Here is a 115343-nt window from a genome sequence, read left to right as displayed (position 1 = left end):
GAGCATGGTGGCACGGGCAAAATAAAAACGCCGTCCCCAAGCGGGACGGCTTTTCACTTTCCATTATATAGAGGCGGCGGTTTGCGACGCTGCCGCTTTTCCTTTTTTCACGCCTGCGGCAAGCAGCAGAACCAGGCATCCGCCCGCAATGCTCCACAGGACTGCCGCATTCGAGCTGACGGCATCCAGCCCGCCGAAGTACATGATTTCCCGAAGTCCGCCCGCTACGAAGCGAAGCGGTGTCCACGAGTACAGCAGGTTCTGCGTCGCATCCGACAGGAATTCAACCGGCATGTTCAGAATTGGCATCGAGAAGAACATGAGCAGGACGAGAATCGCCATCGCCGGGAAGCCAATCCAGTTGAGCAGCATCGATTGCAGCAGGTAGAACGCCGAACCGCTCAGCCATAAGAACAGCCATGTATCCGCTGCATGCGAAAGCTCCATTCCGTACCAAGCGTTAGCCATCCATACGATCAGGCCGGAAGCGGCGCCGATCAGCACCAGGCCAATGACCGGCTGCATCAGGTGAGCCGACCATTTGCGGCCAGCTGCCTTTTTCGCATTATTGCTGGCAAGGAACAACATCATCGCCGTCACTAGGCTGCCAATCCACATAATTTGCGTAAGCAGCCCCGGCGCGTTGCCGCTTGCGTTGTTAGCGCCAACCGGATGAACGGTTTCTTCCTTTACCTGAATAGGTGCGAGCAGTGCCGCTGCCGTAGCAGCCGGGATCTGCTCGGAGCGCTGGGATAACTGCTCAAGCGCCGATTTCGACAACTCGAGGGATACCATCTTCATTACTTGACCGAGTCCTTGCTTCACAACCGTTGCCGCCTGCGAGTTCATGCCATCATTGCTGATGATTTGCACGGTTGCGGGGGCAGGCGCCGGCCCCATCATGGAGGCTACTCCGGCACTCAAATCCTTCGGCAGAACAAGCGCGCCGTAATAATCGCGCGAGTCCAGCCCTTTGCGCGCTTCTTCTTCCGATCCGACAATCTTCCAGCTGATTGGCAGCTGTGTATTAGAGGTCAGCTGCTGCTTGATCATTTCGCCCACGGCCAGCTTATCTCCGGTTGGAAGATCAAAAGGCTCATCCTGCACGACCAAAGCTACCGGCACATCATGCGGTTTCGAACCAAGCACGGAACCCATCATCGCAAGTCCAAACACCGTAAGCACAAGCGTAATGATCAGCACGCCAAGCCATAACATTTTTTGTTTAAAAATATTCATAAATCTCCATCTCCCATCTCTATATAAATGAACATCGTGTTGATTAGTGATCACGTTGTTAATTATAATGAGAGGCAAAGGAAATACAATAATCATTCCTCACCGTACTGTTTATTACTCACCACTTCGGCGGGGCAGTGTTCATTATCGCCGCAAAAATCGCAGAGGGAGGCCCTCATGTCCGAGAAAATCGACCGGAGAAAAGCAAAAACGAAGCAGCAGATCCATGATTCGCTGATGGCTCTTATCGCCGAGAAAGGCGTGGAGCATGTAACGGTTACCGATATTACAAGCCATGCCAACCTGAACCGCGGGACGTTCTACCTGCATTACCGGGATGTGCCCGATGTCCTGCAGCAGCTCAAGGATCATGTGTTCAAGAGCATTGAGCAGTACGTGGTGAAAATCAACTTCCGCACGGCAATGGAATATGCCGACCTCCAGGTCCCTTACCCGTTAGGCGTGCGTATCTTTCAGGAGTTTGCGAAGCATGCCGATTTCTTGAAGGTGATGTTTGGCCCTAAGGGGGATCTCTCCTACGCCATTCAATTCCGCAAGCTGATGGCCCGGCATATTTATCAGAAAATCGATATTCCAGAAGCCGCTAATCTCAACATCCGGCGGGACTACGTTGTGGCATACATGACCTCCGCGCATTTCGGCATGCTTATGCATTGGATTGAATGCGACCTGGATCAAACGCCGGAGCAGATGGCCTTCATTATGATGAACATCGTGAACTTTGGCCCGCTGGTCTCGTTTGGAATAAAAGAAATGCCTCCGGCCAAGTCATAAGAAAAGAAGAGCCTCACTCTCCGTGAAGGCTCTTCTTCTTTATCGTTCATACTCGGAATACCACTTCGGCACCAAACGCTCAAAGCCGTCATGGTCCTCCCATACTTTATTTACCCGGTTCAGCATATCGTCCAGCTCCTCCGGGCGTACGCGAAGAATCCAGACGATCGAGGACAGAATCGTCAACGCTATATAAAGCGAATATAAGGCCCAGAAGGAATCCTCAAGCCCCCCTTCCCCGCAATAGCCGTCGATCTGACCAACGGCAAACGGAATGCTGGCCTCCACGCTGAAAAAACCCGCCTTCAGAAATTCATGCACGGGATCTCCCCAGTCAAACCGGTTCACATCAATGACGCCTGAGAGCCGTCCATCCTTCACGATAAGGTTGCCGGTATGAAAGTCGTCATGCTGCAGCTTGCTCGGGCGCCCCTTCAATAAGCCAAGATTCGCTTCAATAAAGGTAAACAGCTTCTCCTCGAAAGCAATCGTAACGCCGCTTTGCTCATAGCCCTCCCGGTACCGCCTGTATTTCGCGAGTACGCGGGTTTCCCAAGGCTCGATAGATTCCGGCGCCTCAATCCGATTGATTTTGCGCAGCTCGGCTCCCGCTTGCAGACCAATCTCATACTGCCGGCTTGCGCTTAAGGCCGGAAGCTCGTCTATCGCATCGCCGCCTTCAATGTAAGTCAGCAGCATGTAGCCAAGCCCCAACTCCTCCAGCTTCCCTATCGCAACCGGCAAAGAGCTCATAACCTCGTGCTCCCGCAGCTGCTCAAGCACCCGGAATTCCTGCTGCTTCCTTGCTTCCTCTTCGAGCGCATAGGTTCTGAGCACATACGCCGCCTGACCAAGACGATCGCAAACGGTATACTTGCCGTCGCCGGAGTAGCCTTTCTGAATGGCCTCCAGCTTCATATCGTCTTGCAGCTCCGGTATGGCCGATAGCAATTCATTCATGTCTGGCCCTCCTTCCGGTAAAAAGCTTATAAAATCATCCGCATGAGCGCGGATATATAACGCAAGCCTGCGAAGACTGTCCGGCACCCCCGCCTAAAACCGTCTGTAGCAATCTTCAACCTTCAGGCGCAGTTTATCATCCAGCTCGAGATCTTTGAAAGTTACTTCACTTAAGGCACGGCCTTGCCGCACCGCATTCGAATCAAGCAACAACCGAAGCTCTTCCAGAATGCCGTGCATCGTCTCCGCTCCAAAAAAACGAAGTGCCTTCCAGACGCCATCCGCGTATCCGGGCTGACTGAGTACATGGGCAGACCAACAGTACAGCTCCATCGGCGAATGCTTGGCATGGTCGTACCAGGCACTGAACATAAACAAAGCTTTTTGCGGCCGGTTAAGTCTGGCAAGCGCTTCCGACTTTACCGCCATGCTTTTGCCTCGGATTTGATCAGCCACCGCCCGTATGCAAGCCCGCCTTAACTCGTCGTCCCCAAGCTCATTGAACTGCTTCCTGCTCATCGCAACCAACAAAGAAACACCCCTTTTCCTCACAAAAGATACGCAAGCAAATGGAAAATGTTGCACCCTGAGTTTAGCGGTTTTCCGCTCGTCCGCAACATGGTTCGGACCAACTTGGCAAACAATACAGATACCTGTTTTTGTGCCGTTCTTCTCGTTTCCATATCTTTTTCAAGAAAACCCGCTTACTATAATTGAGAAACTGTTAAAAACTTAGTACACTAGAAGAAATAAAGGAGGCGGACTTATATGACCGAACCGGCAAACCATTTTGAACTTGGCATTAGTACCTTTCTGGAAGCAAAGCCTCATCCGGGCATAGGCGGGGCGTACAGCCACGCGGAACGGATCCGCAATAGCGTGGAAGAAATGATTCTGGCCGACCAGGTTGGCCTTGATGTATACGGGATCGGGGAGCATCACCGGCAGGATTACGCGGCAAGCGCTCCGCATGTCATTCTTGCGGCCGCTGCCGCGCAGACAAAGCATCTCCGGCTGACCAGCGCCGTTACCGTATTGTCGTCGGACGACCCGGTGCGCGTGTACCAGGGCTTCTCCACCGTTGACGCGATCTCGAACGGCCGTGCGGAAATTATGGCGGGCAGAGGCTCGTTTATCGAGTCGTTCCCGCTCTTCGGCTACAGCCTCGAGGATTATGACGAGCTGTTCGACGAGAAGCTGGAGCTGCTGCTCCAAATTACGAAGGAAGAGAAAGTTACTTGGCAGGGCAGCCACCGCGCCGCAATCGATAATCTGGCGGTCTACCCGCGTGCGGTGCAGAACCCGCTTCCGGTCTGGATTGCAACCGGCGGCAACCCGGAGTCGGCCATTCGCGCGGGCGTGCTAGGCCTTCCCGTCTGCTTCGCGATCATTGGCGGTATGCCGGAGCGCTTCGCTCCGCTTGTTGAGCTTTACAAGGAAGCTTATACCCGTGCCGGCCATGATCCGAAAAAAATGCAAATCGGCTCTCACTCCCACGGCTTCATCAGCGACACGGATACAAGAGCAACCGAGCTCTTCTTCCCTGCCCAGCAGGCGATGATGAACGTCATCGGCCGCGAACGCGGATGGCCGCCTTACACCTTCGAAGCTTACGATGCGGCACGCAGCATGCGCGGAGCGCTTTATGTCGGCGAGGCAGAGTATGTAGCGGAGAAGATTATTTTGCTGCATAAAAACTTGGGCTTAACCCGCTTCTTCCTGCATGTCGACACCAGCTCCATTCCGCATAAGGATATGATGCGCGCTATTGAGCTGCTTGGCACCAAAGTAGCGCCGATTGTCCGCAAGGAAATCGCTGCTTCAGCAAAATAATCGATTAGGCACAAAAAAAGTGCGGGCCTGCCGAAGGCTCGCACTTTTTCTATGGGAACAGCGGATCTATCGCCGCCCGCATTTCTTCCTCCGTCATATGGCCAACCCTTCTGAAAACCACGTCGCCCGATTCGTTCACGAGAATTGAGACGGGAATCGATTTGATGCCATAGGCATACGTAACGCTTTTATCCGAATCCAGCACCACCGGAAAATGATATTGCTTCTCCGCGATATATTTCGCCACTTCCCCCTGTTCCTCCCCAACGTCAACGGATAGGACAACAAGTCCTTTATCCTTATAATCCTGATACACCTTCTCCAGCGCAGGCATCTCCTTGTCGCACCATTTGCACCAGGTCGCCCAGAAGTTGACGTAGACGGGCTTTCCTTTCAGACCCGACAGCGTTACTTCCTTGCCGTCTAGATCCTTCAGCGTAAAGTCATCCGCCGGTTCTTTGGCTGCTTCCGTCTTCGTTTCCGCTGCCAGGGCAGCAGCATCCGTCTTGATCCCGTAGTTTTGTGTCACGTAAAGCGAGAGAAGCACGAACGCAGCAACGGCTCCGATCAGAATCCAGGTAGATTTTTTCACGGTTTGCCTACCTCCCTATAGTTGAATAAGCCCGGCATACTTGCTGAATACCTCCAGCTGATTCGTAAATACAAGAACGCCCATCAGCATCATAACGGCTCCGCTGACAACCGAGATCTTCGGGAGATGCTTCGTCACTTTTCGAAGGTGCGCGGATAGGTTATCGATCAGCACGGCAGAGAGCAGGAACGGAACCGCGAGCCCCAGCGCGTACATCGAGAGCAGGAGTACTCCCTTCCCAAGGGTTGCCATGCTCCCGGCGTAGATCAGAATGGAAGACAGAATCGGCCCGATGCAAGGCGTCCAGCCGACGGCGAAGGCCATGCCCAATACGAGAGCTCCCGCTTTTTTCCCCGGTGATCCGCTTGGCAGAAACCGTTTCTCTGAATAGAGCAGCTTGATTCGCAGCAGCCCCGTCATATGCAAGCCAAAAACAACGATTAGAGCTCCGCCGATCTGCTGCACAAGCCGCATATGCTCGGATAGCAGCCGGCTGACGGAGCTGACCGATATCCCGAGCAGGACAAACAAAATGGAGAAACCGAGAATAAACAGCGCCGTCTGCGAGATAACCGTAAGCTTATTGGGGCTGTTCTTCAGATCGGCGGCCGAGGTGCCCGCGATATAGCTGAGATAGACCGGAATAAGAGGGAGAACGCAAGGCGACAAGAAGGACAGCAGTCCCGCCGAAAAAGCTAATAAAATATCCAATACCTTTCACCGCCGCATTGGAAAAAGGGGCGGCCAAGTCGGCCGCCCACCTCTTCTTCGAGTTTCTATTATTGGGACAACAGGTTATACAGCACTTGCGCCGCTTCCGCTCTTGTCGATACGCCTTCCGGATTCAGCTTATTGCCGCTTCCTTTAATAACGCCAGTCTCGACAAGCGTTGTAAAGGCCGTTTGCGCATAACCGGCAATATCGGCCGCATCCGCATAGGAGGCTACGGTTGCGCCTGTCTTGGCCGTTGGCAGCTCGCCTAATTGCTCAAGCGAACGGTACAGCAGCGTGAACAGCTCTTGGCGCGTAATTTTATTATTCGGATTAAACTTGTTATCGCCCGAGCCTGTTGCGATGCCAAGACGCTTCGCAGCCGCCAGGTAATTCGTGTAGTACGTACTTCCTGCGTCTGCAAAATTCGCCGCGCCTGCCGCTTCCGGCTCGATTCCGTATGCCTTCAGCAGGAAGACGATGAATTGGCCTCTTGTCAGCTCCGCATTTGGACTGAAGTGATCGGCATCGGTACCGCCGGTAATCTCACGGGCAGCCAGGAAGCTGACCGCATGATGGAACCAAGCAGTTGCCGGTACATCCGCAAAGCCTGCTTTATTGAAGCCGATAATGTATTGCGAGAAGTGAGTGGTGGCGAATTCCACGGTTCCCGTTGCCGCATTGTAATGACCGCGAATCGTTTGCAGCTCGCCGGAATCCGCAAGGTAGTACACCACGATAGATTCGGGATTCTCGCCGGCTTTCAGCGTGTACGGAAGGCTTACCTGCACCTTGCCGCCGCCGAAATTCGAGATTTGCTTATCGCCTGCAAAGAGGGACAGATCGTACACCGGACGGTCGCCCAATACGGCCTTGCCTTCTTCCGTCAGCTCGAACTTCGATACGATCACGCTGATATCTCCGGACAAGGCGTTGCCGCTGATGCTTTCTACCGCTTTGGCATCGAAGGTTGCGGTTCCAACCGACAGGTCTGCCTTCACCGCCGCGTTCGTTCCCGAAGCAATCAAGTTAAAAGAGTCTCTAGGAATCGTCAACTGCGTAGATGTTGTAGCCGCGGTTCCAGGCACCTGGAAGCCGATTACAGCCGCTTTGCCCGCTGCTTCCGCTTTGGACGCTTTCGTAATAAGGCTTGCTACATCGTTTGCAGACACCGCCGCTACCGTCTCGCCCGTTGCCGAATCGGTTGTACCGGTAACCGTTACCGAATTCACCGCATTTACCTCTTCAACCGGTGTGGTTGGCGTAGTTGGATTGGTAGGGCTTGTCGGGTTTGTAGGATTAGTAGGCGTTGTTGGGCCTTCATAAGCCGGAACAACCACGTCTACCGCCTGACCAGCCGCATAAGGAACTGCCGTTGGTCCGGTTTGAGAATTTGTTGGACCGTTATAACCGTTTTTCGCCGCGTATCTGACCGAGTACGTACCAGCCGCAAGACCCGTGATGGCATTGCCGGATACGGCTGTATATGCCGAGTCTGCCGCGCTTTTCAGCTTGTATTCCAACGCTTTGTTTGTTGTGCCCGTGATTTGACCGTTATTGTTTACGCTTGAAGTTGGCGCTACGCCAGTCAGACCGGTTGGCGTTGCTTCCAGGCGCGTGAGCAATTTGTTCAGCGCGTTCGTGTAATTCGTATGATTGCGGATCGTGCCGTCAGCTACGGCATAATCCGGCTGGATGTTTTTCCAGGTGTACATCAATTCCACGTGGCCAAGGATTGGCGCTTTGCTGCCGTCGGCGTTCACGTTGTCCTTGTTGTAGGCAAACAGGTAAGGAACCTGCAGCTTGTTGGCAACAACGTTAGTTCCATTTTCCGTGTAGTTTACATTATTGGATGCAGGCAGGTATTGCGTTTTGATGTTGGTCAGGTACTTGTTCGTCAGATCCACATACAGCTTTGCCAGCGGGTGGTTCGTATCGCGCACTTGAAGGAAAGTGCTGTTATGCGGATCAGCGCTTGGGTCAAGCACCGAGATGCCCGCATCCAGCTTGGTGTCCCAGAAGTAGACTTTGTCGACGTTGTACTTCTTCGCATACTCGTTAATGAAGCGGATTGCCGCCTGCGTATTCGGGCACCACGAGCCGCCGAACAGAATGACATAATTGCCTTTGCTTTGCAGCAAATGAGTCAGCTCATTGTAAGTGACATGCTCGTAGACAAGCTCGCCGTCATCGCCAACGACTTGACCGTTTTCCTCATGCGTCGGGAAGATGTCGCGTCCGACCGTTTTGTCCTCGTGCTTGTTAAACGCCGGAGCGATAAAATCCCAATTGGTGAGGCTGTCGTAATCGGCAGCAGGCACTTTATTAAATACGTTCAGAACCTGTTCCTTATAGCTGTCGACCTTCGCCGTATCCAGCGCATCGCCGTCGTTAGGATCGGCTGTCAGGAAATCGTTCCAAGTATAATTCGCGGAAGAACCGTGCTTCTCGAGCGAAGCGATGATCGGCGCGGCGTTGCCTTCGCCGTCCTTGTGATCCTTGTCATAGATGAACAGGAACGGAGACTCGATTTTTTTCGCCTCGCCGCTCGCAATGACCGTAGAAGGCGTCGTTACCGTACCGCCGCTTTCCTTCTCCGGCGACTTCTTGCTGTAAGTGATCGTAGCATCGGTATTGGCGCTGAGGTTCGTCAAATACTTGTCCACCAGTTCCACATAAAGCTCGTTGAAATCATAGAAGTTCGTTGTGTTTGTCGTTACGCCTTGCGAAGTGGAGGTTACAACTTTGGTATAAGGATTCGCCTGCTGCTCGGCAATATCGACCGATTCGCCATCCAGCTTCGTATCGAAGTTGTAAATGGTGTCTACGCCGTATTGCTTCGCAACCTGGTTGATGAAGCCGATATCCGCCTGCGTCTCATTGCTCCAGGCTCCGCCGAACAAGACGGCATATGTACCTTTGCTATCAAACAGCGTAACCAGATCCTCGTAAGTAACCGTCTTGAGAATATGGTTCGCGTCGTTCAAATGCGGGTAAACATCACTGAAATAATCATAATGGCTGACAGCGCTATTAAAGCTGCTTACTTCCGCGGCGCGTGCCGTGCCGGCCTGGAAGACCGGCAGCACTAACGCGGAGGCGAGTAGAACGGATAGTGTACGATTAAAAGTTTTCATGTGTATATACTCCTCTCCCTATTTGACCCATTTGTCTTATAAAAGCCGATTAGCAGCTTTCTTCGCCGTCTACCGCGCAATCCTCATCCGAAGACGAAGGAGCCGGAGAAGGGGACGTGGAGGATCCGCCAGAGGAGCTTGTCGAGCCGGAAGAGGACGAGCTGCTTGCCGGAGCTTTTACGGCAGGCGTCTTAGGCTGCGACTCTTCTTGCTTGACAAACGTTACTTTTTTGCCCGAGTCATCCGATTGGCTTGCGGCAGGCGCCGAAGCTTCCGGTTTGCTTGCAGCCGGCGTCGATTGGGCCGGCTTCGCGGCTGGAGCCGGCGTTGCTGCGGGAGCAGCTGAAGTGGTGGACGGCTTAGTGGATGCCGCTGGCTCGGAAGCTTTGGCCGCGGCTGGCTTCGAAGCTGCGGGCGCAGATGTCGGAGCCGGAGTGGAAGCGCTTTGAACGGCTTCCGTGGAGCTTGCTTTGGCTGTTTGCGCTTCTGCTGTCGTCTCTTCCGCAGGTGCAGCAGCCGTCTGTGCCGATTGAACCTCGGCAGCTTGAACGGCCGGCTCTTGAGATTGCGTCTCGGCAGCTGCGGTCGTTGCTTCTGCTGTCGCCTGTGGTTCAGCTGCTACGGCCGTATTCGCAGCATCTGCTTGCGGCTGCTGCGCAACAGCCGGTGCAGCAGGCTCTTGAGCCTCCGCCGCAGCCGGCTCCGTGCCGGATGTGTCCTTGTTCGCGTAAACGGCAGCATATGTCAGCGATGAGAAGACTACGGCTGCGGCTACGAAAGTAACTGTCAATTTGGAGCTAAACCATTTTTTCATGATGAAACTCATCCTTTCCCCTTTGGTTTTAGGCGGCTCATTCAGTAATCAGGCATAAAAAAAGATCCAATGCCCGCATCTAGTGATGCCCGAACATTGAATCTCTGGAGGTCCAGTCGACTAATTTCTTATCCGAATTACGTATGATGTTCCGATTTCTAACCCTATCTTAGGATGTCAGAGATTGGATGTCAACCATTTCTTAATAATTTCCCATAGAAATAGTCGGATATATTTTTTTTCCAATAAAACGATTGACAATTGCTTCAGACGTTTGTAAATTATTGAATTGTAATTCCTATCAAACAACTTGGATTAGGGGGTAATAGTAAGATGGATAAAATAGATAACAACCTGTTGCTGGCGATCGAGACGAACTGGTACAGCTTTGTTACCGCAATCTTCGTCTTTGCTTTTCTGTATTTCCTGGCTCGCAAGCGTGTCGGCTTCGGTACGCGGGTGCTTGTCGGATTAGGGCTGGGGCTGGTCGTCGGGATCCTGTTCCAGAGCCTTGATTCCCTGGAGATCAAGGGGATCACCACCTTCGGCAGCATTTATATCAGCTTGATCCGCATGCTTGTTATTCCGCTTGTTTTCGTTCTTGTATTAAATAGTATCGCCTCGCTCACAAGCCTGGATTACCTGCGCAAAATCGGCTTCAAGACGTTTGCCTGGTTCCTTGGCACGACCGGTATCGCATCCGTAATCGGCTTACTGACCGCCCTGGTATTCAGCCCGGGCAAAGGCATCCAGCAGCCTGCCGCAAGCGATGCGGCAACGCGCGAGATTCCTACGTTCTCCGATGTCATTCTTAGCCTTGTCCCTTCCAATCCGGTTAGCGAAGCGGCGGACGGCAAGGTTGTTCCGATCCTCATCTTCGCGATTTTCCTGGCTATAGCCATCATTAAGGTGGGTTCGAAAAACGAAGAGGCCGTCAAGCCGGTCCGCGATCTTATCCAATCGGCTACCCAGGTCCTGCATCAGGTCGTTAAATTCGTTATCCGCCTTACGCCATACGGCGTATTTGCCCTGATTGCCGGCGTTGCGGCCAAATACGGCTGGGATACCCTGCAGGAGCTCGGCAGCGTTATCGTAACCTCGTATGTCGCCCTAATTATTCATTTCGTGCTTGTGTTTGGCGGTCTGGTGCTCTTCGTAGCGAAGGTTAACCCGCTCAAGTTCTTCAAGAAGGTCTACCCGACGGTTGCCGTTGCCTTCACGACTCGAAGCAGCTACGCTACGCTGCCCATTAACCTGGAAGTCATTACGAAGCGTCTCCATGTCTCGCCGAAAATCGCGAGCTTTGTTGCACCGCTTGGCGCATCCGTGAACTTTAACGGCTGCGGCGGCGTATGGCCGGCGATCGTTGTCGTCTTTACCTCGCAGGCGTTCGGCATTGAGCTTGGCCTGACCGATTACATCGTGCTTGTATTCGTAAGCATCATCTCTTCCATTGGCGTTGCGGGCGTTCCCGGACCGGCTGTTATTTCGACAACGGTTGTTCTTACCGCGCTTGGCCTTCCGCTCGAGGCGCTTGCGATTGTTGCCGGCGTTGAAGCTTTGATCGACATGGCCCGCACGGCCGTTAACGCAACGGGCACCTCGGTTACCGCTCTGCTCGTAGCCAATTCCGAAGGCGAATTCGACCGCGACGCATTCAATAACGACGACGATGAAGAAATCGCGTTAAACGCTGTGTAAGCAGAGAACAAAAGCGAAAAGCCGCCTTTTCCCGCATAATACGGGAAAGGCGGCTTTTTCATTTGCAGGCTTCCAGCTGCCGGTCAATATAGGCCAGCAGCCATTCCCGCTCGCCGGGAATTTGCTCGCGCAGTCTTGCCGCGGCTACCGGCAGACGCCAGCGGTCAATTGCGGCTCTATCCGCTCCCGTCAGCCTGCAATATTCGGACAAATACGCCTCGTTCAGCCGCTGCCCGGTATCCGGAGGGATAGACAGCGGAGGCATGGAAACAAACGGCGACAAGAACATCATGGAGGTTCTCGCCGCGTCGCATAGCGGATCGCCCGAATTGGCATCCATCCAGTCGATCACGGTCAGCCGCTCTCCCGCCTGGAGCACGTTATCCGGATGAAAGTCGCCGTGACAGACGGATTCGCCTTCCGGCAGACGCTCCAGCTCCGTCAGCACGGGCTCCACCCGGTCGCCCAGAAAAGCTGCGGACTGCCTCACAAACATAGCCATCCGATCCTTCTGCCTAGGCAGCCGGGATGCCCTGCAGCGGTGAATATCCGCATGCAGTTGGGCCAGGAGGGTACTGTAATGTTCCGCCTTATCCATATCGTGCAGCATCATGGCCAAAAGGGATGGCCCAGCGATCTTCTCGTAGACCAGCCCGCTTCTCCCATCCACCTCGACCTGTCCAAAAACCTCAGGCGCAGGTACGCCTGCCTTATAAACGGCCGTGCCGATCTCCGTCTCGTAATGAAGCCAGTCCTTCGGGATGTTCCCGTAATAAAGCTTCACGACCTGCCCTTCGCCCCATTCGTAGACCTCGGCGGTCATGCCTTTCCCGATCAATTGCCCTGCAGTCATCCTTGTCCTCCTTCTTGCGGTCAGGACGACATCGTCCGGCCGCGGTTTTCCAGGTTTTTTGCGGTGGCGCTTGTGGGTACGTCCTTCTCTTCTTTAAGCGTTCCGAAGAGAGCATCCACAAGCGGCGTCGATACGCCATACCAGTAATTCTCGTTCTTGAAATGATGGAGCAGATGCATCCGCTTATTCCACTTCCAGAATCTCGTCTTGGGCTGGATCGGCCGGTGCGCGACATAATGCTTCCATTCATAGACGAGCAGCATCGCCACAAGTCCCGCCGCAAAGGCGAGAGTGAAGTCCGTTGAGCCCGCGATGAGATAGAACAGGAGCGCAAATACGCCCAGGTTGGGCAGGCTGTACCATACCGGCAGGAACAACAGCTTCAAATCATGCGGATCCGCGTGATGATCGTAATGCAGACGCTTCAGAAATTTGAGGAATAACGGGTTTTGGGGGGCCTTCAGATGAAAGAAGAACCGGTGGGTCAAATATTCGCTGAACATAAATCCGATAAGGCCAACGATAAAGAAAACCAGACTGTACCAGTTCAGGGCCGCAAACGCGGCCCAGGTCGCTAAAACGATTAGCACCGCTGTCATCATCATAATATCCGCATGCAAAAAATAGTCGCGGTAAAGCCCTTTTTTGCCCACTTTTAACCCCTTCCTCTACCCTCTTATGATGTAAGCCCTTACTTCTTATCTTACCAGTAATTTTACAAAAAATGTTCTTGCTTATATGCCCGCGAAGCGAAATAATAGGGTTTATTCAACAAGATGTGCTCATCAGAAAGGTTGGCTTTACCTTATGGAAGTCTCGCAGCAATTAAACAGCAAGCAAGTCCTGAAAGGGCAAGCCGGGAAAGAGCCGTTCCCGATCTCCGTCTTGTCCCTGACCGTTGGCGCCTTCGCAATCGGCATGACCGAGTTTGTCATTATGGGCATTCTGCCGAATGTCGCGAGCGACCTGAACGTCAGTATCTCGGCAGCCGGACAACTGATTACGATGTATGCTCTAGGCGTAGCCGTCGGCGCTCCGATTATGACGATTCTGACGAGCCGGATTCCGCAGAAAAAGCTGCTTTGCATTCTTATGCTGCTCTTTATTCTCGGCAACGGTCTGTCGGTTGTGGCACCCAATTACGCGGTTCTCATGATTGCCCGGATGATTACGGCCTTGACGCACGGCACCTTCTTCGGCGTTGGCGCGGTTATCGCCTCCAAGCTCGTAAAAGCGGATAAGCAGGCGGGAGCCGTCTCGATTATGATGGCGGGCCTCACGATCGCCAACATTATCGGCGTCCCGATCGGTACGTATATCGGCCAGAATTGGGGCTGGCGCGCTTCCTTTGGCGCTATTGCCGTCATGGGGATCCTCGCACTAATCGGCATCGTCATCTTTATTCCCAAGCTTAAGTTAAGCAAGCAGGTCAGCGTTCTTAAGCAACTATCGGCGATTGCCAGACCAAAGCTGCTTGTCTATCTGCTGATCGCGGCACTCGGCAACGCCGGACTGTTTGCGGTATTTACGTATATCACGCCGCTCCTCACGGATATTACCGGCTTTGCGGAGCATAACGTAACCTGGATTCTGATTTTGTTCGGAATCGGCGTAACGGTCGGCAATATCGTTGGCGGCAAGCTGGCCGACTGGAAGCTGATGCCTTCCATTCTTGGCCTTTATCTCACGATAGCGGTTGTGCTGACGATCTTCACCTTTACCGTTCATAACGAGATTGCATCCGTCATTACGATTTTCCTGTGGGGGGCGGCCTCCTTTGCCGTATTCCCGGGGCTTCAAGTACGGATTATGAGCCTGGCGCAGTCCGCGCCGGCGCTAGCTTCGACGTCCAGCCATTCGGCAGGCAACCTCGGCAATGCCTCCGGCGCCTTTATCGGCGGCTGGGTCATTACCCATCTTTCCTTGGGCGCGCTGCCATGGGTAGGAGCCATCCTGGTCGGCCTTGCGCTGGTGCTTGGCCTGCTCAGCTACCGTACAGACGCCAAGAACCCATAAAAACAAGAACTACAACCCTCTGGACTGCAGCAGTCTAGAGGGGTTTTTTCATTTTAGGCTAAGCCGGCAGCCTGATGGTAGCCGTCGTTCCGATATTCGGCTCGCTCGTAATCGATAGAGTGCCGCCATGGGATTGAATGATTTTGAAGCATACGGTAAGTCCTAGTCCGGTTCCCGTATCCTTGGTTGTATAGAACGGCTCGCCCAGCCGGTCAATGACATGCTGGGGAATGCCCACTCCCTGGTCGATAATATCAATAACCAAAAAGCCTTTATGGTCCTTCTTCATATGCACGTGAAGCTCGCCTCCGCCAGGCATGGCTTCAATCGCGTTTTTCATCAGATTAACGAGCACCTGCTTGATCTGATTGGCATCGCATTGGACAATCGGCAGATCCGGACTTTTCTCCGCGGATATGCTGACATTCGTGATAATCGCTTGCGACTGCATAATCGGAATGATATCGTCCAGCAGCGAGCTCATGTCGCAGCTGCTGATCTGCTGCCACTGATGCGGCTTGGACAGCAGCATAAACTCCCCTACGATATAGTTAATCCGCTCCAGCTCGGTCAGCATCATATCGAAATAATGGCGGTTCTGGTCCGTTGTTCTCCGGTGGAGCAGTTGAGTGAACCCTTTCAGCGCGGTTAAAGGATTACGAATCTCGTGGGCAACCCCCGCCGCCAGCTGGCCGATAACGGAGAGCTTTTCCGACCGGATCAAATGCTGCTCCGACAGCTTGCTCTCCGTCACATCCAACAAAAGTCCGGATATGGCCGGCTTTCCTTTGAAAAAAGCGGGAGCCGCCTGCATCTCGAGGAACAGTTCCGTTTGATTGGATTTCCGCGCGGCAAGAGCAAGCCGGGAGGATTGATTCAACCGGCAGATCATGCTGAATTCCTGCTTCAACCGGTCGCGGTCCGCCTCCAGCAGGAAGCTTGCCAGCGGTTGGCCAAGCATTTGCCCCGGCTCGCAGCCGAACATGCTCTCCCCTTGCGGATTCATATAGACCAATCGGCCATTTTGCTCGATAAATACGCCAAGCAGCGAGCTTTCCACGAAATTATCGTAATTGACCCTCGACTGCATGAGAGCGGCCCCCGCCGATTCCAGCTCGTAAATACCCACCGACAGCCGAATGGCAAGCAGCACAACGGCTACAATCGCTCCTGCGCTAATAATTGAGAAGTCGCCAAGCCTGCAGATGACGGCGATAAGAGCTGCGCAGACAAAGATAATAAGCGCGTAACGCCTCATAAAGGTCTGCCTGGACTCGTTGCCCGGCCGGAGGGAAGCACCAAGCGGATCCTTGTCGGGCAGAGCGGCAAAGCCGATAAACATCATGCCGATAAACCAGCAGAAGTCGGCAATCCAGGACCATTGCTCGCCTGCGGCAGCGTAGGATAATAAATAGACAAATGCCGTGTTGCCTAATAATTTGATTAAAAAGCCGCTCAACAGAAAACTATTGGCCCTGCTGGAAATAATCTTTTTGCCGTACCAGCTGAAGAACAGCAGAAGAAATACAATGACCGCATTAAAGGATGAGTTAAACATGTGGTATCCCACAACATCCCGGTTAACGTGATGATGGGACAGAATCGGTTCAATCAGAAGGTTCCAATAGAGCGTGGAAGCCATCGTGCCGTACAATAAAATATCGAGTATGAATCGAAACGCAAGGTTGGAGCGGCGCTGCTGGTACTGCATATAGAGAGCAATAAGATAGAATAAATATTGAAGTCTCCATAGCAGCTCCGGAATGCCCAGATAATCCGGCTCGGCGCCTCTAATAAGCGTCACAATAGACCAGATGAGCTGGGCAACAAAATAAACCAGCAGGCCCAAGCCGTAAAACAGCCAGTATTTCGCCTCTTTGCTGGAGGCTCTAAGCAGAAGGACTGCCGCGTAAAGAGCGGCCAACGTTTGAAGAATATGGCTAACGGCTGCCCCGGTAAAGGAATCTCTCCGCAGAAACAGAAGCCAGCCCGCGCATAACACCAATAGAATGATTCCGAAGTAAACCGCAAAGCTCCTGCCGCGAAACAATCATGAACCTCCCTTCGCATACTTACAACATTTACTAATTTCTTTATTTCCTATAATACGATTTGTTCTACCAAAATCCTCCTTTCCCCTACGTTTCGGACAAGATTTCTCTGTTATATACGCGTAAATGCGCGGCTTTTCGACACCAACTGTCGCAAAGTGAACCGGCTTCGCCGTCCTTAGGCGGGGAAGCGCGTTAATTGACTTATGGCTTAGGATTAAAAAAAGCGTTTCTCCGTTAACGGAGAAGCGCTTTTTCAACTGGCTCTATATGGGCTGAACGGACGGTATTCCGTCCGCTGTTCTTGGCTTCGTACAGGGCATTGTCGGCTGCCTTCAGCAACTGGTTAATGCCTCCCCCCGCTTCTTTGCAGCCCGCTCCCGTCATGGCAATGCCAAAGCTTGCCGTCACGGACAACGGATGCTCGGATGAAGCCGCGGCCATCGCTTGCGCGGCAATCTCGCTGCGGATCCGCTGTGCGGCGGCCTCCGCCTCCTCGAGGGACAATCCGGGCATTGCGACCACGAATTCCTCGCCGCCATACCGGCCGAACACGTCCTCCGGACGAAGCAGCTGCCGGCAGATGTCGACCACATGCAGCAGGGCGCGGTCTCCAACATCATGGCCGTAAGCATCGTTAATTTGCTTGAAATGATCGATGTCGAACAGTAGCAAGGCAAGGGGCTCGTCCCGCTCAGCCGATTGATGCAGAAGGGCTTCGCTTAAATGAATGAAGTGAAGACGGTTAAAGATCCCCGTCAATCCGTCATGATAAGCCAGCACCCGAAGCTGCTCCTGAAGCCGCACTCTCTCCGTTATGTCAATCATAACGATCAGCTTGCTCGTCTCCGGGCCCCTTCTCTTCCGGATAAAGGAAGAGCGGATCTGATAATAGTAGGACTGTGTGCCAACGGTCCACTTGACCTCATCGTAGATACGGGGCATATCGCCGCCCGCTTCCGAATCCAAATCGGGCATCGCGAGATCCGTATGCAAGGCAAGCAGCGGTTCAATCGCCTGGCCAAGTGCGGAGGTTGTAAGCTCGGGTAGAATAGCCGCGGCGGCCGGGTTGAAGTCAACCAGCCGGTTATTGCGGTCCAGCACCAGTACGGCGTCGTTCATGCTCTCGAACAACGTGTCCCTGGCGACCGGCGCAACGTTCAGCATTCCTTTTGAGACAAGTCCCCACATATACAAAGCGGCCGTAACGGCCATGATGACGGGAATCGGATCTATGCCGTCCGGCGTCAGGTTGCCCAAGTAGAGGAAATCGCCGGCGATCGGCAGGAGAAGCCCCACCAGCATCGTAATATGCTGAAGACGGTAAGAGGACCGCATCCGGTTCCAATAGATCAGCAGCAACGCCACTCCGCCAATCATGCAGCCAAACGTATAACCGCCCTGAATGATATACCAAGGCCCCGCGTTTAATTCGACTTTATGAATACCTTCGCCTAGCTGCAATTCAACGGAACGGTAATAGAAATGGTGCAGGTCGTTTGTCATGACAAGAATCATCGTAATAAACGGCATCAGGTACATCAAATACCGCATCTGCCACTTCAATAACCTTTCCATTCCAAGGAAATACATGATCAGCATCAGACTGACCGGCGGAATAAACGGCATCCCGAAGTACTCCACCGTAATCCAGAACTTCACTTCCTTAAGCGTACCGGCAGACAGCTCTAAAGCGGAACCGAATATATAGATGGCCGATAGAAAGCACATCGCGATAAAGGTCCTGGCCATCGCCTGCTTGGAACGGTTCATGAACACGTATATACCCATTATGATATTGATAACACCTGCTGTAACCATTAACGTCAAGACAGCGGAATAAGGGGTTCCCATACTTGGTGCACTCCGTTAGGTAAGATTAGCTTTTGCAACTGATCGTAACACAAATAACAGCAATTGTGGGCAGTCCCTGAAATTTCTATTTCCGCGCGGCCAAGAGCAGGAACATCGGGCGTCGCGTTTCATCCTTCATTTCCGCATATTGATTCAGTGCTTCTTGCGAGGGTCCTGGCTCCGCAACCTCCGCAACCTGGAACCCGGCTTGGATAAGCGCGTTCATAATGGCCGATAAGGTGCGATGATATTTGATGACGTCGGAGTCCAGAAAACGGGCAATGCGAGAGCCTTCGTCCTGATAGTTGTCAACCGGCCAGTGCAGCCGCTCGCCCGATGGACCGTAATGCCAGTCCTGCGCGGCAACGGCCGTAAAGACCGGATGCTCCATGGACAGGACAAAGCTGCCTCCCGGAGCCAGACTGTCGTAAATTTTGCGGCAAGCTCCCGCGAAATCCTCGACGTAATGGAGCGCAAGCGAGCTGATGACGACGTCAAACTCTCCGGGCTCGAAAGAGATATCTTCGATAGCCGCCTGACGGTAGGAGATTGCGGCATCCTCGTTAAATGATTTGGCACGCTCGATCATTTTCTCCGAGATATCGATTCCCAGAACGGAACGGGCGCCTTGCTCCCGCGCATAGCGGCAGTGCCAGCCATACCCGCAGCCGAGATCGAGCACTCTCTTCTCTCTCAAATCCGGAATCATCGTGCGCAGGACATGCCATTCGCCTGCCGCCTCCAGACCGCCGATCGAACGGGCCATCTGACTATATTTATCGAAAAAATCCGGATCATCGTATTTATTTTGCTTCATAACATGTCACTCTCCTCTTATCTATCAGCCATTCCAGGCTTCGACATAATCATTAATATAATTAGTATAACCTCTTCTCATCTATATCGGCATGTTTCTCATAGAGTCTATAGCCAATAACGTTAAGGCTTTCCCGGTTTTTTTGTCTTGGCGACGGATGGCCGCCATTGTATGAGCTTCACCAGCTGCTCCTGCATGTAAGCCGGAGAGTAAGGCAGACCGTTTTCAATCCAATAGAAAATCAGTCCCAGCAGCGCATGATTCGAATACACGGATAACAGCTCGGCATTTATTCCTTCCAGAGTCGGGTGCTCCAGCTCATCCCTTGAGATCTGCTGAATCGCAATGAACATCTTTTCTCTGAGATGGGAATGCGCGTTGCTCTTCAGAAGCAGGGTGTAAAGGTCGGCATGCTGCTGAATATGCTCGAAAATTTTCACCGAATGGGCCGGCAGCTCATGAATGCGGAAATATTCCTCGTTCTCGTAGGGAGCGCGGAACGATTGCAGCAGCTCCCCGATCAGACCGTGAATGATGTCGTCCAGCAAAGCCTCCTTGCTCTCGTAATGCGAGTAGAAGGTCCCGCGGTTGTAATTGGCGAGCTCCACTATCTCCGTAATGGAAATGTCGTCGAAATCCTTTTGCTTCATAAGCGTAAGCAGCGCCTGCTTTAACGCCTCCCTGCTGCGGATCACCCGGCGGTCGACAGCTTTGCTATGATAAACGGGCATGCCATCCCTTCCTTTTTCCAAAAAGTTTTTTTCAACAAACGGCGGCCGTTTGTTCGTTAACATACATTTCGCGAGGTTTTACTGATTGAGGCTTGCTCCACAGCTTTATTATACTAAAAACAAACAGTTGTACTTATAACCAACAGCTGTTGAAAAAAATTCTAAGCCTTCGCAGGAAGGACAAGCATACAAGCCAATTGAAACCGGGAGGAATTAACAATGAGATTATCGGGTAAAGTTGCAGTTATTACGGGCGCCGCTTCGGGTATGGGTAAGGCGATTGCCGAGCTGTATGCGGCGGAAGGAGCAAAGGTGGTCGTATCCGACCTTCGCGTGGACACCGCTCAAATCGTTGTTGACGGCATCGAGGAAAAAGGCGGTACGGCGGTTGCCGTGGCAGCCAACGTTGCGAAGGAAGAAGACGTGCAGCAGCTCATCGACACGGCGGTAGAGAAATTCGGCACGGTAGATATTCTCGTCAACAACGCCGGCATTATGGACAACTTTGTTCCTGCCGCCGATCTAACGGACGAGCTGTGGGAGCGCATCTTCGCGATTAACACAACCGGTCCAATGCGGACCATCCGCAAGGTCCTTCCGCTCTTCCAGGAGAAAAAAGCAGGCGTTATCGTAAATATCGCTTCCGCCGGCGGTCTCTTTGGTTCCCGTGCAGGCGTGGCATACACAGCTTCGAAGCATGCCGTGGTTGGTCTGACGAAAAACGTTGGCTTCCAATATGCCACGCAAGGCATCCGCTGCAATGCCATCGCTCCCGGCGGCGTAAATACGAATATCGGTACTTCGATCAATGCTCCAAATCCGTTCGGCATGGAACGCGCTATGGTTGGCATTCAGGTGAATCCTCGCGCGGGCGAGCCGGAAGAGATCGCCAAGGTTGCCTTGTTCCTGGCTTCGGATGATTCCAGCTTCGTGAACGGTACCGTAGTAACGGCCGATGCAGGCTGGACGGCTTACTAAAAAATTATTGCTATCAAACAAGCGTCAGCCTCAGCGGGCTGGCGCTTTTCTTTTACACTTCTATATAATCGAGAAACTTCCGGGCGAGCCGCTGCTGGCTGCCTTTCTTGGAATAGATGCCGCCAAACGTACCGCTCGCATCCAGACGGTAGCCGGCCAGCGGAACGGCCACAATCCTCCCGCTTTCCACATACGGATCATCCCTCAGCATAAGGCTGGACATCAGACTGATGCCAAGGCCCTCCGCGACGCTGCGCTTTATGACCTCGGGGTTTGTTGTCGTGAAAATAACGTTAATCCCGCCGCATACCTGCTTAATATCCTCCGTCACTCCGTCCCAGAAGCTGCTTGCCGACATAATAAACGCATGATTGGCCAAATCCTTCAGCATAAGCTCCTTGTTTAGAGCCAGCACTGAATCCTTGGGTACGATGACCTGAAGCTCCCCTTTATATTGAAAGGAGTGAAAGGCAATCGGTTCCGGCAGTCCGTCGCTCGTGTATTGGTTAAGCGAGATTAAACCCAGGTGAGCTTTGTCATGGACGATCCGATCAATCACAATCCGGCTCTCCAGCTCGATGACCATCACCTTGATTTGGGGATAATCCTTTTTGAACCTCGCCAGCGCCTTAGGCAAAAAGGTCATGCTTAGGCTTGGGATCGTCGCGATGATTAGCTCGCCTTTATAAACAGAGGTAATGGCTTGCACCTCGTCCTTGATCTCGTCGACCTTCATCAGAATTTCGAGCACTTTCCTGATGATCGTTATGCCGTCCTCGGTCGGCACGGTACCGCTTCGGGAACGTTTGAAGAGCGGAATGCCGATTTCCTTCTCCAGGAGGGAGATGGCTTGGCTGATCGCGGATTGGGATACATGAAGATTCTGCGCGGCCAGCGACATGGAATTCGTCTCGAATACTTCCTTCACATACTCCAATTGTTCGATATTCATGGACAACCTCTGTTCTTTATATTAGCGTTGCTTATATTACCATCAACAATAGATGGTATCTCATCTGAATTCATTATATTATAATCGACCTCACGTCAATAAGTGGAGTGTGAGGTTTTTTATGAATGCGAAGCAAGACGGCAGCCGGTTCTGGCTTATTATACTCGCGATCTTCTTCGGCAACTTCTCTTCGATCTTGAATTCGGGAACGGTAACGGTTGCCCTGCCCTTCATGATGAAGGATCTTCATTCGGACCTGAACGATACGCAGTGGGTAACAACCGGCTTTATGCTCGCCATGGGGTCCATCGCCCCTATTGTTGGTTATCTGGGAGATAAAATCAGCTATAAGAGGCTTTATATGTTCTCGTTAGTCGGCTTTTTGATTTGCTCTATCCTGTGCGGCTGCTCCTGGAACATCGGCTCCCTGATCGTCTTCCGGATTATGCAAGGCTTGTTCTGCGGGGCGATTCTGCCGGCAACGTTAACGATCGTCTATCAGGCGGTTCCGGCGGAAAAGCAAGCGCTTGGCGTCAGTCTTTGGAGCGTAGCCAGCATGTTCGCTCCGGCCATCGGCCCAACCCTTGGCGGCTTGCTGACGGAGTATTACGGCTGGAAGGCCATCTTCTTCATGAACATCCCGCTTGCGCTATTGGCAATCGCGCTGGCCTCCCGTTATCTGCCGATGCAGCAGGCCAACAAAGGCAGCTCCCTGGATCTAGCCGGGCTGCTCACCGCCGTAACGGGCAGCACATCCCTGATGATGTATTTCACGCAAGGGAATAAAATCGGCTGGTTTTCCGGCTGGGGAATCCTATGGATGACGCTTGGCGTAGTCAGCATCGCCTTGTTCATCTGGCGGGAGATGACGGCGAAGACGCCTCTCCTTAATCTCCGGGTTTTCCGGCACACGACCTTCGCCTTTGGCATAGTCGTCAACTGCATTTTGACCATTGGCTTGTACGCGGGGGCCTTCCTGCTGCCAATCTATATGGAAAATGCCCTTGGCTCCTCGTCCTTGACGGTAGGGCTTATGATGCTGCCGGGCGCTTTGCTTATGATAGGGGCATCTCTATTGTCGGGGCGGCTGCACGGGAAAATCCGTCCGGAATATCCGCTGCTTGGCGGCGCCTTTCTGCTCATCATCGCGACATGGGCATTCAGCCGTCTATCCCTGACAACGTCCTACGCGTTTATCATCGGTTGGATGATCTGCCGTTATGTCGGGCTAGGCTTCTCGTCCCCGAATATCATGACGCTCTCGATGAGCGCCATTCCGAAGGAGTCTACCGGTCATGCTTCCGCGATTACGAACTGGCTCCGCCAGGTCATTGCCTCCTTCGCGATCGGCATATTCAGCTCGGTTTATTCGGTCCGGACGCAGACGCATTACGCGGAGCTTAACGCAAGCGCAAACGGCACGGTGAAAACGTCCCTGCAAGCGACTGCCTCCGTGCTCGCCATGAACGATACGTTTATCGTGGCTTGCGTCGTTACGGTTGTTGCGATTCCGTTTATTGTTGTTCTGAGCTCCCGCTCCCGCATCAGCGGCAAAAAAGCGGCTGCGACCGTTTCCAAATGATATCCGAAAGCCCCTCTATATCGGTATAGAGGGGCTTTCGCCGTCTGAAAATGATATAATTTACCTTATACAAGCCCGCGTGGAGCAGGAGGTAAAGCCGTTGTTTCGGATTATGATCATTGAAGACGACGAGAAGATTCGGCGGATTGTCGCCGACGCGTTACGCAAATGGCAGTATGAAGTCATCGAGCTGACATCCTTCGGCGACGTGCTTGGGGAGTTCAAGGCCGCGCAGCCCCATTTGGTGCTGCTTGACGTCAATTTGCCCGTGTTTGACGGGTTTTACTGGTGCCAGCAAATCCGCATGGCTTCGAAGGTGCCGATTATTTTTATTTCATCCCGCAATCAGAATATGGACGTCATTATGGCGATTAATATGGGCGGGGACGACTTCGTGCAGAAGCCGTTTGACCTTGGAGTGCTGGTGGCAAAGGTGAGCGCGCTGCTCCGCCGCAATTATACGTATCAGGACGACAACCTGCAGTTGTCGCACCGGCAGCTTGTTTTCCATCTGTCGAATTCCTCCGTGCAGTACGGGGACCGGACGGCCGAGCTGTCGCGCAACGAGTTTATTATTCTGCAGACGATGATGCGCAGCATCGGCAAGATCGTCTCGCGCGATGATCTGATGCAGGTGCTGTGGAACGACGAGCAGTTTATCGACGATAATACCTTGACGGTCAACGTTAACAGGCTGCGCCGCAAGATTACGATGCTTGGGCTGGAAGATTTTATTGCGACCCGCAAAGGAATGGGGTATATCATCGAATGAGCTTCTGGCGATTCCTGAAATACGAACGGCCTTATTTTCTATTATACGGCATCGCTTTTCTTCTGACGGTTGCGGTATTCGCCACGGATCCGCAGTCGTCCTGGCATTGGCCGACCTTCTTCTACGCGCTAACGCTGGTTGTGCTCTGGCTTGCCGCTTTTACCGCCTACCGCTATTCGCGGAATCTTCAGGCAATCCGCCGGATGCAAAGCGAGGATGCCGAGCCTTTGTCGCTCGAGGCGGAGGCTTACCGGGATACGCTGGAGGAATCCGGCATCGCCCATATCCGGTCCTTGAACGAGGTGCAGGCGAAGCAGAAGGAATATTACGACTTTATCATCTCCTGGTTCCATGAGATCAAGACGCCGATCTCCGTTCTTCGCCTGATGCAGCAGACCGAGGTGGACCCGCAAAGCCTGAACGAGGAGCTGTCAAGGATCGAGCATTATGTCGATCAGGCCTTGTATTATGCGAAGCTCGACAGCTTCAATCAGGACTATGAGATGGTGAACTGTGACCTGGAGCCGCTCGTCAAGGATGTCATCAAAGCCCACTCCAAGTCTTTTATCTCGAAAAGAATCCGCGTTCGGCTCGAACTCCCGTCCACCGTCGTCCAAAGCGATTCCAAATGGCTGCTGTTCATTATTAACCAGATCATAACGAACAGCCTGCAATATACAAGGGATCACGGGGAGATCAGCGTAAAGGCCGCCTCTACCCCGGAGGAGAAGCTGCTTATTCTGCGGGATAACGGCATCGGCATTGATGCCATGGATATGCCCCGAATCTTCAATAGGGGATTTACGGGATTAAACGGCCGCACGTTTGCCAAGTCGACGGGCATGGGGTTATATCTGGCCCAGGAGCTGTCGAGAAAGCTGGGGCATTACATTACCTGCGAGTCCGCGCCGGGCAGCGGCTCGGTGTTCACGATCCATTTTCCGAAGCATCATGATCCTTATTTGAATACGCTTCAGCGGTAAGAGTAGAGGAAAACAAAGGGCTGCCCCACATGTCATGAATTGACGAGGGACAGCCCTTTGCGCAGGCTAAGGATTCTGATTGATAATCCGGTAATACAGGTTGGCCGACGAGACGTAGAACACCAGATAAATGAAGAAGAATACCCCGATAATGCTCCACACGATGCCCGGCAGCTCCGGGAAATCCGTTACCGAGTCCAGAATGTAATACTTGATAATCGTCCAGCTGTACAGCATCCCAAGCACGATTGGCGGCAGGAAGACAAACAGCAGCTGCTTGCGGATTACGCTCCGGAACTGGCGGTTGTGAATGCCCATTTTACGCAGGATGGCATATTGAAGCCTCTCGTCGGTGGCTTCGCGCAGCTGCTTGAAGTAGATGACGCTCGCCAGCGCGAAGGTCGCGATCAGAGCAAGGAAGCCGGCGGCAAACAGCAGCAGGGACGAGCTCTCGATCTGCTTCGAATAGATATCCGCGAACGAGGAGTAGTACGCTGCTTGGTTGTGGTCGACAACCATGCCATGAACCTGCTTGGATAATTCCTCCGCGTTTTTGGCGTCCGATAGCCCGTAAATCTCAAAGCCTTTTTTCTCCGTTCCGCCGCTTAGCTGCCCGTAAGCCTCATCCGAAATAACAAACACCGGAGGCTTCTTGTCCATGGACAGGACCGGGTCCGTTGCCCAGCCTAGATAGGCATAGTCTTTTTTCTCCACGATCGTAAAGGTCTTCTCGCCAACGGCTTTCACCTTGAAGTCAGGCGTCTCTCCAGCGGAGTATCGCTTCGGGAAATCCGAGCCTTGGGAGAGGGCAACGGCCTCCATTCCCTTTAGCTCTACCTTTTGCTTATCGCCCCGCAGACCGATTAGCTCATTGTAGTCCTTTTGGGAGATCAGCCATAGGCCTGGAACATAATACTCCGGGTTATCGAATGCGATGCCGCGCTCCGTCACCGGTTCCACAACCAAAGCTTCCGGCTTCAGATGATAGTGGATGTCATGGTCGGAGCCCTTAATCATCTCATCAATCTTCTGATTGGTTGCCGAATCAAGAGATTCGTACGCGATCGAATTCGGCACATTCCTGCCAACCGCTTCGAACTGCACCTTGTAGTTGATCGTCACAAAACAGAGCAGCATTACTATAACGGCGCTGAACAAGGAGATAAACGTCAGGTTCAGCGTGTTGCCCCGGATTTGAAAACGGAGCGAGGACGTCCACAGCACGGTATTGCCTTCATGGTACTTGCGGCCGCGGCTGATGAGCTGAAGCAGCCAGCCGGCAAACTGACGGAAGAACAGATACGTTCCTCCAACGATGCCTATGGCCGTAGCAATCAAGCTGAACACCCCGTAATCCTGCCAGACGGCCGAATATTGACCGCTGCAGATCAGAAACAAGGCGATGCCGATCAACAGAACAGCCAGAACCGCCATCACGGGGGATACGCGAACCGGCTTCTCGGCCTTTTGCTTGGCATGGAACAGCTCCGTCAGCTGCACGCGGTTAACCAGAATGTAGCTTTGCGCGCTGACGATCAACGCAATCAATAGGATAACCCCGGCAGCCGTCGCCATGGCTCCAATCGGGAAAGACAGGGAGATGACCTGGTCGTATTGCATGAGATTCATAAGCAGCATGCCGAACAGCTTCGACAGCAGCCCGCCGAGCAGAATGCCGACAACTAGCGAAATCGCGCCCATGACAAGCGTCTCGTAAAAGATCATCCGCACAAGCTGCCGCTCGTTCAGGCCGTACAGGAGATACATGCCGAACTCTTTTTTCCGCTGCCGCATGAAGAACGAATTGGCATACAGGATAAAGAAAATAATGAACAGGAAGATAACGACGGACGCAATGGCTACCCCGGTCTGGAACAGCTCCCGGTTCTGCAGCGCATCGATAATGTCTTTGTTGTACATAAGCGAAGAGAACGTATATTGAATAATAACGCCGATAATCATGGACATCAGATAGATGGAATACAGGCGGAAGTTGCGTTTGACATTGCGGATCGTCAGATCGAACAGGCTCATCGCAGCTTGCCCCCAATGAGGCTTTGCGTCTCCAGAATGCGCTCATAGAAAGTCTTCTGGCTCTGCTCCCCCGCGTAAATCTCGCTTACGACTGCCCCGTCCCTTAGGAAAATAACCCGCTTGCAGTAGCTCGCCGCATAGCTGTCATGCGTAACCATTAGTATGGTCGTGTTAAAAGCCGCGTTAAGCGATACAAGCTGCTCGAGCAGCTGGGTCGCCGAACGCGAGTCGAGCGCGCCCGTCGGCTCATCGGCGAATACGATCGCCGGCTCCGTAATAATCGCCCGCGCCGAGGCTACGCGCTGCTTCTGCCCGCCAGAAATTTCGTTCGGATATTTCTCGAGCAGCCCTTCTATGTGGAGCGCTTCAATGATCGGCTTAAGCCGCGCCTCCATGTCAACCGCCTTGTACTGGCGCAGCGACAGGGGCAGCAGGATATTCTCCTTCACTGTCAGCGTGTCGAGCAGATTATAATCCTGAAAAATAAACCCCATCCGCTCCTGCCGGAATTGGCGAAGCGACTTCTTCTTCATATCAAGCAGCGATTTCCCCTCAATCCATACCTCGCCGCCGCTGAGCTGATCAATCGTGGATAGTACGTTCATCAGCGTGGATTTGCCCGAACCCGAAGGCCCCATAATCGCCGTAAGCTCGCCGGGCTGGACCGTCAAATAAATGTTTTTCAATACGGGAGTAGCCCCGTAGCTCTTTGATAAGTTTTTCGTCTGGATTACCGTCTCCATCTCCATGAATAAGCCCCTCTCCTCTTGCTATCTTTAATATAGACAGATCGGAGAGAGGCATCCATCGAAGTAAGATCGTTCCAGGTGACGTTTTTGTCACGATGGCGACCCGGCGGCTGCCTGCCTCGGACTGCTCCCGGGCGCTTGCGCCTCTGTAACACGGTTTTTCCCTGCTATTTGACCATGTTAGGCCCGATAACCTTGCGCAGCGCATCCGCCCACAGCTGATAGCCTTGCTCCGTCAGGTGGCAGGTATCGAAAGCAATCTCGCGCGGCAGCGTTCCGTCTTCGGCTAGCATCGACGGCCCGATATCAAGGAAGATCAATCCCAGCTCAGCGGCCAGCTCAGCGTACAGCTCGTTCATCCGGCCGATCAGCTTGCGGCGCGGATCCTCCGGAGACTCTTCGCGCGGGAATACCGCCATCAGGATAATCTTTGCGGCAGGGGCATGCTGACGAACACGCTCAACTACCGCGCGTACGCCGTCGCGCACCTCCTCCGCCGTGCTGGAACGGGCGTTATCGGTGTCGCTTGTATTATTTGTGCCGATATTGATAACGACCCATTCCGGAGAGAGCCCTTCGAACTGCCCGTTGTCCAGGCGCCACAATACGTTTTGCGTCCGGTCCCAGCCGAAGCCAAGGTTAAGAACCCGACGGCCTCCGAACACGGATTCCCAAGCTTGTCCCGTTCCATGCTGGTTAGCGGAGGCCGGAAGTCCCCCCCAGAAATGCGTAATCGAATCGCCAATCAGAACGATTTCCGGATTAATCTCAGGCTTGATCCGCAGCACCTGCTCATGCCGCTCCCACCAGTCGTAGCTGTCCTCTTCCAGCTTGGTCGCCGGAATAACGGCCGTATTTACCGTATGCGTTTTCATCAACTTGTTGCCTTCTGCTGCCGTCTTATTCACTTGAATCACCCTGTCCCTATGATTTGACTCTATTATAGCGGAGCGTGCTTGACTTTCAACCACAAAAAAAAGGCTGAACAGCCGCGAGAGGCAGCCGTTCAGCCTTTTTATATCATTCTTACGCTTTGTTCGAGGAACCGAACTCGCGGATTTTACCGATAACGGTTTGTTTGATCGCTTCGCGGCCTGGAGCCAGGAATTTACGCGGATCGTATACGTCGGAATCTTTAGTCAAGATCTCGCGAGCAACTTTAGTGAACGCGATTTGGTTCTCTGTGTTCACGTTGATTTTTGCTGTACCGCGAGCAATCGCTTTTTGGATATGCTCTGTAGGGATGCCAGTACCGCCATGCAATACGAGCGGAAGCTTGATTGTTTGGCAGATTTCTTCCATTTCAGCAAAGCCCAGTTTAGGCTCGCCTTTGTAAGGGCCGTGAACGGAACCAAGAGCTGGTGCCAGGCAGTCGATGCCAGTACGTTCAACAAGCTCTTTGCACTCTTTAGGGTCAGCGTAGATAACGCCTTCAGCGACTACGTCGTCTTCTTGGCCGCCAACTGTACCCAGCTCGGCTTCAACGGAAATGCCGCGCTCGTGAGCGTAAGCAACAACTTCGCTAGTGATGCGAACGTTCTCTTCGAACGGATCGTGCGAAGCGTCGATCATAACGGAAGTGAAGCCAGCGTCGATCGCTGCTTTACATTTGTCAACGGAGGAACCGTGGTCCAGGTGGATTGCAACAGGAACCGTAATTTTCATTTCTTCGATCAGGGCTTTAACGATGTTTGTTACCACTTTGAAGCCGCCCATATAACGAGCTGCGCCTTCAGATACGCCCAGGATTACCGGGGATTGCTCTGTTTGAGCAGCGTCAAGGATCGCTTGAGTCCATTCCAGGTTATTGATGTTGAATTGACCAACAGCGTAACCGCCTTGCAAAGCTTTGTTCAGCATGTCTTTCATTGATTCCAATGCCATTGTTAAATCCTCCTCAGATAAATGACTAGACCTTTCAATCATACCCAATTCAACTGCTGTTATGCGGTTCCAACCGGCAGATCTATCGGCCCGAACGGAATGGGCGTATGTACTCGTTCACGTTCTCTTTAAGTCAATATGTTATCACAAAATTCGGCATAAGACTACCTATTGGAGGTCAAGCTCCTTTGTCGCAGAGCAAACCAGATTAATTTAAAAATTGTAAGCGCTATAATTGAAGCAATGAAAATAAGCAGGATCCAAAAGACGGCGGCTAGCCATGGCCAGTCATCAAAAGGTCCGCGGTATATGACAAAAACCGAGTCATGATAACCGAAATCATCTTTATGACTATCCGTACGAAACAAGGTCTGTACAAGGCTATTGTTCGTCAAAACGAGGATTCCCACAACCACTAAACCAAGCAAACCGCCTTGCCATATCGTTCCTTTGACACTCATTGTTACACCTCCTATCCTCGCAATCGCTGGATGGAATAATATCTATCTGATATTTTACCATTAGTACGCGAAACAAGCTGCCGGTCCTTGACGACCGGCAGCTTGTTTTTTCACATCCTCATTTAGATCTTAACCGGCATCTGCTGCTCGTCCCGCTGCTTCTTCGTCAAAGCGAAATACAGGCTCGTCAGAAGAACAAAGATCACAACGTAAAAGGCAAGCCGTCCGGCCTGCGACCACATATGAGCGAAATCGCCGCTCGAGATCACATCCCTGTAGCCGCGGATGCTGTAGGTCATCGGCAGCCAAGGATTCATCGCCTGCGCCCAGCCAGGCAGCAGCTCATACGGGAAGGTGCCCGCGCTTGAGACAAGCTGGAAGATCATGAGCAGCAGCACAATGAACCGGCCGGGATTATCGAGCCAGGTCACAAAAGTCTGAACAACAAACATAAAAGTAAATCCGGTTAATACGGTGTACAGATAAAATAGCGGCACGCTCTGCACCTTTAATCCCAGCACGTATAGAATTACCGTGCTTAATATGAGCGATTGCGCAAGACTCATCACGCCGAACGTAAGCAGCTTGCTGAGGAACAAAGGAAACCCGTCCGCTTCTTCATCCGCCGATCGCCTAGCCGAGAACATCGTCGTGAAAACAAGCGAGCCCGCAAACAAGGCCATGGACAGAAAATACGGAGCGATCCCGTTCGCGTACAGCCTCACCTTGCGGTCGTCATTCGCCACAATTGCAACCGGCTCGGCAATCATCTGGATCGTCTTCTCGTCCGCCTTGAGGCTGGCAGTCTGCTCGGCGGCGCTGGCCAGATTGTCCGCCAGCTGCTGCGAGCCGGATGTCAGCTTATCGGCTCCGGTTGTCAGCTCGCCCGCGCCGGATGCCAGCTGCGAAGCCCCGCTTGCAAGCGAAGCGCCGCCGGCCTCGAACTGCGAGATGCCGGACTTCAGCTTCTCCGACCCTTGCGCCAGCTGCGCCGCGCCCTGTCCAAGCTGCTTGCCGCCCGATACAAAGGCCGGGAATCGGGCCGCCATCTGCGATAAGCCGTCGCGCAGCTGGTTCTGCGCCGTCGCCAGCTGCGAGGCGCTTTGCAGCAGCTTGCTCTGACCGGCGCTAAGCTGCTTGCTGCCCGCAAGCAGCTTCTGCTGTCCGGCATTCAAGGTGCGGCTGCCCGCAAGCAGCTGCTGCTGGCCCTTGCTCAGCTCCTTCGCGCCGCCAGCTACCGCCTGGCTTGCCGCCAGCAGCTTCTGCATTGCCGGATCGGCTGCCAAGTCGGCATTGCTGTCCGCCAGCTGCTTGAGGCCCGCAGCTAACTGGGCGCTGCCGTCGGCCAACGTATCGCTGGCGGCAGCCGATGCGGTCAGCCCCGTCTCCAGCTGCTTGCTGCCGGCTGAGGACTGCTGCAGGCCGGAGTACAGATCATCCGTCCCGCTCTTGGCGGACTGGATTCCGTCCTTCAGCTGCTCCGATCCATCCGCCAGCTTATCAGCCCCCTGCTTCAGCTGCGTGGAAGCCGCGCCTAGCTGCGAGGCCCCGGATGATAAAGTCCCCGCGCTGCTGCTTAGCTTCGACAGCCCCGCGTTCAGCTCCGATGTCCCGCTTTCCAGCTGGCTGACGCTGGCGTGAAGCTTGGCCGCACCGCCTGACAGCTCCTGCAGCTTGCTGCTTAGCGTCCCCGCTCCACCCTTTAATTGCACTGCGCCGTCACGCAGATCAAAAGCCCCGGCCGCCAGCCTGGAAAGGCCGCTCGAAAGCTCCGAGAATTGAGAGAGCATGCTTCTCGAATACGCCTCGGTCAGATTTTGCGACAGCCTGTTTCGCAGCTCCTTTGTCGCATTTTCGCTGATCTGCCCGGATATAAAGTTATAAAAGCTGTTCGATTCGAAGATAATATCCGCCTTCTGCGGCGTGTCGCTTGTTAAAGAAGACGCATTCTCGGAGAAATTGTCCGGGATCGTAATCGTCGCGTAATACCGGTTGCTGACCATCCCCTCGCGGGCGGCCTGCTCGCTGACGAAGCTCCAGTCGAAGGTCTCGTTCTCCTTCAGCTCCTTCACGAAATCATCGCCGACATTCATCGCTTTCCCTTGATATTCCGCGCCTTTATCCAGATTAACAACGGCAACCGGCAAATTCTGAAGCTTCCCGTAAGGATCCCAATTCCCCTTGATCAGGAACCCGGCGTACAGCATCGGCACGATAGATACGCCAAGAAACGTAATGATAAGCATCCTGTTTTTCAGAAAATAACCCAAGTCCTTCTTAAACACTCGAAACGAATTAGCCAATTCGGATCCATCCTTTATCTGTCATTCTTCGTGCCCCTATTGTTTCCTATGCCTTCCACTTCCATTCGACAGCTATTGCATTTACAATCTCGTACACTTTAATAGAGGACTACATTTTGAAGGGATGCGATGCTGATGAGTCGATGGAAAATCGTTGTGCCGCTGCTAATCGGTTGTCTCTTTGCCTTTGCAATAACCGGCTATGCCGCCTCCCAGGCGGCGTACGAAGAAGCCGAGCAGTCATGGGCCGCCCCGGCATTAAAAGAATGGCTCGATCTCGGATGGCTGCAGGGCTATCCGGACGGAACGATTAAACCGGAGATGCCCGTAACCCGGGCGGAGATGATATCGATGATCAACAGAGCTTTCGAATTGAGCGATACGGCTCCCTTCTTTTATCAAGACGTCCAGACGTCCGACTGGTTTTATACCGAAATAGGCAAAGCCGTTCAGGCAGGCTACATACCCGAGGGAGGCAACGGCCGGATAAGACCGGAGCAGATCATTACTAGGGAGGAAGCGGCGCTTATGCTTGCGACCCTTGTTCAGCTGGAGCTTCCGAGAGAACAGGATACCCCGTTCAAGGACAATGATCGGATTCAGGAAGCAAGCCGCGGAGCCGTTGCGAACTTAGCGGAAAAGGGGATTGTGCAGGGTTACCCGGACGACACCTTCCGGCCTGCCGAGCCAGTCACCCGTGCAAGCGCTGTCAGCATGATCGACAGATTGCTGAAGTCCGGCATCGTGAACCGGACTTACTCGGCGCCGGGTACCTATGGCCTTGAATCCGCCGTCGAGACGGTGTACGGAGACGCTACGATAGCAGCTCCTGATGTTACTTTGCGAGATTTGCATATTAAAGGGGATTTGATTATCAAGAGCGGCAGCGAAGGTTACCGCCTTATCGATGTCACGGTGGATGGCGACACCATTAGCTGACATCAGCTTGCCTATAGCATTGTTTTCCGGTTATTTGGTACTATTAGTCTAAAAAACAGAAAAAGGAAAATACGCGATGTCTTCAACCTCATTAGAATCTATTGCTTACCGCGAAATCCGGGAACGGATTATGCGGGCTGAATATATGCCGGGTTCCATGCTATCGGAGAACGAGCTTGCCGCGCAGCTTGGCATGAGCAGAACGCCGGTCCGCGCCGCTATCTCCCTGCTTGAACGGGAAGGGCTTGTAGGCTCCTTCCGGGGACGGGGGGTTATGGTAAAGGAAGTATCCGCCCATGAATTCAGCGAGATGTATGAGGTTCTTGTCTCCATGCAGCTGTTCGTGCTGGACACGGCCGCCAAGCGGCAGTTAACGTTCGATATTGCATCCATGGAACAATTACTCGAGCAGCAGCAATCGGCCTTGGAGCAAAAGGATTATTACGGCTACTACAACAGCACTTTGCAGTTTACCGAAACCATTCTGAAGACGATCCATAACGAAAGCATGCTGCAAATTATGGAGCTGTACCGCGGCCGTTACGTGTTCAGCACCGTATCCTACCGCATCAAATACCCGCAATATCAGCCAAGCCGTTCCATTCAAACGAACCGCAGTATTCTGGAAGCGATCAAAAGCGGCGATATCGCCGCGGCTAAAGCCGCCGTCGCCTCGCAATACTCGGATACCCATGAGCATTTCATTCTCCATGGTCTAATGAAATAAATCGTTTATTCAAAAAAAGCCATGAACTCCTATGTCGGAATTCATGGCTTTTGGTTTATCGCGCTTTCCTCTTCCTCCGATGGTAGATCAACCACCCCATCCAACCGAGCCCCAGCGCGAGCAGTACGCCAAGCAGCACGATATAAGACAGATGGAACAGGGATTCATTCATTTGGGTAACCTCCTTAAACGCCAGCTCTTACCCAAATAGGATGAATCTAACGAGCCAAATTATACGGCTGCCTTGAATGCTTTCACCAGATCATCCGCGCTCTCCGAGATGACGAAGAGGACGTAGTTGCCCTGCACGACAATTTTGTAGTTTTTCGCATTCTCGTACTGATCCTGCAAATACGATTCGAACTGCTTCTGAACCGCTTCGGCACGGCTGACCATGCCCTTCTTCACGGCATCGATATCCTTCACCTTCTTCACCTTAAACACGGCAATCTCGTTTGTCTTTACGTTCATAAGCGGCATGCGGCCGGAGTAATCGGCAAGCGTCGAGGTATCGATGCCATACATGTTCTTCACGTCATCGGCGGTCATGGCGATCAGGGCAGGCTGCTCGACCGCCTTCAGCATCGCATCGATGACATCACTTGCCGCAGCATCCGCTGACGGGCTCGGGCTTGGCTTGACGGTTGGCTTCGGTGTTGGCTTCGGCGTCGGCTTTGGCGTAGCGGACGGCTTCGCGCTTGGCGAAGGCGTTGCCGCCGGCTTCTTTGCCGGCTCGGAAGGCTTCGCGCTAGGTGCCGGTTCCTTCGACGCTGCCGGCGTCTGGCTTGGTTCGGCTGAAGCGCTTGGCGAAGGAGCCGGGCTTGCGCTAGCCGCCGGACTTTCGGCCGGAGTCTCCGATGCCTCTTCGCTTGGCTGCGCATCCGGGCTTGCGGACGGGCTTTCTTCCGCGGGAGCCGTAGCCGTAGGAGTTGGCGAAGCTGCCGTATTATTGCTGCTGTTATTGTTATTGCCGCCGCAGGCGCTGAGCACGCCGCCCATAATCATAGTCGTGAGAAGAAGAATGATGGCACGTTTTTTCATGTAAGAACTCTCCCTTGTTATATCGATTATTTGTTGAGCTTAAGAATCTCTTTGTTCTCCGAGAAGGTTGCCGTATTAAACAGCATCAGCGTGCGGCTGATGCCGTTCGCTTTCCTGTATTCGCTAATGCTGCCGTTGTAGTAGCGCATGTCAATGACATGAATTTCTTTGACATGCTGCGTCAGGAAAGGCAGGACGCTATGGGCATACGAATCCTTGACCACAAGCAGCTTGTCCAGATCCTCTTCGCCCTCCGGAATATCGCTTGTCAGCGTCATAAGCGCATGAACGCCGCCGAGGAAATACGAGTATTTATCTTTTTTCGCGAGGAAGCTCTCGTCGTACAAACTGTCCGTGGTTCTATCGGTATCCGCTACGTATACCGACGTGGGCACCGGTTTCTTCGGCATAAATACCTGCAGCAGGTCCGGCTTCGCCAGGCTGAATTGTCCGCGCGTATGGTAGCTCCCGAGGAAGGAATCGCTTACGGTCTTGACCGTATAATCCGACATCGGATGCGGGGTCCATCCCATCTGCTTCGCATACGCCTCATAAGCGTAATAAGCGCCCAACGTCGTCCAGTGATGGTCGGTCCGGTAATAAATCGGGTCGGAGACATGCGGCTTCAGAACGTCGAACCCGTTGATATACGTCAGATTGGCAGATCCCTGCAGCTCTTCCCCTACCGCTGCGTTCACCTGATCCTGCCGGTCATGCGGCGCTTTCCAAGGAAGCTTATCCGGATAAAGACCAATGGATGTCGGCGCAAGCAGGAACGTCAATTTGGAGTCCGGACTAGAGGCGGCGAAGCCCTTTACGGCATCCGTATATTGGGCGAGCAAGGCCGGATCCGGCTTCGTAAACTTCTCGAATAGATAACCTTCCTTCCCTTTGTAAATCCCGTTGTTCTCCTGCTGAAGCCGCAGCTGCTCGGAGAGCGACTTCACCCACACCCACTGCCCGCGAAGCGGAAAATGGTCCGTAACGAACGTTTCCGCCTCTTCCGCGAACTGCTTGGAAAGCAGCGTGTCCCAGGTCAGCTTGGGCTCCGCCTGCAAATAGCGGTTCTCGAGCTCGGAGAACTTCCTTGCCGGCGAGAATAGAAAGATCAGAGCGAGAACAAAGAGCGTCACGATAAACCAGATGGCGAGCAGACGGTCGGTTTGTTTTTTCATCATGGATGTCCCCCTTGCTGTCAGAAACGGAAATACAGGAACGGATTAAAGGTCGCGTCGACGAGATAAGAGACGGAGAGGAAGAACAGGACAATGAGCCAAGCAAAGCCGGCCAGCGATCGGACGGGCGATAAGCTGCCGCTCCCCAGCGCGGACGTCATCCTCTTCCTCCAGGCGATCGAGGCTAGTACAAGCACCGCGAGCAAACCCAGGTTCGTGTACAAGAAGTAAACAGTCCCGGCATTCCAGACCGGCTGGCCGTTTAGGCCAAACATCGCTTTCAGATAACCGCCAACCTTCGGCAGCTCGTCAAAGGCGAAGAGCACCCACCCGATTAGGATCAGCAGGCTGGCGTAGACATGCCGGATCCAGCGCGCCGCGCGGGCGAGCAGGCGTAGACCGGCCCATTTTTCGAAAATAAGAATAACGCCGAAATACAAGCCCCACAGCATGAAGTTCCATGCCGCCCCATGCCAGATCCCGGTCAGAAGCCAGACAATCAGGATATTGCGGAGCTGCTTCGGCAGACCCTTCCGATTGCCGCCAAGCGGAATATAGACGTAATCCCGGAACCAGGTGCCTAGCGATATATGCCATCTGCGCCAGAAGTCCGTAATGCTCTGCGCCGTGTAAGGCTTATTGAAGTTCTCGTTGAACCGGAACCCGAACATAAGTCCCAGCCCGATTGCCATATCCGAATAGCCGCTGAAATCGAAATAGATCTGGAACGCGAAAGCGATAATGCCCAGCCATGCGGTGAGCACCGGCAGCGTGCCCGCATCGGCGTCCGAAATCGCATGCCAGAGCAGGCCGATGTTGTTGGCCAGAAGCACTTTTTTGGCCAGGCCGATAATAAAGCGCCTTACTCCTTCCGCAAACATCTCCATCGTCACGCGGTGTTCCTTCAGCTGCTCCGCCAGCGTGTTGTACTGCACGATTGGCCCCGCAACAAGCTGCGGGAACAAGGCTACAAACGTACCGAAGTCTATCCAGTTCCGCTGGGCTTTCGCCGTTCCCCGATACACGTCGATAATGTAGGACATCGATTGGAACGTATAGAACGAGATGCCGATCGGCAGCGCCAGTTCCGTGAGCGGAATATCCGTGCCCAGCAGGGCGTTCACGTTGCGGATCGCAAAGTCGGCGTACTTGAAATACGACAGCAGCGCCAGGTTCACGATAACCGAGGCGACGACAATCGCTTTGCGCCGCTTCGCTCCCCATTCCGGCCGGCTTAACAGGAGACCAAAGCTGTAGTCGGTCACCGTCGAGATCAGCATAATGACGATATAGACCGGCTCGCCCCAGGCGTAGAAGGCAAGGCTGGCCAGGAACAGAATCAGATTCTTTCCTCGTCGCGGCGACAGCCAGTAGAGCAGGAATACCGCCGGCAAAAAAATAAACAGGAATAACAGGCTGCTAAATACCATAGCCGGTTAATTCACTGTCCACAATCCGCCCCAGGCGGCAGGTTTCAATGGAGCTTTCCATAATTTCACGTCCAGCACTCTCCTCGATGTGGGTAATGATATCGCATACATAACAGTGCTACTGACGCGGATTCGGACAAGAAGGTTACAATTTGCCGCAAAATAACAGCAAAAAAAAGAGCATCCTCTTAAGGAGGATGCTCTTCGCAAGACCATCATTCTATTGTCTAAGCGTCTTAAGCGCGCCGCTCCAGGCAAGAACCTGGTCCAGCATGCCGTTTACGTTCGTCAGATGAAGATCGGCTGGCTTGAATACCGAACCGTTCTCAAAATCCGTGAACAGCGACAGCGCCGGGTGAACGCGTACGTCCGCGATCGACAGCTCGCCAAGAATGCCGCGAAGATGCTCTGCCGCGCGAGCGCCGCCCACCGATCCGTAGCTCACGATGCCGGCTGCTTTGTTGTTCCAAGCTTCACGCGCGAAATCGAGCGCGTTTTTCAAGGAACCCGTGATGCTGTGATTGTATTCCGCTACGATAAACACAAAACCGTCGAGGCCCGCCAGCTTCGCATTCCAAGCGCCTGCTTGCTCCGAAGCATCCACTTCGCCAAACAGCGGCAGCTTATAGTCGGCAACGTCTACGATCTCGTAGTTGGCATCGCCGCGTTTATCGGCAACACCTTTCACCCATTCGCCTACTTGCGGACATACGCGCCCCTGGCGCGTGCTTCCCAAAATAATCCCGATATTCAGCTTAGACATGATAGACCTTCTTTCTTAGAGTTAGTTAAACGATTTGAATCTTGCACTATCGTTTCCATATCATTCCTTCTCTATGCAGGGGTCTAAATCCTTTCCAAAGACTGCCTTAAATTCTCGTAAAGTTTGGCGGCTGCCGGAGATAAAGGCGCGGCATGGCTGACCAGCCCCATCAGCATGTCTATGGATACGTCCTGAAGCTCCCTTATTCGCGTACCCTGGGGCAATGGCTCCAGGGCGGTTAGCGGAACAAAGGCAATGCCAAAGCCATTTGCCACATAATGCCTTAGCGCCGTCATGCTGCCGATCTCCATCGTCTCGATCGACAAAGGCCCGTTATCCTGCAGAACCCTCTCGAGCTTCTTCCGGTAGGGGCAGTTCGCCGCCGTAATAAGCAGCCGGTGCCCTTCCAGATCGCTAAGCCTGATGCGTTCCAAGTCGGTCAGCGGATGGTTCGCCGGAAGCAGCAAGACAAACTTTTCTTGAAACAGGGGGTGAAAATATAATTCCTCGCTGGATTCCGGCGTAGAGCAGAACGCAAAATCCAATTCGCCTTGTCTTAGCCGGTTCACCAGCAGAGGCGTGCTGGCGATCTCCAGAGATACGTCAACCTTCGGATGCCCGTTCATAAAAGCCATAAGCAGCTGCGGCAGCCTAGTGCTGGCCGTTGGCTCCGTTACGCCAAGCCTCACCTTTCCGGCTTCGCCGTTTTGCAGCTCGACCAGATTGCTCTGCAGCCGTTCCATCCGGCGGACAATATCCAGGCTCTGCTCATAGAAGAGCCTTCCCGCTTCCGTCAGACTGACCTTCTTCCCCCGCTCAAACAATCGGACGCCAAGATCCGCTTCCAGCCTCTGAATCTGCATCGTCACCGTGGACTGGGCATAGCTCAGCTCCTCCGCCGCTTGATGGAAGCTGCCATGCCGGACAATGGCATGCAGCGTCTTTAAAGTCTTCAAATCCATTCGTCTCATTCGCCCCCGGATTTATTCAAAATTTTTGAACAATTCCTTCATTTAATTCAATTATACAAATCAAACAGCGACTTATACAATGACATTAAACGAAGAATCAAGGAGGTCATCAGATGGAACTGAAGCATAAAACAGCGCTTGTAACCGGGGGAGGAACGGGAATCGGACGGGCAACCAGTCTGGCATTGGCCAGCAAGGGGGCGGCTGTTGCCGTTAACTATTCGCGCTCCGCGCGGGAAGCGGAAGAAACCGTACAGCTTATTCAGAGCTTAGGCGGGAAGGCGATGGCGATTAGGGCGGATGTATCGAAGGATCAGGAGGTCAAAGACATGGTCGAGACTATCGTCCAACGCTTTGGCTCCTTGGATTTGCTAGTGAACAATGCCAGCATCACCCGCCACATTCCGTTCCCCGACCTGGACGCCGCAACCGGCGAAGTGTGGGACGAACTGTTTGACGTCAACGTTAAAGGCATGTTTTATTGCGCAAGGGCAGCTGCCCCCCATATGAAAAAGCAAGGACGAGGCGCCGTCGTTAACATCGGCAGTATCGCCGGTGCAACCGGCTTAGGCTCGTCCTTGCCTTATGCCGTATCCAAAGCCGCCGTCCACGGCCTAACTAAATCCCTCGCGCGGGCTTTGGCTCCTCATATCAGAGTCAATTGCGTAGTGCCGGGTGCCGTCGCAACGAGATGGTGGGCCGGCCGGGAGGAACAAATGTCGCAGCTCGCCCCGAATCTGCTTCTGCGGCAGATCTCGACACCCGACGATATCGCGCAGCTGATCTGCGCTTCGCTGGAGCAGGAAGCCATGACCGGCCAGATGATGACCGTCGACAGCGGCCAAACGTTGTAGGCCTATTTCACGATCTCCTTGTACTTCCCTGTGCTTGTAATCTTGACGGTAACCAACACGCGGCCAAGGGAATGCTCATTCAGGAAGTAAAATCCTCCCTTGGTCAGCTGGTGGAACAGACGCGAGTGCTCCCGGTACAGCGTCTCTTCCAGTTGGAACGGATCGCAATGCTTAGCTAGAGCAGCGCGATACGTTTCTCTAATCTCTGCTTCTATCGCCTCCTCAGCCTTCTTTTCCATCACCCCGATCGTTGCATTGTCGGAATCTCTGACCGTTCCTTTTGCCGTAACCTTGAGATCGAACTTGACATCCCCATTGCTCTGTACTTTCGGAATAACTCTCATACCGGGATGCTCGAACTGAATAGCTCCTTTACGACCGTCCTCCAAGGGCACTTGAAGGGTCGTCTTGCTGATCTTCTCCGTAGCCCATCTCAGCCCCTTGAGCTCGTCCAAGGACATCCAGTTCACCACCCTGCCCTTATCGAAGAAATACGCTCCATTCATCTCAAACATCCCGCGTCCGGCCTTTTCCTCCAGCCATGTGTGCCTGTTAATCGAAATGGAAGGGATATAAAGCGAGTTGCCGGGCTCATTCATATTGGCAATCAGCCGGTTGCCGTAAGAGGCAATGACGTATGGGCTCTGGGTGCGATTCTGCACGCCGGTGAACATGATGGTATCCAGAGGGGACAAATTAAAGAGCGACTTTTGCGTCAAAATGTCCTCCATCTTCTCCTTCGTGCCGAATACAAGCACGTTATACCGGATCTCATAATGCCGGTTTAACGTTGCATAGGTTTCCTTTCCTCCTCTCTTCATCAGATTCTCGCTCAGGACAACAGCCTTCAGATGTCCCCAGAATAAAGGAAACTGCGAGGTTTCGTTCGTATCGGCAAGCGACAGGGCAAGCGTTTCTCCGTGCCCCTTTCCGATCCAGATCGGCACCTGCTTGCCCAGTGACGTATTCTCGGATCTCGCGATATTGGAGAAGTTAAGCACCTGTACATACGTCTTATATTCGCCATTCTCGTAATCCACGCCAAGCGCGGTCACATAGGCCATATTCTGAATATCCCTCGAGTTTGTGCAGCTTGGAAGAAGGCAAATACCCAGCAAGCAAACTAATAGTTTTCCGATAAGCAGCCGCATCCTATTCCACTCCTTTACCGCTCGTCATCCTGATTTTGCAGGAGACCCGGACGCCGTTTCATTAAGAACCAAGGTAGCCTGAGAAACGAGGCTACGACATCCTTAATTTTTAGCGGCGATAGAGGAGCTAGATAACTTACCCCAAACGACTGCTGGCTTCCCATAAGCGCAATAAAGATGACAATCCCGAGAATGACCCCATACATGCCGAGGAAGGAAGACAGCAGGAAAAAGAACAGCCGGATAATGCTCACGACCGTGCTTAACGACTGGTTGACCAGCGTTACCCCCGAGACCGCGGTAATCGCGCCGATTACAACGACCGACGGCGACACTAGCCCCGCGCGGATCGCGGCGTCGCCAATGATGAGACCGCCTATCGACGTTAAGGTCTGACCGATGGAAGTCGGCAGCCGGACGCCGGCCTCGCGGAAGATCTCCAGCAGCATCAGCAGAATAAACATCTCCATCTGGGCGGAGAAAGGCAGTCCGAGCCGGGAGACCGAGATGGTCGCCATAATCCGGAACGGCAGCTGATCCTGATGAAAGGCCATAAGCGCTACCCAAATTCCAGGCAGGAAGACGGTAAGGAATAGACTGATGATCCGAATTAACCGGGCAAAGGAAACGTAAGTGTAGTTGAAATGGATATCCTCCGGCGATTTAAGCAGCAAGCTTAATCCTGCAGGCCCTACGATTACAAGCGGATTGCCGTCCATAACAATAAGGAACCTCCCGGAAAGCAAGGAGTTGACGCAATAATCCGGTCTCCCCGTATAATCCAGCAGCGGGAGAAGCTTGTATTTCGAGCCGGTTAACATCTCCTCCAGCTGGTTAATGCTGTAGAGACCGTCCGTATCGATGGATTGCAGGCTTTTATGTACCGCATTTAATATTTTCGGATTAATAATATCCTCGAAATAGAGCAGGGACAGCCTTGTCTTTGTCCGCTTGCCGATCGTATATTCCTTTACATGCAAAGAATGGCTGCGCAGCCGTTTGCGAATGAGCGCTACATTGACGGACATATCCTCGATAAAGCCGTCCTTGGGGCCTTTAATGGAAATTTCCGTGCTGGATTCGCTTGGCATCCGCTGCGGGCGGTCGCTGATCCCCATATTGAAATAACGCTTCTCCTGAACAAAATAAAGAAATAATCCCCCTTCGAAAATAATTTCATCTATTTCTTCCACGGTAGGGATTCCTTTATAAGCGAACAGAGACAGCCGGGAAATCATCTGATGGATATCTTCTGTCGAAGCCTTTCCGGTTGCTTCGTAATACTCGGTAAGAACAGGAAGGACAAACTCATGAATTTGCCCCGTATCGCAAAGAGCATTCGCGTATACCAGTACAACGGAAGGCCTGTCGCTAGCCCCGAACCGGCATGGCTTGACGAATACGTCGGCCGACCCCTGATATAGCTGTTTCAATCGTTCTTCGGTCCAGCTTGCGCTGCCTGCGGCTGCCGTCATTGAGGTTCATCCTTCCGGTATGGTTTGGAGAACAAAGTGATGACCATCCAAGTCAGTGTTATAACCAGCAGAATAACAAGCGATATAGGCAAAAACACTTTGTACATCCACTGGTAATAGGAATAATCATTCGTGCGCATGATGCCAATAAAGATATAGCTGGACATAATAATAGCCGTCGTCCATTTGCGGACCTTTCCCTTCATTTTCAGAACATCGGTCAAGAGGTACACCGCTATGCAAATGCGAATGCAAGCCCCCGACATCCACTGAAAGATCGAGAAGAAATCAACATGCTCGATATATTGCCCCACCTTCACGAGACGCCACTGTTCGTAAGGGGAAGTCATCTGATTGGCTGCTTCCTTAGGACCGAATTCGGTAATCGCCCCAACGATTGGCCCCAGCATGATTCCTACGATAAACAGGCCGTAGACGAGAACGTGCCACGTCTTGATTTTTTCGCTAAGCCTATGCTGCAGCAGAAGCAGGAAGATAACCTCGACATAACCGCTTGACGCATACAAGATGCCGCCGGCAACAGGCGCCCACCCGTGCTCCAGAATCGGGGTTAGCAATCTATAGTCTTTTTCGGAGTGGTTAAAGACGGCGACAAATACCCCCAGTACGCAGACAAAGGGAAACAATACGCCCGCGGTTATCGCAATTGAGCGGAGACCCCATACCGTTATGAAAAAGCAGATAATAACCAGAGTAAGAGCAAGCGCCAGAGCCGGGGAGGCCGGCAGGTAGTTGGTCGTATTCCATTTCACGGTATGGAGGACGGTTGTTGCGCCGATCACATACAAAATGACGCAGACCGGAATAATCAGAATCCACGACACAATGGGATGCGTCTTATCCGAAATCCACTTCTGCCACTTCTGCTGGCCGGACTTCTTCATCATCCATGCAAGCAGCAGGCACAATACTAAATAAACAGCCCCTGTCAAGATAACCGTAATCCAAGCATCCCGCCCGGAAGCGTCAAGCAGCATCGGATTAACAATGACATGATTGACAAGGCCGTTCGTCAAAGCAAAAATCATTAGCAATTGGGCGATATTGATTTTCTTGGTCGTTCCACTCATAAGCAGATCATTCCGTTCCTGATATCCCTTTCGTACAGGGAAAAAGATAGGTTATTCATTCCCAACTGTGATGCCAAATTATTCATGAAGGAATGAAGAAAGGCTCTCCGAGGATGGAGAGCCTTTCTTTAATGCCCCTCTATGGGGCGCTGTTCGATTAGCGGTTTTAGCCGGTTCTCCCATATCCACGTCGGATTGTATTGCCGGCGGATGATGGTCTTGGCCTGAATAACCGGGTTATTCCCTATCAGACTGGCGATCCGATCCGCATGCTCGCGCAAATACGCCTCCTCCGAGGGAAGGTAGGTCTCTCTCGTATCCATGCCGAACCCCTTTGCATTCCACCTCATAAAATACGCCTGGAGACGGCTGCCCAGCTCTTCCAATGCCGGTACCGCCTGATTCAGGACAAGCAGATTGCCCCGGCTGGCCGCCTCCAGCACAATAAGTCCAAACGATTCCGAATAGGAGGTGCATAGGAACAGATTGCTCAAGGTAAACAAATTCATGACCCCCGAATGCGGGAAGCCGTCCGGCCAGCCCAGGTCCGAGGTGAATACAAGTTCCTCCCCTCCAAGACCGTATTTCTCTCCTTCGCTTCTGATCATCCGTTTGTAAGCAGCCGGCTCGATATCGAGAGACGGAAAATCGCAAAAGATCATCTTCACCCGTTTACCCGACACCGATCCTATTGCCCCCAGCAGCGCAGCGGCTTTCTCCATCTGCTTGCCTGTCGTGAGCCGACCTGGATAAATCGCCAGAATATCCGGGGACAGCAGATCGGTCCGCGATCCAAGCCGCTGCACCTCTTCCCCCATCTCGCCGAACAGATTCAGGCTGTTCGGGATCGCTCTGCATCGCTCAAGCGGAACCTTGTACTGCTCTGCTAGCGCGGGTAATCCCGATTCCGCCGGGTACAGATAGGTGGTATTCGGCATCGGCAGAAATCTTGCTGAGAGAGGCCAGTCCATCCGCTGCGGCCTGACGGCCGGATAAGAATGCGTCATGGCCAGGAACCGAAGCCGGGGCAGCCGGGCCTGCACCTGGCGGACCGCAATATTATGAACGAGGTGCCAGCCCTGGTACAGGATGTCGTGAAGAAACACAACCTCCGCATCGGATAAGGCCTCGCATAGGCTGTCGGCGATGACTTCGGCCTCCTCGAAAAAGCTGGAATGAACCCTTCCAGCAGGCTGCGTATAATCCACCCAATGAATCTGCTTGCCATGCAGCCGGTTCGTTATTTTCACCCACTCGATCCGTTCGTCGCTATAGATGCCGTACCGCTCGGAATCCGGGCAGTCTTGACTGACGAGCACCTTGACGTCGGCTCCGCCGCCAAGCAGCATATGCAGATGCTCCTCCACAACGCTGACTAAGGAATAGGTCTTCGATAACCCGTTGAACATGGTCAGAATCGCTACTTTCAACGCCCGCCCCCCTTTTTTTCGCTTAAATACTGTCTTGTATGCCTGAATGAAAGGGATTATGCATAGGTATCTAAGGTGTGCATACCGAGGGCTGATAACGTACTTAGGAGGCGATAACGACAATGGCCTGTGTCAATCTGGGGATAGCCAATGGCTTCAATTTGTTTTTGTTTGGCGATCATACGCAATCCTTCGTTGATTCGGAGGGTAGAGTAGCCGTTGGCGGCAATGCGACATACAACAGCTATGGGGTTGGCGATAAGCTGCCCGTATCTACAACCAAAGCAGATCTCATCGTTCGGGGAAATATTGATATTACGGGAGGAACCAACTTCGCGGGGAATACCGTCATATTCCCTACCGGCACGGTCATTAACTATACGATGACCAATAATAACGGTGTACCCGGCCAACCCCTGGTAGGTACGCCCATTGATTTTGACGGGGCCGAACAATCGCTGGCGCAACTATCCCTTAACCTTGCCGCCTTGCCGGTCAACGGAACCATCGTTATTAACTTTGGAACCATATTCCTCGTTGGGACGGATCCGGCGCTTAACATATTTATGTTTAACGGAAACAACGTGGACGGCAACGGGCTGAGGCTGGATACGGCGGTCGGCATTAACATTATCGCTCCGGCAGGCTCGACCGTTCTTGTTAACATTGGAGATGATTCCGTCGGATTCGGAAGCTATCAGATCTTCCGCAACGGCGTTACGCCTAATCCTAGCGAAGGACAATTCATTCTCTGGAATTTCTATCAGGCTACTACCGCTTTTAATCAGAACTTGTCGATTCTCGGTTCGGTGCTGGCCCCATACGCGAACTGGGAAGCCATTGGCTTCGGCAATATTGAAGGAACGATGGTCGCCCAATCCCTCACCAATGTGGGGGGCACGCTGGAAGCCCATAACGTGCCGTTTATGGGCTGCCTGCCGGGAACGGTCGTGCCGACGACATCCACGACATCGACCACCACCTCGACGACTTCGACGACTTCTACAACGTCTACCTCAACAACTTCAACGACATCGACAACAAGCACAACATCAACGTCGAGCACGTCTTCTACATCAAGCACGTCCAGTACGACAACGGCTGTTCCCACCACTTCAACGACAACAACGACAACAACGCCCGTTCCTACCACTTCAACGACGACGACAACAACGCCTGTTCCTACCACTTCAACAACGACGACAACGCCGGCGGTGGTAACGGGGCCGATTATTACGGCGACCAAAACGCCAAATGTCTCAACCGCGCAGATCGGGGACACGATTACTTATACGATTACTGTTACCAATGTAGGGACCGCTCCGGGAGAAGCCCTGCTTGTTGAAATCCTACCGCCGGGTGTAGAGTTCATTCCCTCCAGCTTGCTTATCGACGGAGGGCGTTTCAGCGGGGTAGACATTACCCAGCAGGTGGCCATCGGTATCGTTAACGTGGGCCAAGTGGTGACGATCCAATTCCAGGCGTTTGTTACGGGCTATCCGCCCAACGGACAAATTAAGAATACCGGCTTTATCGTCACCGTTCCCCCAGGCACCGTGCCGGCAGCCTGCACGCCAGGAGACATTTCCTTTAATGGCATGCCGGGTATAACACCGGTTCCGGGGCTCATGCTCCCGGTTCTCCCTGTCTTTAAACCCGGCGTAACGCCAGCGCCGGGTCAGGTCCCGAATTTGGGGCCGATCACCGGGCCGGACGGAAGTGTGCTGCTGAACCAGCAGGTATCGGTTCCGGGCATTACCCTTACACCGGTTATCGGCCTGACCATACCGATTATTACGGGAACGGTCCAGCCCATCATCTCGACAAGCTTTGTTTCCGTCCCTTGGACTTCCGTCCCGAATGCGCCTAACTTGCTCATCTCTAAAGCCTTCCTCGATATATCCTTATTCGTGGGGCAGCGTATCACCTATACGATATTCGTCATTAATAACGGCAATGCCGTATCCGGCCGAACGACTCTAACGGATTTCCTTCCGTCCAATGCGGCCTTTATACCGGGAACGATCCGGGTGAACAACGTGCTTCGATTGGATGATAATCCGAGTGAAGGCATTAATCTCGGGCCGGTAGCTCCTAACCAAAGCATCTTCGTCCGGTTTGATGTGCTCGTAAGAGGAAGCGGCGCATTAACGAATACGGCCGTTGTAAAAGCCGATTTCCTGTTGCCGAATAACCAGATTCTATCGCAGACCTTCTCCTCCAATACCATATCGAATCCCGTGTCCATGATTCGGGCATCGGATTTCGCCTCTTTCCTTAAAACCGCCGACGCGCAAATCGTCAAGGTCGGGGAAAGCTATCACTATAATATTACGCTCACGAATCTGTCGTCGGACATTACGGCGAGCAATGTTATTTTCTATGACCCGCTGGACAATCAGCTTGCCTACGTTTCGGGAAGTCTGACCGTTGACGGCATTCCGCAGCCCGATCCGCAAGCCGGCATTCCGCTTGGCACAATCGCGCCGGGAGTCACGCGGAGACTTACCTTCCAGGTAAGCGTTCTGGCCGAGCCGATGGGCGGCATCATGATCAACCAAGCAGCCGTATTTTTCGAATTCCGGTTCGGCTCATCCTGCTTCCGTGCGGGTCTGCTTACGAACACGGTAAGGATTATCGTGGAGGAAGAAGAGGAATAACGCGTAGGCCAAAAAAGCCCAAAGACCCCTGCTTGAGAGGGGTCTTGGGCTTTCTTCTGTTTATTAAGCAAATTCCCAGCAGCTAAGACTCAGATTGCCGTATTGGTAGCTGCGGTGAAGCAGCTTCGCCTGGCGAGTGCCGTCGCCTGCGCCCATGGCCAGCAGGAGCGGAATAAAATGCTCGCTTGTCGGTACCGCTTGCGCCGCATAAGGAGCAAGCGTGCGGTATTGGAACAAGGCGTCCAGATCCCAGGACTCCAAATGCTCCTGCAGCCATTGATCAAAGCCTGCCGCCCAATCGTCAACGCCGTCCGAACGCCAGTTCAAGGCCCGCAGATTATGAACGGTTCCCCCGCTTCCGATGATGAGAACATCCTGCTCCCGAAGCTCGGCAAGCGATTTGCCGATCCGGTACTGCTGCTCGTTCGTCAGGTACCGGTTCACCGATAATGCAATAACCGGAATATCCGCATCCGGATACAAGAGCTTCAGCACCGCCCATGCCCCGTGATCCAAGCCGCGCTCATCGTCCGTTACCGCCTGTATGCCCTGCGATTCAAACAAGGATACGATGCGGTCCGCCAGGGACCGGTCCCCTTTTGCCGGATATGTCATCCGGTACAGCTCATCCTGAAATCCGCCGAATTCGTAAATCGTGCTGTACGTCTTAGATGCGCTGACGGCTTGCACGTTCTCCTCCCAATGGGCCGAGAATAGTACAATGGCCTTCGGCTTTGGATGATTAGCCGCGAAGGTCTTCAATAAATCCGTATAGCTGTTATCCTCCAATACGATGGATGGCGCGCCATGCGCGAAGAAATAAGATGGAAGCATTACTCTTCACTCCTTTTATATATGAATGATCCTTTTGCGTCTTCCTTGATCCATTGCAGGAAATCCCGCTGATTCTCTTCCGTCACGCCATGATCGGACTTATACGTTTTGAACGTAAGCTTAGGCGCAAGCTCCCGGAAATAGGCTTCGTTCTCGTATCCGATGCTGACCGGGAATACCGAATCGTATTCGCCGTGCGAAATAAAGAAGGCTACCTGCTCCACGCTCTGCAGCGCATATTCGTCCTTCACGAAACCGGGCACGTAACCATTCAAAGCTACGATCCCTCTCAGTTGGTTCCCCATCGTAAGCGCCAGCGTCATCGCCAGAATCGCCCCTTGGCTGAAGCCAAGCAGATAACGGCGCTGCGGATCTATCGGATATTGTGCCGTTGCTTCCTTAATAAAAGCTTCCAGCTGCACGGCTGCTTGATCGAATAAGTCACGGACCGGATTGCCGAGGCTTTTGAGCTCATAATATTGATAACCTGCTCCGAGCCGAAGATTACCCCGGATACCGATAATAATGAAGTCGTCCGAAAGGGATTCAACAAGCCCGTACATATTCCGCTCGTTCGAGCCTTTGCCATGAAGCGTAAAAATCGCGGGATACGTTCTGCCCGGCTCCAAATGGGACGGCAGATGAACATCATACTCATAGACCGAATTCATTGAACAACCCTCCGTTTTGCATCAAATATATTAGTAATGCAAATATTTATTTTATATAAGAAATATAACGCCGCAAGGTCTAGCCTGTCAACCGGAAAATTGTTAATATAAATATAAGTTACGTATGACTAATATTTTTGAGGAGTGAGCTGCGTCATGGATATCGGCTCCACCATTCGGGCCATCCGCAAACGGAAGAACATCACGATTGCCCAAATATGCGAAGAAACCGGCTTGTCTCAAGGCTTTATGAGCCAGGTCGAAACGAATAAAACATCCCCGTCGATTGCAACGCTGGAGAGCATCGCGAATGCGCTTAAGGTTCCGCTGGCGTATTTGCTGCTGGACAAAAAGGAAAAGCTGCAGCTCGTCCGCAAGGATGAGCGCCGGATAACGACAAGCGGACCGGACAACCTGAAGGTCTCTCACCTCAGCTCGACTAAGAACGTCCATATGATGATCGTTGAGCTGCCGCCCGGTGCGTCAACCGGAGAGAACCATGCCCACGAAGGCGAAGAGGTCCATGTCGTTATCCAGGGAACGATCTATATCGAGCAAGGCGAGGATGCCGCCGAATTAAGCGCCGGCGACTCCTTCAGCTGGAATGCCTGCACCCCGCATACGGTGAAAAATATCGGGGCGGATACCGCAATCGTCATGATATCGGTCTACACCGAATCCGATCCTTCGAAGGCATTTCAGTAATCGAAAGAAAGGGCGCCCAACGGGCGCCCTTTCTTCCTTCATAACAAAATAAATTATACACATTTGTTCCCGCTTTACGCTCTTTTCTCGACCTAGCCCACTGTGATAAAGTGGAAAAAGGGCCAAATAAAGATCCGTGGAGGGGAAAGATGGACGCATACCGTCCGGCGAGCCTAAACAAACTAACATACATACCTTTTCGTTGAAAAGCGAAGGAAAGGAAGGCACTTATCCATGAATGCTTCTCAAGCTGGTGGATCCAGCTCTGCCCCCGACTTAACGAATATTAAGCGCGGGCCCATTATCGCTACGATTATTATTGGCGCTTTTATCGCCATTCTGAATGAAACGCTGCTAGGCAACGCGCTTCCCGAATTAATGAAAGCCTTTGAAGTTGGCCCTTCAACCATTCAATGGCTAACGACGGCCTATATGCTTGTAGTAGGCGTACTCGTTCCGGTAACGGCATTGCTTCAACAATGGTTTACAACCAGGCAGATGTTTATAGGCGCTATGACCTTGTTTTTCGCAGGCACGGTTATTTCGGCCGTTGCGCCCGAATTCGGCGTTCTGCTTGTAGGACGGATTGTTCAAGCTATCGGAACCGGCTTGATGCTTCCCGTATTGATGAACACGATTATGGTCATTTTCCCGCCTGAAAAACGCGGGGGCGCCATGGGTCTGATCGGGCTTGTCATTATGGCGGCACCGGCCATCGGACCAACCTTGTCCGGCGTTATCATGGACTCGCTCAACTGGCGCTGGCTGTTTATTCTCGTTATTCCTCTTGCGGCTTTGTCGATTATTTTCTCCTTTATGTTCCTGAAGAACGTATCGGATATCACAAAGCCTAAGGTGGATATCCTCTCGATCCTGCTCTCCACGATCGGCTTCGGCGGACTTGTGTACGGCTTCAGCTCGACGGGCGAGAAAGGCTGGTCGGATCCGGTGGTTATCTGGACGATCGCCGTTGGCGCGGTAGCCCTCATTATCTTTATTTTGCGCCAGTTGCGACTGGAGGCTCCGATTCTGGACCTGCGGGCTTTCAAATCGCCGATGTTCTCCATCGTAACGATTCTGCTCTTCGTTCTTATGATGACATTGTTCTCGACGATGACGCTGCTGCCGATGTTCCTGCAAGGAGCATTGCTCATGACGGCATTCACTTCCGGTCTCATTATGCTTCCGGGCAGTATCGTGAACGGCATCATGGCTCCGATTTCCGGCGTATTGTTCGATAAATTCGGCCCCCGCGTTCTTGTTACGCCTGGCCTTATCCTTGTGGCCATCTCGCTGTGGATGTTTACGGGCATTGATGCCGCGGCAAGCAACGGACATATCATCATGATTCATATTATTATGATGGTTGGTATTTCCCTTGTAATGATGCCGGCTCAAACCTCCGGCCTGAACCAGCTGCCGCGTCACCTGTATCCGCATGGCACGGCGATCCTAAACACTCTGCAGCAAGTATCGGGCGCAATCGGTACGGCGCTGTTCATCAGTATTATGAGTAACGGCACCAAAGATTATCTGAAGACCTCCTCCGATCCGGGCTCGCCTGCTGAGCAAGCTCACGGCATGGTCGCAGGCATTCATGACGCCTTTTGGATTGGTCTTATTGTCGCCATCGCTGCGATCGTTATCGGCTTGTTCGTGAAGCGCACCAAGCCGCCGGAAGGCGATCAGCCAGCGGAAGGCGAGAAGCAAGTAAGCATGAGCCATTAATCAACAAAAGCAAAGCGCCCTCCAGAAGATTCTGAAGGGCGCTTGCTGTTTGAGGCTTATTTCAGGAAGCCTTCTTTGAAGATCGAAAGCAGGCTTTCCAGGGTAGTCGGGTCACTGTAAGTCGAAGCTTCCGTGTCGATTTCGATAACGTGGTTATTTTTAACCGCAGGGATGTTCTTCCACGTATCTGTTTTCATAAAGGCATTGTCATTGGCCGTGCTTCGGCTGAGAACGATATAATCGCCGACATAATCAGACAGCGTTTCTTGCGACAGGGTGAAATAACCGGGTCCTTGAGCGTCCTTCGTTACTTTCTCCGGCATTTTCAGACCCATGGCTTGGTACAATACTTCCGTACCGCGCGCCCAATGGTCGCCGAATACGTAGAAGCTCTTTGCGTCCGTCTCGATAACGGATACGGTTGCCTTCTCGCCGATCTTCGCTTTAATCTCGTCGCCAATTGCGGCAGCGCGGGATTTGAAGTCGTCAACCCAAGTTTGCGCTTCTTTTTCTTTGCCGAGTATCTTGCCGATTTCGATCTGCTGATTCAGGTAATCCAACTTACCCCAAGTGAAAGCAACCGTCGGAGCGATTTCGCTCAGCTTGGCAACGTTCTTGCTCTCCGTGCCAACCACGATCAGATCCGGATCCAGCTCAATGATTTTCTCCAGATCTTCATCGGATACGACTTCCACGCCTTTCAGCTTGTCGGTGAAGAGCGGGCTCATGTTGGTCCATTGGTCTACGCCTACGATGTTGGCGCCCATGGAAATCATATTCGGCGCGTAAGCCAGCGCTACGATGCGTTTCGGATTAGCAGGAATTTCAACCGGGCCGCTCTCGGACTGATAGGTTACCGTTTCGGATGCCGGTAGTTCCGCCGCCGCGGATTCTGTTGCCGCAGGTGTTTCCGCAGCTGCTGCGGAACCGTTATTCGCATTGTTCGCGTTATTGGTTTTGTTGCTGCCGCATGCACTAAGAACAACAACAAGTACAAGCAGCATGATTGCAGGAATAAACTTTTTCATGGTTGGGCTCCTTTTATTTTGAATGGCATTAACTACGATAATGATTCTCAATATCACAATGATTAACTATAAATGGTTATTGAAAGTCTGTCAATGAGCGCAAAATAAATTTTAAGTTGAAGAGCGGAGGTTGTTTTTACATGAGCACGGACAATTTGCGTTATCCCATCGGACCTTTCGAAGAAATATGCGACCCAACGGCCGAGCAACGCAGTAACTGGATGAAAGAAATTGAGCGGATGCCGTCGCGGCTTCGGAAAGCGGTGGATAAGTTGTCCGAGGAGCAGCTGGCAATCCCTTACCGCCCCGGCGGCTGGACGATCCGGCAGGTCGTTCACCATCTGGCGGATAACGATATGAATTCCTATATCCGGTTCAAGAAGGCAATGACGGAGGACAATCCGGCCGCTTCCACTTACCGGCAGAACATGTGGGCAGAGCTTACCGACTATGAAGCGCCAATCGAAGCTTCGCTTGTACTGATCGAGGCGCTGCGCAGCCGATTTTCCGTGTTGCTGGAAGGGATGCAGGCATGGGACTTTGCAAGAACCTTTACGAGCCCGACAAACGGACTGATGACGCTGGACACGGCGATACAACGCTTCGAATGGCATGGCCGGCATCATCTTGCCCAGATCAACTCATTAAAAAAGCGTATGGGCTGGTAGCCCATACGCTTAAATGCCTCTTGCGGTTATCTTGCGACACTCTCCAAGACCTGCTTCACCAGACGCTTCGGCGCCGCCAGAAGATAGGCTTCCTGAATAAGCACGGTCAGCTCGTCCCAATTCGGACCCGCTTCCATGTCAACGGATACCCAGCCATGATGGCCGATATACGGCGTCTTGACATAACCGCCCTGCTCTAGCAGCAGGTACTGCTGCTCCTTCGTCGCTTTGATCGACAGGCTCGGCAAGGCGCTGTTATGGCCTTCCCCCATCATGATGAAGGTTTTGCCTCTTACCTTCATCACGTCATGCCCAAACCCGTCAACGATCTGGTCTACCTCCGGCAATGCGGAGCAAATGCCCTGCACCCGCTCCAGCATTGCTTTCCCAAGCTCCGTCTCCATCCCTATCCCTCTCTTCTCCTGTACAGATCGATACTCTTATAGCCTTCTCCTAGAATAACCTTCATCTCGGCTTTCCGTTTGGTTCTGGTCTCCTCTTGCGCGGCACTATATACATAACGGGCCCAGTCCTTGCGGTACCCCGGGGTAAGCGACCGGAAGAACGCCAATATCTCCGGATGATCTAGAAGCTCCTGTTCCACCCGGGACACTAGAGCTTCGTAGTCGGCTACGCTTTGACTCGGTTTCTTGGGGGCTGATGAACCCTTCTTGCGCGCTTCGGACTTGAAGCCTACAACCGTAAAGACGTCATCCAATCCCACCATGCGGGCAAATTTGACCTCGCTGGTTCCGATATAGCCATCCTCCTCGCTCGCACCCAGCCCTTCAAACAGACTGTCCCGGTGAATGTAGGTCGGATATACTTTATTGCCCTTCTTCGGATAGGCGGCATACAAATAACCGCCTTCCTCCAGGTAGTTATTCTCTATAATTTCACTCATCAGCTTCTGCAAAGAGGGCATATCCAGGACAAAGGCAAAGATCAGGTCGTAACGTCTGCCCGCCTGCAGCTCTGTTTCGTACCGCTCCAGGCCGGTCAGAGCATCGCTGCCCTCCGGCTGATGCAAAACCGCCGTATTTTTATACTTATGTAAATTCAACTTCTCCACGATCGTCTTGCTCATGGATGACCTCCGATTCTTTTACATGCGCATAAGGCGCTTTGTCTCCTACGAGGCCGAGTTGAATGCCATGCTCCAGATAAGCCTTGGCTCCGCACAATACAATCGTGAAACCTTCCGTCGAGCCAATCGCCCGCTGCGCGATTTCCTCTGCCTCTCCCTGGAAGCCGGAGTCGGTCACGGTCACGAAGGTTTCCGTTTCGGATAAGGCGTCAAACGTCCATTCGGCTCTAGTTCCCCAGTCGATAACAATTCGTTTATTCGTCTCAAGCTCCAGTACGCGGACAGGTGCCGACGCTCCGTACATCTCCCAGAACCACTCCACCTGACTGCCCGCTTCCAGCTTTCCGCTGCCTCTCGTAAACCAGAACTTCGTTGTAATAGCCGGATCGATAAAAGCCTCGTACACTTCGCTCACCGGACGCCTGATCATCATTTCCGCTTTAGCTGCTATTGTTGTCACCGCTAAACCTCCTCATGTCGTTTGCTACTTCCTTATTTCTATATTGGCTGGCATTCAACCTGCTAAACCTGCTGCAATCCCTCGTTAGGGGAATGGCTTCTTATCTTATTTCTCCAGTCTCTTATACACGGCCTTTATAAACCCGCCGAACACCTCGTGGCTGTAGGTAAAGCCTTGCTTCAGGTAATAACGAAGCGCATCCTCGTTCCCATTCGATACGTAAATGAACAGCAGATCCACGTCCGGGAAGCTTTCCAGCCATTCCATCGACGACTCGAACAGCTTCTTGCCAAGCCCCATGCTCCGGTAGCCGTCACGCAAATACAAATTGCTGAGGAAGCCAATCTTCTTCGGAAGCTCTACCCAATCCGGGTAAAAGCCCTTGCTGTCAGCCGAGTCCCGATTGGGAGCCCAGGCGGGGAGCTTGTCATCCCCGGGTTCAAGATCCTCTACCGTCGAGAACGCGTAGCCAACCGGCACGCCTTCATCCCTCGCGATAAGGACATGGGTACGAAGCGCACCGTCATAGCTTCTTCGCATCCTTGTATCAAAGTTCATCCGGTCGAACACCTCCGGGGCCATAACAGCCCGGGACTGCTGAAAAGCCATCAGCTCGTTGCACAGCTCCCGGCAAGGCTCAATGTTGCCGTCCTTTACAACCTCTATCGTTATATTCGTCATGTCTGCCTCCTGCATGCCATCTCTTCCTCTTGTATAACTAAAATAGCGTGAACGGCTATCCCAATGCAATCGGCGATTAGACACAAAAAAAAGAGCCTCTGCCAAGAGACTCTTCCTCCATGTTCTATTCAAACAGCTTGCCCAGCGCATCCAGCATTTCGCCCGTGCCATGCTCGCGAATTTCCGGCGTGTCATGCCCGTCGAAAAAGGCGCCTTGCTCGGTGAAGACCAGCTTGGTTCCGCCGTCCACGGGGAACAATTCGATTGTGGTCGTCGAGACGGACATCCGCGTATCATTCATATCCAGCGTGTACGTATAGACAATACGCTCGGCAGGCACAATCTCCTGATAGACCGCGTCAAAGGTAAAGACCGGTCCCTCCGGCGGCCCGCCGCTGCTGTACTCGCGCCCGCCTACCCGGAATTCGAACTGATCCGGCTTCGAGAACCACTTGCCCTTTACCTCCGGATCGGCAAAAGCCTCGAATACCCGCTCCGCGCCAGTCTTGTAAGTACGTTCAACAACAAAGGTTGCATGCTTAACAAATCTTTCGCTCATCGTGAATGATCCTCCTTAAATGAATTGCGAAGCCATTCATGCTTCGTAAGCGTAAACTTAATGAATTGCGAAGCCATTCATGCTTCGTAAGCGTAGTCCCTTCGATTACGGCTCGTCTTCCCCCTGCTCAAGCAGGCTGCCCAGCTTATCCAAGTGCTGCTCCCAGCTGGCTCGCCGCTCAAGCACGGGCTTCTCGAATTCCATCTTCATCGCCTGCAGAAGACCCGTAAAGTCATCCACGGTCAAGCCCTTCTTGCCGATGAGCAGCTTGGAGGCATGCTCCAGCTGTTCAAGCAGCTTCTGCTGCCGCCTTATCTGCTCTTTGATCCGCTGCTTCTGCAGCGTCACCATCTCCAGCGGACTGATCTGCTTGGCCGATAAGGTCTCCTTAATCTCATCCAGCGACAAGCCCAGCTCCTTGAGCGTCAGAATCTGATGCAGACGGGTCAGATCGGACTCGTCGTACAGCCGGTGACCGGAATCAGTCTGTCCCGACGGCGAGAATAAGCCGATCTGATCGTAGAAGCGTAACGTTCTGACCGTCAGCCCCGTCATTCTGGCGAGGTCTCCAACTTTCCAAAGATTGTTCATGATCAACCCTTTCGTTGACGCTAGCTTCATACCGGTAACTCTATTGTAAAACATGACGTTACGTAAGGTGCAACCCCCAAGCCGATTTTACATTAGAAATATATTTGGTGCGGATAAAGAGGAAATATACAAGCTGAATAACAACGAATGATCCAAGCACCGTCAGCGACGGCTTCATCATATTGTACTCGAACATATTTTGCATCGCCGTCAGGGCAACCGCGCCGTGAATGACGGCCACTAAAATCGGGGCGAAGAACAGAATCATCAGCTGCTTCGTTAGAATCGCCGACAGCTCGCGGTCCGTAAGCCCAATCTTGTGGATGGCCTGGAACTTCCGTTTATCTTCGCCAAGGTCGGTATACAGGCGGAAATACAAGAAGCTGCCCGCTCCCACGAAAAATACGATGCCGATAAAAAATCCGACGAACAGGACAACGCCAAAAATCTGATCCTGCTGGTACAGCGCGTAATCCACGCCCATAAACCAGTTATCGGTTTTGCCAAGCTTGCCGTCAATCTCTTCTCCCGCCTTTTTCAGCGCTTCATGCGAGCCCGCAACGTCAAAGGCATATTGGTAAATGACGCTCTCCGACTTTTTCATCTGCTCAAACCGTTCGTCGGGCACCACGTAATAGTCGGGTCCTGCCTGAATAGCCGGCGTATCAATCGTCTGCACGGGCTTTAGCATAAGCCCCGCTTCCTTCAGCGTAACCGGCGTCAACTCCGGCTGCGGTGTTCCCATCATCGTGCCGTTGTAGTGGACAATAGCCGCTTCATCGCCTTGTACATCCGCCTTCGTCCCCTTGGCTGCCGTTACGAGCACGTTAAAGGCGGATTGCGGTACGACGGAAATTCGCTTGCCGTCCTTTGTCTCCACATTTTTAATGGTGAGCGCATAGGATTGATGGGACAGCCCCGCATCCTTCAGCGTCTGTTCAATCATCGCAACGTCCTGCTCGGAAGGCCTGTCGTACGCGGTGTACTTCATGGCGAACGGATTATCGCTGCGAATGACATCCGTATACATCGATTTGAAGCCGAACAACGAGCCAATCGCGGAGAATGCCACCGTCGACAGAATCGCCACCATAAAGAACGTTCTGGCGTTATCCTTCATCCGGTAGGCAAGATCCGATAACAGGACGATGTTTGTTTTCCGCCAGAAAATCGAACGGCTCCTGCGGCCTTTATGAACGGCATACACGCTCAGCTGGGTGAACAGGAAATACGTACCGATAATAACGACAACCGTCACCGGAATCATTGCGTAAAAGACGACCATCCCCTTGGCCGCCAGCGCTGCGGCATAACCGCCAACAATCAAGAGCAGCGCAATCCAGGACAGCAGCGCGGATGCCTTCGGCTCCGGCTTCGGCTTGTTCGAACCCTTCAGCAGATCAATAAGCGAGTTGTTCCGAAGCACGGTCACCGTAAATAACGAGATAAGCAGGAACAGCGCCATAAAAGCCGCCCCGGTCAGCACAATCGCCTTCGTTGGAAAATAAAACGGCAGCGCCGCATCAAGGCTAAGCAGCTGCTTGGCTGACATAAGGATGAGTTGGGCGAAGCCAAAACCGATTACAATACCCGCCACCGTCGCGCCAAAGCCGATCACGATATTTTCCATAAACACAAGGCTGCGCAGCTGCATACTCGTCATCCCGTGCATGATGAGGATGCCGAACTCCTTTTTGCGCGTCTTCAGGAATGATCCCATCGAGTAGAGCACGAAGAAAAACGAGAATACGTAAATGACCGATTCCGCGAAATGCATAGCAGTAGACACGTTAATGTGAATCGCGCCATCGGCGAGTCCCGGATGAAAAGCAAATATTGAATAGACGAAAAACACCATAACCGAAAACGCGCTGCTTAGAAAATACCCCGCGTAAATCCTCCGGTTGCGGATCACGTTATGGAAAGCGAACCGTCGCAAGCTCATAAATAAGCCCTCCCTGTTGATTTGATCTCATCGTAACAAAGGAGGGAATCAGGCTGCTATCGATTAACCTTACGTTTCCTTACATTATTGAAAGGTTCAGCTTGTACTTCCGGAAGGCGCCGAAATAAAAAATGGTTGCTGCCCTTGAAGGGCAGCAACCATTGGAGCCGATTATTTTGTTTTGAAGCTGAGGAAGCCGTCGTCCACCGGAATGGTTTGACCGTTAATCGCGCTTGCTCCGTCGGAGAACAAGAACGTTACCACGCTTGCCACTTTCTCGGGCTGAATCAGCTGACCGCGCATATGCTGAGCGCCAAGCGCCGATTTCATCGCTTCGTCGTTGCCGAGAATCGGCGTATTGATAAAGCCGGGAGCAACGCCTACAACGCGGATGCCGTATTCGGCGAGCTCGAGCGCGCCGGATTTGGACATCATAACAACAGCAGCTTTAGCGGCATTATAGTTAAAGCTGCCAAGCGCCGCCGCTGTACCGTAGATCGATGCCGTGTTCACGATTGTACCTGTGGCGCCCAGCTCAACCATTTTTTTCGCGCCGTAATACATGCCGTAGTAAACGCTATGCTGGTCAACGTCGATTACGCGGTGATACGATTCCGGATCCATCTCGAGGAAAGGCTTCACAAGGCCAATGCCCGCGTTGTTGAAGATCCCGTTCAACGTGCCGAATGTCTCTACCGCGAAATCAACGAGTGCTTTCACTTCTTCGCCTTTCGATACGTCTACCTTAAAGGCCGCCGCTTTGCCGCCAGCCGCTTCAAGCTCTGCGGCAACCGCATTCGCGCCATCCAGGTTATAGTCCGCAATAACAAGCGATGCGCCTTTTGCAGACAGCTGCAAAGCCGTTTGTTTGCCGATACCGCTTGCGCCGCCAGTAATAATAATAACTTTGCCGTCTAGTTCTGCCATGATAAATATCCCCTTTGCTATGAATTAGTTGTTTGAATGGTAACAGCCGCGATTAGATCAAAATCGATCCGCCGTCGATCACGAATTCTTGTCCGACAATATGAGAGGAGAGGTCGGATACGAGATACATCATCAGGTTGGCGATCTCTTCCGCTTCGGCGTATCGGCCGTCCGGCGTTGTATTCGCCATTTGCTGTCTTGCCGCTTCAGCCGCCTCCTGATTGCCCTTGCCAAAGCCGCTTTCGATCGAACGCATCATTTGCGTATTCACAACACCCGGACATACCGCGTTCACGCGTACGCCGTAAGGAGCCGCTTCAACGCCGGCCGTCTTGGTCATGCCAAGCACCGCATGCTTGCTCGCGCCGTAGGCCACCATGTTAGGCGTTGCCAAAAGCCCTGCTCCGGATGCGGTATTAACGATTGCGCCGCTCTTCTGAGCGATCATTTGCGGAAGCACATGCTTGAGACCAAGAAATACGCCGCGGACGTTAATCGCCATCAGGCGGTCAAACGCTTCGGTTGGATACTCGACCAAAGGAACAATTTTGCCTTCCCAGCCGGCGTTGTTGAGGAAAATATCGATTTTTCCGAACTTCTCGACCGTTTGAGCCACGTAACCCTGAATATCTTCTTCCTTGGTTACGTCTGCTTTTATAAAAACGGCTTCACCGCCGTTTGCCTGGACTTGCTTAACCGTCTCGTTCCCGGCTTCCTCCGACAGGTCAACGACAACAACCTTTGCGCCGTTCCCGGCAAGTGCAAGCGATGCTGCGCGGCCAATACCTCCGCCTGCACCCGTCACGATCGCCACTTTATCCGTATAATCAAACTTTTGCATCCTAAATCACTCCTTAAAAGAAATGCAATACGCTTTTTTTGTTGCAACCTTTACTTCACTTGCTGAAGCTGCTTACAAATCTATCTTAACAGATTACTTTGTCGATTGTCGACAATTTAACCTAAAAAGCTCTTCCATTAACTCCAATTCCCTTTTTTTATTTAATTCCTGCCAGTAGAAATTCATAAATGGCCGTTTGCGCTTTTTCGTATTCGGATGCCAGAATAGAATCAGTAAACCGCTGAAACGGCGCATGAAACTCCTTGATTTTTTGCTCGCTCCATTTCACTTCGACAAAGATGTTCAGAATCAGGCTTGCTTTCTCGTAAAACTTCGCCAGCGCGACGTTACCCGCCACAACCACCACATGCCGCAGCACCCGTTCCGCCTTCATCTCGTATTCCCGTACATTGCCCTGCTCGCAAGCGGCATCCGTATCCGCGGCGTATTGCTTCAGCATTTCCTTATATTCAGGCGTCCATTTCTGCTGCCCGTACATGACGGCAACGCGAAGAAGCTCCGCCATCAACGTATTGTAGTCTTCAATCTCGGCTTGGGTAAAGGGCTTCACAATCGTCCCGCGCCGAGGAAGACGCTCTACAATCCCTTCAACCTGCAGCAAATACAACGCTTCCCGGACAGGCGCCCGGCTTGTATTAAGCTCCTTAGCGATTTCCTCTTCGACGATTTTATCTCCGGCATTCAGCTCTTTGCCGATAATTTTTTTCAAGATATATCTATAGATCTGCTGCGGCAAGGACTCCCCGAACTGCGAATCCGATACTTCGTAAGAATTGAACATAATGGATATCTCCCCGTCTGTCTAATTAAAGCTCCTCTCCTAGTTATCCCAAATTAAGCGGGTAAAATCAATACGCCGTTCGCTCCACCCTGCTGTTCCGCAGCAGATCATCCAGCCGGCCGCAAAGCTTCACCCAGTCGAAATGCTCAGACGCATCCCTTTGCGTGCTTGCGGATGCACCCCGCAGCCGGTCCTCCGCATGGCATATTTCGATCATCCGCTGGGCGAGGCCGGCGCTGTATCCAACCGCATGCAGCGAGCCGTACGCAAGATGCAATTTCATTTGCTTGTTCAAGTCATCCAAGTGGCTGCTTCGGTCCTCCTGCTCCGTGGCAGCGTCCCGGCAGCATGCAATATCCGAAGCGAGCAAATAACAGCCGTGTATTTTGGCTTCCGCAAGTACATGGGCATAAGCCTCAACATTTGACGGCAGGGCGAAAATTTTGGATTTCCGGTACCATTGATGCAAAGTCTCCTTATCCTGTACGAAACCCGTCAGAATCATCCGGTCCGCAAGCCACGGATAATTCGCCATATACGAATAAAGATACGGCTGAAAGGAATCCTCGACTTTGCCTACCAGCACAAGTTTCCAGCTTGCCGGAATATAAGGCTCCGCCATCCGGAAGGCTTCCAGCAGCACATGCGTTGCCTTTTCCGGTATGCCAAGCCTCCCGACGGTCAGGATATAATCCTCCTTCTCCTCGAACGCTACGGGCAGCTCCGGCTCCTTGCCGAAGAAGTAATAGCCGTTAGGGATGCGATGCACCAGCACCGACCATTTATCCGAAATGTAAGGAGCAAGCGTCTCGCTGCTGATCACGTCGCAATGACTCAGAAAACGTCGGAATTCATCCGTCATTGGCGTTTTGTTCACCCATATGATGTTGGCATCCAGCTTCAAATAAATCGTGCCGGAAGGGTTTAGTTCCTTATATTTCGCCGCCGCTTCGTAGTAAAACGGATAAAAACCAAAAAGGTATAAAACGTCGATTTTTGTCGCATTACATCCTATATACCGAACCAGATCATCACTGCAATCACGCAAGTTCGCCCCGAAAATCGTATCCATCGCCCGGTCCGGACGGTAAGGAAATGACGGCTCGATATATTCGAGCTCTATCTCCTCCTCGAAGCTGGAAAATGACGGCCATAAAGGCTCCCCGCCGCTTGGAAGGTAGGTGACATAGACCGCCTTATAGCCTCTGTATTTCTGCATCAGGTAAGGAAGATGCCGATATCCTTCGTCAGCAGCGAATCTGTCAGGCATGGCGCCAGCAAATAAAAGCTTTTCCGTTCTTGCATATTTGCACCCCGATACCCCCGTCTTATAATCGGTTAAATATATGTTAATAATTCCGCCTCTAAAACCTGGTCCGAAGCATATGAACACAGGCCGAAATCAAAGGAAACACGGCAGATTTCGGTCAAAAACGAAGAGGCACCCGGTGGGCGCCCCTTATAATCGTTATTGTGCGGTTGTTGTTGCTGCGGGAGCATCCTGAGGGGCTGTGCCGCCCGGTGCTGTGCCGTCCTGCGGCATTTGACCGCCCATGCCCCGGCCTCCGCCGCCGCCCATGCCTCCATGACCGCCGCGTCCGCCGCCCATACCGCCGCCAAATCCGCTTTGAGCCTCCGTAACGCCTGATTCATTGACCCACGTGATGAGGGAGGAAGCCGTGAAGGATACGACTTTTGTTCCGCCGCTGTATTCACCGTCCGCGTAAAGACCATTGGTTGGCGTACCCGTCGACTTGCCGCCCGAGTAGATGGTGTAGGAAGCATCTTTAGCCAGATCCGGCGTACTGATGTAGACCGCCTGATAGTTTTTCGTTGGTGCATAAGTAGCAATCGTTTTGCCCGACTCGTCTTCCAGGTGAACTAGCGTACCCGCTTGCTGAGTCTGAGGGAACAGCATCAGAATGCCGGCTTGCGTCGAGCTGTCCGATGCTGCCTGCACCATGCCGGAGCTGCCCGCCGCAACAAGCGTGCCTCCTGTCATGTTGAAGGTGCCGTCATAGTCCAGCGCGCCGTTGTTGTTCTCGGTCGGCCCGTTCACCATAACGGTGCCGCCCGTCATGACAATCGAACCATTTGCGTCAAGACCATCGCCGTTCGCGTCCACATACAGGCTGCCGCCGCTGATGGTGAGAAGGCCTTCCGAAGCCCCGCTTGCCTGTTGACCGCCGCCTGGAGCTGCGCCTTCGCCGCCGGAGCTGTCCGCGCCCGTTGCCGCATTTACGCCATCGTCGCTCGCCGCCAGCTTGATGTCGCCGCCGGCAATGGTAATATCGGTTGCTTCGAGGCCCTCGTAGCTCTTCGTAATATCGATGCTTCCGCCGGCAATCTCTAAAGCCGTCTCGGCATGGATGCCGTCATCGCCGGCTGCTATGGTCAAATCTCCTTCGGAGATGGACAAACCGCCCGTGCTGTGCAAGCCATCCTTGCCGGACTGGATGTTATACGTGCCGCCCTGCAGGACAATGATTCCTTCTTCGCCTTCCGTATCATTTGTTGTCTTGATACCGTGGCCGGCTGCATCCAGCGTGAAGTCTCCATCCTTCACCGCCACAAGGTCGCGTCCCATTACGGCATCGTCCGCCGCTTGAATGTCAAACGTTCCTCCGGTAATTTTCAGCTTATCCTTGCTCGCAATCCCGTTGTTGTAGTTGCCTTGCACGGTCAGCTTGCCCGTGCCGTTAATCGTCATATCGTCCTTGCTGAAGATAGCCGCATTAGGCTCATCCGTTTCCGAATCAGGGAAGACATAGTCCGTTCCGTCGGATACGACATTATTGGTGCCTTCCGGCAGGGACAGGATCAGCTTGCCCGCTTCCTCCACATAAATCGGGGCGCTCTTGCTGTAATGGATCTCCGCTCCGTTCAGGACCAGACGAACTACGCCTTTATCCGCTACATTCACGACAATCTGGCCTTCGTCCAGCTTGCCGCTGGCTACATAGGTTCCTGCAGCCGTAATCGTAATGATGCCATCCTTCGCTTCCGCGCCGGAGCCATCAATGGTAGCGCTTGTTCCGCTCAAAGTGATGTTTGTAGCATCCGTCGCGCTCCAATCGGTATACGCATCATCCTCGTCATATTCAACGGCGTCATCTAATTGATAGGTTGCCGTCTGGACGGCAGCCGCCGCTTCGCTAGTATTGGCTGAACCCGTGCTGCCCGTCGTATTGGCTCCCGCGTTCGTCTGGCTATTGCATGCCGACAAGGCCGCCGCGCATAATAAAATGAAAGCCAATTTGCCTAATCTCTTGTTATTGTTCATCGTATCTCTTCCTCTCTAGGTAAATGGATGGGTCTAAGCTTCTGCTCCCGTTGGAGCCATCGTTAAGGAAATATCGAGGTTGCCGTTCCGGCAGCGGATGGCGTCCAGCAGCTCCTTCTGATTCAGGGAAGGCTCCAGCGTGACGGCATAGACAAGCTCGTACAAGCTGCCAAGCTCGGTTGTTCTTACTTTTTTCAGCTCGTATTGCACGTTGTAGATGTTGAAGACTTCGGCAAAAGCTTCTTCATAGCTCAGATTTTCCGGAATCGTTACCTTAAGCAGCTTCTGCGCGGAAGACTTCGAGCCGAACTTCACGGCTTTCAGCAGGAACATCAGGAGACACAGCACAATCGTGAACAGCACCGCGTAGCCGTAAGCCCCAACGCCGCAGGCAAGACCGGAAGCCATCGTAAACAGGACAAAAGCGATATCCTTCGGATCGCCGGGCGCGCTTCGGAACCTGATAATGGAGAAGGCGCCAGCCAAGCTGAACGCGCGGGCGATATTGCTGCCAATCAGCAGGATAATAATCGCAACAATGGTCGGCAGGACGATCATCGTTAGGGCAAAGTTCTGGGTGTAAACGGACTGTGTTTTCATATAGGTAAAGCTGATCATCGCGCCAAGCGCAAAGGATAATAACAGCGTCAACATCGCTTGGCCGAAGGTTAGCTCGGTCACGGATGCCGTTGTGGAGAAGAGAGAATCGATCATAATAAAAGGCGCTCCTTTATTCGTTCTTCGTGTCGGATATTCATTCGGTATTCGTTGCCGTATTTCGAAAAGCCCGTCCGGAACATGCCAAGCTCGGACAGCAGCTGGGCGAGCCAGACCGGCACGGTCTTCTCGGCTTTTACTTCCATCAGCCATTGGTCCTTAGCCATCAGCAATTCTCCGTGATCGCCGGCTTCCAGCTTCAGATCGTAACGTCTAGAGCGGATATTCGTATCGAAGGTGATCCGCAGATCCCGGTTGTTTTTGCAAAACATCGCAATCCGGTCGTAAGCCAGGTACACCTTGGGCTGCAGCTCATACCGCCCGAGAAAATATTTGATCTCCTGAATCACCTGCTTGTTCATATAAGGCTTCGGTTCGGGCTCAACTCCCGTGCGGACGAATTCATACGCCTCATCCAGCGTTAATCCCGTTCTACGCTTGTTCACCAGGCCGCACACTTTTTTCTTCAGCTCTAAGTACACCTTGGCATCCGGCTTCGGAACCCCGTAAGCCCTCAGTCTGAGCTTTTCCCTGTACTTCGGCTTCGCCAGACTGTTGCGGATAATGGAATGCTGGTCGGTATCGAAATACAGATTGCTTATGGAGTAGAATTGATCGTTCTTGTTGTATTCGTCGAGCTCCATATAATCAAGCAGCCGGTTATAAATCTCGTGAAAGGACTGGCTGTCCATTAAATACTTGCTTTCGTAACGGTTAAACACCTCAATAGCCATAGGTTCAGGCTCCTTTCCGTTTTGGCATGCCGCCTGTTCATGTCTGTATCTTAGAAGGGCAACCTTTAATGAATCTTAAATGTTTGTAAATGTAAATACGGCTGTAATTGGGGCTTGCGCAAAGTTAAGATTGATTAAAGGTTGCCTACTTATAATAAGTTTACAAAGATAGCGCTAACGAAAAGAGGAATGCTTCATGCGAATACTGATTGTGGAAGACGAGGTCAACCTGGCCGACGCTTTATCTCAGATTTTGAAAAAGAATAATTACTCCGTGGACGTCGCGCATGACGGTCAATCGGGATTGGATAACGCTTTATGCGGCATCTATGATCTGCTGCTCCTGGATATCATGCTACCGGAAATGGACGGGATTACGGTGCTGAAGACGCTTCGGGAGGAAGGAATCGCAGCCCCGGTGATCATGCTTACCGCCAAGGGAGAAATAAACGATAAGATTACCGGGCTGGATTACGGAGCGGACGATTACGTAGCCAAGCCATTCTCGACCGGCGAGCTGCTGGCGCGAATCAGGGCCGCACTGCGAAGAAGAGGCGAGGTTGTTCCGGAGGACGGCTTGAAGTACGGAGATATCGAGCTCAATACCTCCAACCTGAAGCTGATGTGCAAAGGGAAGGAGCTGAAGCTGATTCTGAAGGAAAGCGAATTGATGGAGCTTCTTATCGTAAGGAAGTCCGCGGTTACTTCCAAAGAGCAGATCATCGAGAAGCTATGGGGATTCGATTCGGACGTGGAGCACAACAACGTGGAGGTCTATATTTCTTTCTTAAGGAAGAAGCTTGTGTTCCTGCAATCCGCCGTGAAAATTAACACGATACGGGGCGTTGGTTACGTACTGGAGGCGACCTCCTGATGTTTAATCGGCTGCGCAACCGGTTTCTGATCGTTAATATGGTGATCATCAGCTTCATTATGATTCTGGCCTTTTCTTCCATTTATACGATTACCTATCAGAATAACCGCAAGACGATGAACGAGGATCTTATTCAAATATCGGAGTTTTACCGCAAGCAGGAAGGTCCCGAGGGCGGCAAGTTCAGCGGCGGCGGTGGCCGTGACGGCCATGGACGCGGGGATATGATGGTTCCCGATGGCAAAATGAAGGCCGGTCCGCCGCCGGAGCGTTCGGTATCTTTTGCGCTAACGACGGATGCCGACTGGAACATTACGAATACGGATTCCCGCTTCGATATGGATAGCGATTTCTACACGCTTGCCGTCAAAGCTGCCTCATCGGGCGATTCGGGCCGCGGCGAGTTTAATCTCGACGGCAACCGCTGGGCTTATGACGTGCAGCAGGTTATGGGGGGTTATTCGGTCGTTTTCCTGGACGTCACGAATCAGCATCAGTTCTTGATGACGCTTCTGTACACGTTCCTTGCCGTAGGCTTCATAATGCTTATCGTTATCTATTTCACGAGCCGTTACTTCGCGAACCGTTCGATTGCTCCCGTCAAGGAAGCCTTCGATAAGCAGAAGCGCTTCATCGCGGACGCCTCCCATGAGCTGCGGACTCCGCTCGCCGTTATTAATACGAATGCGGATGTGCTGCTGTCCAACAACGATGACCTCATCCGCAATCAGGAGAAGTGGCTGCATCATATCAAGTCGGAGACGGAGCGCATGCGGACGCTGACAAGCGATCTGCTGTACCTGACCCAAATGGATGATGCGCGCGAAAATGTGATTTTCGCTCCGTTCAACTTAAGCGAGGCGGTGGAAAGCGTTATTCTGACGCTTGAAGCGGTCATTTTCGAGAAAGACATTGCGCTCAGCTACGATATCTCGCCGGAGCTGACTATCAACGGCAACGTGGAGCAAATGAAGCAGGTAACGCTGATTCTGCTGGATAACGCCATCAAGTATACCAATGCAAAGGGCAAGATCGACCTTACGCTGAAAAAACACGGCAGCGAAGTGGTGCTGAACGTCACCAACTCCGGAGAAGGGATCCCGCCCGAGCATCTGGGCAAAATCTTCGACCGCTTTTACCGTGCCGACGCCTCCCGCTCCCGCAAACACGGGGGCTACGGCCTTGGCCTCGCCATCGCCAAAGCGATCATCGAGCAGCACAGAGGCAAAATTCACGCCAAAAGCGTGCCGGGCGAGACCACTACGTTCTCCGTTCAGCTCCCGGTTGAACGTCACTAGATTGAAGCGGCCGTGCAGGGTTCAGCCTGCGCGGCTGTTTTTTGCTTGTGGGCGGACAACGGAGTCCGCTAAATTTCCGACCGTACACTAACAGCAGCCAAGTCTCCTATTAAGCCAGCCTCCAACCGTTCCCCTAACCATACCTCACCCGCTCCACCAGTCCTTCCTCTCTCCGCAGATCATTTTCGCTGTTATAACCCACTTCTGTGCCTCTAATCGGCCAAATAGCGATACGACGTTTCGTTAGATGCCGTCAGCCCTTTTATATGCGGCGTTCCAAGGTTCGCAAGAATCCTGCAGCTACCCTTCCCGCCCTCCCACACAGATAGGAGGGAGGATTACCCCAGCTCCCCACCCGCCGACGATTCAATCCGCCCTTCATATCCCCAGCCCCCCTCCTCCTTATTTAAGTTTGACTAAAGGTTGCCGCTCTAAGATAACTCCATAACGTTCAGGCAAGATGCCTGCTAAGGAGTTGGTTACTATTTTCCGCACGCGCAAATCCAAAATTCTCACCACTATAGCGGTTATTCTGCTTATCGTAGCAGCCATTCTGTACAAGCTTGCCGACCGGTATCTGATCGAGCATGTCGAGGTGAAGGTAACGCCTAATACATCCATCACGCAGGGGACCAGCACCGGCACCAGCTCTGGCTCCGGAACCAGCTCTAACTCGACCCCGCACTCCGGCACAAGCAGCGGCACCGCCGCCTCCGCAACGACATCCTCGGATGCCGAATACGACGATTGGAATTACAAGGCTGACAACGAGACGATCAGCATCAAGAAGATGGAGACCGGCTCCGGTTCGGACATGATCACTTACTATGTCGCCGACGTCACGTTTAACAGCAAAACGAACCTGCTTGCGGCTTTTGCCAAGGATTCCTTCGGCACCAACATCACCCAGAACACCTCGACCATTGCTGCCAACAACAATGCGGTGTTCGCCATTAACGGCGATTACTACGGCTTCCGCAGCGACGGGGTTGTTATCCGCAACGGTACCGTTTACCGGGACGAACCGGCTCGTATTGGTCTGGCCCTATTTAACGACGGCACGATGAAGTCTTACGACGAGGAAGAAACCTCAACCGACGACCTGCTCGCGCAAGGAGTGACAAACGCCTTTTCCTTTGGCCCGACCCTCGTTACAGACGGCGAAATCGCCGGCGACTTCAGCCATGTGGAGATCGATAAAAACTTCGGCAACCGCTCGATTCAGAACTCGAACCCGCGGACCGGCATCGGAATGATCTCCGCGAACCATTACGTATTTGTTGTCGTTGACGGCCGAAGCACCGGCTACAGCCGCGGCATGACGCTGACGGAATTCGCCGATCTGTTCAAGGAGCTCGGAGCGACGGAAGCCTACAACCTCGACGGCGGCGGCTCGTCCACGATGTATTTCATGGGACGCGTCGTGAACAATCCGCTCGGCAAAGGCAATGAACGCGGCGTAAGCGACATTATCTATATTCCGCAATCTTAAGAATGGAGGCCATAACCAATGACTATACTGATCCCCTCATACGAGCCGGACGAAAGACTGCTCACGCTTATTCATCATCTGAAAGAGGAGACCGAAGGCGCCTCCATTCTGATTGTCGATGACGGGAGCGGCGAGCAATACAAGCCGATCTTCGATTCGGCCGCGGAGGCAGGCTGCACGGTACTCCGGCATCCCGTTAACCAGGGCAAAGGCTGCGCGCTCAAGACCGGCTTCGATTATGTCCGGCAGCATGGCGGCACGGATGGCGTAATCTGCGCCGACAGCGACGGGCAGCATCTTCCGGAGGATATTCTTCGAATAACGGATGCCGTGCGCAAAAACCGCAATCACATCGTACTCGGAAGCCGGCAATTTACCGGCAAAGTGCCGCTTCGCAGCCGCTTTGGCAACTCGGCGACGCGGATGGTCTATGCTCTAGCAACGGGGAAGCCGATACAAGATACGCAGACCGGCCTTCGCGGCTACTCCTCCGAGATGCTCGACTGGCTGTGCCAAGTGCCGGGCGAACGGTTCGAATACGAGATGAACATGCTGCTGGAGGCGCCTAAAGCCGGTTATGATTTTGTAGAGGTGCCCATCGAGACGGTTTATTTGGAGAACAACAAGTCCTCCCACTTCCGCCCGCTTGCGGATTCGGCCAAAATCTATTTCCCGTTCCTGAAGTTCGTCACCTCATCGGGCTTCTCGGCGGTTGTCGATTTCGTACTGCTGTTCCTCCTGCAGTGGATGACGGGAAGCCTGCTCGCATCGGTTATCGGAGCAAGGGTTATCAGCTCAATCTTTAACTTTACGATGAACCGCCGCTATGTGTTTAACGATGGACAAGGGATATCGGTGCAAAAGTCTCTTCCCCGGTATTTCTCTCTTGTGGTCGTCATTTTGGTAGCCAACTACGCCCTCCTGTATTTGTTCCACGAGAGCATAGGAATCCCGCTGTTTATTGCCAAGCTGATGACGGAGGTCTTCTTGTTCGCCTTCAGCTATCTGGTCCAAAGGAAATTCGTTTATTAAGCTACATTGGATCCCGCACAGCGTAACGGAGCATGTTTACCGACATCTCAATCTACATTGGATTCTCTGCAGCATAATGAATCCAACGTAGATCGGGAATCCTTTCCTTTTATCCGGATTTTACTGTAGGCAATCCAACGTACGGTGAAAAATAAAAAGGCCGTCCCAAAACTTGGGACAGCCTTTTTCTAGTTCTTCGCCTTCCGCTGCGACAAAATCTCCGGAATATGAAGCTCCCGCAGAAGCTCCACAATCTCCAGTACGCTGCTCTTGTTAAACTTTTTCAGAATGCTGTTGATCTGCGACTTCAAGGTTGAAGGCTCCACATGGCGCAGCTTGCATATTTCCTGGCGGGTATAATCCTTCATCAGAAGCTCCAACACCTCAAGCTCGGTTGGCGTCAGTTGGGTAAAAATATAAAAGTTATGCAGCAGACTGTCTTCCGTCGTCTTGATTCGCTTGAATTCCTTCGTAATCTTGCCGGCAATATTCGAATGCAGGGACGGCCGGTCGTAATAAGCATCCTTAACCGCCTCGATAATCGATTCGGCCGGCATATTTTTGAGCAAATAGTTGGTTGCCCCTAGCTCGAAAGCGCGAAATACCGTCTCGTCCGTCTCGCATACGGTCAGCATCACAATCTTAATATCCGGCATGTAGTTCAGAATTTCGGACGTTGCCCGAAGCCCTGCTTGTTTATCCTCCAGCTCGATATCCATCAGGATCACATCCGGCTTATTAAGCGCAGCCAGCATCGTGCCCTCGTATCCGCTGGCCGCCCTGCCGACGAATTCAATCTCTTCGTCTTTCGAAAGGATCATCTGATATCGCTTACAAATCAAGGGATCGTCTTCCACAATCAGTACTTTAATGGGCGTGCTCATGCTGCTTCATCTCCTCTCCTGCTTGTCCAATGAAAGTAAAGGAATGACAATATGAAACGCCGTGCCGCTTCCGGCCTTGCTGTCAACGCTGATCTTGCCCCCATGGGCCGCAATAATCGTATGGCAGATCGACAGCCCCATTCCCCAGTTGGTGGCCGTAGGCTTGGACGAATAGAACGGCTGAAAAATATTCGCCAGATTTTCTTCCTCAATGCCGGGTCCGTTATCCTGGATGACCAGCTCGACCCATTTGTTTTTCACGTTGACCCGAATATCGATCTGCCGGGATTTCTCCGGGACGAACTCCAGCGCTTCCGACGCGTTGGTTACGATATTCTCTACCGCTTGGGAGAAATAATAAGGATCCGCCATAATCATCAGCTGCCGCTGGGGTCGTGCGTAATGAACCCCTACCGACTTCAGCTCCGCGCTCATCTCGCCGAGCAGCTTATCAAGCAGATCGAACAAAGAGACCGGCTCCAGCTCGATTCTGGACTTCAGATTTTTCTGATGAATGGCATCAAGGCGAGTATAGACCTTATTGCACCGCTGTTCAATGACCTGCAGCTCCTCCACCAGCTCCGGCTGCTCTTCGCATAAGCTCTCCAGGTATTCCGTCTGCGCCTTAATCGCTAACAGCTCATTCTTCATATAGTGGCTGAATACCCGGGAAGTTAACAGGGCCGAATCGATATTGCGGGAGATAATCGTCTCCTGGTTATTAATCTTGTTCTGGATCCGCGCGTACATGTAGATGCTGTATAGGCTGATAAACAAGCATAACCCCGAGACATACGGCAGCAGGGAATAGATGGACGGGTTGCCTACCAGATTAATCGGCTTGTACCGGACAAAATGCGCCGCCTTCGACACCTGCACCAGAATGTTGGGTGCCCAATAATTCATGTATAAGTATGTTATATGGACCGATACGTACGAGATGATTATCATCAGGATGTTGCTTCGTATAAGGTGGACTTTCGGGGCATTATACAAAGCATAGAGCAGTAAAAGAATGCCCGCCGCAATATACGAGGTATTGAGCGACAGAGTTACCTTATGCATCGTTTCATAGAGCGATTGAATCCGCTGCGCGGACATATAGTCCGGATAAAGCTTATAGTACAGATGCTCGTAGAACACCGGATCATAGATAACCGCCTGCAGGACGCAAGGCAGCGCGACGAGAGCAAGCAGCCATCGGCTGCGTTTAACGCTCAGGTCATAGGCGAAATACAACGCCGAGAGAAGCCCGGTATACAGGAACAATAGCGTGAACAGGTGAAAAATCCGGATAAGCGCCAATCGGGAAATCGGCAGGAACAGCAGCTGGTTTTGCAGTCCTTTTTTGATGCCGAAATACTTATCCATGCTGTTGTAATAATAAGCGTCCTTGCTCATGTACGTAAGGATGCAGGTTACGACAATCAGATAGGACAAGCCCATCAGCAGCATGAACAACGTGGCTTTCGTATATTTTTGTTGGGTCAGGCAGAATACCGCGATGGCAATAAACAAGAGAAACACAAAGAAGATAAACATGGACGCCATCCTTTCGACCAAATCAACCAAATAAAATCTATTTTATTTGATCTTTGCGCAGCTGTAGAGGTTGAAATTTTATACAACCACCTCACTTTATCCTACCGCCCATCCCCAGCAATTCATACGGATTCAGCCCCTTCCTCCTGTTTCAGGCGATGATAAAACTTCAACCTTACCGGATTGGCCGGGCGGATTTACTATAAAAGGACTACAAAGCTTAGGAGGGAACATCACGATGAAAACTCGCAGCTACTTCAGCTTGGCCCTTATTGCCGCTCTTGGCGTAACCGCTGCAGGATGCGGCTCGAACGATACAAATAAGCAAAACAATGCTGCCGGCGGCGGCAAGACGGTTTTGGAATATTACACTTGGACGGACGAAGCCGATTACATGCAGAAGGTTGTCGATACCTTCAACGCGCAGAACAGCAGCATTCAAGTGAAGATGAACACGATCAGCAACAATGCGGATGAGTACAACACGAAGATCATGAACAACCTGACCGGCGGCTCCAAAATGGACCTGTACAGCATGAACGGTACGTCCAGCCTTGGTCTTTACTCTTCCAAAAATCAGCTGATCGACCTGACCGACCGCATCAAATCGGCAAACCTCGACGTTGGCGCTTACGGCCCCAGCTACCAGGACATTGTCGAGCTGCTGACAGACGGCAAGTATTACGCTCTTCCTTACCGGACTTCCGAATACGCCCTATTTTACAACAAAGCCATCTTTGACAAGGAAGGCCTTCCTTATCCGACCCAAATGACCTGGGACGAGTACGCGAATCTGGCGAAGCAGCTGACCAAAGGAGAAGGAACCAGCAAGCAATGGGGCGGTTATTTCGCGGATTGGCTTACGGCACCGCTTGGCGCTCTTCAGAAAGGGACAAACATTCTCGACGACAGCCTGGACGACGTGGGCAGCTGGCTGGACTACCTCGACCGCTTGTATTACAAGGATCAATCCCATATGAGCTATAAGCAAATGAACGGCGAAAGCGTCGACTGGATCAAGCAGTTCGAGAGCGGCAACGTCGCGATGCTGGTCAACGGCGAATGGACCGTCAACATGCTGAAGGCCGATATCGAAAGCGGCAAGACGAACATCAACTTTGACATGGCGCCCCTGCCTCTACCGGAAGGTACAACCGATCCGGTTACCGTAGGCGGCGTGAGCACCTTCATCGGCATTAACCCGGCAAGCAAAAATGCCGACGCCGCGTTCGAATTCGTGAAGTTCCTAACCGGCGAGCAAGGCGAGTCCATCATCGCGCAGTCGAGCGTCCTGCCGGCTTACTCCAGCGACAAAACCAAGGATGCGTTCCTTGGCGCAACCGGCATTCAAGGCAGCGGCTACTTCTTCGAAGCCAATACCGTAATCGAGAATCAACCTGTCGCTCAAATCGACGAGATTAACCGGGTATACAACGAGCAGCGCGACCTGTTCCTGTTCCAGGAGATCGATTCGAAGAAAGCGATCCAGAACTACATGGTGGCCCGCAAGTCCGTTCTCAACAAGTAACACGCAACACGTAATCTAGCTAAGCAATTATCGGCTTCCGCTTCTTCGTGACGGAAGCCGATCTTATTTCAAGGCACGAATTGGCATAAACAACCAGCAAGGAGGTTCTTCCATGACCAGCAGACGACTGCCTCAGTTCAAGCCGTATCTAACGGGGACGCTGTTTATCCTTCCGGCTTTTGCGCTGTTTGCCGTCTTTATCTTAATCCCGCTCGTGTACGGCTTTGTCATGAGCTTCACCGATTACGGCGGCTTTAACGTCAAAGCCAACTACATCGGCTTTGACAACTATGCAAAGCTGTTCAAGGACGATTATTTTATCGTATCCCTTAAAAATAATCTCCTCTACACCGTTCTGTTCGTTCCGTTAACGATGCTGCTCGCTTTGCTTGCGGCTATCGCCCTGAACTCGGTCCTTCATCTGCGCAAATATTTGCGCATGGCCTTTTATTTTCCGCAAATCACGTCGATGGTCTCGATCGCGATCGTCTGGGCATTGCTGTTCAACCCGATGTCCGGGCCAATCAACCATATGCTTGAGGCGATTGGCATCGCCAATCCGCCGCAGTGGCTGATGTCCTCGAAGTGGGCGCTGATCGCCATTGTCGTGGTTGCCGTATGGAAAAGCTTCGGCTACTACATGATTATTTTGCTGGCTGGCATTCAGGGTATTCCGACCCATCTGTACGAATCGGCCAGATTGGACGGGGCGAACCGCTTCAAGCAGTTTCTGTACATTACGCTGCCGTCGCTTTCGCCAACCCTATTTATGGTTCTCATTCTAACGATTATTAACTCCTTCCAGGTGTTTGACCTGGTATCGGTCATGACGGACGGCGGACCGGGCCGTTCCACGAACGTCCTTGTATTCCGCATTTACCAGGAAGCGTTCGTCAACTACCGGATGGGCTATTCAGCGGCGATGTCGACCGTGTTGTTCCTGATTATCATGATTATTTCCCTCATTCAATTCCGGCTCGAGAAAAAATGGGTGACTTACTAAGATGGAAGCGAGGTGCTCATAATGGATGTCCCTGCATCGAAATGGGGTAAGTTCGGCAGTTATTTCTTACTCATCGTGTTAACCGCCTTTTCGATCGCTACGCTGTTTCCGTTCTTATGGATGATTTCGACGTCCCTTCGAACGGACGTGGATCTGTTCAACAATCCGATGAACTGGATCCCCAGCAAGCTGTATCTGAACAATTATCAGGAGGTATGGACGGCGATCCCGTTCGGCCGCTACTTCCTGAACACTCTTAAGTTATCGGTCCTGATTACGATCCTGCAGGTTGTGATCTGCTCGATGGCGGCTTACGCCTTCGCGAAGCTGAAGGTGCCGTTCAAGCAAACGATCTTTATCCTGTTCATGACGAACCTGATGATGCCTTGGCATTCGATCATGGTTCCGCAGTTCACGATTATCAGCAAGCTGGGCTTGTACAACACGCATACCGGTTATGTCCTTATTCAATTATTCAGCGGCTTCGGCATTTTCCTGATGCGTCAATTTTTCCTCAGCCTGCCGAACGAACTAAATGAAGCAGCCCGGGTGGACGGCTTAAACGAATGGAAAATTTTCTGGAAGATCGTCATGCCGCTGTCCGCGCCAAGCCTGTCTACCTTCGCCATCTTCACCTTCACCTTTATGTGGAACGATTATCTGGCACCGCTTATTTACTTGAACGACGATATGCTGAAGACGCTTCAGCTTGGGCTGAAGGCCTTCCAGACCGAGCACACGATGGATTACGGCCTGCTGATGGCCGGCACGGTGTTCGCAACGATTCCGATGGTGATCGTGTTCCTGATCGGAGAACGGTTCTTTATTCAGAGCGTGGCTACGACCGGCATGAAAAACTAATCTAAGAGACGAGGTTATATAAATGACTACAAACCTGAACAACTTTGTGCAAGTGCGCGGCGAGGATTTTGTCGTGAACGGGGAAAAAATCTTCTTCCGGGGCTTTGGCCTTGGCTCCTGGATGAATCTTGAGCATTTCATGATTGGCCTTCCCGGCACCGACACGATGATCAAGAAAGCATTCGGAGAGGTGTACGGCGAGGAACGCGCAGCCAAATTTTTCGACCGCTTCCTGCTGGAGTTTGTGGACGAGAAGGACTTCGAGTTTCTGAAAAGCATTGGCGTGAACCATCTGCGCATCCCGTTCAACTATAAATATTTTATCGATGACCAGAATCCCGGCGTCTACAAAAAAGAAGGCTTTGCCTATCTCGATCATATCGTGAGCCTCTGCGAGAAGTACGGGATTTACGCGATTCTCGACCTTCACTCCGTGCCGGGCGGACAAAATCCGGACTGGCATTGCGATACGAACTCCGGCCTGCCGCTGTTCTGGGAATACGCCGCGCTGCGCGATACGGTCATCAAGCTGTGGGGCCATATCGCCCAATATTACAAGGAACAGCCTTGGATTGCCGCTTACGATATCGTCAACGAACCGTCGCAAGTGACAAACGCGAAGGTGTTTAACGAGTTTTATGAGAAGATCATCGCGGAGATCCGTCAATACGACGAGCATCATATCATCTTTATCGAAGGCAACAAGTTTACGACCGACTTCACCATGATTGATCCGATCGACGATCCGCAGGTAGCGTACGAGTTCCACTTCTACCCGTTTGTGGACGAGCCTGCGGTTCTTACGCCGGAGATGGACCGCGCGCGCCGGAAAGAGATCTTCGCCGAAGCGTTCGGCAAGCTGGTCAGCATCCGCGAGAAATACAAGCGTCCGGTATGGTGCGGCGAGCTTGGCCTGGTATTCGAGCAGGAGCAGATCGACTTCCAGATGACGATTATCGAAGATATGCTCGATCTATGCGAAGAGCATGATGTATCGTGGGCACTCTGGACTTATAAGGATGCGGCAACGATGGGCATTGTTTATCCGAAGGCTGGAACGCCTTGGAGAGAACTAACCGACGAGATCAAGCAGGTGTGGAACCAGCATAAGGAGCAGGAAAAAGGCGAGGCGCTTGTCGACTACATGGCGGCCACCTATTTCAAGCCGATCTCGGCCGAGGAGCGTTACCCGCTTCAATTCCGGATGAGAACGATCATGCAGGCCATCTGCGTAGAGCAAATGCTGAAGCCTTACCTGGCGAAGCGTTCGTGGGAAGAAATCGCCGAGCTTCCGGCTTCCTTCCATTGGGAGAACTGCGAGCATTGGAGCGAACTTGCGGCGTTGATTAAGCAGTATACCAAGGTGTAAGTTTATTAGCGAAAAAAGGGGCTGTCTCACATCGGTGAGACAGCCCCTTTTTAAGGAATCGTCCTTACGTTGAATTTACTCTAACAGCAAAACCCGTTTATTTCGGAAGCTCCGCCCATTTATTCGCCTGTTCCGGAGCCGTGTACGCGGCCATGCGGTCCAGCAGAACGGACGGACTTTCTTCGAAGAGCATAAGCTCCAGATTCGTATCCCGCATAAAGCCCGCCGAGACCGTCTGCTTCAGCATATCGGCTATCGGCTGGTAGAAGCCCTTTACGTTCAGAATGCCAACCGGCTTTTTGTGAATGCCAAGCTGCGCCCAGCTTGCCACCTCGAACAATTCCTCGAAAGTTCCAAGCCCGCCAGGCAGCGCGATATAGCCATCGGACAGCTCGGACATCAGGGCTTTCCGCTCATGCATGTTCCCCACTTCAATAAACTCCGTCAGACCTTTATGCGCCATCTCGCCGATGAACAGGCCGCGCGGCATCACTCCGGTTACCCGGCCGCCGTTAGCCAGCACCGCATCGGCAACAAGCCCCATCAGGCCGATTCGGGAGCCGCCATAGACTAATTCCATTCCTTTGGCAGCCATCAGTTGCCCCAATTGAGTTGCCGCTTGTCCGTACTCCGGACTCACTCCGGCATTGGAACCGGCAAATACGCAAATTTTGTTCATGATAATCCCCCTGCTATTCTTTGCTGTAGCGCTTGCTTAGCTTGTCTTTATGTGCTCTCGGAACTTCCTCCGTCAGGAAAGCCATCCGCTCAAACGGACCGTAACCCGACCAGCCGCGCTCTTTGTAAAAGTCTTGAATCCACTGTTGAAATTCCTGTTCCTTCATGACGACTATTCTCTCCTGCTCCTGTTGTTCAATCTATTATAAACAAAAAAGGGACACCTCTTAAAGTGAGGTGTTCCTCTTCTCCTGCTCCTTACGGAGTGGTTTTGCATTTCGAAATATTAGCTTCCGTATCTCCCATTACGTACAGGTAGGTGCTTAACGCATGATAACAAGGGATGGAATGCTTAATTGGGTATAAGGCGGAGTTAATCTCGAGTCCCGGCTCGAGATGACGGTAACCGGCGATCTCCACCGGTACCTGCGGCACGATATCCGGCTTATTGAAAATGCGGGTATTCGGAATGTTCATCCGCTGGAAGGCATCAACAAAGCTCTTGTCGCCAACGCGGGGGGAAGCGAAGGTTATGAGCTCGACAGCCAAATTTTTGCTTCCTGCGAGAAAGGCATGGAGCGTAGCTAGAGAGCTTCCTAGACTATGTCCGGTTACGAGAAGTCTTGTGCCTTGCGGCAGCGCATCGATGGACGCCATCAGCGTCTCGGAAGGAATGCTCGCGTCCGCGTATTCCACCATCATGCTGCGGTATAGATTCGTAAATCCTTGCTCCGTCTTGCCGCCGTCCGGCACCTCATGGAACGTCTCGAGTATGAATTCGAAGTCCGACAGCCAGTCCAGCGGACTTTCCGTTCCGCGAATCACCACCGCCTGCTGCAGCGGATTGTCCGCGGATCTCGCAATAAAGCCTCCGAATTCCCTTTCCCGCATCTTCTCGAGATGCGGCGTCATCGTCAGATTGGCCACCAGCTCCCAGCCCTCCGGAAAGTCCGCAGGCTTTACCGGCGACAGATGATTCTGCGCGTACATCTCGTAAGCAACCTTAACAAAATGCCCCCACTCTATCAGCTTCTCCATACTAATCGTATTGCTCATTCGTTCAGCTCCCTATACCTGCGAATATGGTCATTCCGCCCTTTAATTCGACAAATAATGGGAAAAACCTCTAGCGATGGTCTTCCAATGAAAAAGGCTGTCCTTGACGGACAGCCCCCTCTTGCTATTTAACCAATACCCATACCCCGGCCTGACCGGGAATTTCGCCTTTGGTCCACCATTTTGCCTTGTACGTGTGTCCTTCGTAGACAACCTGTTCGCCGCCATTATAAGCCTTAGCGCTATTCCAAGCCTGCACGGCAGCTGCCGATACCGGCTTCCATACATCCGAGCTGTCCGGCAGCTCGCCTTGCGTCCACCAGCCCGCTTTATATTCAATGCCGTTGTAGGTCACGATATCGCCGGCCACATAAACTTTCGCGCTGTCCCATGTGCCGGTTCCCGTAGGCGGCGTAACGACGGCCGCCTTGGTCGCAATCGTCAAGACCGCGCTTGCTGCCGAGCGGTTACCCGCCGCATCCACTGCAATAACCGTATACGCGTATGCGGTGGATGCCTTTAATCCGCTGTCCGAATAGGAGGTGGATGCCGTCGTGCCGATCAACAGACCGCCTCTGAACACCTCGTATTTCACAACACCGGTATTGTCGGTGGCCGCTGTCCAGCTGAAGGCCGCTGTAGTGTCCGTTACATTGCCGGCTGCAAGTGCCGCCGGTCTGGTTGGAGCCTGCGTGTCCGGCGCCGGCGTTGCGGCAGGCAGCGTACTTGCCGATACCGGCACGCTGGCCGCCGAGCGGTTACCTTTGTTGTCTACTGCCGCAATCGTATACGAATAAGACGAATTCGCCGGCAATCCGCTATCCGTATAGCTGGTTCCTGCCGAGGTGCCAACCACTTTGCCGTCACGGCTTATTTCGTAATTTTTAATTCCCGCAGAGGCCGTCGACGCCGACCAGGACATCGTAATGCTGCTGTCCGTATGGCCGGAACACCATACGCTGTCCGGGAAGTTAGGCAGCACAACCGGGTCCGGATCCGGAGTCGTTGTTCCTCCGCCTTGCGTCAAATTGACGTCAATCGCCTGATAGAAGGCATTAACCGTATCGCCGATTTCCCATACGCCAAGAATAATGTAGTAGCCTGTCCGATCCGTCGGTACCTTGCATTTATGCGTAACCGTCATCTCCGGCTTCTTCATTCCGCCGTCTACGGTACAGAAGGGCTTCGCTTCCAACTGGTCGCGAGTGAGCGGCTTGTTCGGATCCCAGCCGATCTTCGTAATGTAATAGTCCCATTTCTCCGTCATATGATTGGCCGTGAAGTTCCAGGTAAACGTATTATCGCCACCCTTCATGTCCACCTTCTTCCAGCGGCCTTCGGACTGGGCGTCCAGCTCGGTATATTTGCCCGCTCCGGCAATCTTGCCGTCAGCCGGACCTTCTGCGGGGAATCCGCCGATGCCCTCTACGCTTTGCGGCTCATACTGAATCGCTCCACAATCCTTGTTGGTGCCTTGGCTGCAGAGCAGCGTCCGGCTGGCAGGCGAAGAAATGTAGCCGTGGGCCGATGCTTTGTCCGCGATGGCCAGCATGCAGAGCAGCCCGAGCAGTATAAAGCTGAACAGAATGGCCAGTTTGCCTCCTACCGATTGTCTCGTTATCGTCATGTCGATTCTCCTCGTTTCATTGGATGAAATAACCGGTTCCAATAATAAACAATTGTCTAATAATCAGCCAGATTCCAAAGACCCGGAGGATTATTCTCTTCGACCCGCAGGTTGGATTGCTCCTGACAGAGGGGGAATACGCCAAGAGTCTCACCTTTCGAATCGATTTCGCGATATTCATCCATTAATGCATATTTCAGGAAAATAAAATGCGACTATACAATAGTCCCAGCTCATCTGTTGTCTCCGCTTTTCATGCGTCGGTCATCCCATTTTGCTTTCGCGTTCCCATGTCAAAGATCCCTCCTGCCGGCAGGCGGAGGGACCTTGTTTCATTGCTTTTCGAGTTACCGGTAGCGGTTCAGCAGCCCGGCTAACCGGTCCCGGACCGCTTCCCGTAATTCTTCGGGGCCTTTCAGAGCTGCTTCATATCCAAGTCCAATCAGAAATTCGGTATAAAAGGGCATGTCCCCACGGGATACATCCGCATCAATGCTGCCGCTCCCGTCTTCCCGGACCTGCAGCATCGGGGCCAGCCATAGCTCCGCTTCGCAGCGCTGGACTCCGGCCCGGCTGAGCTCCACTTGCAGACGGACCGGATTCTCGGGCATAACGGCCTCCTTGCGGCTTAATCGGATTTCGCCAAGGTCGCGCTTTTCCGTACCGGAGGTATCCTCCGAAGCAGTCCGGATCCGGTCGCAGCGGAAGACGCGGAAGCCCTCGCGCAGGAAGCAATACGCCGTGCAATACCATAAGCCGTTATGGGCGTAGATGCATACCGGCTGGATTTTGCGGCAGCCCGCCTCGCTGTCCTTCGTTTCGTATTCGATATCAAGCACCTTCTGATGCACCGCCGCATCCAGCAGCACGGACAAGCAAGGCGCATCGCCGCGCCTGGTTGGCGTAATGAAATCCACCCGGTGCTTCATGCTGTCGATCCGGTCCCGCACGTCGCCGGGCATATGCAGATAAAATTTGTTCAGCGCCGAGACGGATTCCCCCTCAAACGGCAGCGAGGAGTAATGCCGCAGCGCATGCACCGCAAAGAACATCGCCACGGCCTCCTCTTCCGTAAACGCAATAGGAGGCAGCACCCGCTCCCTTAATACCTGATAACCTCCATGCGGCCCAACCTCCGAATATAAAGGCACGCCCAGCTCGCTGAGCTCCTGCAGATCCCTTAGAATCGTCCGTTTCGAAACGCCAAACTCATCGGCCAGCTCCTGTACCTTGAATCGCCGCTTACGGTTAACCGTCATCATCAGTTCCATAAGCCGTTTGGATTTGGGCATTCTTCTTATCTCCTTATTCAATATCCATGACAGAATATGTCACTATTATCCGTTACGATAAGGGCATCAGGCAATACCACCGCTAAAGGAGCGATAAAAATGCTTAAATACTCCATTCTGTTTTTCCTCGTTATGTTTATGATTGGCACCGACACGTTTCTTATTTCTCCGCTGCTTCCTACGCTTCAGGCAGAATATGGCGTATCCACCGGCATTGCCGGCTGGATGATTGGCGCCTACACCTTAGGCTCGGCTTTGTTCGCGCTAATCTCCGGCCCTTTGTCCGACGGCTGGAACCGCAGAACGGTCATGATCTGCGGGCTGACCGCCTTCTCCGTTTCAACCGCCTTATGCGGTTTCGCGGACAGCTACTGGATGATGCTTCTGTTCCGTTTCCTCGCCGGAGTCAGCGCTGCCTTCACCGCTCCGCAGGTATGGGCCTCCATTCCCGCCGTTATGCCTCCGCAGCGGATTGCGAAGACGATGGGCATCGCCTTTGGCGGACTGGCCGCGGCCCAAGCGCTTGGCGTTCCGATCGGCAGCTGGCTGGCCGCGGCCGATTGGCCCGTCCCGTTCTGGAGCATCGGCGCATTTTCCCTGCTTCTTGCGGTGGCCGCCTTCCTGCTCCTCCCCCATATGAAGCCTGGCAGCCAGTCGCGCGCTTCGATCTTCAGCCGGTATATGCCGTTAATCACGAACGGAAGAGCAAGAGGCGGCTTTCTCGCTTACCTGCTGCTCCATCTGGGAAGCGGTACGGCGATGGCTTTTATCGGTAAATGGATGGCTGATCATTTCGAGCTGTCCATCGGCGGAATCGGCAACGTCATGATGGGACTTGGATGCGGCACCTTGCTCGGGAGCGTCATCAGCTCCACGGTTATTCGCAGGCTTGGCAGCACGCGGACCGTAACCGCCGGCATGGTCTTGCTAGCCCTTCTGTATATCGTTGGCCCGCATGCCGGCCTATCGCCCGCGGTGATGATCTATTTCGTTATCTTTACCGTTCTCGGCGTTATTTTCCCTCTTGTTATGGGCCTTCTTACTGCCCTTAATCCATCGATCCGGGGAACCATTTCCAGTCTCGCCAACTCGACCATGAACGGCGCGAATACGCTTGGCGCCTGGCTGGCCGGACTATTGTACGTTCATTTTGCCGGTTATGCGTCCATCGGTATTTTTTCCGCGGTATGCCTCGTTCTCTCTCTTGTCGCATTCCGGCTCGGCGGTCTTGTAACAAGCGCAGGCTCGGAGGCAAAGCAGCAATCGAAGCCTGCCTGAGCGCAGGACAAAACATGCCCCCCGCCAACACCATCGGTTAAAAATAAATGGAGAGTCAGCGCCGCAGCTGACTCTCCTAATCTTTTAAAGGAGTTATCGCGGAGAAGGAGTACGTTCCGTCTTCCCGCCTGATATAACGAACCGTGTATTTGTGATCGATTTGAACGGTATTCCATACGCTCTCCTCCAAAATAATTTTATCCACGCTTTTCAACCTTTTCTTGTCGGGGTAAGCCATCATAATCCAGTACTGCCCATCCTCCCCCTCGCCTTTATCGATTACCTTTACGTTTACGGCGAACGTACCCCTTCCCTGCTCCTTAGAAGAACAAGCCCCCAGCATCAAACCGGCCAGGAGAAGAATTGCGGCGCATAAACAGACATTTCTCATGCTCCACCTCATCCCTATTCTCCTTTATGCATACGAGTAGACGAATACTCTAAGACCTCCGCCCGAGAAAAGAACCTTCTTCAGGCCTCGCGAAATCTAGCCGCGGGTCCATTAATGCCTGTAAGTCCTTTCCAGTAAATTAAAGGTATACATTTACGGGAAGGGACGAGGATAAAATGCAAAGCTATGTAAATCAAGCAACGACGCAGAAGCCGAGGCTGTTCGAGGGGGAAAAATGGCTTGTTCTGACCGGTCTTCTTGGATTTCTTCTAGCGGCGATTTGCGGGGTATGGGTGCTTGCGAACGGAGGGGAGGTCTCACCCGGAGGCGATGTTTCAAAAGCTTTTTCCTTTGATGCGGCCCTTGGCGCTTTTATTCTATCCACCGCCGCAATTGCGCCATTATCGGGATTGAAGGAGCGAAGCCGGGCGCTGTTCCGGAGGGTGTACATCGGGCTTGCTCTTTACTCCTATGGGGCGGAGACGATTCAAAACTTCCGCGGCGTTAATCCGAGATTCGTTGACAGCGATTCGTTCTTCGACCAAACGGTCGGCAATATCTTTACGTTTGTTGCCCTGTTTCTCGTTTTGTTTTATTTGTACCTTGGCATTCAATTCTTCCGCTCGAGGGCCTATAAGCTTCGGCCCGAGATGGCGCTGGGCGTGCGTTATGCCATGATCGCCGTCACCGTATCGTTTGCCGCAGGCATCTGGATCTCCATGAACCAGGGCAGGTTTATCGGCGCGGACGGCAATATTATCTGGCTGCACGGGCTTGGCTTCCATGCGCTTCAGGCCGTGCCGATTGTCGCTTGGCTAGTCGAGCGTTCCCGCGCCAAAGCCTCTAGCCTGATTCATATGACCGGCATCACTTATCTGCTTGGCTTAATCGCGATCGGATGGCAGACGTTGAACGGTCACGCCCTAATGGAGTGGTCGCTTCTGCCAATAGCCGCAAGCATCTGCTTTATTCTTTCGATCGCGGCCGGCGTGGCTGCGCTGCGCAAGATGCTTCTTTCCGGTTCGCGTCCGAACAGCGGCAACCGGAACAGAGCTGCACGCTTTTAGATCATAAATAAGGGAGCTGCCGCGCGGGCCGCTCCCTCTTCTCTTACCGCCAATCGATGTGAGGCCCCTTCTGCAGCTGAAGCGGTATCCCCAGCTCCTTCGAGGCTGCCAGGAGCAGTTCCTTGCAGAAATAATATCCTCTATGATACACAATCCGATCCTTGTCGAATTCGTACTCGTGAATATCGTGCAGTTCAAGCCCCTGCGGGGTCTCCGCCTGAACAACAAATACCTGCCTGCCCCATAGCCATGCCAGCGAGACATGCAGAACAGGTCCTCTATACCGAAGCGATCCCTCGAGCATCTCTCTCTTGGAAAATTCCTGAAAGCCCGGTTGCGCATCGTTATGAATAGAGTCGCCAAGCATTTGAAGGAGAGGAACCGCCTCTCCTTCCCTTAGTGCTTGCAGCAGCTCCATCAACAGGGGATTCGCTTTCTCATCCTTGTCCGTCCTTCTCGGCTTAGGTGTCTCGTTGCGCAGCTGACGAACGGCTACCCGTGCACGATGCAGCGCGGAATAGACCGAACCTTCCGTCATGCGAACCATTCCCGCCACGTCGGACGCGCTAAAGCCAAACGCTTCCATGAGCAGGAATACCGCAATCTGGCGCGGAGGCAGATGCTGCACCAGCGTTTCAACCGCTTCAATTGTCTCCAGGGGATCGGCCGCCGCTGCCGGTTCGATTGCTTCCAGCTCCGCGTAATGATCTAGCTGCACCCGCCTTTTCCGGAGAGTGTCCATCCTCGTGTTTGTCGCAATCCGGAACAAATACGATTGATAGGCGATCGGATTCCAGATTTGCGTCATAGTGGCAAAAGCCTTCAGCATCGTCTCCTGAAACAGGTCTTCCCCCTCCCAAGGGGATCCCGTTAAATACCGGCAATACCGCCATAAGGACTGTTTATGCGGCAGCACCAGCTCTTCAAACTTCTTATGCGCAGCGCGGGTTTCCTCGGCTACGGTTATCGCGAAGTCAGACACCAAATCTCCTCCTGAAAAAAAATATCGCAGTTGCTTCGTAGGCATCTGCTTAAGCATTCTCGTATAGTAAGACGTATCTTTGAAGCGGAATCATACGGGCGTTTTATCATTTTTTTAGAAAGTTTTTAGAGCCCCTAAACATCCTCCGGCTATACTGGGGTCATCAACCCCTAAGGAGAGTTCCGATGAAAAAAAGCTGGTGGATTCTGCTGTTGCTGTCTGTCGCCATAATGCTGCCGTTTGTTATCCCGTACCTTACTTTAAATCCGGCAAGCAGCCGTATTGAAGTTTCCTCAAGGACGATTCAATTTCCTGCCTTGGTCAGCCATATCATTCTAGCCTTTATAGCCATGCTAGCGGGATTTCTGCAATTTCACCGCACGATGCGGCGGAACAAGCCGTCCCTGCATATCCTTCTTGGCAAAGTATACGTAGGCTCGGTATTCCTAAGCGGCGGTCTTGCCCTTATCGTGTCCTGCTACGAACCCGACTTCGGCCGTACGTTATCCTTCCTCTTCCTCGATCTGCTGTGGCTGATCACGACGGCAATGGGTTACCGTTCTGCCACAAAAAAGGACTGGCAGTCGCATAAGCAATGGATGATTCGCAGCTTCGCCATGACTTTAACGGCCGTCAGCGCTAGAGCCTTGGTGCCTCTCTTGATCCTTCTGTACCTGCTTCTGCACCGGTTCGCTCTGCCGGGCGGCCGTATGGGAATGATTGAAGAGGTGCTGGACAATAACATATGGGCTGCCCTTATCCTAAACTTTGGTATCGTAGAGTGGTTCATCCGCCGGCCGAAGCGCGAGCAAGTTTCATTATAATCGATTATTTCCAACCGTTGGAATAAAAGGTATGCCATACTAGGATTATCCCAATAACGGTGGTGGTCAATATGAACTTTACGATCCGAAAATTAAGACAGCCCGAAGACTTTCAGGCCGTAGCGCCTCTGGTCAATCTGGTATGGTCGGAACCAACAACGGCAGAACGGCTGCAGGAGGATGAAGACAAAATCCCCCCGGGCCAGCTGCATTATAACGAGCAAGGCGAGCTAATGGGCTGGGACCGTCCTAAATGGGTAGCCGAAGACGAGAACGGACAAATCATCGCTTACGCCATAGCCTGGCGTGCGCCTTGGACGGAGCCCGGCGCATTGATCCATACGTTAATCGTCCATCCGGAATTCCGCGGCAAAGGCGTTGGCACTGCCATATACGGCTCCCTTCATGCCTGGGCGCAGGAGGTCAAAGCTTCACGCCTGATGAACTACAACATGAAGGAGACGGACGAAAGGTCTCTTGCTTTTGCGGAAAAGCATGGCTATAGCAGGGAGCGGTTGTCCTTCGAGTCCGTGCTTGATCTGCGGGAGTATACTGCGGATGAGCAGCTGCTTGCTTCCATAAGCAATGCAGAGCGTGCCGGTATACGCTTCGTTACGTTGGCGGAGGAACCGGGCGAGGACAATGAACGCAAGCTGCATGAGCTTTATCAAATTACGCACCACGATATTCCCGGCTATTCGGGTGATTACCCCTGGTTTGAGGAATGGAGAAAATGGACCCTCGAACTGCCCGGCGTTCGTCCGGAATGGGTTCATATCGCCAAGGACGGCGAACGCTACGTTGGCGTTGTAAGCCTGCAGCATAACGAGCAGACCGGGGCCATGTACCACGAATACACGGGGGTGCTGCCGCAATACCGCGGCCGCCGGATAGCGCTTGCCCTGAAGCTGCTTGGCCTGCAATCCGCCAAGGCTGCCGGCGCTCCTTATCTACGGACGCATAACGACTCGGCCAATATTCCCATGCTGCGCGTCAACCGGGATCTGATGGGCTTCCGCGCGGAGCCGGGCAGCTACAAGATCGTTTGTACGCTGTGACATGACAAAAAGCGGTTGTGACCGGGGTTCCCCCCTGCACAACCGCTTTTCATTCTAAATCGTGTTTTTATAATCCTGAGCCTTCTCCTCCAGCTGATAAGCGGATTCTCCAATCCGGGCAAACTCGCCAACCGCCCTCCGGGCGCGCTGCTGGCTTTCCAGGATCATCGACTGCGACCGGTGCATTCCCTTCGCCATATTTCCAACCTCGGCCGCAATCCCGGCCAGATTGGCCTGGACGGCCTTGGCCGCTTCATCCGCCTGCTTGGCCAGCTTGCGAACCTCTGCAGCAACCACGCTGAAGCCCCGGCCATGCTCGCCGGCATGCGCGGCTTCAATCGCCGCATTCAAAGCCAGCAGATTCGTATGCTTGGCCACTTCCCGGATAATATGAATCGTGCTTCGCACGGACTCCGTCTCATGCTCCAGCGCTCCAAGCACCTTCATGTTCCCGCTTGATTCCAAGGCCACGCTTTCTATGGTCTGCTCGATCTGTCTGCTTCCGGCAATCCCTTCCTCCGTCCGTTCCAGCAAATCCTGCGCCATCCGTTGCAGTTCATCCGTAAGCTTTGCCGCGGCGTTTTCCCTCTCGGTAATATCCGTCGCAACCTTAAGAATTCCTTCTACGCGTCCTTCGGCGTTAAGCACCGGCATATAAGTAGCCTCGAACCATAATAACCGGCCGTCCTTGGATACGCGCGAGATTTTTTCCTGGAAAATCCGTCCGCTCCGGAGATTGTTCCAGAGCTCCCGGTAACCGGGACTGTTCGCGAACTCGGGCGTACAAAACTGCCTGTGCATGAGGCCCGGCATTTCGTCCGCTTCGTAACCCATCGCCCGGGCGAAATTATCGTTCGCCCACAGGACTTTCCCGTCCGTACTTAGTTCAATCATAGCCAGCGACTTCTCCATTGCCGCCAGAACGAAATGCATATCCAATACTTGAGAACTGGAATGCCGATCTTGGGATACCGTAAGCATCGGATCACCTTCTACTTCCAATGTATAATTTACGTATAATATTTTAGTTAAAATTATACATAATTCATATTTCCATCGCAAGGAAGATTATAGGGAATGGAACGGAATCCTCTATGTTTTTTGTACAACTTATGTATAATAAAACCTGAGGTGTAAGCGTATGTATAGTATTCGTAAAGTATCCCAGTTAGTTGGGATTCCCGCTGTAACCATTCGGGCATGGGAGAACCGATATCAGCTTACCGCGCCCGTCCGAAGCACTGGCGGTCACCGTCTATACCGGGACGCCGATATCGAAACCCTGCGCTGGATCAAGCAGCAGATGGAGAGCTGTCAATTAAAAATAAGCGAAGCCGTTTCTCTTTACCGGGACAAGCAGGGGAATGAACCTGCTGAGGCGTTAAGCCAGCCAAACCGGTTTAACCGTCTGAGGGATCAGCTCTACCGGGAGCTCGTTGACCTGAATACCGTGCAGGCCAATGAGGTTATCGATTTATGCTTTTCCTTGTTCCATCATGAAGAGGTCTTCCACCATATTCTCACTCCCGTGATGAGACAAATCGGCACGGCGTGGGAAAATGGTGTCATTTCGGTTGCGCAGGAACATTTCGCCTCCCAAATCATCATTCAGAGATGCACCCAGTTCATGAGAATTTTACCGATGAATCGGGATCTTCCTAGAGCTGTCGCCTTATGTCCGGAGGGAGAGCATCATCAGATGGGTCTTATGCTCTTCACCTTGTTCCTGCGGAACAAAGGCCATGACGTCATCTACTTGGGACCGGACACTCCGCTAAACGATATTACAAGCCTGATCCGAACTAAAAATATTGAGATTGTTGCCATATCGTTAAATAACCCCCTGCTTGCAGCTTCCGTCGAGAAGTGGATAAGCGATTACCGTCTAACCAATCCGTCGCTCACCATTATTGCCGGCGGCAACGGTTTTCAGGGCTGCAGCACGGCTCTTGCTCCGCTCGTATGTCCATCCGGTCCTTCGGAGTGGGACAACTGGTACAGCCTTCTTTTATACCGATAACGAGCTCAGCGGTGACGCCCGTCACCGCTGCCTTGTTACTTCTTTAACTTGCTGATAGTCTCATAAATCCCTTGCTTGAAGCCGGTTGCCGGGATTGGCCCGATAAAACGTTCATACTTCTCGCCGCTAAGGCGGAGCGGTTCCGTTGTCAGATACAGCATCTCCACGACCTCCTTCATAACGGGAACGAATAACCCGAGCATAGACAAGCCGGCTTTTCCGAGCGGCAGAACAGCCTTCTTGCTGCCGCTCGCTTCGCGCGCGAGACGGACAATCTCATGGCCGGATATAATATCGCCCCCGGGAATGTTCCATTCCTGGCCGTAAGCATGATCGCGCAGCGAAATTTCAACAATCATTTTCGCCGCATCCGGCAAATAGACATATTCGCGAGGTACATTCATGTCCCCGATGAAGAAAGCCATCTTGCCGGCCGCAATAGCCTCCAGCGTGGAGCCGAGATAAGAGGCTTCGTTGGCGGTTGGTCCATAATAATCCGGCAGCCGGACAATAAGCGGGCGGGCCTGGCGCCACCTGGCGTCAAATACCATTTCGGCGAACTTTAGACGCGTCCGCCCTTTGCGGGTATGCGGCTGCTTCGGATGCTCCTCGGTTACCCGTTCCATTTGCCTTTTTCCGTACGGATAAATACCGTCAATAACCACTACCTTGAGACCAAGGCGGTCTGCCGCCTCCATAACCGCTTCCCCAAGGGGAATAAGCCGCTCCTCCATCTCGTGGTATGGAACGTTGGCGCAATGGAACATCACTTCGGCCCCGCGCGATGCCTTCTCCACATCATCGGCTTTGAAGGCATCCCCCACGGCCAGCTCCAGATTTGCCGGATGCCCTAATCTTGCCGCGAAATTCTCCAGCTTCGACCGCGATCGTCCAAACGCCACAACAGGAATTCCCCGGCTCACCAATTCCTCCGTAATCGCAGCACCCGTGCCGCCTGTCGCTCCAATAACAACCGCTTTTTTCATTTCAGCCACTCCTTTTTATTCAGTGATTGATCAATCACTATTTATCGATGAATTCACTATATCATTTAGTTAGTGATTGATCAATCACTATTTTTCAAGGCTTGGCAGCCCCCTTTATTTATTCATTAACTCCGGAACGTCGAGTGCCATCGAAATATTGCATAGCATGCCGCGCGCGAGGAACAGCATCGTTCGTTCCTCCGGATTCGCAAGCTTGCTGGCAGTAAACGCCTCCAGTACAATCCGGCGCACTTCTCTTAATCCCGTCTGCATCGCAGCTCGAATAGGCTGCTCCTGCATGGTCTGGGCCTGCATCTGAAGCAGCGTCTCCTGCCGGTGGGCGGCCAATATTTCTTCGTAAGTTTCAATAAGCTCCCGCTCCAGCTGATCCGGTGCCGCGGTTGCTACAACCCGGCTGAACGCTTCCGTAATTCTTTCCCAAGACACTTCAAGCGCCGCCAGCATTAAAGCTTCCTTCGTTGCAAAAAACTTGAATACATAAGGCTGCGAAATCCCTGCCCGCTGCGCTACTTGCGCAGTTGTTGTGCGGTAATAGCCAGTCTCCGCGAATACTTCTATTGCCGCCGAAATAATTTCCAGCCTCCGGTTTACGGATACTGTATCGTTCTTCGCCATAATTATTACCCCTTTTATCCTGTTAATTGATGAATCACTAAATATTAGTGTATCAGGCCTTATGCCTGCCAAGCAACATGCTATTGAACATGGAAAAACAGTCCTATAAAAAGACCCTTCCTGCTCTGAAACAGGAAGGGTCTCGCTAAGCGTTGATTATTTGTTGAAATAGTGTCCTTGCTCCAGATCCTCAAGCAGTCCCGGATGAGTAGGCTTCCAGCCGAGCAGCTTCTGCGTCTCTGCGCTGGATCTAGGAAAATCAAGGCCTGCGAGCATGCCCAGGAAACCGAAGTGGCCGGCAGCCTCCTCGCGGGAAATGCTGCGCACCGGTACGTTTAGATGCCGTCCGATAACCGTAGCAATGTCGCGGAACGCGATCCCCTCGTCGCCAACGCCATCCAGCCTTGAGCCTGCCGGCGCAGCTTCCACGGCGAGCCGGAACAAGGATGCCGCATCGATGCGATGCACGGCCGGCCAGCGGTTTGCCCCGTCGTCAATATAAGCGAAAAATCCTTTCGCACGGGCCGTCTGAATGAGATGCGGTACAAAGCCTTTATCCCGCTCGCCATGCACGGATGGCGCAAGCGACACAATGGAGGTCCGCACCCCGCGCTCGGCCAGCCCCAATACCGCATTTTCCGATTCGATGCCATTGGCATGAGCCGTAATGATAAAAGGTTTGCCGGAGCCTTCAAGCACGGCTCCCATCGCCTCAACGGCGCGAAGATCCATGGCCAGCGAGCCGGCAAAATCCGAAAAATCATGACGGAATGCCAAATGAATGACGCCGTCCGCGGCTGCCGCGCCGCGCTGAAGGCTGTCGAGATCCTCAAGGGTGCCAAGGTGCGCCTCCGCACCTGCCGCTTCCAATAAGGCAACGCCTTTATCGGAACGGGTAAGCCCTACAACCTCATGACCGCCTTCGATAAGCTCACGAACAACTTCCATGCCAATATAGCCGGTTGCCCCTGTTACGAAAATACGCATGGTGGATCACTCCTTATAGATAGATAAAGTAGTTGATGAATCGAACAACTACAGCATAAACTATAGAGTGAACTCTAAGGCAAGACCTCGATAATGGATTTCTTTTTAGGAGAGAGAAGCATGAAAATTCAGGAGTTAGCGGAAATGATGGGATTATCCGTCCACGCGATTCGATTTTACGAAAAGGAAGGCCTGCTCGACAACCGCCACGTCCAGCGGGAGAAAAACAACTATCGCAGCTATACCGGAGAGGCGATCGAGCGTCTGCGGATGATCAAAAAATTTCAAGGCCTTGGCTGTTCGCTCGCCGAATTAAAGGAGGTCTTTCAGGATCAGGATACGAATTCCAAAACGCATCAGCAGATCATCGAATGGATGGAACAAAAGAAAGACGAGATTGAGCGCAAAAAAGCCGAATACGATCAGATCCTCGAAACGCTCGACTGGATGATCGAATACAGGAAGGCGTTAATGCACAATCCGGAGAAGGCAGCAGCGATGCTCAAAGCTATAAAGGCCGTTTACCCTCACTAAGGGAAAACGGCCTTTTCTTTCATTCAACCATTCAATTGCAGCAGCTAGAGCAAATGCATTTTTGCCTCCGCCTCATCCCAAGGCACCGCATAACCGGCCCCTTTCGCACAAAAGATAGACGATGACGTATATAAAGGGTCCGCATCCTTCCGGTAGCCTTTCCGCTCAATGACATCCCGCTCGTTATGGCAGCGGTCGTAACCGGCGAAGATCAGTTGAATACTGCCCCGGCCATGCGTAAAAGCAGCCAGCTCCGTGCTGTAATCCATAAAAGTCGCGACAGGCACCCGGCCTGTAACCACCGCGTGGGATTGCGTGGTCTGAGGCGGATCGAACTGGCCGGAAGCGCGCTGCAAATCTGACAGCACCTTGCCCAGATGGTCCAGCTCAACCTTGATTTTATACTCGTAAAACGGTTCAAGCAGCAGATTATCCGCCTTCTCGAGCCCCTGCCGGAGTGCCCGGAAGGTTGCCTCGCGGAAATCGCCGCCATGCGTATGCTCGTTATGGGCGGCGCCCGTAAGCAAAGTAATCCGCACATCCGTTAGCGGACTGCCCGTCAATAGCCCATGATGCTCGCGTTCGTACAGATGCGTCTCGATCAGATTCTGATTGCCTATGCTCAGGTCATGCACATGGGCAGCATTTTTGAAGGTGATGCCGCTCCCCCGTTCGCCCGGCTCCAAGAGCAGATGCACTTCGGCGTAATGCCGGAGCGGCTCGAAATGACCGTAACCTTTTACCGGACTCGAGATGGTCTCCTTATACAAAATCTCCGGACTCCCAAAGACTACGTCAAACCCGAAACGGTCCTTCACCAGCTGCTGCAGCACCTCGAGCTGAATAACGCCCATTACGTGAATATGAATCTCCTGCAGCGTCTCCTCCCAGACGACGTTCAAAGACGGGTCCTCCGCATTCAGAATGCGGAACGCCTTCAGCACATCCTTCACGGGGAGGGCTTCGGAGAAAATGACCTTTGACGTCAGCGCCGGCACCAGATCATAGGACAGCTTGTCCGAATAAAGGCCTACGCCTTGTCCCGCATCCGCTTCGGACAGCCCGATAACGGCAAACAGATCCCCGGCCGATACCTGATCAACCGTCTGCATTTTACTGCCGTTCACAAGCATAAGCCTGGTTGCCTTCTCGCTGATTGGCCCTTCACCGCCGCCGTAGCAGAGCTCTTCTCGCACCTTGAGGGTACCGCTTAATGCCTTGATATAGGTTAACCGGGTACCGCTCTTGTCATGACGGATTTTATAGACTCTTCCTCCAAAAGGAGCTTGCCCGTCATAATCGACCGTCGTAAGCAGATGAAGCTGCTCCAGGAACTCCTTTACGCCGGTGTCCTGCAGAGCCGAACCGCTAACGCAGGGGTACAGCCTGCCGCTCTTCACCATGTCCCGCAAAGCCTGCAGCCAGAAGGCTTGATCGCCTTCTCCGGCAAGGAACGCATCGAGCAGCCGCTCATCCCTCTCCGCTAGATTCTCCACTAACGTCTCTCCCGCGACGCCGCCGGCAAAGCTGTCCGTCATCAGACAAGCATCCGGCGTCAGATGCTGCTGAATGTCCTCCATTACGCGGTTAACGTCCGCCCCGGTCCGGTCGATCTTGTTGATAAAAAAGAACGTCGGCACGCGGTGCTTCGAAAGCAGCTGCCAAACCGTTTCGGTATGCCCCTGCACGCCTTCCACGGCGCTCACCACCAGGACGGCATAGTCCATCACCTGGACCGCGCGCTCCATCTCCGGCGAGAAATCGACGTGTCCCGGCGTATCGATTAAGTAATAAGTCGCGCCGTTATAGGTCATAACGGCCTGATCCGCAAACACCGTTATCCCTCTCGCGCGTTCAATATCGTGGCTGTCGAGGTAGGCATCCTTATGGTCGACCCGGCCCCGCTCCCGTATGCTGTTCGTATGATAAAGAAGCTGTTCCGCCAGCGTGGTCTTGCCCGCATCCACATGCGCGAACATGCCAATCGTTACTTGCTTCATGCGATTCCCCTTGGTTTGATTTTGCCATTATCATATCACACCGGACGTTTCGATTGACCCGGCTCCTCTAAATTCTTCATGAACAAGGAAATGACAAAGGATACCGTAAGCAGAATTAGGGGAACCACGCAGATTAGCACCCGGAATACCGTCTCCGGCTGCGACCCCGGCTCGTCGCCGCTCTGGTAGCCGTACATAAGGCCAACAATCCAGAAGGCCACCGCCGCGATCAAGCCGCTGGACCGCGTAATAAACCCGGCTACCGCCGTATAAATTCCTTCCCTGCGTCTGCCGGTCCGCTCCGCGTCGAGATCGATAATCCGGCCGCTTAGCATTGCCGGCGTAACAAGGAACCCCGCCATCCCGAAGCCGACCAGAATGCCGGCGAGAATACCGCTGCCAAGATTGCCCGCGAACCATAGCGGAATGACGGAAAGCCCGTAAACGGCGAGCGCCAGCCGCCAGCTGAGCAGGCCGCCAAGCCTGCGGGAGATCAGATACCAGACCGCGACAAGCGGGATAATGGAGACAAAGACGGCACCCATCAGGATGGACACCTCGCCCTCCGAGATATGCAGGTTGTATTTCGCATAGAAAGGAAGCAGGGCGGCAAGCAGGCCGTTCACCGTCTGGGCGAAGGAGCCCGCTATATTAAAGATCCAGAACGGCTTATTCGTCAGCGTCTCCCGGAAGGCGGCTATCAGAGGCAGAGGCGCTTCCTGATGAGCGCTCTCCTTCTCCCGGACGGACAAAGCGAACCAGGTCATGAAGATACCGAATACAAGCGAATAAACAACCGACATCCATCCAAAGCCGATCCATCCGTATAGAATCGGCGTCAATGCCGTTCCGATCAGAATAGCCGCAATCTGAAAGCCTTGCTGGACGGCGGACGCCTTCGCCCGAAGCCGGTCTCCTTCGAACAGCTCCGGAAATAGCGCTCCGTAGTTCACCCACAGCAGTGTAGCAATTCCTTCAAACAGGATCAGCGACGTAAGCAGCCACGCGAACAGCTCCGTATTGCCAAGTCCCTTCGGGACGGAGAAGACCATGATGAAGACAAGCATAAACGCAGGCGTGGAGAAAAAGATCCAAGGCCTGCGCCTGCCGTATTTCGTGCGGGTCCGGTCGGATAGATAGCCCGCCATCGGGTTATTGACCGCATCCCAGATCAGATAGATCGTGCGTGCTATCGTAGCCAGCCCAAGGCTAAGCCCCAGCTTTTCCACGTAGTAGTAGTTGAAAAAAGACGCAAAGGCCTGGCTTGGGACCATCATCGCGAACATCCCAAGCGCGTAGGCGGTCGGAGAATTCAGGAACCTTTTGCTCACCGCTTGTTCCCTCCCTATTGCCGAAGTAAAGCTACCTTACGTCTTATGCGGCGTGTCCTCCAGTTATGCAAACAGGGCCGCCACCGCAGCAGATTGCTTGCGGGGCAGCCCTGTTTGCATAACTTAATTAAATTTGCTTTCCGGCACGTAATACACCTTCTGCGTGTCTTTCTTGTTTTTTGGGTCCGTTACGATCGTGAAGTAAACCCTGCCGTTTTTCGTTTGCACGCCTTCAATCTCATGTTTCCCTACATTCGTGATCTTAACGAGGGACTTGTATGCGCCTGTTTGCGACATCAAGGCGATGCTCGGCGTCTGCCCTTCCGCCCCGCCCGACGTAAAGATCTTTGTGCTTCCTAGCATATCCATGCCTTGGAACGATCCGTTTGGCCTGACGATACGGCTGCCCGATTGGGTGAAGCTGGCTACGCAGGCTTTTTTAGCTGCAGCGCTGTCCATCCGAACTTGTTCGCTGCCGTCCAACAGCTTGTTTAAGGCTGCCGTATTATAGATGGACCATGTAACCGAGCCTTGGGACGTCTGTACGCGGAAAATCGTATAGTCGCTGTTCCCGCCGCCGTCCACGCGATAGGTATCGCCTAAACGCTTGCCGGTCTTATTCGCATAGTTCAAGTAGGTGAACCGGCGAAGACCCGTATAATCGTACTTCTTGCCCGCCGAATATTTCAGCCGCGCAACCTGAAGCGACCAGTCGTACGAGGTGGACGGGTCCGCTTTTGAACTAAAATAGAAGTAATCGACATCCTTGTAGGTGTACATATCCAGCGTCTGGCCATGACCGGAATTGGTAATGGTCATTTCGTCCACGTAGGTGGCGGTGCTGCCCTTCATGAGCAGTCTCGACAGATACACCGTCCCTCCCGAGCGCTGGGTGACGTAAAGATACTTGGATGCGATGTAGGCCTTCTGGACGGCCAGGTTGTGCCTAAGCCCTTTCAGGCTATAGGCCAGAGTAGCAGACGCGTTGACGGTTTTCCCCGGACTTGCCGCAAAGGCCGGCATAACGGCTGCGCCAAACAGAAGCAGCGCGAGAAAAGCGCTGACAACCATTTTAAATGGCCTGTTTACAAGACTAAGCCTCTGATTGCGAATCATTCGAATCCCTCCTCAATAACGATTACACCCGATTATCAAGGAGATAAACATCGTTTTGAATAGTCGCGTTGACCTAAAATTTGGTTAAATTTTTATCATTTAACTCCCGCTTCAAGACTCGAGCAAGCAATTTCGCCACTCGCCGCGTGCAGCAGCTTTGTAATAACAGGCGCCGTTTCCGCAACAAGAAGGCCCTGACGGAACACATATCGCGGGGCAGACCGGGTACAGATTAACTCAGCCGAATCGGGAGCATCAAACAGCAAGAAGGAAGCCGGATCGCCAACCTTCGGTCCCCCCTGCTCAAAGCCGTAGCCAGCGATTCCCATTGCTTTTGCCCCGCCATGCGTAATCATGCCGGCTATATCGTTAAGATCCCGACGGCCGCACATATGGGCAAGATGGGCCGCCATATGAGCCGCATCGAGCGGATTTCCCGTTCCAAGCGGATAAAAAGGGGTGCGGATATCGTCATGCGCCAAAGCGACATTAACACCGGCCCGGTGAAAATCTTGAATCCGCGTAATGCCGCGCCCCTTCGGAGATGTATCATAGCGGCCTTGCATAACGCTGTTAATCAGCGGGCAGGCCACAATGGAAAGTCCGGACTGCTTCACCAGCCCAAGCAGCTTCTGAAAATACGGCTCTTTGTAATAAGCCGCGGCATTGGCATGAGCTGCCGTCACCTTGCTGCCGAGACCGGTCTCTATTGCAAGCGCGGCGCATACTTCAAGGTACCGCGAGGCTTCATCGTCCGTCTCGTCGCAGAAGACGTGAACAAAGGCGCCGTACCGCTCGGCAAGGGAAAAAGCCTTGCGGAGGCTTAATATCCCGTCCTCGCGGGTCCGCTCTAGATGAGGAACCGCGGAAATGCCGTCGGCCCCAAGCCGCAGCGCTTCCTCCAGCCTAGCTACATTTTCCGGGCAGGCGAGAAGGCCGTCCTGCGGAAAAGCGATCACTTGCATATGCATGCGATCCCTGTATTTGTCCTTCAGCTCCAGCACCGCTCGCAGCGCCGTCAGCTTGGGGTCGCCTATATCAACCATCGCGCGAAGATACAGCACGCCGTAGCCGATAAACAGCTCTAACGTACGCTCCGCCCTCGCAAGGACATCCTCGCGGGTCAGCTGCTTTTTGCGGGAAGCCCATACCGAGATGCCTTCCGCCAGCGTTCCGCTCTCATTCCATACCGGGTCGCCTGCCGTTAAGGTCGTATCCAGATGCACATGCGGTTCAACAAAGGGAGGCAGCAGCAGTCTGCCCCGCGCCTGAAAGACATTCTTGGCGGCTGCCCCTGCCAGCTTGCCGACCGCCGTTATTTTACCGCCTTTGATGCCCAGATCCGTTAATTCTCCGCTGCCGGGCAGCCTAACCTCGGAAACAAGCAAATCCAATGGTATCGTCATCGTATCCCCGCCATTCATTTTATGCCTTTGGTTGCTGCTGCGAATCTAGCCACTCTCGCGCCAAGCCTCCCGGCCATCCGGAGCTCGCGCTCGTCCGGCGTTCTCGAGCTGTCCGGGCCTGCCAGCGTCGAAGGGCCGTAAGGGGAACCGCCAATGGCGTCCGCGGTCAAATATTCCGGATTTTGCGAATACGGCAATCCGACGTACACCATCCCGAAATGCAGCAGCGGAATGATAGAAGTCAAGATTGTCGCTTCGTGGCCGGTATGGATGGATCCGGCGCTTGTCATCACGCCGGTCGGCTTCCCTTCCAGCTCCCCGCTTGCGCACAGGCTGCCCGACAGATCAAGGAAGGCTTTGACCTGCGCCGGCATGGAGCCGTAATACGTCGGGAAGCCCCAGACAATGCCATCCGCCCAGCGAAGATCATCCGCCGTCGCTTCGCGTACCGACTGCTGGAGAGCTTGGGCGGCTTCGTATTTCTCCCAGCGGGCTCCAACCCGGAAGGTGCCGGATAGCCGGCTGTCTGCCGCTGGCCGTCTTCGGTCCGGATGATCGAGCAGCGCGGTTACATTGTCCGGATGGCGGAACTCCGGGATACGGACCAGCCTTGCCGTATGCCCTTCGCTTTCAGCGCCTTGCGCGGCGGCTTCCGCCATCCGGTGAATATGTCCGTATGCGCTGAAATAAATGACAAGAACGTTAGCCATGGCGATCTCTCCCTAGAAAAGCCGGAGCCGCGCATGCCCGCATGCAGCGGCTCCGTTGCTTCATTTGTTACTTGCCCGTGCCCGGCAAATATTCGTTCGTAAACACGTCTTCAATCGGCTCCGCTTCCTTCAGAAGCCCCATGTCGACCAGCTGCGCTTGGAGGCCGGACCAGATATCCTTGCTCATGTAGCCAACGCCGTGGGTCTCCGCATCGCCGCCGTACACAAGCGGCTCCTGCGCTTTGGCGCCGTAAGCCATCGCTTCAAGCTTCAGATCCGGATTCTTCTCCTGCATCACCTTGTTGATCTCTTCGGAATGATCCTTGTAATAGTCCCAGCCTTTAATGGATGCTTCTACGTAAGCTTTTACCGTATCCGGATGCTTCTTCAGGAAATCCTCGGTTGTATAAAGAACGTTGCCGTACTGCTTATAGCCAAGGTCATAGTTCAGGAAGTAGTCGACGTCGACGCCCTCCTGCTGCATGGAGAAAGGTTCGGAGGTAATATAGATTTGCGTGGCCGCCTTCGGATCCGCTACAAAGTTAGCCAGCGAGCCGGTATACTTCATCTCCGTCACCTTATCGAGATTATAGGCTTTCTTTAAGTACTCCCAGAACACCACGCCGCTGCCGACGAAAATTTTGTTGCCGTTCAGCTCCTTAATGTCCTTGAACTGGCCCTTGTGGAACATGATGCCCTGCGGATTCTTCTGGAAGGTCGCCGCGATCGCCACAAGCGGAATGCCGTTCTGACGCGCCAGCAGGATTTCGTCCGCCTGACCCATGCCGAACTCCGCTTTGCCGCCGGCTACGATCTGGGTGGAAGAGATGCCGGGGCCGCCGGATTGAATGGTCATGTCGAGACCCGCATCCTTGTAAAAGCCTTTGTCCAGCGCGGCATACTGCCCGCCATGCTCCGGCTCCGCGAACCAGTTGGTCACCTGGCTGACCTTGGTCAGCTCCTTCGAATCCCCCGATGATTTGCTGTCCCCGCAAGCGGATAACGTAAGCGCCGCGGCAAGAAGCACCGTCATTCCGCCCAATGTTTTCTTTGATCCCGTCTTTGTCAGCATGTTTCTCTTCCCCCTAAAATAAATTGATTTTTACTTCGAAAGCATAAGCCTATCCTCTTCTTCTCTATATGTGCATCCCTCTGGCAGCGGACAAACACCGGACTTTATGGAAAAGTTAAACGAGTGAGCCGGAGACACTAGGCTCCAGGCCGAACCGGCTCAGCATGGAAGCAAACGTCCACTTCGACTTGTTGTACACCCACCGCGATGACGGAAGCTCTTGGAACAGCTCTTCCTCCGAGCAGGCGTCCAGCACGACAAAGCTGGCCGGATTGCCCGGGGCAATTCCGTATTGGGTAAGGCCGGCAAGCTTGGCGGGGTTTGTCGTCAACAGGCGGAGCACGGTGACGATATCTTCCTCCTTGGCCAAATGGGCCGCATAGGCGGTCATTAGGCCAATCTGCAGCAGATCCCCTCTGCCAAACGGATGGAACGGGTCCTGAATATTGTCCGAGGCCGCGGCAATGGTCACTCCCGCTTCCTCAAGCTCCCTGACGCGGGTGACGCCGCGCCGCACGTTGCCCCGGTCGCCGCGTCCCTGCAGGTAGAGATTAACCGCGGGCAAGGTAACCGCCGCTATGCCCGCATCCGCCATTTTCGCAATCAGCCGTTCCGCTTCGTTATGCTCCATCGCCGACAAGGAGCAGAGATGGCCTGCCGTTGCCCGGCCGCCGTAACCGCCTGCTTTCACGTAATCGCAGTAAATATCGATCGTTTTCATGTCGGGATTATCCGATTCATCGGTATGAAGGTCGATTGGCTTATCGAACAACTGCGCCAGCCGGAATGCCCAGCCCACATTGGTCTCCGGATTAGGGGACAAATGCGGGGCGCCGCCGATTCCGTCTATGCCCATGCGGAGCGTCTCTGAAGCAAACTCCGTCAGCTCCCGTTCATAGGCAGGGTCATAGAAGAACATCGGAAAATACTGAATGTCAACGATTCCGCCAACCTTCTCCCGGGCCTCCAGCGCCGCTTCAATCGTCCGCATCGCCATCTCGCGGCCCATATGCACCGGCACGTCGAGATGGCTGCGAAGCACGGCCGAGCCGAAGGAAGCCGAGCTCAGCGCGGCTTTCACAATGCGGTCGCGGATCATCTCTTTCGTGAAGGCCGGCGAAGCCGCCCGGTAATTCTCGATGGCCTCGAGCAGCGTGCCGGACCGGTTGCGCACCCACGGCAAGGAATACGCTTTGTCGAGATGCATATGGGCGTCTACAAAGCCCGGCAGCATCACTTTTCCCTCCAGATCGAGCAAGGCCGTTGTCTTTAATTCGTCGAAGGAGAGCCCTTGGATCGGCAAATGCTCCGAGGAGACGATCACTCCCTCCTGGCGCTCGACCACCGTCCACCGGCCTCCCCGCGCTTTAACCGTGTACAGTTCTTCGCTTTGCTGCAGCGGCAGCTTGACGTTAATGGCTTCCAACGTTTCTGTGAGCAAGAGAATTCACCCCTAACCTTCGGAAGATTTCATCTCGGATTCATGCCAGGAGCTCAGCATCCATTTGGAGAAGGCGTTCACGAGCAGGAAGAACGCAATACCGAGCAAGGATGCGGATAAGCCGCAGGCGAACAGATAAGCCGTCTGTAGGCGGGATGACGCAACGGTAATGGCGTAACCAAGTCCACCATTACCCCCGCCGATGCCGGCAATATACTCGCCAACAATCGCGCCGATAACGGCAAGCGTACAAGAGATTTTGAGGCCCGCCACGATATAGGGAAGCGCCGCGGGAATGCGAAGCCGAATCATGGTCTGCAAGGGAGAAGCGTTATAGAGATAGAAGAGGTTCTTCATGTTGTGGTCGGTTGAGTTCAGGCCGATAAGGGTGTTGGACAGCATCGGGAAAAATCCGATGAGAAAAGCGATAATAATGATGGCGTTCATGCCGGCTCCAAACCAGATGACGATAATAGGGGCAATAGCGACGATCGGAATCGTCTGCATAATGATGGCGTAAGGGTAAATGCTTCGTTCAATCAGCTTGGAGCTGGCGAGCAGAATGGCAAAACCAACGCCCAGAACAATACTGAGCAGAAATCCGAGTACCGCTTCGGTAATGGTTGTATATACAGATACCCACAAATTCGAGGCATTCTCGGAGGCAGCCAGTACAATATCCGAAGGCTTAGGGAGCAAATACGGCTTCAGGCCGGATAACCGGCAGAACAGCTCCCATGCGCCGATAAACAGAATAAAGGCGATCGACGGCGGGCCTATTCTTTTCCATACCTTTTTTAGTGACGAGGTACGCAGCTTTGTTGAATTCGTGCCTGCCGACGTCCCGAACGATAATTCCGGGGTAGTCATTGTCTCCTCTCGCATCGCTTATCCCTCCTGATTCGAAATACTCTCAACCGGCGTTTGCAGCTTGCCCGGATTCAACAGTCCGCGGGGGTCGTTGGCACGCTTGGCATTTACCATCGCATCCCACTCCCCGCGTCCTCCCATCTCCAGAATCCAGGTATGAGGGTCATTAATCCGGACGCCAATGGACCGGAAGAAGGCAATAATCTCATACAGACGTTCATGCGTCGTATAACGGACAATCGGCAGGGCCGCGGGAACAACAACGCCAGCCGTTCGGATGAATTCGAGATGCATCAGCACTTCTTCGCCGAACTGCTCTTTAATAAGCGTTATCTGGTCAAGGAACCGCTCCTTATCGAAGCCTGCCTGCAAATAAGTCAGTGTCGAGTCCGTTTTAAGCGCCCATAACGTCGTATGGTTCCATGTAAAATCGGACAGCCCGATCACCTTGCGGTACTGCTCCGGCGGAATGGTGTAGCCGATTCGGCCGCCAAACTCTCCGGCATGCGCCGCCAGCCGCTCTTCGCTGCCATGCGCGGTCTCCAGCAGACAAGCGCTGCAGCCGGCTTCCAGCTTCGAGGCGATTGGCTTGAAAAAGGTTGGAATCGGCCATTCGACCGGAGCAACCAGCCGTTTGCGAATGGAATCATCCAGCGCAACCGCATGAGAGAACCGTGCCGCCGATTCGAAATCATCGAACTGGACAACCGTTTGCGTCCATTCCGTCTTTGCCGCAATCGGAATAACGACCTCGACAAGCACGCCCGTCGTTCCGTAATTATGGATATAAGCGATCAGATCGTCTCCCTTGACGGTCAGCCTGCGCGGCGTTTCTTCCACCGTCAGGATGACTGCCTCCAGCACGTTGCCGTCCCACAGGTTGCCCCAGGTTATCGATCCAATCCCGCCCGAGCCGCCGCTTACGAAGCCGCCAACCGTTGCTTTCACGTAGGTGCTCGGGTAAATCCGGAGCTCTTTCCCCTCGGAACGGAGAAGCTTCTCGAGTCCGCCAAGCCGAACTCCGGCCTGCACGCGCGCATAAGTGTCGGTTACTTCAATGACCTTGTCGAGCTTGCTCAGATCAAGAACAATGCCGCCTTCGAGCGGAACCGCCTGACCGTAGTTTCCGGTACCCGCGCCGCGGGTTGTCACCGGAACCCGGTGTTTCCAAGCGTAAGCGAGCACGCTCGCCGTCTCCTCCACGGAATGCGGGACGGCAATCGCCTCCGCCCTTTTATCCTGAAGCAGCGGGACCAGTACCGGGGAATACCAATAATAATCCTTGGATAATTTCTCTACCTGCCCCGGCTCCGACAGCAGCCTCTCCTCCCCGACCGCTTCCCGCATTTCTACCATCCAATCCTTCAACATGGTTTCTCCTCCTCTCTAATGCTTAAGGGCTTGTGACACGGAACGGACAATCTGCCCGAATTCCGGCGTTGTACGGAATGACTCGTCGCGCGGGAACGGTACCGGCACGTCGATTAGATCGGATACCTTGCCCGGACGAGGGGTCATAACCGCGATGCGGGTCGACAGAAATACAGCTTCAAATACGTTATGGGTAACAAAGAGTACGGTCATTTCCGGATCCTGCCGCCATAGCTCGAGCAGCTCGATCTGCAGCGTCTGGCGCGTAATTTCATCAAGCGCGCCAAAGGGTTCATCCATCAGCAGCAGCTTGGGTCTCGCCACCAAGGCACGGGCAATCGAAGCCCGCATCTTCATCCCGCCGGACAGCTCGCGCGGCATGGAGCGCATATGGTCCTTCAGGCCAACCATCTCAAGCACGCGTTCCGCCTCCTGCTGACGTTCCTTGCGCGGTACCCCGCGAAGCGCCAACGGAAGTGTCACGTTATCAATGACCGAGTTCCAGGGCAGAAGCGTATGATCCTGAAAAACAAAAGCCGTATCGGACCGCTTGCGGGCCACGCTTGCCGATGCTCCCATGACCTGCAAGGTTCCGCTGCTCGGATTGGATAACCCGGTAATCATCTTGAAGATCGTCGATTTCCCGCAGCCGGACGGCCCGACGAAACAAAGGAATTCTCCCTCGTGGATCGTCAGATCAACCTCTTTGACCGCGACCGTTCCGTTCGGATATACCTTGGACAACCGCTCCATCCTTACCCATTCCTTGGCTCCCGTCATTGTTGTCATGGTAATCCCCCCCTATTCGTTCTTCAGTGATGCCATATTAAACGATGCAATATGCAGCAGTGCCTCCGCCAGGAGCGGCCCGGCCGTCTCCAGCATCGCTGCCCCTCTATCCGGTGTAGCTTTGGTGGCGTCTCCCGCCACTCCGCTGCCCGAAATATCGTCCATTACCCAAGCAAAGGACCGCGACCGGAACGAAAAATAGCGGGAATCCGGGAACCTCGGCATCTCGCGGGGCGCAAGCTCCGCGTGAACCCAGCCCGGACATGTCGCCATAACAAGAGACGTCTCCACGTCGCCGGCATGAATGCCGCATGCTTTTTCCGCTTCATCCGTAAAGGAATCGCTGTAACCGACTGCGCCGGGATCCAGCCGGTAGACCTCAAGCCCCGTCGCTATCCGGATTTCCCTCGCCATCATTCCGAGCAGATCCGCATTGCCGCCATGCGTATTAAAGAGCAGCAGCTTGCGGAAGCCGCTTCGGGCAATGGAAGAAGAGATATCCTCCAATACCGCCATTAATGTCTTGGCCGACAGGGTAATGGTCCCGGGATGACCGGCATGCTCGGTGCTTTTTCCGTAACTCACGGATGGCAGCAGCCAGATGGACGAATCTTCGGGCAAATGCTCGAAAGCCTTAGCCAGCATCGCTTCGCCGAGCAGCGTATCCGTAAAGACCGGCATATGCGGACCATGCTGCTCCACCGCGCCAACGGGCAGCACAAGCAGCACATCGTCTTTGTTCATGGCCGCAATCTCTTTGGTCGTCAATCTTGGCAGGAACTTGCGGTCATAGGCTTCTCCCTGATAACGAAAGAACATGAAACGCTCACCTCTTCATAAAATGAATGTAAGATTAAATAACATAAATACGGGGGTTAGCAACGAATTTCATGAGGGTCTAGCAAATTTTCTGAATTTTAAGTAAACTAAAGTCACACTTAAGTAACACGAATAAACCTCATATTCACCTTATATCACACAAACGAAAGTTTGTATACAGAATTTTCACACAATTGAACAAATACATAACATGTTTAGTTAGAGTTGAGGCAGCTAATAGGAGGAGATCATTTATGCTCATCGGAACACGTCGTCACGAAATTATGATACTACTGGATTCAAAGCCGCAGTTAACGATCCTCGAGCTTGCCGAGCAGTTTAACGTCTCCAAGATGACGATTCGCCGCGACCTCGATCTTCTGCAATCGGAAGGTAAAATTCAGCGCTTCCATGGAGGCGCCGTCAAGGTAAAACGGTTCATGGGCGCCAAATACGAGCAGCGGGCAAACGAGCATAAGGCGGAGAAGCTGGCTATTGCCAAGGAAGCCGCCAAGCATATTCAGGATGGCATGAGCATTATTCTGGATGCGGGGACCACCGTGGCTTCCATGGTGGATGAACTGGAGAGGTTTAAAGGGCTTAAGATCATTACCCGTGATCTGCATACGGCTCTGATGCTATCCAATGAGGAGAGATTCGGCAGCTTCGACGTGTATTGCTCGGGAGGAAGAATAAGCAAATGGGCGTATAGCTTGGACGGCTTTTATGCGGAGAAAATGCTGCAGTCGCTGACTGTTGATGCCGCATTCCTGACTTGCGAGGCCGTCTCTTTGACGAAAGGCGCCATGGCTTGGTCTCCAAACCTTGTCGGCGTCCGGCAGACCACCATGGAAACTGCGGGTAAAACGATTCTGCTGGCCGACTCCACCAAGTTCAGCTACAATTCTCTTGCGATTTTCGCATCCCTCGATGAATTTGACGAGATCATTACCGACAGCCGTCTGGATGAGTATGAAGCGGCATCGTATCGCAAATCCGGCCTGCCGTTAACGATAGTATCCGCCACTGCCAGGGGATAAAATTAAAAAGCCTCCGCAGACAAGATCTGCGGAGGCTCCGTAACCATGGCGTTATGCTTTTGGATCAACCGGTATCATAATCGTGAACTCCGGGTTTTTGGCGTAAGGATCCTGTGCCATCGGGTATTTCTCAAAATGAGTAACATCCCCTTTATGCAACGGATAACCCTGCTTCTCAATCCAGGCGAAAATGTTCGTATAAGAGGAGTCGATATTGTCTTCCTTCTTGTGCTCGGTCATGGCATAAGTCAGAGCCGGAACGGTTACGCTGGCCATACCTTCAGGAACATCCTCCACCCGTTCGACTTCGAGAGCCGCATAGTGAATAAAGCTGTCGCCTTCATGATGATAGGATAAGCCGAGTAAAATGTCCGGGTGAACAACATGCCTGATTTCCGCTAACCTTCGAATTACTTCCGTCTGAACGGCACGGATGCCTCCCTCTCCCGCTTCCTCAAACGTTCCTTCCCACCTGATTCCGACCGCATGGAAAGAGGGCTTGCTAACCAGGATGGCTTCAAAGACCTGATCCATTCCATCAACCTCCACAATAGAGTTACCCTCTTATTTTACAGGATATGGATTATAAAATCTGTATATTTTCTATACGGTAATATCGCCTATGTAATACGCATAAATCCGTTCAATCGGTTTGAAATACAGATGCCCGTCTTCCCACGGTTGGAAATGCAGGTCCATTCTCGCGTCGCTCCAATTCTCCGGCGTTCCCTTTGTCTGGAGACGGCCGGGCACAACAGGCTCCTCCGTCACATTCGGGAATTCCTGATAGCCGAACAGGAGATTCTCGTGGATTCCGATCATCTCGTACTTGGGACCAAAGAAAGCCCGCTCCTCCTGAAGCTGGTAATGGTAATACACGTAGCTGCCGATCATCTCCGGCTTCAGATGGGCAACGCGCCCCACTCTCCTCTCCACCGGATTCTTGCGAAGCCAATGCTCCCGATCGGCAGGTTCGTTAAAGTGAAAGACATCCATCATCCGAATCCATTTGCGGGGCTCAACCTGTCCCGGCCAATCCTTCAAATAGGGCTCCGCCGCACCGGCAACTTCCTCTGGGGCCAGCTTGCCGTCCATGCACTCATAGTAAAGAAAGAGATTATGATTCCAATAAAAAGCCGCTGCCGTCATCAAACGTCCCTGCTTCACGAGGCGGATAACCTGCTCATCCTGCTGCAGGGCCGCCATGCCTTCCTCCTGAAGCCCGTCCTTCCACGCTGCCCTGAACATCAATCTTTCGATCATATCGCCACCCCCATTCTCCCTTTAAGTGAATTGCCGGTGCTTAGGCAGCCACTGAACCGCGGCATCAACCGCTGTCGTCATCTCAAACAGCTTGCAGTCGGCTTGGCCTACCTTGCCGTGCTGAACTCCGCTATGGAATTGCGCGCCAAACTCGTCGAAATCACCCGAGTCATACGCGTAATCCGTGAACCACTGCCAGGAACGTTCCCCATCGACCAGCATGGCCGTTCCCATCTTTTTCGTTGGCATGCGGTCAATCCTTGTCTCGGCAAGATGCAGGCTTGTACAGGAGTCGAAGCCTGCGCCAAGCAGCAGCACCTTTGCCCCTGCCGCATACAGCTTGCCAAGCGGGGACGCCTCCCCGAACTGGGGCGTTAGCGGATGGCCGGATACGATATATTCGGCATACTTGCCGTTCGCGCAAAAGGATACCTGAGGGTGCTCCGACCTTAACGTGCCCGGATAAGTCCGGAACAGCTCGGCAATACGCCCCATCCCCCGGGTTGGCGTTACAGCCGGATCAAAAGCCGGCATTTCGTTGTAAATCATCTCTAGCCATTCCTGCGGAACAGGAGGATTCCCCCACTCGGCGGGATCGCTCCAGTCTCCGCACTGCGCCGGCATGACCAGCGTGCCTTCAGCCCCAACGGCTTGCAGCAGAGCCTGCACAACCGCCTGCGGGCCGCCGCATACCCAGCCTAAGCTGGACATGGAGGAATGAACGAGAAGATGGTCACCCTCCCGTATGCCTAGCTTACGCAGATTACGCACCATGCCGCTTACCGTTACCGGCAGCCGCGTTTGTTTTATAATGTCGTGTTCGCTCATTATGATCTTTGCTCCTTTACTCGAAACACCCGCTCAAAGGCGTTATAGCATTTACGGTCCTTTGACGTATCAAGTACGGCAAAGGTAATCGTCGAGAACCATGTGCAATAACCTTCGACTTCCAAAAGATCATGCCACCAATTTGCTACTTTTACCGGGTCATTCCCGAATACGCCGCATCCATAAGCCCCCAGAATGAGATTGGTATCCCCCTGATGGGCAAAAATAGCTAACGCCAGCCGCATGCGGTCTTTCATAACGCGTTCCGCTTGAAGCTTATTCTCGCCTTTCTGCACAACCTGCCCGTAGTTTACGGCCGGAAGGGTCAGCACCGAGGCCCGTATAGGCTGACGAATGAGGTTAAATCGGGTATCCCTGAAAAATACGACATCGGGAGAGTAAATCGCATGATCGGTGTACATCATGGATCGGCAAGCCCGGTTGGCGGAATAAAAGCGCGGATGCCTCAGTTGTGTCCCGTATAATCCGCTTGATGCAGCCAAACTCTCCTCTTGTGCCATCGCACCGTTCAGAAATCCGCCGCCGGGATTCTTGGCGCTTGCAAAGTTAAGCACCCCGACCCGTTCGGCACCCGTTTCGGCATAGCGGATTATTGCTTGAACAGTAGCCTCATTCGTGACGTAAACAGATGGTTGGGACGCTCCCTTTAACGGCACCCGCAAATTACCGATTATGCTTACGCCCTCTTCCGGCGTAAAAAGCCGGCTTTTGTCCTCCGATAACTTCTGCGCCTCCGCTATGTTAACTCGAATGCCATTATAGTTGTAATAGCCTTGCTGCTGGATAAGTAAGGTCTCCTGTGCAATTTCTCTACGGTTCATGATTATCCCTTCTTTCGTTAAACAGTTCATCTCTGACTTCCATTAATGCAAATCCAAGCCAATTCTTTCCGCGCCATTCTAACGGATTTCCTGCATTGGAATCCGACTGCCCCATACCTATACCCCAAATCCTGTCGTGCGGGCTGGCTTCAACCAGAATGGAGTTATCCGTTGACTTTAGAAATAGTCCAAGCAAAGCATTTTGCGAGAATTTAGCAAGGTTCCCTTTCTTCACAATCGCGAAGCAGCGGCTTTCCCACACCGATTTATCAAAGTTTTTCACTGCCCGGCCAAAAGCCTTCATCTCTTTCGGACCTCTCGCTTGCAGGATTGCGGCCAACATCTCCCCATCCTGAAACAGCCGGGCTTTTTCCGCCATCATATATTGCTCGGAGCATGAATACGGAACCCCATCGATAACGAATGGACTTATCCACCATTGGCTTAAGCAGCTTTTGTCAATCTTTCCGAGTTCGGAAGGCGTGTGCCCCCAGAAGAACAGAAACGTACCCCTCTTGCCGGAAGCATGTTCCGTCTGCAATTGTTCCATGCTGTATTTCATTGGAATCCCTCCATCTTTCTTCGATAGAGGCGGGATGGGCGATGACCGGAGTTTTCCGTATAGTGATCGGTTTCCGTCACGAGATCCGTAATCTTGCGCCGAAACGCCGCCTTTAGAAGCTCTTTATCCAAAATAACCTCATACACCTGCTGCAGCTCCGTTAGCGTAAACAGCTTAGGCATGAGATGAAGGGCTATATCGGTATAATTCACCTTGCCTCTCAAACGTTCGATGGCATAGGCAATGATTTTGGCATGATCGAAAGCTAATCCGTCGTTGCTCACTATGCTGTAAGCGGTTTTTGTTGCTGCCTCCGTAACGCTATCCGTACGCTCCACCATTGCCGTCAGCTCTGCATAATCGGAACTCAGAAGGAGTTCATACTGCAGCGTCCTTGCATATCCGCCCTCAAAAAACTCCTTTTGCTCCCTGATCAGCCGGTACGATACTTTAAACCATGCAGCGTTCGCCGCATCGTCTCCCGCCTTCAGCTCTAACTTTTCGCTATTCACCAGTGCCATGTAAGAGCAGCTCATGACCCAAGTTCGTGGATCCCGGCCGATATCGCTAAACGTATATAATTGCTCCAAATAAACGTTATCGACTCCCGTCTCCTCGCGGAGCTCCCTGACCGCAGCCTCTTCCGTTGATTCGTGAGGCCGTACAAAACCGCCAGGCAATGCCCATTGCCCCAGAAACGGATGCCCCCCCCGCTGAATAAGCAGCAACCGAAGCTCCTTCTCGGGCAGTTTGCGATAATTGCCTTCCTCCGTTTGGGTTACCGTAAAAATTACCATGTCCGCAGCAACCGAAGGGCGCTCATAATCCCCCGGCTTATACTGCTCCATAAATTCGCGCTCGGTTAATCCGTTTGAATCGAGCCGTTCCAAGCTGCTCACACCCTCATCTATTCTTATATATATTTTGATAATAACAATTTGTTACTAACAAATATAGCAGAGCGGATTCCTGTCCGGCAAGGGCAAACTTATTTATAACTAAAATAGGAGTACCGCATAGGCACTGTGGTACAATAAATCTATCAATCCTAGATAGAATAGGCGGCGGCACAGCATGTCCATTACCTATAAAATGTATACGATGTGTATGGTTCAAGATAAGGATAAGGTACTTTTAATCAATAGGCCAGACCAAAAGGGTTTTCCCGGCTATATCGCCCCCGGCGGCAAAGTGGATTTCCCGGAAAGCCTCGTGAATGGCGCCATCCGCGAAGTACGCGAAGAAACCGGCTTAATCGTAAGGGACATCATCTATAAAGGCCTCGAGGAATTTTGCGATCCCACCACGAACCTGAGATATATGGTCTTCAACTACCTGGCGACTTCGTTTGAAGGCACGCTGCTCGAGAGCCCGCCCGAAGGCGAGCTGCTCTGGGTGAACAAGGATGAAGCCCTAAAGCTTCCGATGCAAAGCTGGTTTGCGCGCCGGTTCCCGCTTTTCTTCCAGGAGGGGACGTTTGAACTGAGCTACGTGTGGGATGAGAAGGTAAGAGAAACATTGGATAAAACCGAGCGCTTCTACTCTCTTGCCCCTGTTCAGCAGCATTAACCCGCAGGTTTTTAAATTCGCACTTGAATAAAAATAGCAGCATAAGCTATACTAGTTAAAATTAAAACGAAATTAGGCCGATGAAGAGAATCCAACTCGGAGGCGTTCTCGTCAAGGGGAATTACCGTTCTCCCTAAGTTAACCGGACCCGCCCGTTACCGCGGAACTAAGTGGATTAAACAGTGGTAAAGCTGTTTAATCAATTTGGGTGGCACCGCGAGAATACAAGCGCTCTTCGTCCCAATCGGACGATTAGAGCGCTTTTTTGTATTCTTATTGAAGAGGAGCGAGTTGCCATGCTAGACATCAAGTGGATTAGAAACAACCGGGAAGAGGTTCAAACGGTCGCAGACCGGAAAGGGATCGCAATCTCCATTTCGCAGCTTGTGGAGGTGGACGATGCGCGGCGGAGACTGCAGCAGGACATTGAGGAGCTGCGTCAGGAACGGAATCAGACCATTCAAGAGATTAACCTATCCATTTATAGCAGCGAAGAGAAGGATGTGGAGCAGAAAAAGCTTCACATGAAAGAAATTAACCAACGCATCGCCAGCCTGGAGACAGAGCAGAGAGCCGTTCAGGCCGAGTACGCGGACCTTATGCAGGTTGTTCCGAACATCGTATCGCCGGACACGCCGATCGGAAAGTCGGATCAGGATAATGTCGAGGTAAGAAGAGTTGGCGAGCCGCCGGGCTTTGGCTTTGAAATCAAGGATCACGTAAAGCTTGGCGAGCTTCACCAAATGATAAACATCCCCCGCGGGGTCAAAACGGCCGGGAGCCGCAACTATTATTTGACCGGAGCCGGAGCTGCCCTGCACCGTGCCGTACAGCAGCTTGCGCTCGATTTGCTTATGGCCAGAGGCTTCACCCTGCTAGAGGTACCGCTGATGGTGCGCAAGGAAGCCCTGTTTAATACCGGCTTCTTCCCGCTTGGGGAGGAGCAGACCTACCGGATCGATGGCGGCGACAAATACCTGGTTGGCACGTCGGAGGTTCCCCTTATCTCGTTCTACGATAATGAAATCGTGGATGTCAGCAAGCCGATTCGACTGGCAGCCGCCTCGACCTGCTTCCGCAGCGAGGTGGGCTCCGCGGGCAAGGATGTGCATGGTTTATACCGGGTTCATCAGTTCTCGAAGGTCGAGCAAGTCATTATTTGCGAGGACAGCATAGAGGCATCGGAGCGGATGCTGCAAGAGATTACGCAAAATGCGGAGGATCTTCTGCAGCAGCTTGAGCTTCCTTATCGCGTTATGGCGGTATGCACGGGAGATATGTCGCAAAAAACCTATAAGCAATTCGACATCGAGACCTGGATGCCAAGCCGCCAAGCTTACGGCGAGACCCATTCGTCGTCGAACCTGCTCGACTTCCAGGCGCGCCGCTCGAACATCCGCTACCGGGATGCCCACGGCAAGCTAAGATTTTGCCATACCCTGAATAACACGGCTGTCGCTTCGCCGCGGATCCTCATCCCTCTGCTGGAAACTCATCAGGAGGAGGATGGATCGATCCGTATTCCGTTAGCACTTCGCAAATATATGAACGGGATGGAGCGTCTGCAACTGTGAGGTTAAATCTTGCGGCTCTAGCGTTAGTCCACCATTATGCTGCATGTCACGCAACGAACGAGTAACCTAGCTATGCTGCTCTCACTCCCTCAGTTCCATTTTAGTCTGAGATACGTTGCACGAAATGCAGTATATTGACCTATTCCCGGTATAGCGGGAGATTATGTTGTACAGAATGCATTATATTTCTCCGATTTGAACCCATTCACGGCCATTTCTCTCTAATATCCTGCATTCCGTGCAGGATATTCCCGCTTAACGAGCTAAATCGCACTATTATACTGCATTATGTACAACGTAGGCGGACTGCGACAACCTAATCAAAGAACAGACCTCTCTGCCAAGCAGGAGGTCTGTCGTTTTACCGCTATTACAAATTAAAATGCACAAAAAACGTCGTGCCCTGCTCGCCGGTCTGTACCTTAATGACGGCGTCATGCCGGGCGGCAATGCCGTAGCAGACAGATAAGCCAAGGCCAGTGCCGCTCGCCTTGGTGCTGAAGAAAGGCGTTCCCAGCTTCGCAAGAAACTCTTCCTTAATGCCGCCGCCTTGGTCCTTGACCTCCATAACGACCTGCTTGCTGTCCGAGTAAGTCCTGATTTTCAAACGACCGCCCAAAGGCATCGCATCCAGACCGTTTAATACGAGATTAAGCACCAGCTGACGAATC

The 115343-nt window shown here is 53.0% G+C and carries 109 protein-coding genes (1 of these 109 cut by a window edge); 32 read left to right on the top strand and 77 right to left on the bottom strand.

Annotated features, from left to right (window positions below):
- Positions 1–63 precede the first annotated feature (63 nt).
- Entirely contained in the window at positions 64–1239 is a 1176-nt protein-coding gene (locus CFI03_RS04335) for a YhgE/Pip domain-containing protein (RefSeq protein WP_248756574.1), read from the bottom strand.
- 177 nt (positions 1240–1416) lie between these two features.
- On the opposite strand from CFI03_RS04335, the gene CFI03_RS04330 reads away from it, so the two are divergent.
- The gene (locus CFI03_RS04330; protein ID WP_248756573.1) at positions 1417–2034 is read left to right on the top strand and encodes a TetR/AcrR family transcriptional regulator; all 618 of its coding nucleotides are present in this window, start codon (positions 1417–1419) and stop codon (positions 2032–2034) included.
- 39 nt (positions 2035–2073) lie between these two features.
- Here CFI03_RS04330 and CFI03_RS04325 read toward each other — a convergent pair whose 3' ends face one another.
- Both CFI03_RS04325 and CFI03_RS04320 read right to left on the bottom strand, forming a co-directional pair.
- A complete protein-coding gene (locus CFI03_RS04325) occupies positions 2074–2994 on the bottom strand; it encodes a phosphotransferase family protein (protein WP_248756572.1) in 921 nt (306 codons plus the stop codon).
- A gap of 93 nt (positions 2995–3087) precedes the next feature.
- The gene (locus tag CFI03_RS04320; protein ID WP_248756571.1) at positions 3088–3525 is read right to left on the bottom strand and encodes a hypothetical protein; all 438 of its coding nucleotides are present in this window, start codon (positions 3523–3525) and stop codon (positions 3088–3090) included.
- Positions 3526–3762: 237 nt separating this feature from the next.
- On the opposite strand from CFI03_RS04320, the gene CFI03_RS04315 reads away from it, so the two are divergent.
- Positions 3763–4827 (top strand): LLM class flavin-dependent oxidoreductase, encoded by a 1065-nt coding sequence (locus CFI03_RS04315; protein ID WP_248756570.1) that lies wholly within the window; start codon positions 3763–3765, stop codon positions 4825–4827.
- 49 nt (positions 4828–4876) lie between these two features.
- Here the strand turns inward: CFI03_RS04315 and CFI03_RS04310 are convergent, their stop codons facing one another.
- The 4 genes from CFI03_RS04310 to CFI03_RS04295 form a co-directional block, all read right to left on the bottom strand.
- Entirely contained in the window at positions 4877–5419 is a 543-nt protein-coding gene (locus tag CFI03_RS04310; RefSeq protein ID WP_248756569.1) for a TlpA family protein disulfide reductase, read from the bottom strand.
- A gap of 15 nt (positions 5420–5434) precedes the next feature.
- The gene (locus CFI03_RS04305; RefSeq protein ID WP_248756568.1) at positions 5435–6130 is read right to left on the bottom strand and encodes a cytochrome c biogenesis CcdA family protein; all 696 of its coding nucleotides are present in this window, start codon (positions 6128–6130) and stop codon (positions 5435–5437) included.
- A gap of 68 nt (positions 6131–6198) precedes the next feature.
- Positions 6199–9267, bottom strand: a complete 3069-nt coding sequence (locus tag CFI03_RS04300) for an S-layer homology domain-containing protein (protein ID WP_248756567.1) — start codon at positions 9265–9267, stop codon at positions 6199–6201.
- Between the two features lie 49 nt (positions 9268–9316).
- Complete coding sequence (locus CFI03_RS04295) at positions 9317–10081, bottom strand: hypothetical protein (protein WP_248756566.1); 765 nt, start codon at positions 10079–10081, stop codon at positions 9317–9319.
- Between the two features lie 333 nt (positions 10082–10414).
- Here CFI03_RS04295 and CFI03_RS04290 point away from each other — a divergent pair, with 333 nt between their 5' ends.
- Entirely contained in the window at positions 10415–11782 is a 1368-nt protein-coding gene (locus CFI03_RS04290) for a dicarboxylate/amino acid:cation symporter (RefSeq protein ID WP_248756565.1), read from the top strand.
- Positions 11783–11840: 58 nt separating this feature from the next.
- On the opposite strand, the gene CFI03_RS04285 is transcribed toward CFI03_RS04290, so the two are convergent.
- Positions 11841–12635 (bottom strand): aminoglycoside phosphotransferase family protein, encoded by a 795-nt coding sequence (locus CFI03_RS04285; protein WP_248756564.1) that lies wholly within the window; start codon positions 12633–12635, stop codon positions 11841–11843.
- A 20-nt stretch (positions 12636–12655) separates the two neighbouring features.
- Complete coding sequence (locus tag CFI03_RS04280) at positions 12656–13240, bottom strand: sterol desaturase family protein (RefSeq protein WP_248756744.1); 585 nt, start codon at positions 13238–13240, stop codon at positions 12656–12658.
- A gap of 202 nt (positions 13241–13442) precedes the next feature.
- Here CFI03_RS04280 and CFI03_RS04275 point away from each other — a divergent pair, with 202 nt between their 5' ends.
- Positions 13443–14651, top strand: coding sequence for an MFS transporter (locus tag CFI03_RS04275; RefSeq protein ID WP_248756563.1), 1209 nt, complete (start codon positions 13443–13445; stop codon positions 14649–14651).
- Positions 14652–14709: 58 nt separating this feature from the next.
- On the opposite strand, the gene CFI03_RS04270 is transcribed toward CFI03_RS04275, so the two are convergent.
- From CFI03_RS04270 to CFI03_RS04255, 4 genes are all read right to left on the bottom strand, one after another.
- The gene (locus tag CFI03_RS04270) at positions 14710–16701 is read right to left on the bottom strand and encodes an ATP-binding protein (protein WP_248756562.1); all 1992 of its coding nucleotides are present in this window, start codon (positions 16699–16701) and stop codon (positions 14710–14712) included.
- Positions 16702–16939: 238 nt separating this feature from the next.
- Positions 16940–18556, bottom strand: coding sequence for a histidine kinase N-terminal 7TM domain-containing diguanylate cyclase (locus CFI03_RS04265; RefSeq protein ID WP_248756561.1), 1617 nt, complete (start codon positions 18554–18556; stop codon positions 16940–16942).
- Positions 18557–18641: 85 nt separating this feature from the next.
- Positions 18642–19373, bottom strand: a complete 732-nt coding sequence (locus CFI03_RS04260; RefSeq protein ID WP_248756560.1) for a class I SAM-dependent methyltransferase — start codon at positions 19371–19373, stop codon at positions 18642–18644.
- Positions 19374–19495: 122 nt separating this feature from the next.
- A complete protein-coding gene (locus tag CFI03_RS04255; protein ID WP_248756559.1) occupies positions 19496–20104 on the bottom strand; it encodes a TetR/AcrR family transcriptional regulator in 609 nt (202 codons plus the stop codon).
- A gap of 219 nt (positions 20105–20323) precedes the next feature.
- On the opposite strand from CFI03_RS04255, the gene CFI03_RS04250 reads away from it, so the two are divergent.
- Entirely contained in the window at positions 20324–21082 is a 759-nt protein-coding gene (locus CFI03_RS04250) for an SDR family oxidoreductase (protein ID WP_248756558.1), read from the top strand.
- Between the two features lie 52 nt (positions 21083–21134).
- Here CFI03_RS04250 and CFI03_RS04245 read toward each other — a convergent pair whose 3' ends face one another.
- Complete coding sequence (locus CFI03_RS04245; RefSeq protein ID WP_248756557.1) at positions 21135–22034, bottom strand: LysR family transcriptional regulator; 900 nt, start codon at positions 22032–22034, stop codon at positions 21135–21137.
- Between the two features lie 121 nt (positions 22035–22155).
- On the opposite strand from CFI03_RS04245, the gene CFI03_RS04240 reads away from it, so the two are divergent.
- The 3 genes from CFI03_RS04240 (at position 22156) to CFI03_RS04230 (ending at position 25371) form a co-directional block, all read left to right on the top strand.
- The gene (locus CFI03_RS04240; protein WP_248756556.1) at positions 22156–23616 is read left to right on the top strand and encodes an MDR family MFS transporter; all 1461 of its coding nucleotides are present in this window, start codon (positions 22156–22158) and stop codon (positions 23614–23616) included.
- A gap of 100 nt (positions 23617–23716) precedes the next feature.
- Positions 23717–24388: a response regulator transcription factor gene (locus CFI03_RS04235; protein WP_248756555.1), complete on the top strand. Its 672-nt coding sequence runs from the start codon at positions 23717–23719 to the stop codon at positions 24386–24388.
- A complete protein-coding gene (locus tag CFI03_RS04230; RefSeq protein WP_248756554.1) occupies positions 24385–25371 on the top strand; it encodes a sensor histidine kinase in 987 nt (328 codons plus the stop codon). Before CFI03_RS04235 ends, CFI03_RS04230 begins: the two co-directional genes overlap by 4 nt.
- Before the next feature lie 66 nt (positions 25372–25437).
- On the opposite strand, the gene CFI03_RS04225 is transcribed toward CFI03_RS04230, so the two are convergent.
- From CFI03_RS04225 to CFI03_RS04200, 6 genes are all read right to left on the bottom strand, one after another.
- Complete coding sequence (locus CFI03_RS04225; RefSeq protein WP_248756553.1) at positions 25438–27405, bottom strand: FtsX-like permease family protein; 1968 nt, start codon at positions 27403–27405, stop codon at positions 25438–25440.
- Entirely contained in the window at positions 27402–28148 is a 747-nt protein-coding gene (locus tag CFI03_RS04220; protein ID WP_248756743.1) for an ABC transporter ATP-binding protein, read from the bottom strand. Before CFI03_RS04220 ends, CFI03_RS04225 begins: the two co-directional genes overlap by 4 nt.
- A 173-nt stretch (positions 28149–28321) precedes the next feature.
- The gene (locus CFI03_RS04215; protein ID WP_248756552.1) at positions 28322–29062 is read right to left on the bottom strand and encodes a GDSL-type esterase/lipase family protein; all 741 of its coding nucleotides are present in this window, start codon (positions 29060–29062) and stop codon (positions 28322–28324) included.
- 118 nt (positions 29063–29180) lie between these two features.
- Positions 29181–30038 (bottom strand): class II fructose-bisphosphate aldolase, encoded by an 858-nt coding sequence (locus tag CFI03_RS04210; protein ID WP_132308397.1) that lies wholly within the window; start codon positions 30036–30038, stop codon positions 29181–29183.
- 164 nt (positions 30039–30202) lie between these two features.
- A complete protein-coding gene (locus CFI03_RS04205) occupies positions 30203–30499 on the bottom strand; it encodes a hypothetical protein (RefSeq protein WP_248756551.1) in 297 nt (98 codons plus the stop codon).
- 122 nt (positions 30500–30621) lie between these two features.
- The gene (locus tag CFI03_RS04200; protein WP_248756550.1) at positions 30622–32802 is read right to left on the bottom strand and encodes a YhgE/Pip domain-containing protein; all 2181 of its coding nucleotides are present in this window, start codon (positions 32800–32802) and stop codon (positions 30622–30624) included.
- A gap of 135 nt (positions 32803–32937) precedes the next feature.
- Between CFI03_RS04200 and CFI03_RS04195 the strand changes: the two genes are divergently transcribed.
- Positions 32938–33741 carry an S-layer homology domain-containing protein gene (locus tag CFI03_RS04195; RefSeq protein ID WP_248756549.1) on the top strand — a complete coding sequence of 268 codons (804 nt, stop codon included), beginning with the start codon at positions 32938–32940 and terminating at the stop codon, positions 33739–33741.
- Between the two features lie 76 nt (positions 33742–33817).
- Positions 33818–34468, top strand: coding sequence for a GntR family transcriptional regulator (locus CFI03_RS04190; RefSeq protein WP_248756548.1), 651 nt, complete (start codon positions 33818–33820; stop codon positions 34466–34468).
- Positions 34469–34699: 231 nt separating this feature from the next.
- Here CFI03_RS04190 and CFI03_RS04185 read toward each other — a convergent pair whose 3' ends face one another.
- From CFI03_RS04185 to CFI03_RS04165, 5 genes are all read right to left on the bottom strand, one after another.
- Entirely contained in the window at positions 34700–35509 is an 810-nt protein-coding gene (locus CFI03_RS04185) for a DUF4358 domain-containing protein (protein WP_248756547.1), read from the bottom strand.
- 26 nt (positions 35510–35535) lie between these two features.
- Complete coding sequence (locus CFI03_RS04180; protein ID WP_248756546.1) at positions 35536–36687, bottom strand: DHHW family protein; 1152 nt, start codon at positions 36685–36687, stop codon at positions 35536–35538.
- A 17-nt stretch (positions 36688–36704) separates the two neighbouring features.
- Positions 36705–38114, bottom strand: a complete 1410-nt coding sequence (locus CFI03_RS04175; protein ID WP_248756545.1) for an MBOAT family O-acyltransferase — start codon at positions 38112–38114, stop codon at positions 36705–36707.
- A gap of 220 nt (positions 38115–38334) precedes the next feature.
- Complete coding sequence (locus tag CFI03_RS04170) at positions 38335–38877, bottom strand: NADPH-dependent FMN reductase (RefSeq protein WP_127494942.1); 543 nt, start codon at positions 38875–38877, stop codon at positions 38335–38337.
- An 83-nt stretch (positions 38878–38960) separates the two neighbouring features.
- The gene (locus CFI03_RS04165; protein WP_248756544.1) at positions 38961–39839 is read right to left on the bottom strand and encodes a LysR family transcriptional regulator; all 879 of its coding nucleotides are present in this window, start codon (positions 39837–39839) and stop codon (positions 38961–38963) included.
- A gap of 122 nt (positions 39840–39961) precedes the next feature.
- Between CFI03_RS04165 and CFI03_RS04160 the strand changes: the two genes are divergently transcribed.
- On the top strand, positions 39962–40702 hold the full coding sequence (locus CFI03_RS04160; protein WP_248756543.1) for an SDR family NAD(P)-dependent oxidoreductase: 741 nt from the start codon (positions 39962–39964) through the stop codon (positions 40700–40702).
- A gap of 2 nt (positions 40703–40704) precedes the next feature.
- Here the strand turns inward: CFI03_RS04160 and CFI03_RS04155 are convergent, their stop codons facing one another.
- From CFI03_RS04155 to CFI03_RS04140, 4 genes are all read right to left on the bottom strand, one after another.
- A complete protein-coding gene (locus CFI03_RS04155) occupies positions 40705–41853 on the bottom strand; it encodes a Ger(x)C family spore germination protein (protein ID WP_248756542.1) in 1149 nt (382 codons plus the stop codon).
- Between the two features lie 14 nt (positions 41854–41867).
- Positions 41868–43328 carry a spore germination protein gene (locus tag CFI03_RS04150; protein ID WP_248756541.1) on the bottom strand — a complete coding sequence of 487 codons (1461 nt, stop codon included), beginning with the start codon at positions 43326–43328 and terminating at the stop codon, positions 41868–41870.
- On the bottom strand, positions 43325–44419 hold the full coding sequence (locus CFI03_RS04145; protein WP_248756540.1) for a GerAB/ArcD/ProY family transporter: 1095 nt from the start codon (positions 44417–44419) through the stop codon (positions 43325–43327). The genes CFI03_RS04150 and CFI03_RS04145 overlap by 4 nt, the downstream gene beginning before the upstream one ends.
- Positions 44420–44547: 128 nt before the next feature.
- On the bottom strand, positions 44548–45849 hold the full coding sequence (locus CFI03_RS04140; protein WP_248756539.1) for a glycosyltransferase family protein: 1302 nt from the start codon (positions 45847–45849) through the stop codon (positions 44548–44550).
- Positions 45850–45971: 122 nt separating this feature from the next.
- Here CFI03_RS04140 and CFI03_RS04135 point away from each other — a divergent pair, with 122 nt between their 5' ends.
- Positions 45972–48509 (top strand): choice-of-anchor A family protein, encoded by a 2538-nt coding sequence (locus tag CFI03_RS04135; protein WP_248756538.1) that lies wholly within the window; start codon positions 45972–45974, stop codon positions 48507–48509.
- Between the two features lie 63 nt (positions 48510–48572).
- Here the strand turns inward: CFI03_RS04135 and CFI03_RS04130 are convergent, their stop codons facing one another.
- Positions 48573–49343: a DODA-type extradiol aromatic ring-opening family dioxygenase gene (locus tag CFI03_RS04130; RefSeq protein ID WP_248756537.1), complete on the bottom strand. Its 771-nt coding sequence runs from the start codon at positions 49341–49343 to the stop codon at positions 48573–48575.
- On the bottom strand, positions 49343–50014 hold the full coding sequence (locus CFI03_RS04125) for an alpha/beta hydrolase (RefSeq protein WP_248756536.1): 672 nt from the start codon (positions 50012–50014) through the stop codon (positions 49343–49345). The genes CFI03_RS04130 and CFI03_RS04125 overlap by 1 nt, the downstream gene beginning before the upstream one ends.
- Before the next feature lie 156 nt (positions 50015–50170).
- Between CFI03_RS04125 and CFI03_RS04120 the strand changes: the two genes are divergently transcribed.
- Both CFI03_RS04120 and CFI03_RS04115 read left to right on the top strand, forming a co-directional pair.
- A complete protein-coding gene (locus CFI03_RS04120) occupies positions 50171–50719 on the top strand; it encodes a helix-turn-helix domain-containing protein (RefSeq protein ID WP_248756535.1) in 549 nt (182 codons plus the stop codon).
- Between the two features lie 234 nt (positions 50720–50953).
- Positions 50954–52447, top strand: a complete 1494-nt coding sequence (locus tag CFI03_RS04115; RefSeq protein ID WP_248756534.1) for a DHA2 family efflux MFS transporter permease subunit — start codon at positions 50954–50956, stop codon at positions 52445–52447.
- Positions 52448–52503: 56 nt separating this feature from the next.
- On the opposite strand, the gene CFI03_RS04110 is transcribed toward CFI03_RS04115, so the two are convergent.
- Positions 52504–53475 (bottom strand): iron-hydroxamate ABC transporter substrate-binding protein, encoded by a 972-nt coding sequence (locus tag CFI03_RS04110; RefSeq protein WP_248756533.1) that lies wholly within the window; start codon positions 53473–53475, stop codon positions 52504–52506.
- 140 nt (positions 53476–53615) lie between these two features.
- On the opposite strand from CFI03_RS04110, the gene CFI03_RS04105 reads away from it, so the two are divergent.
- On the top strand, positions 53616–54143 hold the full coding sequence (locus tag CFI03_RS04105; protein ID WP_248756532.1) for a YfiT family bacillithiol transferase: 528 nt from the start codon (positions 53616–53618) through the stop codon (positions 54141–54143).
- A 26-nt stretch (positions 54144–54169) separates the two neighbouring features.
- Here CFI03_RS04105 and CFI03_RS04100 read toward each other — a convergent pair whose 3' ends face one another.
- The 14 genes from CFI03_RS04100 to CFI03_RS04035 all read right to left on the bottom strand — a co-directional run bounded on the left by CFI03_RS04100 (position 54170) and on the right by CFI03_RS04035 (position 66770).
- Positions 54170–54547 (bottom strand): MmcQ/YjbR family DNA-binding protein, encoded by a 378-nt coding sequence (locus CFI03_RS04100; protein WP_248756531.1) that lies wholly within the window; start codon positions 54545–54547, stop codon positions 54170–54172.
- Between the two features lie 2 nt (positions 54548–54549).
- Entirely contained in the window at positions 54550–55230 is a 681-nt protein-coding gene (locus tag CFI03_RS04095; RefSeq protein ID WP_248756530.1) for a YdeI/OmpD-associated family protein, read from the bottom strand.
- Positions 55193–55663, bottom strand: coding sequence for an SRPBCC family protein (locus CFI03_RS04090; RefSeq protein WP_248756742.1), 471 nt, complete (start codon positions 55661–55663; stop codon positions 55193–55195). Before CFI03_RS04090 ends, CFI03_RS04095 begins: the two co-directional genes overlap by 38 nt.
- Positions 55664–55795: 132 nt before the next feature.
- Positions 55796–56371: a GNAT family N-acetyltransferase gene (locus CFI03_RS04085; RefSeq protein WP_248756529.1), complete on the bottom strand. Its 576-nt coding sequence runs from the start codon at positions 56369–56371 to the stop codon at positions 55796–55798.
- Between the two features lie 124 nt (positions 56372–56495).
- Positions 56496–56930, bottom strand: coding sequence for an SRPBCC family protein (locus CFI03_RS04080; protein ID WP_248756528.1), 435 nt, complete (start codon positions 56928–56930; stop codon positions 56496–56498).
- A gap of 105 nt (positions 56931–57035) precedes the next feature.
- Complete coding sequence (locus tag CFI03_RS04075) at positions 57036–57521, bottom strand: MerR family transcriptional regulator (RefSeq protein WP_248756527.1); 486 nt, start codon at positions 57519–57521, stop codon at positions 57036–57038.
- Positions 57522–57579: 58 nt separating this feature from the next.
- Complete coding sequence (locus tag CFI03_RS04070; protein WP_248756526.1) at positions 57580–59466, bottom strand: FtsX-like permease family protein; 1887 nt, start codon at positions 59464–59466, stop codon at positions 57580–57582.
- A gap of 171 nt (positions 59467–59637) precedes the next feature.
- Entirely contained in the window at positions 59638–60393 is a 756-nt protein-coding gene (locus CFI03_RS04065; protein WP_248756525.1) for an SDR family NAD(P)-dependent oxidoreductase, read from the bottom strand.
- Between the two features lie 52 nt (positions 60394–60445).
- Positions 60446–61234, bottom strand: coding sequence for an SDR family NAD(P)-dependent oxidoreductase (locus tag CFI03_RS04060; protein ID WP_248756524.1), 789 nt, complete (start codon positions 61232–61234; stop codon positions 60446–60448).
- A gap of 157 nt (positions 61235–61391) precedes the next feature.
- On the bottom strand, positions 61392–62036 hold the full coding sequence (locus tag CFI03_RS04055) for a GntR family transcriptional regulator (protein WP_248756523.1): 645 nt from the start codon (positions 62034–62036) through the stop codon (positions 61392–61394).
- Positions 62037–62103: 67 nt separating this feature from the next.
- On the bottom strand, positions 62104–63306 hold the full coding sequence (locus CFI03_RS04050; RefSeq protein WP_248756522.1) for a glycosyltransferase family 4 protein: 1203 nt from the start codon (positions 63304–63306) through the stop codon (positions 62104–62106).
- Between the two features lie 198 nt (positions 63307–63504).
- On the bottom strand, positions 63505–65319 hold the full coding sequence (locus CFI03_RS04045; RefSeq protein WP_248756521.1) for a carbohydrate-binding domain-containing protein: 1815 nt from the start codon (positions 65317–65319) through the stop codon (positions 63505–63507).
- Between the two features lie 33 nt (positions 65320–65352).
- Positions 65353–66033 (bottom strand): DUF4956 domain-containing protein, encoded by a 681-nt coding sequence (locus CFI03_RS04040; RefSeq protein WP_201002874.1) that lies wholly within the window; start codon positions 66031–66033, stop codon positions 65353–65355.
- Positions 66030–66770, bottom strand: a complete 741-nt coding sequence (locus CFI03_RS04035) for a polyphosphate polymerase domain-containing protein (RefSeq protein WP_248756520.1) — start codon at positions 66768–66770, stop codon at positions 66030–66032. The genes CFI03_RS04040 and CFI03_RS04035 overlap by 4 nt, the downstream gene beginning before the upstream one ends.
- Before the next feature lie 196 nt (positions 66771–66966).
- Here CFI03_RS04035 and CFI03_RS04030 point away from each other — a divergent pair, with 196 nt between their 5' ends.
- The 4 genes from CFI03_RS04030 (at position 66967) to CFI03_RS04015 (ending at position 71466) form a co-directional block, all read left to right on the top strand.
- Positions 66967–67644 (top strand): response regulator transcription factor, encoded by a 678-nt coding sequence (locus tag CFI03_RS04030; RefSeq protein ID WP_248756519.1) that lies wholly within the window; start codon positions 66967–66969, stop codon positions 67642–67644.
- Positions 67644–68942: a sensor histidine kinase gene (locus CFI03_RS04025; RefSeq protein ID WP_248756518.1), complete on the top strand. Its 1299-nt coding sequence runs from the start codon at positions 67644–67646 to the stop codon at positions 68940–68942. Before CFI03_RS04030 ends, CFI03_RS04025 begins: the two co-directional genes overlap by 1 nt.
- Positions 68943–69417: 475 nt before the next feature.
- Positions 69418–70434 carry a phosphodiester glycosidase family protein gene (locus tag CFI03_RS04020; protein ID WP_248756517.1) on the top strand — a complete coding sequence of 339 codons (1017 nt, stop codon included), beginning with the start codon at positions 69418–69420 and terminating at the stop codon, positions 70432–70434.
- A gap of 18 nt (positions 70435–70452) precedes the next feature.
- Positions 70453–71466, top strand: coding sequence for a bifunctional glycosyltransferase family 2/GtrA family protein (locus CFI03_RS04015; protein ID WP_248756516.1), 1014 nt, complete (start codon positions 70453–70455; stop codon positions 71464–71466).
- Positions 71467–71654: 188 nt separating this feature from the next.
- On the opposite strand, the gene CFI03_RS04010 is transcribed toward CFI03_RS04015, so the two are convergent.
- Positions 71655–72350, bottom strand: a complete 696-nt coding sequence (locus CFI03_RS04010) for a response regulator transcription factor (protein WP_248756515.1) — start codon at positions 72348–72350, stop codon at positions 71655–71657.
- Between the two features lie 6 nt (positions 72351–72356).
- Entirely contained in the window at positions 72357–73892 is a 1536-nt protein-coding gene (locus CFI03_RS04005; protein WP_248756514.1) for a sensor histidine kinase, read from the bottom strand.
- A 238-nt stretch (positions 73893–74130) separates the two neighbouring features.
- Between CFI03_RS04005 and CFI03_RS04000 the strand changes: the two genes are divergently transcribed.
- The 4 genes from CFI03_RS04000 to CFI03_RS03985 all read left to right on the top strand — a co-directional run bounded on the left by CFI03_RS04000 (position 74131) and on the right by CFI03_RS03985 (position 78653).
- Positions 74131–75420: an ABC transporter substrate-binding protein gene (locus CFI03_RS04000; protein ID WP_248756513.1), complete on the top strand. Its 1290-nt coding sequence runs from the start codon at positions 74131–74133 to the stop codon at positions 75418–75420.
- 112 nt (positions 75421–75532) lie between these two features.
- Positions 75533–76423 carry a carbohydrate ABC transporter permease gene (locus tag CFI03_RS03995; RefSeq protein WP_248756512.1) on the top strand — a complete coding sequence of 297 codons (891 nt, stop codon included), beginning with the start codon at positions 75533–75535 and terminating at the stop codon, positions 76421–76423.
- 21 nt (positions 76424–76444) lie between these two features.
- Positions 76445–77284 (top strand): carbohydrate ABC transporter permease, encoded by an 840-nt coding sequence (locus tag CFI03_RS03990; RefSeq protein WP_015847649.1) that lies wholly within the window; start codon positions 76445–76447, stop codon positions 77282–77284.
- A gap of 22 nt (positions 77285–77306) precedes the next feature.
- Entirely contained in the window at positions 77307–78653 is a 1347-nt protein-coding gene (locus CFI03_RS03985) for a glycoside hydrolase family 5 protein (protein WP_248756511.1), read from the top strand.
- A 97-nt stretch (positions 78654–78750) separates the two neighbouring features.
- Here CFI03_RS03985 and CFI03_RS03980 read toward each other — a convergent pair whose 3' ends face one another.
- The 5 genes from CFI03_RS03980 to CFI03_RS03960 all read right to left on the bottom strand — a co-directional run bounded on the left by CFI03_RS03980 (position 78751) and on the right by CFI03_RS03960 (position 83306).
- Positions 78751–79332 carry an LOG family protein gene (locus CFI03_RS03980; RefSeq protein ID WP_248756510.1) on the bottom strand — a complete coding sequence of 194 codons (582 nt, stop codon included), beginning with the start codon at positions 79330–79332 and terminating at the stop codon, positions 78751–78753.
- Positions 79333–79345: 13 nt separating this feature from the next.
- Entirely contained in the window at positions 79346–79498 is a 153-nt protein-coding gene (locus CFI03_RS03975) for a hypothetical protein (RefSeq protein ID WP_248756755.1), read from the bottom strand.
- Between the two features lie 91 nt (positions 79499–79589).
- A complete protein-coding gene (locus CFI03_RS03970; RefSeq protein WP_248756509.1) occupies positions 79590–80387 on the bottom strand; it encodes a lipase family protein in 798 nt (265 codons plus the stop codon).
- Between the two features lie 124 nt (positions 80388–80511).
- Positions 80512–82014 (bottom strand): lytic polysaccharide monooxygenase, encoded by a 1503-nt coding sequence (locus CFI03_RS03965; protein WP_248756508.1) that lies wholly within the window; start codon positions 82012–82014, stop codon positions 80512–80514.
- Between the two features lie 347 nt (positions 82015–82361).
- Positions 82362–83306 carry a helix-turn-helix transcriptional regulator gene (locus CFI03_RS03960; protein ID WP_248756507.1) on the bottom strand — a complete coding sequence of 315 codons (945 nt, stop codon included), beginning with the start codon at positions 83304–83306 and terminating at the stop codon, positions 82362–82364.
- Positions 83307–83405: 99 nt separating this feature from the next.
- Here CFI03_RS03960 and CFI03_RS03955 point away from each other — a divergent pair, with 99 nt between their 5' ends.
- The gene (locus CFI03_RS03955; protein ID WP_248756506.1) at positions 83406–84584 is read left to right on the top strand and encodes an MFS transporter; all 1179 of its coding nucleotides are present in this window, start codon (positions 83406–83408) and stop codon (positions 84582–84584) included.
- A 76-nt stretch (positions 84585–84660) separates the two neighbouring features.
- On the opposite strand, the gene CFI03_RS03950 is transcribed toward CFI03_RS03955, so the two are convergent.
- The gene (locus tag CFI03_RS03950) at positions 84661–84975 is read right to left on the bottom strand and encodes a hypothetical protein (RefSeq protein ID WP_248756505.1); all 315 of its coding nucleotides are present in this window, start codon (positions 84973–84975) and stop codon (positions 84661–84663) included.
- 176 nt (positions 84976–85151) lie between these two features.
- On the opposite strand from CFI03_RS03950, the gene CFI03_RS03945 reads away from it, so the two are divergent.
- Positions 85152–86042: a hypothetical protein gene (locus CFI03_RS03945; protein ID WP_248756504.1), complete on the top strand. Its 891-nt coding sequence runs from the start codon at positions 85152–85154 to the stop codon at positions 86040–86042.
- A 43-nt stretch (positions 86043–86085) separates the two neighbouring features.
- Here the strand turns inward: CFI03_RS03945 and CFI03_RS03940 are convergent, their stop codons facing one another.
- Positions 86086–87024, bottom strand: coding sequence for an RNA polymerase sigma factor (locus CFI03_RS03940; protein WP_248756503.1), 939 nt, complete (start codon positions 87022–87024; stop codon positions 86086–86088).
- Positions 87025–87209: 185 nt separating this feature from the next.
- On the opposite strand from CFI03_RS03940, the gene CFI03_RS03935 reads away from it, so the two are divergent.
- Together CFI03_RS03935 and CFI03_RS03930 are read left to right on the top strand one after the other, a co-directional pair.
- Entirely contained in the window at positions 87210–87848 is a 639-nt protein-coding gene (locus CFI03_RS03935; RefSeq protein WP_248756502.1) for a DUF2306 domain-containing protein, read from the top strand.
- Between the two features lie 71 nt (positions 87849–87919).
- Entirely contained in the window at positions 87920–88906 is a 987-nt protein-coding gene (locus CFI03_RS03930) for a GNAT family N-acetyltransferase (protein ID WP_248756501.1), read from the top strand.
- Between the two features lie 54 nt (positions 88907–88960).
- Here the strand turns inward: CFI03_RS03930 and CFI03_RS03925 are convergent, their stop codons facing one another.
- Positions 88961–89887 (bottom strand): methyl-accepting chemotaxis protein, encoded by a 927-nt coding sequence (locus CFI03_RS03925; protein ID WP_248756500.1) that lies wholly within the window; start codon positions 89885–89887, stop codon positions 88961–88963.
- 160 nt (positions 89888–90047) lie between these two features.
- Between CFI03_RS03925 and CFI03_RS03920 the strand changes: the two genes are divergently transcribed.
- Positions 90048–90926 (top strand): MerR family transcriptional regulator, encoded by an 879-nt coding sequence (locus tag CFI03_RS03920; RefSeq protein WP_248756499.1) that lies wholly within the window; start codon positions 90048–90050, stop codon positions 90924–90926.
- Positions 90927–90961: 35 nt separating this feature from the next.
- Here CFI03_RS03920 and CFI03_RS03915 read toward each other — a convergent pair whose 3' ends face one another.
- From CFI03_RS03915 to CFI03_RS03905, 3 genes are all read right to left on the bottom strand, one after another.
- The gene (locus CFI03_RS03915; protein ID WP_248756498.1) at positions 90962–91912 is read right to left on the bottom strand and encodes an SDR family NAD(P)-dependent oxidoreductase; all 951 of its coding nucleotides are present in this window, start codon (positions 91910–91912) and stop codon (positions 90962–90964) included.
- A 114-nt stretch (positions 91913–92026) separates the two neighbouring features.
- The gene (locus CFI03_RS03910; protein ID WP_248756497.1) at positions 92027–92548 is read right to left on the bottom strand and encodes a TetR/AcrR family transcriptional regulator; all 522 of its coding nucleotides are present in this window, start codon (positions 92546–92548) and stop codon (positions 92027–92029) included.
- A 156-nt stretch (positions 92549–92704) separates the two neighbouring features.
- A complete protein-coding gene (locus CFI03_RS03905; protein ID WP_248756496.1) occupies positions 92705–93535 on the bottom strand; it encodes an SDR family oxidoreductase in 831 nt (276 codons plus the stop codon).
- A gap of 120 nt (positions 93536–93655) precedes the next feature.
- Between CFI03_RS03905 and CFI03_RS03900 the strand changes: the two genes are divergently transcribed.
- Complete coding sequence (locus CFI03_RS03900; RefSeq protein ID WP_248756495.1) at positions 93656–94069, top strand: MerR family transcriptional regulator; 414 nt, start codon at positions 93656–93658, stop codon at positions 94067–94069.
- 44 nt (positions 94070–94113) lie between these two features.
- Here CFI03_RS03900 and CFI03_RS03895 read toward each other — a convergent pair whose 3' ends face one another.
- The 11 genes from CFI03_RS03895 to CFI03_RS03845 form a co-directional block, all read right to left on the bottom strand.
- Complete coding sequence (locus CFI03_RS03895; protein ID WP_248756494.1) at positions 94114–96069, bottom strand: GTP-binding protein; 1956 nt, start codon at positions 96067–96069, stop codon at positions 94114–94116.
- Between the two features lie 35 nt (positions 96070–96104).
- On the bottom strand, positions 96105–97400 hold the full coding sequence (locus tag CFI03_RS03890; RefSeq protein WP_248756493.1) for an MFS transporter: 1296 nt from the start codon (positions 97398–97400) through the stop codon (positions 96105–96107).
- Between the two features lie 123 nt (positions 97401–97523).
- The gene (locus CFI03_RS03885) at positions 97524–98516 is read right to left on the bottom strand and encodes a helveticin J family class III bacteriocin (protein ID WP_248756492.1); all 993 of its coding nucleotides are present in this window, start codon (positions 98514–98516) and stop codon (positions 97524–97526) included.
- Between the two features lie 95 nt (positions 98517–98611).
- On the bottom strand, positions 98612–99922 hold the full coding sequence (locus tag CFI03_RS03880) for an amidohydrolase family protein (RefSeq protein ID WP_248756491.1): 1311 nt from the start codon (positions 99920–99922) through the stop codon (positions 98612–98614).
- Positions 99923–99936: 14 nt separating this feature from the next.
- Positions 99937–100632: an NAD(P)H-dependent oxidoreductase gene (locus CFI03_RS03875; RefSeq protein ID WP_248756490.1), complete on the bottom strand. Its 696-nt coding sequence runs from the start codon at positions 100630–100632 to the stop codon at positions 99937–99939.
- Between the two features lie 67 nt (positions 100633–100699).
- The gene (locus CFI03_RS03870) at positions 100700–101704 is read right to left on the bottom strand and encodes an ABC transporter substrate-binding protein (protein ID WP_248756489.1); all 1005 of its coding nucleotides are present in this window, start codon (positions 101702–101704) and stop codon (positions 100700–100702) included.
- Positions 101705–101819: 115 nt separating this feature from the next.
- Positions 101820–103145 carry an amidohydrolase family protein gene (locus tag CFI03_RS03865; RefSeq protein ID WP_248756488.1) on the bottom strand — a complete coding sequence of 442 codons (1326 nt, stop codon included), beginning with the start codon at positions 103143–103145 and terminating at the stop codon, positions 101820–101822.
- A 12-nt stretch (positions 103146–103157) separates the two neighbouring features.
- The gene (locus CFI03_RS03860; RefSeq protein WP_248756487.1) at positions 103158–104030 is read right to left on the bottom strand and encodes an ABC transporter permease; all 873 of its coding nucleotides are present in this window, start codon (positions 104028–104030) and stop codon (positions 103158–103160) included.
- 3 nt (positions 104031–104033) lie between these two features.
- Positions 104034–105386, bottom strand: a complete 1353-nt coding sequence (locus CFI03_RS03855) for an FAD-binding oxidoreductase (protein WP_248756486.1) — start codon at positions 105384–105386, stop codon at positions 104034–104036.
- Between the two features lie 15 nt (positions 105387–105401).
- Entirely contained in the window at positions 105402–106175 is a 774-nt protein-coding gene (locus CFI03_RS03850; RefSeq protein ID WP_248756485.1) for an ABC transporter ATP-binding protein, read from the bottom strand.
- 12 nt (positions 106176–106187) lie between these two features.
- Positions 106188–106994 carry a creatininase family protein gene (locus CFI03_RS03845; RefSeq protein WP_248756484.1) on the bottom strand — a complete coding sequence of 269 codons (807 nt, stop codon included), beginning with the start codon at positions 106992–106994 and terminating at the stop codon, positions 106188–106190.
- A 254-nt stretch (positions 106995–107248) separates the two neighbouring features.
- Here CFI03_RS03845 and CFI03_RS03840 point away from each other — a divergent pair, with 254 nt between their 5' ends.
- Complete coding sequence (locus CFI03_RS03840) at positions 107249–108034, top strand: DeoR/GlpR family DNA-binding transcription regulator (RefSeq protein ID WP_248756483.1); 786 nt, start codon at positions 107249–107251, stop codon at positions 108032–108034.
- A gap of 51 nt (positions 108035–108085) precedes the next feature.
- Here CFI03_RS03840 and CFI03_RS03835 read toward each other — a convergent pair whose 3' ends face one another.
- The 6 genes from CFI03_RS03835 to CFI03_RS03810 all read right to left on the bottom strand — a co-directional run bounded on the left by CFI03_RS03835 (position 108086) and on the right by CFI03_RS03810 (position 112419).
- Complete coding sequence (locus tag CFI03_RS03835; protein WP_248756482.1) at positions 108086–108568, bottom strand: GyrI-like domain-containing protein; 483 nt, start codon at positions 108566–108568, stop codon at positions 108086–108088.
- 69 nt (positions 108569–108637) lie between these two features.
- The gene (locus tag CFI03_RS03830) at positions 108638–109297 is read right to left on the bottom strand and encodes a hypothetical protein (RefSeq protein WP_248756481.1); all 660 of its coding nucleotides are present in this window, start codon (positions 109295–109297) and stop codon (positions 108638–108640) included.
- Between the two features lie 21 nt (positions 109298–109318).
- Entirely contained in the window at positions 109319–110125 is an 807-nt protein-coding gene (locus CFI03_RS03825; protein WP_248756480.1) for an AAC(3) family N-acetyltransferase, read from the bottom strand.
- A complete protein-coding gene (locus CFI03_RS03820; protein WP_248756479.1) occupies positions 110125–110967 on the bottom strand; it encodes a TIGR02452 family protein in 843 nt (280 codons plus the stop codon). The genes CFI03_RS03825 and CFI03_RS03820 overlap by 1 nt, the downstream gene beginning before the upstream one ends.
- Positions 110957–111529, bottom strand: a complete 573-nt coding sequence (locus tag CFI03_RS03815; protein WP_248756478.1) for an NADAR family protein — start codon at positions 111527–111529, stop codon at positions 110957–110959. Before CFI03_RS03815 ends, CFI03_RS03820 begins: the two co-directional genes overlap by 11 nt.
- Positions 111526–112419, bottom strand: coding sequence for an NUDIX hydrolase (locus CFI03_RS03810; protein WP_248756477.1), 894 nt, complete (start codon positions 112417–112419; stop codon positions 111526–111528). Before CFI03_RS03810 ends, CFI03_RS03815 begins: the two co-directional genes overlap by 4 nt.
- A 184-nt stretch (positions 112420–112603) precedes the next feature.
- Between CFI03_RS03810 and CFI03_RS03805 the strand changes: the two genes are divergently transcribed.
- Both CFI03_RS03805 and serS read left to right on the top strand, forming a co-directional pair.
- A complete protein-coding gene (locus CFI03_RS03805; RefSeq protein WP_248756476.1) occupies positions 112604–113098 on the top strand; it encodes an 8-oxo-dGTP diphosphatase in 495 nt (164 codons plus the stop codon).
- Positions 113099–113394: 296 nt separating this feature from the next.
- Positions 113395–114672, top strand: a complete 1278-nt coding sequence (gene serS, locus CFI03_RS03800; protein WP_248756475.1) for a serine--tRNA ligase — start codon at positions 113395–113397, stop codon at positions 114670–114672.
- 370 nt (positions 114673–115042) lie between these two features.
- Here the strand turns inward: serS and CFI03_RS03795 are convergent, their stop codons facing one another.
- Positions 115043–115343, bottom strand: the 3' end of a protein-coding gene (locus CFI03_RS03795; protein ID WP_248756474.1) for a PAS domain S-box protein. 1472 nt of this gene lie beyond the right edge of the window; 301 of the gene's 1773 nt are visible here — the last part of the coding sequence; the start codon falls outside the window, past its right edge; it ends in the stop codon at positions 115043–115045.

It is taken from the genome of Paenibacillus sp. ATY16, from assembly GCF_003399985.2.
GTDB classification, from domain to species: domain Bacteria; phylum Bacillota; class Bacilli; order Paenibacillales; family Paenibacillaceae; genus Pristimantibacillus; species Pristimantibacillus glycanilyticus.
The sequence above is the reverse complement of the archived record's forward strand: the minus strand, read 5'-3'. Positions and strand labels throughout refer to the sequence as shown.

Excerpts from the sequence above, each read along its gene's own strand:
- CFI03_RS04335 (WP_248756574.1), bottom strand. The coding sequence starts at position 1,239 with ATGAATATTTTTAAACAAAAAATGTTATGGCTTGGCGTGCTGATCATT.
- CFI03_RS04330 (WP_248756573.1), top strand. The coding sequence starts at position 1,417 with ATGTCCGAGAAAATCGACCGGAGAAAAGCAAAAACGAAGCAGCAGATC.
- CFI03_RS04325 (WP_248756572.1), bottom strand. The coding sequence starts at position 2,994 with ATGAATGAATTGCTATCGGCCATACCGGAGCTGCAAGACGATATGAAG.
- CFI03_RS04315 (WP_248756570.1), top strand. The coding sequence starts at position 3,763 with ATGACCGAACCGGCAAACCATTTTGAACTTGGCATTAGTACCTTTCTG.
- CFI03_RS04300 (WP_248756567.1), bottom strand. The coding sequence starts at position 9,267 with ATGAAAACTTTTAATCGTACACTATCCGTTCTACTCGCCTCCGCGTTA.
- CFI03_RS04295 (WP_248756566.1), bottom strand. The coding sequence starts at position 10,081 with ATGAAAAAATGGTTTAGCTCCAAATTGACAGTTACTTTCGTAGCCGCA.
- CFI03_RS04290 (WP_248756565.1), top strand. The coding sequence starts at position 10,415 with ATGGATAAAATAGATAACAACCTGTTGCTGGCGATCGAGACGAACTGG.
- CFI03_RS04285 (WP_248756564.1), bottom strand. The coding sequence starts at position 12,635 with ATGACTGCAGGGCAATTGATCGGGAAAGGCATGACCGCCGAGGTCTAC.
- CFI03_RS04280 (WP_248756744.1), bottom strand. The coding sequence starts at position 13,240 with ATGATGATGACAGCGGTGCTAATCGTTTTAGCGACCTGGGCCGCGTTT.
- CFI03_RS04275 (WP_248756563.1), top strand. The coding sequence starts at position 13,443 with ATGGAAGTCTCGCAGCAATTAAACAGCAAGCAAGTCCTGAAAGGGCAA.
- CFI03_RS04265 (WP_248756561.1), bottom strand. The coding sequence starts at position 18,556 with ATGGGAACCCCTTATTCCGCTGTCTTGACGTTAATGGTTACAGCAGGT.
- CFI03_RS04260 (WP_248756560.1), bottom strand. The coding sequence starts at position 19,373 with ATGAAGCAAAATAAATACGATGATCCGGATTTTTTCGATAAATATAGT.
- CFI03_RS04255 (WP_248756559.1), bottom strand. The coding sequence starts at position 20,104 with ATGCCCGTTTATCATAGCAAAGCTGTCGACCGCCGGGTGATCCGCAGC.
- CFI03_RS04250 (WP_248756558.1), top strand. The coding sequence starts at position 20,324 with ATGAGATTATCGGGTAAAGTTGCAGTTATTACGGGCGCCGCTTCGGGT.
- CFI03_RS04245 (WP_248756557.1), bottom strand. The coding sequence starts at position 22,034 with ATGAATATCGAACAATTGGAGTATGTGAAGGAAGTATTCGAGACGAAT.
- CFI03_RS04240 (WP_248756556.1), top strand. The coding sequence starts at position 22,156 with ATGAATGCGAAGCAAGACGGCAGCCGGTTCTGGCTTATTATACTCGCG.
- CFI03_RS04230 (WP_248756554.1), top strand. The coding sequence starts at position 24,385 with ATGAGCTTCTGGCGATTCCTGAAATACGAACGGCCTTATTTTCTATTA.
- CFI03_RS04225 (WP_248756553.1), bottom strand. The coding sequence starts at position 27,405 with ATGAGCCTGTTCGATCTGACGATCCGCAATGTCAAACGCAACTTCCGC.
- CFI03_RS04220 (WP_248756743.1), bottom strand. The coding sequence starts at position 28,148 with ATGGAGACGGTAATCCAGACGAAAAACTTATCAAAGAGCTACGGGGCT.
- CFI03_RS04210 (WP_132308397.1), bottom strand. The coding sequence starts at position 30,038 with ATGGCATTGGAATCAATGAAAGACATGCTGAACAAAGCTTTGCAAGGC.
- CFI03_RS04205 (WP_248756551.1), bottom strand. The coding sequence starts at position 30,499 with ATGAGTGTCAAAGGAACGATATGGCAAGGCGGTTTGCTTGGTTTAGTG.
- CFI03_RS04195 (WP_248756549.1), top strand. The coding sequence starts at position 32,938 with ATGAGTCGATGGAAAATCGTTGTGCCGCTGCTAATCGGTTGTCTCTTT.
- CFI03_RS04190 (WP_248756548.1), top strand. The coding sequence starts at position 33,818 with ATGTCTTCAACCTCATTAGAATCTATTGCTTACCGCGAAATCCGGGAA.
- CFI03_RS04185 (WP_248756547.1), bottom strand. The coding sequence starts at position 35,509 with ATGAAAAAACGTGCCATCATTCTTCTTCTCACGACTATGATTATGGGC.
- CFI03_RS04180 (WP_248756546.1), bottom strand. The coding sequence starts at position 36,687 with ATGATGAAAAAACAAACCGACCGTCTGCTCGCCATCTGGTTTATCGTG.
- CFI03_RS04175 (WP_248756545.1), bottom strand. The coding sequence starts at position 38,114 with ATGGTATTTAGCAGCCTGTTATTCCTGTTTATTTTTTTGCCGGCGGTA.
- CFI03_RS04170 (WP_127494942.1), bottom strand. The coding sequence starts at position 38,877 with ATGTCTAAGCTGAATATCGGGATTATTTTGGGAAGCACGCGCCAGGGG.
- CFI03_RS04165 (WP_248756544.1), bottom strand. The coding sequence starts at position 39,839 with ATGGATTTGAAGACTTTAAAGACGCTGCATGCCATTGTCCGGCATGGC.
- CFI03_RS04160 (WP_248756543.1), top strand. The coding sequence starts at position 39,962 with ATGGAACTGAAGCATAAAACAGCGCTTGTAACCGGGGGAGGAACGGGA.
- CFI03_RS04155 (WP_248756542.1), bottom strand. The coding sequence starts at position 41,853 with ATGCGGCTGCTTATCGGAAAACTATTAGTTTGCTTGCTGGGTATTTGC.
- CFI03_RS04150 (WP_248756541.1), bottom strand. The coding sequence starts at position 43,328 with ATGACGGCAGCCGCAGGCAGCGCAAGCTGGACCGAAGAACGATTGAAA.
- CFI03_RS04145 (WP_248756540.1), bottom strand. The coding sequence starts at position 44,419 with ATGAGTGGAACGACCAAGAAAATCAATATCGCCCAATTGCTAATGATT.
- CFI03_RS04135 (WP_248756538.1), top strand. The coding sequence starts at position 45,972 with ATGGCCTGTGTCAATCTGGGGATAGCCAATGGCTTCAATTTGTTTTTG.
- CFI03_RS04130 (WP_248756537.1), bottom strand. The coding sequence starts at position 49,343 with ATGCTTCCATCTTATTTCTTCGCGCATGGCGCGCCATCCATCGTATTG.
- CFI03_RS04125 (WP_248756536.1), bottom strand. The coding sequence starts at position 50,014 with ATGAATTCGGTCTATGAGTATGATGTTCATCTGCCGTCCCATTTGGAG.
- CFI03_RS04120 (WP_248756535.1), top strand. The coding sequence starts at position 50,171 with ATGGATATCGGCTCCACCATTCGGGCCATCCGCAAACGGAAGAACATC.
- CFI03_RS04115 (WP_248756534.1), top strand. The coding sequence starts at position 50,954 with ATGAATGCTTCTCAAGCTGGTGGATCCAGCTCTGCCCCCGACTTAACG.
- CFI03_RS04110 (WP_248756533.1), bottom strand. The coding sequence starts at position 53,475 with ATGAAAAAGTTTATTCCTGCAATCATGCTGCTTGTACTTGTTGTTGTT.
- CFI03_RS04105 (WP_248756532.1), top strand. The coding sequence starts at position 53,616 with ATGAGCACGGACAATTTGCGTTATCCCATCGGACCTTTCGAAGAAATA.
- CFI03_RS04100 (WP_248756531.1), bottom strand. The coding sequence starts at position 54,547 with ATGGAGACGGAGCTTGGGAAAGCAATGCTGGAGCGGGTGCAGGGCATT.
- CFI03_RS04095 (WP_248756530.1), bottom strand. The coding sequence starts at position 55,230 with ATGAGCAAGACGATCGTGGAGAAGTTGAATTTACATAAGTATAAAAAT.
- CFI03_RS04090 (WP_248756742.1), bottom strand. The coding sequence starts at position 55,663 with ATGATGATCAGGCGTCCGGTGAGCGAAGTGTACGAGGCTTTTATCGAT.
- CFI03_RS04085 (WP_248756529.1), bottom strand. The coding sequence starts at position 56,371 with ATGACGAATATAACGATAGAGGTTGTAAAGGACGGCAACATTGAGCCT.
- CFI03_RS04080 (WP_248756528.1), bottom strand. The coding sequence starts at position 56,930 with ATGAGCGAAAGATTTGTTAAGCATGCAACCTTTGTTGTTGAACGTACT.
- CFI03_RS04075 (WP_248756527.1), bottom strand. The coding sequence starts at position 57,521 with ATGAACAATCTTTGGAAAGTTGGAGACCTCGCCAGAATGACGGGGCTG.
- CFI03_RS04070 (WP_248756526.1), bottom strand. The coding sequence starts at position 59,466 with ATGAGCTTGCGACGGTTCGCTTTCCATAACGTGATCCGCAACCGGAGG.
- CFI03_RS04065 (WP_248756525.1), bottom strand. The coding sequence starts at position 60,393 with ATGGCAGAACTAGACGGCAAAGTTATTATTATTACTGGCGGCGCAAGC.
- CFI03_RS04060 (WP_248756524.1), bottom strand. The coding sequence starts at position 61,234 with ATGCAAAAGTTTGATTATACGGATAAAGTGGCGATCGTGACGGGTGCA.
- CFI03_RS04055 (WP_248756523.1), bottom strand. The coding sequence starts at position 62,036 with ATGTTCAATTCTTACGAAGTATCGGATTCGCAGTTCGGGGAGTCCTTG.
- CFI03_RS04050 (WP_248756522.1), bottom strand. The coding sequence starts at position 63,306 with ATGCCTGACAGATTCGCTGCTGACGAAGGATATCGGCATCTTCCTTAC.
- CFI03_RS04045 (WP_248756521.1), bottom strand. The coding sequence starts at position 65,319 with ATGAACAATAACAAGAGATTAGGCAAATTGGCTTTCATTTTATTATGC.
- CFI03_RS04040 (WP_201002874.1), bottom strand. The coding sequence starts at position 66,033 with ATGATCGATTCTCTCTTCTCCACAACGGCATCCGTGACCGAGCTAACC.
- CFI03_RS04035 (WP_248756520.1), bottom strand. The coding sequence starts at position 66,770 with ATGGCTATTGAGGTGTTTAACCGTTACGAAAGCAAGTATTTAATGGAC.
- CFI03_RS04030 (WP_248756519.1), top strand. The coding sequence starts at position 66,967 with ATGCGAATACTGATTGTGGAAGACGAGGTCAACCTGGCCGACGCTTTA.
- CFI03_RS04025 (WP_248756518.1), top strand. The coding sequence starts at position 67,644 with ATGTTTAATCGGCTGCGCAACCGGTTTCTGATCGTTAATATGGTGATC.
- CFI03_RS04015 (WP_248756516.1), top strand. The coding sequence starts at position 70,453 with ATGACTATACTGATCCCCTCATACGAGCCGGACGAAAGACTGCTCACG.
- CFI03_RS04010 (WP_248756515.1), bottom strand. The coding sequence starts at position 72,350 with ATGAGCACGCCCATTAAAGTACTGATTGTGGAAGACGATCCCTTGATT.
- CFI03_RS04005 (WP_248756514.1), bottom strand. The coding sequence starts at position 73,892 with ATGTTTATCTTCTTTGTGTTTCTCTTGTTTATTGCCATCGCGGTATTC.
- CFI03_RS04000 (WP_248756513.1), top strand. The coding sequence starts at position 74,131 with ATGAAAACTCGCAGCTACTTCAGCTTGGCCCTTATTGCCGCTCTTGGC.
- CFI03_RS03995 (WP_248756512.1), top strand. The coding sequence starts at position 75,533 with ATGACCAGCAGACGACTGCCTCAGTTCAAGCCGTATCTAACGGGGACG.
- CFI03_RS03990 (WP_015847649.1), top strand. The coding sequence starts at position 76,445 with ATGGATGTCCCTGCATCGAAATGGGGTAAGTTCGGCAGTTATTTCTTA.
- CFI03_RS03985 (WP_248756511.1), top strand. The coding sequence starts at position 77,307 with ATGACTACAAACCTGAACAACTTTGTGCAAGTGCGCGGCGAGGATTTT.
- CFI03_RS03980 (WP_248756510.1), bottom strand. The coding sequence starts at position 79,332 with ATGAACAAAATTTGCGTATTTGCCGGTTCCAATGCCGGAGTGAGTCCG.
- CFI03_RS03975 (WP_248756755.1), bottom strand. The coding sequence starts at position 79,498 with ATGAAGGAACAGGAATTTCAACAGTGGATTCAAGACTTTTACAAAGAG.
- CFI03_RS03970 (WP_248756509.1), bottom strand. The coding sequence starts at position 80,387 with ATGAGCAATACGATTAGTATGGAGAAGCTGATAGAGTGGGGGCATTTT.
- CFI03_RS03965 (WP_248756508.1), bottom strand. The coding sequence starts at position 82,014 with ATGACGATAACGAGACAATCGGTAGGAGGCAAACTGGCCATTCTGTTC.
- CFI03_RS03960 (WP_248756507.1), bottom strand. The coding sequence starts at position 83,306 with ATGCCCAAATCCAAACGGCTTATGGAACTGATGATGACGGTTAACCGT.
- CFI03_RS03955 (WP_248756506.1), top strand. The coding sequence starts at position 83,406 with ATGCTTAAATACTCCATTCTGTTTTTCCTCGTTATGTTTATGATTGGC.
- CFI03_RS03950 (WP_248756505.1), bottom strand. The coding sequence starts at position 84,975 with ATGAGAAATGTCTGTTTATGCGCCGCAATTCTTCTCCTGGCCGGTTTG.
- CFI03_RS03945 (WP_248756504.1), top strand. The coding sequence starts at position 85,152 with ATGCAAAGCTATGTAAATCAAGCAACGACGCAGAAGCCGAGGCTGTTC.
- CFI03_RS03935 (WP_248756502.1), top strand. The coding sequence starts at position 87,210 with ATGAAAAAAAGCTGGTGGATTCTGCTGTTGCTGTCTGTCGCCATAATG.
- CFI03_RS03930 (WP_248756501.1), top strand. The coding sequence starts at position 87,920 with ATGAACTTTACGATCCGAAAATTAAGACAGCCCGAAGACTTTCAGGCC.
- CFI03_RS03925 (WP_248756500.1), bottom strand. The coding sequence starts at position 89,887 with ATGCTTACGGTATCCCAAGATCGGCATTCCAGTTCTCAAGTATTGGAT.
- CFI03_RS03920 (WP_248756499.1), top strand. The coding sequence starts at position 90,048 with ATGTATAGTATTCGTAAAGTATCCCAGTTAGTTGGGATTCCCGCTGTA.
- CFI03_RS03915 (WP_248756498.1), bottom strand. The coding sequence starts at position 91,912 with ATGAAAAAAGCGGTTGTTATTGGAGCGACAGGCGGCACGGGTGCTGCG.
- CFI03_RS03910 (WP_248756497.1), bottom strand. The coding sequence starts at position 92,548 with ATGGCGAAGAACGATACAGTATCCGTAAACCGGAGGCTGGAAATTATT.
- CFI03_RS03905 (WP_248756496.1), bottom strand. The coding sequence starts at position 93,535 with ATGCGTATTTTCGTAACAGGGGCAACCGGCTATATTGGCATGGAAGTT.
- CFI03_RS03900 (WP_248756495.1), top strand. The coding sequence starts at position 93,656 with ATGAAAATTCAGGAGTTAGCGGAAATGATGGGATTATCCGTCCACGCG.
- CFI03_RS03895 (WP_248756494.1), bottom strand. The coding sequence starts at position 96,069 with ATGAAGCAAGTAACGATTGGCATGTTCGCGCATGTGGATGCGGGCAAG.
- CFI03_RS03885 (WP_248756492.1), bottom strand. The coding sequence starts at position 98,516 with ATGATTCGCAATCAGAGGCTTAGTCTTGTAAACAGGCCATTTAAAATG.
- CFI03_RS03880 (WP_248756491.1), bottom strand. The coding sequence starts at position 99,922 with ATGACGATACCATTGGATTTGCTTGTTTCCGAGGTTAGGCTGCCCGGC.
- CFI03_RS03875 (WP_248756490.1), bottom strand. The coding sequence starts at position 100,632 with ATGGCTAACGTTCTTGTCATTTATTTCAGCGCATACGGACATATTCAC.
- CFI03_RS03870 (WP_248756489.1), bottom strand. The coding sequence starts at position 101,704 with ATGCTGACAAAGACGGGATCAAAGAAAACATTGGGCGGAATGACGGTG.
- CFI03_RS03860 (WP_248756487.1), bottom strand. The coding sequence starts at position 104,030 with ATGCGAGAGGAGACAATGACTACCCCGGAATTATCGTTCGGGACGTCG.
- CFI03_RS03855 (WP_248756486.1), bottom strand. The coding sequence starts at position 105,386 with ATGTTGAAGGATTGGATGGTAGAAATGCGGGAAGCGGTCGGGGAGGAG.
- CFI03_RS03850 (WP_248756485.1), bottom strand. The coding sequence starts at position 106,175 with ATGACAACAATGACGGGAGCCAAGGAATGGGTAAGGATGGAGCGGTTG.
- CFI03_RS03845 (WP_248756484.1), bottom strand. The coding sequence starts at position 106,994 with ATGTTCTTTCGTTATCAGGGAGAAGCCTATGACCGCAAGTTCCTGCCA.
- CFI03_RS03840 (WP_248756483.1), top strand. The coding sequence starts at position 107,249 with ATGCTCATCGGAACACGTCGTCACGAAATTATGATACTACTGGATTCA.
- CFI03_RS03835 (WP_248756482.1), bottom strand. The coding sequence starts at position 108,568 with ATGGATCAGGTCTTTGAAGCCATCCTGGTTAGCAAGCCCTCTTTCCAT.
- CFI03_RS03830 (WP_248756481.1), bottom strand. The coding sequence starts at position 109,297 with ATGATCGAAAGATTGATGTTCAGGGCAGCGTGGAAGGACGGGCTTCAG.
- CFI03_RS03825 (WP_248756480.1), bottom strand. The coding sequence starts at position 110,125 with ATGAGCGAACACGACATTATAAAACAAACGCGGCTGCCGGTAACGGTA.
- CFI03_RS03820 (WP_248756479.1), bottom strand. The coding sequence starts at position 110,967 with ATGAACCGTAGAGAAATTGCACAGGAGACCTTACTTATCCAGCAGCAA.
- CFI03_RS03815 (WP_248756478.1), bottom strand. The coding sequence starts at position 111,529 with ATGAAATACAGCATGGAACAATTGCAGACGGAACATGCTTCCGGCAAG.
- CFI03_RS03805 (WP_248756476.1), top strand. The coding sequence starts at position 112,604 with ATGTCCATTACCTATAAAATGTATACGATGTGTATGGTTCAAGATAAG.
- serS (WP_248756475.1), top strand. The coding sequence starts at position 113,395 with ATGCTAGACATCAAGTGGATTAGAAACAACCGGGAAGAGGTTCAAACG.